Genomic DNA, 95,807 nt, shown 5'->3' on the forward strand with positions numbered 1-95,807 from the left:
GGATGCGGAGAAGCAGCTGCTGGGCCAGAAGGCCGAGCGGGAGAAGCAGTGGAAGGACGGCGACCTCGACGTCGTCGCCGAGGTCGACGACGAGCAGATCGCCGAGGTGCTGGCGAACTGGACCGGCATCCCGGTGTTCAAGCTGACCGAGGAGGAGACCACCCGCCTGCTCCGCATGGAGGACGAGCTCCACAAGCGGATCATCGGCCAGGTGGATGCCGTGAAGGCGGTCTCGCAGGCCATCAGGCGCACCCGCGCCGGCCTCAAGGACCCGAAGCGGCCCTCGGGGTCGTTCATCTTCGCGGGCCCCTCCGGCGTGGGCAAGACGGAGTTGTCGAAGGCGTTGGCGAACTTCCTGTTCGGGGAGGACGACGCGCTCATCCAGATCGACATGGGCGAGTTCCACGACCGCTACACCGCCTCGCGGTTGTTCGGTGCCCCTCCCGGCTACGTCGGCTACGAGGAGGGCGGGCAGCTCACGGAGAAGGTGCGGCGCAAGCCGTTCTCGGTGGTGCTGTTCGACGAGATCGAGAAGGCGCACCAGGAGGTCTACAACACGCTGTTGCAGGTGTTGGAGGACGGCCGGCTGACCGACGGTCAGGGTCGGACGGTGGACTTCAAGAACACCGTGATCATCTTCACCTCGAACCTGGGCACCTCGGACATCTCCAAGGCCGTGGGGCTGGGCTTCACCTCGGGCCAGGACACCGCCTCGAACTACGAGCGGATGAAGAACAAGGTCAACGACGAGCTCAAGAAGCACTTCCGGCCCGAGTTCCTCAACCGCATCGACGACATCATCGTCTTCCACCAGCTCACCCAGGACGAGATCATCAAGATGGTGGACCTGATGATCGCCCGCGTCGAGCAGCAGTTGAAGAACAAGGACATGGCGATCGAGCTCACGGATCGCGCGAAGATGCTGCTGGCCAAGCGCGGGTTCGACCCGGTGCTGGGCGCCCGGCCGCTGCGTCGCACGATCCAGCGCGAGATCGAGGACCAGCTGTCGGAGAAGATCCTCTTCGGCGAGATCCAGGCCGGTCAGATCATCATCACCGACGTCGAGGGCTGGGACGGCGAGTCCGAGGCCAACGACGCGGCGCGGTTCGTGTTCCGCGGTGAGACGAAGCCGCTGCGGGTGCCGGACTCGCCTCCGGTGGACCTGGCCTCGTCGGGTGGCGACGGTGGCGGGGAAGCCGACGCCGAGTCTGCCTGAGTGGTTGTCGAGAACGCCCCTGGGACCCTTGGTCCCGGGGGCGTTTTTGGTTCACGGGTTTATCGGTTCACGGGCGGAAAGATAAAACAGCGCTCGCCGCTGGGCAGGCCGCCGGGGGGAGAACTGCGGGCTGCTGGGTTTGTGGCGCTGCGCTGGGCTGGGGTGTGCTGGGGGGTGCGTGTGTGGGTCAGTGCAGGGTGCCGGTGGGGGTGTGCAGGTCCTGGGGGGTTTCCAGGGTGGTGCGGATGATGAGGTCCAGGGCCTGTGCGGTGGTGCTCAGGGGCAGGCTGGGGGCGTCCTGGGTCTGGTCCGGGGTGAAGGGGACGTGGACGAAGCCTGCTCGGAGGTGGGGGTGTTCGGTCGCCGCCAGGTGCATGAGGCCGTAGAAGACGTGGTTGCAGACGAAGGTGCCGGCGGTGTGCGAGACGGCGGCGGGGATGCCTGCGGCGGTGAGGGCGGCGGTGCAGGCTTTGACCGGGAGGGTGCTGAAGTAGGCGGTCGGGGCGTGGGGGACCACCGAGGTGTCCACCGGTTGGTTGCCGGCGTTGTCGGGGATGCGGGCGTCGTTGAGGTTGACGGCTACGCGTTCCGGGGTGATGTCCGGGCGGCCGCCCGCCTGGCCCACTGAGATCACCACGTCGTAGTGGTGGGTGCTGAGCGCGTTCTCCAGGACCCGCAGGGATTCGTCGAACACGCAGGGCAGTTGCAGGGTGGTCAGGGTGTACCCGGTGGGGCGCACGGCCACCGCCGCGTCCCAGGACGGGTTGGTGCGCTGCCCGTCGAAGGGTTCGAAGCCCGTCAGCAATACCTCCATTCGGGCAGACTAGATGTCGTGGTCGAACTGGAGGGACGCCGCACCAGGCGCGGGGGGACGACATTTCTGCTGGTGGTGGCGGCGGTCGCCTTCGTGCTGGCCGGGTTCGTGCGGTTGCTGGGGGTGGATGGCACTCGTCACATGGTGGCCACCACGGCGTTGACGCCCTACTTCGCCGCGGGCGGCGTGGTGCTGGGGGTGCTGGCGCTGCTGCTGCGCCGGTGGGGGGTGGCGGTGCTGGTGCTGTCGCTCGCGGCGGTGCTGGTGGCGGCGGTGGCGCCCCGGGCGTTCCCCGACTCGCGGCCGGTGGGGGTGGGGCGCGAGGTGACCGTGATGGCGTCGAACTTCCTGGTCGGGAAGGCGGACGCGGAGGTCGTGGTGGACCTCGTGCGGCGGTACCGGGTGGACGTGCTGGCGATGCAGGAGCTGACGCCGGCGATGGTGCGGGACCTGGACCGGGCCGGGTTGGGGCTGGTGCTGCCGCACCGGCACCTGCTCGACGAGCCAGGGGGGTCGGGGTCGGGGATCGCGTCCCGGTACCCGGTGTCGGCCCGGGAGCTGACCGCGCCCGGTTCGCTGCGGCAGGCGGGGGCCCTGGTCGACCTGCCGGGGGACGATCTCGAAATCGTCTCCGTGCACCCGATGCCGCCGGTGGTCGAGGGCGGGCCGGAGACGTGGCAGCGGGACCTGGCCGGGTTGCCGGAGCGGGAGCTGGGCGGGCCCGTCCGGGTGTTGGCCGGCGACTTCAACGCGACGCTGGACCACGTGGCGCTGCGGCGGTTGCTGAACAGCGGGTACGTGGACGCGGCCGACCAGGTGGGCGCCGGGTTGACGCCCACCTGGCCGGCCGGGGCGCTGTGGCCGCCGCCGGTCACCCTCGACCACGTGCTGGTGGACGGTCGGTGCCCGGTGGAGTCCTTCGAGGTGGTGGACGTGCCCGGGTCCGACCACCGGGCGGTGATCAGCCGGTTCGTCGTGCCAGCCGGGTGAGGGCCTCTTCCGCGCCCAGGGGGAGCGAGATGCCCCGGTCGTGCCTGATGTCGGGTTCGCGGGGGTTGATGCGGATCAGGTTGCCGGTGGCGGCGGACGCCAGCTCGGCCTGGCGGCGGACGGTGGGCACGGCGGTGCCCGCGCCGATCTCGACCACGACGAGGGCGGTGGTGTCGCGGCGCCAGGCGGTGAGGGCGTCCAGGGCCCCGCGGGAGCGGTGGGGCACCCAGGACCCGTCGCCGAACATGAGGATGTTCGGCCTGGCCAGGCTGCCGCAGTTCGGGCAGGTGGGGAGCGGTTCGGCGGCCCGCATGGTGTCCGGGTCGACGGTGATCACCGCCTCGTTGGGCCAGGTGTCGTCCGAGCAGGGCACGGTGCTGGAGGTGGTGGATCGAGCCGTGGACCTCGGCGACGCCGGTGAAGCCCGCCCGCTGGAACTGGCCGTCGACGTTGGAGGTGAAGACGCGCGCGTTCCAGTTCCGCAGGACGCGGAAGCCCGCGTGGGGCGTGGTCTCGCGGTAGAGGGCCAGGCGGTGGCCGTAGAAGCCCCAGGCCAGGGTCGGGTCCTCGGTGAAGTGAACCGGGTCCGCCAGTTCCTCGAAGCGCAGGCCCAGGCGGGCGTAGTGCGGGTAGGCCCGCCAGAAGCCCGCGGTGCCGCGGAAGTCCGGCAGGCCCGAGTCCACGCCCATGCCCGCGCCGGCGCACACGAGGACGGCGTCGGCGCCCCGAATGAGGTCGGCGGCCCGGTCGAGGGCCTCAGTCACCCCCGGGCACGGGGGCGGAGCTGAGCACGACCTCGAACTCCAGCAGGTCGGAGCCGGTGCCCACGGGCTTGGCGCGCTCGCCCGAGTGGGCCTCCTTGGCGCGGCCGCCCATCCAGTTGCGGAAGTCCTCCTCGGTCTCCCACTGGGTCACCACGAAGTACCGGGTGTCGCCCTTGACCGGCCGGAGCAGCTGGAAGCCGAGGAAACCGGGCTCGGAGTCCACGGCGCCCAGGCGTGCGGCGAACCGCTTCTCCAGCTCGGGGCCCGAGCCGTCGGGGACGTGGATCGCGTTGATCTTCACAACCGCCATGGGTCCGACGGTACAGGGGTCGCGCTACCGGCGGAGGGAGCCCGGGTACAGGTGCTCGTCGGCCGGGATCGCCGTGCCCCGGAACCAGGCCGCGAAGAAGGCGTCCAGGTCCTGGCCGGACACCCGCTCCACGTGGGCCTCGAACTCCGGCCAGGACGCGTTGCCGCCCCGGTGCTCGGCGATCCAGTCCTTGAGCACCCGGTCGAAGTCGGCGTCGCCGACCTGGCGGCGCAGGGCGTGCACGGCCAGCTTCCCCTTGTCGTAGACGCCGCGGAACTCGTTGCCGCGGCCCATGTCGTAGAGCTCGCGCTCCCAGTAGGCGTCGCGGTCCGCGACCTGGGCGACGGTGTCGCGGTAGAGGGCGTCGAGGTCGGCGCCGTCCTTCGCCTCGTCCCACAGCCACTCGGCGTAGCTGGCGATGCACTCGTTCAGGCAGATGTCGGACCAGCTCTCCACGGACACCAGGTCCCCGAACCACTGGTGGGCGTTCTCGTGCACCACGGTGTCCAGGCTCGCCCAGCCCGCGTAGACGGGCCTGGTCTGGGTTTCCAGGGAGAACCCGATGTCGTCGGCCAGGAAGATGCCGCCCGCGGCCCCGAAGGGGTAGGGGCCGAACCTCCCGGCGAGGAAGTCGAGGATCTCCGGGAGCCTGCGCTGGTGCTCGCGGGCGCTCTCGGCGCCGGGCGCGTAGGCGTCGACGACCGGGGTGCCGTCGGGGAGGGTGGAGCGCTCGATCGTCCACCGGTCGATCGCGACGGTGGTCAGGTAGGTGGCCATCGGCTCCCGGGCCGCCCAGCGGAACGAGGTCCAGCCGTCGGTGGTGACGGGTTCGCGCTCCTCGACGCCGTTGGAGACGACCGACCAACCCTCGGGGACGCGGGCGGTGAGGGCGAACGCGGCCTTGTCGCGCGGGGTGTCGTTGGCGGGGTACCAGGTGGTCGCGGAGTGGGGCTCGCCGGCCGCGAACGCCCCGCCGCCCCGCGAGACCTGCCAGCCGCTGCTGCCCAGGGCCCGCTCACCCACGACGGTGGGCTCCCCGCCGTACCGCACGGTGGTGGTGAACTCCTCGCCGTCGGCCAGGGGCGCCCGGGGGGTGATCACCAGTTCGTGCTCGCCCTCCTGGCGGAAGCCGGCGGGCAGGTCGCGCACGGTCACCCCGGTGACCTCCAGCCGGTACAGGTCGAGGTTGAACCGGGTGAGGCCGGCGGTGGCCCTCGCGGTGATCGTCGCGACGCCGTCCAGCCGCCTGGTGGCGGGGTCGTAGGTGATGGCGACGTCGTAGCGGGTGACGTCGTAGCCGGTGTTGCCGTCCCGCGGGTAGTAGGCGTCGCCCGCGCCGTCGCCGCCCTCCGCGCCGACCACGGGCGGCGTGGTCGGGCCGGTGGTCGTCGGGGCCGCCTGCCGGTCGTGGGGCAGCCTGGCGACCACGACGCCGGTGACCACCAGCACCAGGCAGAGCACGAGCAGGTACGGGCGCGCCCTGGAGCTGATGGCCATGCCGACATGATGCACGCATGAGCGTGGTGGAGTTCGGGGGCTCGGGGCCGGGCATCCTGCTGCTGCACGGCCTGATGAGCCGGGCCAGCACGTGGTGGACGGTCGCGCAGTGGCTCCGGCCGCACGGGCGGGTGGTCGGCCTCGACGCGCGCGGGCACGGGCGCAACCCCCGGCGCGGTCCCTTCCGGACGGAGGACTTCGTCGCCGACGCGGCCGCCGCGATCGAGCGGCTGGACCTGGGGCCGGTGGTGGTGGTCGGGCACTCCATGGGCGGGCTGCACGCCTGGGCGCTCGCCGCGCTGCGGCCCGACCTGGTGCGCGGGGTCGTCGCCGAGGACGTGGTGCCGGACAACCGGGGCCGGTCGGTCGACGAGTGGCGCTGGTACTTCGAGGCGTGGCCGGTGCCGTTCCGCTCGTTGGCGCACGTGCGGACGGTGGTGGACGTGCCGCGGGTGGAGGAGCTGTTCGAGGAGCGGGCGGGCGGCTGGCACCTCATCGCCGAGCTGCCCGACCTCTACGAGATCGCCGCGGAGTGGGGCGAGCGGTCCTACTGGGACTTCGTGGACGCGATCCGGTGCCCGCTGCTGGTGGTCGAGGCCGGGCGGGGCGTGCTGCCGGCGGGGCAGATGGCCGAGGTCGTCCGGCGGTGCGCGGCCCGCGGGCTCCTGGCGCACCACCTGGTGGTGCCCGAGTCCGGGCACGTGGTGCACGACGAGGCGCCGGAGGTCTACCGGGGCGCGGTGGAGGCGTTCCTGAGCGGGTCGATCCCGCCGGTCTGAGTGTCCACGACGGCCACCTGGCGGGCCTCGGCGCGGATCGGGGCGACCGGGTGCAGCTCGGCGAACGCGGCCTTGACCGCGTCGTCGTCGCCGGTGAGCAGGGGGCAGTGCGGGGTCCAGCTGCCGGGCAGGTGCCGGGCGCCCGGGTGCTTCACCCGGCCCGCCAGCACGTCGTGGACGGCCGAGTGCACGGCCAGCAGCTCGCTGTCGACCACGGCGCCGAGCCGCAGGGCGTCGTCGGTGGCGCTGAGCGCGTGCAGCCACAGGTCGGGCAGCCAGAGGCGGGACAGGTCCTCGCGCAGCTCGGCGCGCACCTTGGGGCCGATGGTGCCGGCCGCCGCGTAGGTGAGGTGGGGCGGCAGGTCCGGGGTCACGCCGATCCGCCGCCACAGCTCCCGGACGGCCCGGTCGGCGGCGTCGTCGAAGAACACCACCAGCAGGTGCACCTAGTGCTCCCCGGGCAGCGCGAACAGGCCCTCGGCGGTCTGCTCGACCAGGCCGTCGACCAGCAGCGAGTGCAGGCACCGGTCCCGCTGGCCCGCGTCCGACCACACCAGGTCGAGCCGGGGCTTGGCGACCGGGCCGGTGGTGCCGCGCAGCACGTCCAGCAGCAGGCCGCGCACCTGCCGGTCGGTGCCCGCGAACCTCTGCACGGCCTTGGCCGGGCCGGCGTAGGCGGGGCGGCCGTTGAGCTGCCAGGCGCAGGTCGCCAGGACCGGGCACGCGGCGCACTTGGGCGCGCGGGCCGTGCAGACCAGGGCGCCCAGCTCCATCAGCGCCGCCGAGTAGGTCGCGGCGCGCTCCTCGGGCAGCAGGACGTCCACGTCGCGCAGGTCCCTGGTGGTCGACGGCGGGCCCGCGTCACCCGCGCCGTGCACCGCGCGGGCGACCACGCGTCGCACGTTCGTGTCCACCACCGGGCACTTGCGCCCGTAGGCGAACGCGGCCACCGCGCGGGCGGTGTAGGCGCCGATGCCGGGCAGCGCGAGCAGCACGTCCACGTCGTCCGGGACCACGTCGTCGTGCTGCTCGGCGATGGCCTGGGCGGCGGCGTGCAGCCGCAGGGCGCGCCGGGGGTAGCCGAGCTTGCCCCAGGCGCGCACCACCTCGCCCGGCGTGGCGGCGGCCATCGCGGACGGCGTGGGCCAGCGGGTCAGCCACTCGCGCCAGATCGGCTCGACGCGGGCCACCGGTGTCTGCTGGAGCATGATCTCGCTGACCAGCACGCCCCAGGCGGTGCACTCGGGCCGTCGCCAGGGCAGGTCGCGGGCGGTGTCGGCGAACCAGTCGAGGAGGAGGTCGGCGTCCAGGCTCATAACGCCGACCAGTCTTCCACGAACGGGTCAGACGACCTCGATCAGCTGCCCGGTGTGCACGTCGTAGACGAAGCCGCGGACCCGGTCCCTGTGGATCAGGAACGGGCTGTGCCGGACGCGGTTCACCGAGCCCCGGACGCTGTCCTTGACCTCGCGGAACGCCTCCACCGACCAGGTGGGGCGCAGGCCGGAGTCCTGCTCCAGCTCGTCCTTGAACGCGTCCTCGGTGACCATCTCCAGCCCGCAGTTGGAGTGGTGCACCAGGAGGACCTCCTCGGTGCCCAGCTTGCGCTGGCTGAGGGCCAGCGAACGGATCATGTCGTCGGTGACGACGCCACCCGCGTTGCGCAGCACGTGCGCCTCGCCCTGCTTGAGGCCGAAGATCTCGAACACCCTGATCCGCGAGTCCATGCAGGTCAGAATGGCGATCTTCATCGACGGCCGGGGCGACGAGCGGTCGCCGGGGACGATGTTGCCGATCTCGGCGTTGCGGCGCAGCAGTTCGTCGATCGCGGTCATCGCGCACCTCCCTGTTCCCCGGGATTGGAACGCGGTTCCCGGATGCCGGCAAGTGGATCGGACGGAGATCACGTTCATCACATCGGGTGGCCGATGCCTCACCGGATATTCCACGTCGCGGGGTTACTTTCGTCCGGTGACCGAGCCAACGGGCCCGCTCCCGCCGTCGGTGTACCTGCGGCGGCGCGCCCTGGCGGGCGCCGGCGCGGTGACCGCGCTGGTCGGTCTCACCTGGCTGGCCGCCGCCGTGCTCGGCGGGTCCGCCCCCGCCGCGCCGCCGGCCACCTCGACCCCGCCCCCGCCGGCGGCCCCGGTCGCCGCCCCGTCCTCCGCCACCACCGCCCCGACCACCTCGCCGCCGCCGCCCGCCCCGCCTCCCGGCCCGCCACCGCCGTGCGAGGACGCGCAGCTGCACGTGGTCGCCGAACTCGACAAGCCCGCGGCCGAGGTGGGCGAGCGGGTGGGGCTGGGGATCGCGGTGTCCAACACGGGCTCGCTGCCGTGCGCCAGGGACATCGGGCGGCACGTGCGCGAACTCCTCGTCACCACGGTCGACGGCGCGACCCGGCTGTGGTCGAGCAACGACTGCTTCGCCACCGGGGGCTCCGAGGTGCGCGTCCTGCGCCCGGGGGAGCGGTTCACCTACGGCCTGAACTGGTCGGGCACCACGTCGGAACCGGGCTGCGGCCCGCACCGGCGGTTCGGGCCGGGTGACTACCTGCTGGTGGCGAAGGTGGCGGGCAAGCAGAGCGAACCCGTGGTGTTCCGGCTGACCTGAGCTTGACTTACCTAGGTAAGATAACGGTGTGGGTAGGTCGCGCAGGATCACCGGGCCGCTCCTGGACGTGCTGGAGGTGCTGGTGGCAGCCTTCCGGCAGGACGAGGAGCCGCACGGCTGGACGATCATGAAAGCGGTCGGGCGCTCGGGACCGACGGTGTACGGGGTCCTGGAGCGGCTTGAGGAGTGGGGCTGGATCACCGGCACGTGGGAGGAGCTGCCCGCCGACGAGAGCCGGCCGCGCCGCCGGTTCTACCGGCTGACGCCCAGCGGGCGGGTGGAGGCGGTGGCCCTGCTGGCCGAACGCCGGCCCACGCGCGGGGGTACGGCCCTCGGTGAGCCGTTACCCGGCGGTGGGTGGTGAACGGCTGGGTGGGGGTGGCGCTGAGCGTCGTGCTCGGGCTCGCGATCAACGAGTGCGGTGAGCTGTCGCCGTGGCTGGCTCGGCGGTTGGTCCGGTGGGCGGCGGGGGTCCGCTACCCCGGCCGGGCCGAGGAGTTGGAAGCGCTCGTCGACGAGCGGCCCGGCAAGCTGTTCAAGCTGTTCACCGCACTGGGGTTCGCCGGGGCCGCCGCGACCCACCGGGTGGGGCGTTGCCTGTCGCGGCCCGACCCGGCCGCCGGGCTCGGGCTCGTCGACCACCTCCGGGCGACCGCGGTGTCCGGCCCGCTGGCGGGTCTGATCTGGATGCTGCTCTACGTCGCCGTCCCGGAGCGGTCGCTCGCGCTCTCCGAGGCGGTGGCGCCCGCGCTGATCTGGGGGGTGCTGACGGCCGCGGTCCTGTCGGCCGTGCCGCCCGTCCGGCTCGGGGTCGCCCTCGGCTTCTTCGCCTGCCTGGTCGGGGCCGTCGCGGTCGCCTGCTGGGTGACCGCTCCCGAACCGTGGTTCTGGGGTCTCCTGGTCATCGCCCCCGCCCCCCTCGCCCGCCGGCTGACGCGCCTGCGGGCGGGGACGTCCCGCCGGGCGGTCGGGGTGGTGCTGCTCGCGCTCTCGGCCGTGGGCGTCGGGAGCGGTCCGCTGTGGCTGTCCACGCGGTTGGAGCCCCGGGCGCCCGTGGTGGTCTTCGCCGTCCTGATCACCGTGGGCGTGGGCTTCGGCATGGCGGTCGGGATCGGTCGGACGGTCTTCGGCGCCGCCCGTCCCGAGCGGACCGCCGGGGAGGCGTGAGAAAAAGCGGCGGGGCCCCGTTCCCGGGGCCCCGCCGCGACGCTCCACGAGCTCAGGGACCGAACCAGCGCTCCTCCGCCGTCCCGCGCGGTGGCGCGGCGGTGGTGCCGTGGATCAGCTCCGTGGCCAGCGTGACCGAGCGGGGCCGGGAGCGCTCCGCCGAGTCCAGCAGCAGCTTGCCCGCCGCGCGGCCCTTCTCCAGCACCGGCTGCCGAACGGTGGTCAGGCCCGACTGCTCGGCCTCCCGGATGCCGTCGAAGCCGGTCACGGTCAGGTCCTGCGGCACGCGCAGCCCCCGCCGCTGCGCCTCGCCGAGCGCGCCCAGCGCGAGGATGTCCGACGTGCAGACCAGCGCGGTGATCTGCGGGTCGCGGTCCAGCACCTGGGCGGCGGCCGAGGCGCCCGAGGCGATGGTGTGGTCGAAGCGCTCCACCACGGGGATCGAGCCCCAGTCCACGCCGACCGAGCCGAACGCCTGCGCGAGGCCGGCCAGGCGCGCCCGCTGCACGTGGAAGTGCGCCGACGCCTGCCGGTCCGGCGTCACGAAGCCGTCGTTGCGGTCGCGGGCCAGCCGCATGCACACCACGCCGACCCGCCGGTGCCCCAGCGTGATCAGGTGCTGCGCCAGCGAGTGCATCGCGGCCTGGTCGTCGATGCCCACGCGGTCGACGTTGTCGATGTCCGGCTGGTCGCACACGACCGTCGGCACCGGGCGCTCCAGCACGGCGGCGAGGTGCGGGTCGTCGTCGGGCACGGAGTAGACGACGAAACCGTCGACCCCCGCCCGGTGCACCGCGGCCACGTCCTCGCGCTCGGGGTTCGCGGGCACGAGCAGCAGTCCCTGCCCGGCGTCCTCGCACGCGAGCGCCAGGCCCTCCAGGAACCCGATCGCCGCCGGGTCGCGGAACGCGTAGGACAGGTTCTCGGTGAGCAGCAGGCCCACCGCGCCGGCCTTGCGCGTGCGCAGGGAACGGGCCACCGGGTCGGGGCCCGGGTAGCCGAGTCTTCTCGCTGTCTCCAACACCCGGCGTCGCAGCTCCGGTGAGAGCTGGTCGGGACGGTTGTACGCGTTGGACACCGTTGTCCGGGAAACACCCAGCTCCGCCGCCAGTGAGGCGAGCGTCGCGGGGCGTCGCACATGCATCGACCGCGCCATGAAGTGACCGTAACGGTTCAGAACCAATTACAGAAGTGGGGGTGACGGGCGTCCCTCAAATTCACCATCAGTGCAGGTTACTTCATGTTACCAGGTAGTACTTTGGTCTAAACCAATGCGGGTGACGCGGACGACTCGCGCACCACCAGCCTGGGGCGGAAAACGCGCGTGTAATTGCCCGCCGGCCGACGCCGCCGATCGGGGTCGAGCCGGTGCACCAACTCGTCCACCGCGGCCGCCGCCATCTCCTCGATCGGCTGGGCCAGCGTGGTCAACGACGGCGAGCAGTACGACGCCAGCGGGATGTCGTCGAAGCCCACCACGGCCAGGTCGCCGGGCACCCGCAGCGCGCGGCGGTGCGCCTCGCGCAGCACGCCGATCGCCATGTGGTCCGACGAGCAGATCACCGCGGTCGGCCGCACCGTGTCGAGCAGCGCCGCCACCGCCGCCGCGCCGCCCTCCGGCCCGAACGGCCCGTGCGCCACGAAGTCCGACGACGCGGGCAGGCCGTCCTCCTCCAGCGCCGCCGCCCACCCGGCGCGCTTGAGCCGCGACGGCAGCGACCGCGCCGGCCCCGAGACGAACCCGATCCGCCGGTGCCCCAGCTCCACCAGGTGCCGCGTCGCCGCGTACCCCGCGTGCTGCTCGTCCACGGTCACGTCCGGCACGTCCAGCGACGGCGTGGCCCCGTTGACGAACACCATGTGCACGCCGTCGCCCAGCAGCTTCGCGTAGTACGACGGCCGCGGCGCCTGCCCCAGCGGCACCTCGGTGTTGGTGATCTCCGGCGAGACGAACACCATGCCCTCGACGCCGCGCGCGAGGAGCATCCGCACGTACTCCTCCTCGCCCATGGCGGCCGCGCCGGTGGCGCGCGTGTTGCACAGCAGCGACGAGTAGCCCAGGCGCGCCGCGCGGACCTCCAGCGCCTCGGCGAACGCCGGGAACACCGGGTTCGACAGCTCCGGCACCAGCAGCCCGATCACGCCGGTCCGCTGGAGCGCCCCCAGCCCGCGCGGTGTGTACGGCATCTCGGCGAGCACGGCGAGCACGCGTTGGCGCGTTTCGTCGTTGACACCCGCCCGGCGGTTGAGCACCCGGCTCACCGTCGAGATGCTCACCCCGGCTGCCCTGGCGATCTCGGACAGACCGGACACCGTGCCTCCTAGCTTGGATGTGGGTGACGTGCAGCCTGCCGTCAGCGGCAAATTTTTGCAACGCCGACCGCGGTTTCGTCCGGGAACGCCGGGCCGTTACGGCTTGGTTACCGTCCCGGCCTTGACCCGGCCCAGGTCGGCGGGATGAAATCCGCGTCAACAATTTCGCAAGTTCTTGCAAGAGCCTTCATCGCGATGAAGGTCCAGCAGGAGGGACGGCAGCAACGATGCGACGTACCACCCTCGTGACCGCAGTGGCGGCAGCGAGCGCCCTCGTCCTCACCGCGTGCGGCGGTGGTGACGGCGGGTCGGAAGCCGGCGACTCCGGCGAGGTCACCTTCTGGGACACCAGCGGCCCGAACGAGAGCCCGGTGTTCACCAAGCTGGCGCAGGACTGCGCCACCAAGGGCGGCTACCGGGTCAAGACCGAGACGGTCGCCTTCGACCAGGCGCTCAACAACTACCGGACCGCCGCCCAGGGCGGGCAGGGCCCCGACGTGTTCCGCGCCGAGGTCGCCTGGGTGCCGCAGCTGGCCAAGCTCGGCTACGTGGTCGACCTGACCGGCACGGAGCTGGCGAGCGACACCTCCGACTTCCTGGACACCCCGCTGGGGTCCACCAGGTTCGAGGGCAAGTCCTACGGCGTCCCCCAGGTCACCGACTCCCTGGCGCTGTTCTACAACAAGAAGCTGCTGGCCGACGCCGGCGTCGAGCCGCCGAAGACCTGGGACGAGGTCAAGTCCGCCGCGGCCAAGCTCGGCGGCGAGAAGACCCTCTTCATCAACAACGACGCCTACTACGCGCTGCCCTTCATCTACGGCGCGGGCGGCGACCTGGTCGACGCCGAGGCGAAGAAGATCGTGGTCAACTCCGCCGAGAACGTGAAGGCGCTGGAGACCGCCAAGGGCCTGCTGGACGCGAAGGCCGCCGGCACCGCGCTCGACCCGGCCAACTCCTACAACAACATGCAGGCCGCGTTCACCTCCGGCGAGGTCGCCATGGTGGTCAACGGCCCGTGGTCGGTCGCCGACTACCTCAAGGGCGCCGCGTTCACCGACGCCGCCAACCTCGGCATCGCGCCCGTGCCCGGCGACACCGCGGGCAAGGGCACCGCGCCCGTCGGCGGCCACAACTACGTCATCCGCCAGGGCACCAAGGCCAAGGACTCCTCGGTCGAGTTCATCGCCTGCATGAGCGGCGTCGAGTCCCAGGTGGCCGTGGCCAAGGAGCTGGGCCTGCTGCCCACCCGCAAGTCGGCCTACGAGAACGCCGACGTCCAGGCCAACGAGGTCGTCTCCGCGTTCGAGCCGGTGGTCACCGCCGCGCACCCGCGCGCCTGGATCCCCGAGGGCGGCCAGCTGTTCGACCCGCTGAAGATCGCCTACGCCGACGTGCTGGCCGGCAAGAAGGACGCCAAGACGGCGCTGGACGAGGTCGCCAAGACCTACAAGGACACCGTCGTCCCCGACTACACCGTCGGCTGACAGCCTCGTGGGGGCTCTCCCGGCCGGGGGAGCCCCCACGGGCACGCGGAAGGAGACTTCGGTGCGCAGGTTCCTGGACCGGCACTGGTACGCGTACGCGATGGTGCTGCCGGTCGTGGTGGTCATCGCGGTGCTGGTGCTGTTCCCGCTCGCCCAGGGCGTGTACTTCACCTTCACGAACATCAACGAGGGCAACATCGCCAACCCGATCCTCGATCGGCCGGCGAGCTACGACTGGGTGGGGCTGGGCAACTACCTGAACGTCCTGTCCGGCGACACCAGCTTCGGCGCCTTCTGGGGCACCCTGGTCCGCACGCTGATCTGGACGTTCGGGTGCGTGTTCTGCCACTACACCATCGGGCTGGGCCTGGCGCTGCTGCTCAACCGGCAGGTGCGCGGGCGGGCGGTGTACCGGGTGCTGCTGATCCTGCCGTGGGCGGTGCCCGCGTTCATCAGCGCGTTCGCGTGGAAGTACATGTTCAACGCGCAGTACGGGATCATCAACCAGGGCCTGCGCGCCGTCGGCCTGCCCGACCCGGTGTGGTTGGGCCAGTCGGACTGGGCGCTGGTCGCGGTCATGATCGTCAACATCTGGCTCGGCGTGCCGTTCATGATGGTGGCGCTGCTGGGCGGCCTCCAGTCCATCCCGGGCGACCTCTACGAGGCCGCCGAGGTGGACGGCGCCACGGCGTGGCAGCGGTTCCGGCACGTGACGCTGCCCGGGTTGCAGGCGGTGTCCAGCACGGTGGTGCTGCTGGGCATCATCTGGACGTTCAACATGTTCGCGATCATCTACCTGATCACCGGACCGAACCCGAACACGCGGATCCTGGTGACCTACGCGTTCGAGCGGTTCTTCTCCGGCGCGTCCCGCGACTTCGCGGTGGCGTCCACCTACGGCGTGCTGATCCTGTCCGTGCTGCTCGTGTTCGCGGGCGTGTACCGGCGCGCGCTGCGCAAGCAAGGCGAGGTGTGGTGATGTCGGTCGAGGCGGCTTCCCTCAAGGCGACGCGGCCGGTCCGGGCGCCCAGGCGCTCCGACCGGTCGAGGTTGGCGAGCTTCGGCCTGCACGCGGCACTGGTCGGCGCGTCGCTGATCGCGGTGTTCCCGGTGTTCTGGGTGCTGGTGACCTCGTTCAAGCCGGACGCGCGGGCCGTGGAGACCACGCCGAAGCTGGTCAACGAGTCCAGCCTGGACAACTACACGCGCATCCTGTCCGGGGAGAAGGGCGACTTCCTGGCCTGGTTCGGCAACTCGGTGCTGATCGCGCTGATGACCACGGTGCTGGCGGTGTTCCTGTCGGCGACCGCGGGTTACGCGGCCTCGCGGTTCCGGTTCCCGGGCAAGCGGTCGCTGATGCTGTCGTTCCTGGTCGTGCAGATGTTCCCGTTCGCGGTGCTGATCGTGCCGCTGTACAACATCCTGCTCGACCTGGGGTTGCAGGGCACGTCGTTCGGCCTGGTGCTGGTGTACTGCACGACCGCGGTGCCGTTCTGCACCTACATGCTGAAGGGCTACTTCGACACCATCCCCGGCGACATCGACGAGGCGGGGCGCGTGGACGGCCTGTCGCCGTTCGGCGTCTTCTGGCGGCTGGTGCTGCCGCTGGCCCGGCCGGGGCTGGCGGTGACCGCGTTCTACGCGTTCCTGACGGCGTGGGGCGAGGTGGCGTTCGCGTCGGCGTTCCTGTCGGCGGCGGACGAGTCGAAGACGCTGGCGGTGGGGTTGCAGGTGTTCGTGCAGCAGAACCGGACCGAGTGGGGCCACCTGGCGGCGGCGTCGATCCTGGTGGCGATCCCGGCGATCGTGGTGTTCTACCTGGTGCAGCGGTTCCTGGTGACAGGGCTGTCGTCGGGCGCGGTCAAGGGGTAGGCCCGGTCCCCGGCCGCGGCGGGCCCACCGCCCCGCCGCGGCCGGTTCAGACCGCGATGACCTCGACCATCGACTCCAGCCCGAGGAAGTCCTCCGGGTTGCGGGTGTAGAGCGGCAGGTCGTGGACCGAAGCGATGGCCGCGATCATCAGGTCCGTCCTGCGCGGTCGTGGATCGCGCTTCGCTTCGAGCGTCAAGCCGACCAGGGAGCCGTACCGCGTGGCGGCCCGACCGTCGAACGGCAGCGGCTCGAACTCCACGATCGCCGCGCCGAGCTTTTCCGCGCGCGTCGCGCGGATCGCCGCTGTTTTGGCCCACCCGACGCCCTGGTGCAGTTCGGCCAGGGTGATGGAGGTCAGTTCGGGGACTTCCGGCAGCACGGCCGGGTCCAGCAGATCGAGGTCGATGTACGCGCAGGTGTCCAGCACGCCGGCCGGGCGTCGCTCAGCCACGACTGCGCTCCCACGGGTCGTCGCCGTCATCGCCGACGCGATCTTCGCCGAAGAACTCGTCCGCCTCCGCGCGCATCGCCGCGTAGTCGACCCGCGGCAACCGCTTGTGGCGCTCGACGAGCTCTTCGGCGGTGAGCCGCCGTCGGCGCGGCAGCGGGCGCACTTCCGCGACCTCCACGCCGTTGCGGGTGACGTGGAAGGTCTCACCCGCCTCCACGGCGTCCATGACGGCGGCGGAGTTGTTCCGGAACTCCCGCTGGCTGATGACCTTCACCTCCCGATTGTAGCTCCATGTGTCCCGGTGGGCTACAGCACCGAAAACTGGACCAATCCACCTGTTCCCGTAAGCGCTTGCAATCCCTAACGTTGCGGCAAAGCTTGGTAGTGAAAGGTGCGTCACATGGCAGAGGTCGCCTACGTCAAGGCGTCGCGGATCTTCCCCGGCAACCCGCCGGTCCGCGCGGTCGACGAGTTGTCCCTGGATGTCGCCGACGGCGAGTTCCTCGTCCTGGTGGGTCCGTCCGGCTCGGGCAAGTCCACCGCGCTGCGCATGCTCGCGGGTCTGGAGGACGTCGACGAGGGCGCCATCCACATCGGGGGCAAGGACGTCACCAACGTCCCGCCCAAGGGCCGCGACATCGCCATGGTGTTCCAGTCCTACGCGCTCTACCCGCACATGACCGTCGCGGAGAACATGGGCTTCGCGCTCAAGCTGCGCGGCGTGAACAAGGCCGAGATCAAGGAGAAGGTCGCCGAGGCGGCCAAGATGCTCGACCTGGGCAAGTACCTGGACCGGAAGCCGAAGGCCCTGTCCGGCGGTCAGCGCCAGCGCGTCGCGATGGGCCGCGCGATCGTGCGCGAGCCCTCCGTGTTCCTCATGGACGAGCCGCTGTCGAACCTGGACGCGAAGCTGCGCGTGGAGACCCGCGCGAACATCGCCGCCCTCCAGGCGCGGCTGGGCACCACCACGATCTACGTCACGCACGACCAGGTCGAGGCCATGACCATGGGTCACCGCGTGGCGGTGCTCAAGGACGGCCTGCTCCAGCAGTGCGACACCCCGCGCAACCTGTACGACAAGCCGGCCAACGCGTTCGTCGCGGGCTTCATGGGCTCGCCCGCCATGAACCTCAAGACCGTGCCGCTGACCGGTGAGGGCGCCAAGCTCGACGGCGTCGTGGTGCCGCTGGAGCGCCGCGCGCTGGACAGGGCCGCGGCCGAGGGCCTGTCCGAGGTCACCTTCGGCGTGCGGCCCGAGTCGCTGGGCCTGGTCTCCTCCGCCGAGCACGGCATGGAGATGGTCGTCGAGCTGGTCGAGGAGCTGGGCGCGGACGCGCTGCTGCACGGCTCGGTCCGCATCAACGGCACCCCCGAGCGGTTCGTGGTCCGCGTCGACGGCCGCACGCCGCCGACCCTGGGCCAGACGGTGAAGGTCGCCGTGCGCGACGCCGGCGAGGTCCACCTGTTCCACCCGGAGAGCGGTCTGCGCCTGACCGACTGACACCCGCGGTGCCCCGGAGGGCCGTCCCCGTTCACGCGGGGGCGGCCCTCCGGCGTGTGCGACGACACCCGGTCGGTGCGGTCCGCGGTCGCGCGGAGTTCTAAACTGAACTCGACAACGGTTTCCATTGCCTCTGGTTCGCCCAGTCGAGGAGTGCGCTGATGACGGTCCGCAACATGATGATCGGGGCGGTGGCCACCGCGACCGCCGTCGCCCTCACGGCCTGCGGCGGCGGTCAGGACACCCCCGCCGCCGAGGACGGCGGTCGGATCAAGGTCGTCGCCTCCACGAACGTGTGGGGCAGCGTGGTCGAGGCCGTCGGCGGCGACGCGGTCGAGGTCACCTCGATCATCGACGACCCGTCCGGCGACCCGCACTCCTACGAGAGCAGGCCCGCCGACGTGGCCGCGGTGCGCGACGCCCGGCTGGTGATCTTCAACGGCGGCGGGTACGACGACTTCTTCGCCACCCTGCTCGGTCCCGAGACCGAGGGCGCGAAGAAGATCGAGGCGTTCCCGATCTCCGGCAAGGCGTCGGGCCACGAGGAGCCGGGTCACGAAGAGCCGAGTCACGAGGAGCCGGGTCACGAGGAGGCCGGGGCGGCGGAGCCGACCGAGGACGGGCACGGCCACGACCACGCGGTCAACGAGCACGTCTGGTACGACTTCGAGACCGTCCACCTGGTCGCCGAGCAGGCCGCCGCCGACCTCGGCGAGATCGCCCCGCACCGGAAGGCCGAGTTCGAGACCAACGCCCGGGACTTCGGCGCGAAGCTCGACGAGCTGACCTCGGCGCTCGACGGCAAGGGCGCGGGCAAGCGGGTCCTCCAGACCGAGCCGGTCGCCCACTACCTGCTCGACGCCGCGGGCGTGGAGGACGCCACCCCCGAGTCGTTCAGCGACGCCGTGGAGGAGGAGACCGACGTGCCCGCCGCCGCGCTCGCCGAGGTGCTCGACCTGGTGACCGGCAAGCAGGTGTCCGCCCTGGTCAACAACGCGCAGACGGAGAACGCCGCCACCGGTCAGGTGGTCGAGGCGGCCCGTTCGGGCGGGGTGCCCGTGGTGGAGGTGACCGAGACGCTGCCCGAGGGCGCGACCGGCTACCTTGACTGGATGACCAAGCAGGTTGACGCCCTCGTGGGTGCGCTCGGCGCATGACCGCTCGGGGCGAGACGGCGCGGCCCACCGACCCGCCGGCGGTGGCGCTGCGCGGCGCGCGGCTGGCCTACGGCGACCGCGTGCTGTGGGAGGGCCTGGACCTGGACGTGGCGCCCGGGGAGTTCCTGGCCGTGCTCGGGCCCAACGGCTCGGGCAAGACCAGCCTCATCCGGGTGCTGCTGGGTCTCCAGCCGCTGTCCGCCGGCACCGTCCGGGTGACGGGCGGCAACCGGCGCATCGGCTACGTCCCGCAGCAGCGGGCCGTGGACACCACGCTGACCCTGCGCGCCCGCGACCTGGTCGGCTTCGGCCTGGACGGCCACGGCTGGGGCCTGGGCGTGCGCGGCCGGCACGAGCGGCGCGAGAAGGTGGACGCGGCGCTGGCCGCCGTGGGCGCCACCCGGTACGCCGACGAGCCGGTCGGCCTGCTCTCCGGCGGCGAGCAGCAGCGCCTGCGGGTGGCCCAGGCGCTGGTCGGCGACCCCGAGGTGCTGCTGTGCGACGAGCCGCTGCTCTCGCTCGACCTCGCCCACCAGCGCGTGGTCAGCGACCTGATCGACGCGCGCCGGCGGGCCGCTGGCACGGCCGTGCTGTTCGTGACCCACGAGATCAACCCGGTGCTGCCGCTGGTGGACCGGGTGCTGTACCTGGTGGAGGGCCGGTTCCGGGTCGGCACGCCCGCCGAGGTGATGACCTCGCGGGTGCTCACCGAGCTGTACCGCACGAACGTCGAGGTGGTCCGCGTGCGCGACCAGATCCACGTGGTCGGCGCGCAGCACGTGTGCGAGGACGAGCCGCACCACGTGGTGGATGAGGGTTGATGGAGAACTTCTTCGACTGGCGGCTGACCGTCGAGCTGCTGGGGTACGACTTCGTGCGCGACATGCTGGTCGCGGGCGCGGTGCTGGGCCTGGTGGCCGGGCTGATCGGCCCGCTGGTGGTCACCCGCAAGATGGCCTTCGCCGTGCACGGCACGAGCGAGCTGGCGTTCACCGGCGGCGCGGCGGCCCTGCTGCTCGGCGTGGGCGTCGGGTACGGCGCGCTGGCGGGCTCCGTGGTCGCCGCGCTGCTGCTGGGGCTGCTCAGCGGGCGCGACTCCGACCGCGACTCGGTGATCGGCGCGGTCCTGGCGTTCGGGCTGGGCCTGGGGGTGCTGTTCCAGGCCCTCTACAGCGGCCGGGCGGCCAACAAGTTCGGGTTGCTCACCGGTCAGGTGGTCAGCGTCGGCTCGACGGACCTGTGGCTGCTGATCGGCTCGTCGCTGGCGGTGCTCGCGGTGCTCGCGGTCATCTACCGGCCGCTGCACTTCGCCAGCGTGGACCCGGCGGTGGCGGTGGCGCGCGGCGTGCCGGTGCGCACGCTGACCGTGGTGTTCGCGGTGCTGGTGGGCGTGGCCACGGCGTTGAGCGTGCAGGTCGTCGGCGCGCTGCTGGTGCTGTCGCTGATGATCACGCCGGCGGCGGCCGCGGTCCGGGTCACCGCGAGCCCGGTGAGGGCCACGGTGCTGGCGGTGGTGTTCGCCGAGGTGTCCGCGGTGGGCGGGATGCTGCTGTCGCTCGCGCCCGGGGTACCCGTGAGCGTGTTCGTGACGACCGTGTCGTTCCTGATCTACCTGGTGTGCCGGCTCGCGGGCCGCAAGCGGGTGCGGGCCCAGTAGGGCGGCGGACCGGTCGCGGTATCGATTTGCTGAAAGATTCGGTTTCGAGGTTAGAAACGTCGCGAAGTGGGTACGCCTCGGGTGGGCCGACAGGCCCGAGGTGGTGACCGCGCTGGAACGAGCGTTCCATGACTCCGACGCTGAGGTGCCGGCACGCGCGCGGCAGGCCCTGGGGAAGGGCGGCTGACCGCGCCCCGCGCCGTGTCCCGGAACGAACCCCGACCTCGACGCGGACCCTGACCGGGGTGCCGACGCAGACCTCGACGCCGACCCACCCCCGGACCGGGCTCCGGCCAGGCCGAGCGGGTGACGTCTCAGGCCGAGCGGGTGACCTCGGCCTGCGCCTCGCCCACCGGCTCGTCCAGCCGGGGCGCGGGCAGCAGCCGGACCTCGCCCGCGGCCACGCGCACCTGGTTGCGGCCGTTCTCCTTGGCCGTGTAGAGCGCGGCGTCGGCGCAGTGCTGGGCGTCCGCGAGGTGGTCGCCGTGCTCGGGCAGCACGGCCACGCCGATGGACGCCGAGATGGCGCCCACGTCCTGGTCACCGCCGATCGAGGGCAGGTTCCGGCCCCGCAGGGTGACCGTGTTGCGGTACTTGTCGGTGGTCACCACGGACATCTCGCCGATCGCCTCGCGCACCCGTTCCGCTATGGCGGTGCCCTGCGCGAGACCGGTGTCGGCGAGCACCACGACGAACTCCTCGCCGCCGTCGCGCCCGGCCACGTCGCCCGGCCGCAGCTTCTCCCGCAGTATCCGGCCGACCTCGGCCAGCACGGCGTTGCCCGCCGGGTGGCCCCAGGTGTCGTTGATCCGCTTGAAGTGGTCCAGGTCGATGGCGAGCACGGTCACCGGCTTGTTGTCGTGCCGGCAGCGCTCGGTGAGCCGGTTGGCGTACTCGGCCAGGCCGTTGGTGTTGAGCAGCCCGGTCCGGTAGTCGGTGTGCGCGTCCTCGGTGAGCCGGGCGTGCAGCTGCTCCTGCTCGCGCAGCAGCCGCTCCAGGTGCGCCCGGCGCTCGGCGGCGTGGTAGAGCAGCGAGTTGACCAGGATCACCGGGAACACCAGCAGCAGCGGGCCCACCCAGTGCGTGGTCATCAGCATGCCGAGCATGACGCCCGCGCCGAGCGTGGACAGCTCCAGCATGTTGTCCGCCCGCGAGCCCAGGAACTCCTGGATCCGGGTGTGCGGGGTGACGATCTTCAGCGCGATGGCGATGTTCATGCCCTGCGCGCCCCAGTTGACCACCGCGGCGGTCATCAGCACCAGCACCAGGCCGAGGTCGGGCACCACCCGGCCGGTCGAGCCCAGGGACACGCCGGACAGGTGCACGACGGCCCAGGCCAGCATGGTGCCGCCGAGGATGCTCGCCGAGGAGAACATGAACCGGTGGGGCTGCCGCCGCGCGATCGGCTGGATCAGGATGCGCATCCAGATCGTCGCCAGCACGGCCAGCGCGCCGGGCAGCGCGATGGCGGCGGCGAACGTCCAGACGGACGTGAGGTCGATGTGCGGGCCGGCCGATTCGTCGCGGCGCGATTCCTCCGCCCGCCACACGACCATCAGGTGCACGGTGATCGCGAACATCACCGCGGCGAACCGCAGCCAATCGGCGTCCTGAATCGTGCCGAGCGTGGTCAGCAGCCAAATGGCGGCAGCGGCTACGGCCGATTCGACGACCAGGAAGTAGGCCAGGGCGGCGGGTCGCAACGACCACAGGTCCCAGTTCCGAATCGAGGTCCAGCCGACTGCCCCAGACGCCTTGCGGTCAGTCAAACTGTTCTTCACCACGACCCCCTACCCTCTGCGCGGCGCCACGTGGCGAACGCCGTTCGCAGCCGCACGCCGGTGCCCGGGACGCGTTCCGAGGAGGTGTTCGCCATGCGCAACCGCGACATGTGATCCACCTTCCCGTCACCGGACCGAGTGTTCACCGTACGTGCCCGCTGCCTAGCGGGCCGCAGCCGAGGGGCCCTTCATGTTTGACAATCGCGATATGTGATGACTCCGTTTCAGATCGCCACCGCTTCGGGGTCGTGCCGGTTGCGCGCCCGACGCCAGGCTACGGTCGCCTGGGTGGCCAGGAGCAGTCCGATGCCACCCGCTCCCGCGATGGTCGCGGTCACGGACCCGATCGAGTGCGCCACGACACCGGCCAAGGCCATGCCGCCGCCCTGCGAGGACCGCAGCGCGGCCCGGCCGATGCCGTACGCCCTACCGCGGTAGGCGTCGGGCAGGATGCGCATCCACGCCGCTCGCGCGGGCGTGTGGTACGCACCGGCCATACCGGCGATGACCAGCAGCGCGATGGTCCAGGTCAGGTTCGGGTCGAGCGCGAACATGACCAGCGGGGCCAGGGACAGTATGGCGAGCGGCCCGATCAGCCGCTCGCGTTTCGCCGGATCGCGCACCACCCGGAAGAGGACCGCCACACCCAGGACGTTCGCGGCGGGCTCGATGGCGAGGATCAGGCCGACCGCCCACACGGCGTCCAGGCTCGCCGCCAGGGGCACGGCGAGTCCCTCGGGGACCATGGCGAGTCCGGCCAGCAGGCGCATGCCCATCAGGCTGCGCAGCCGGGGTTCGGTGACCAGGAGAGTGAACGCGCCTCTGGGGCCTTCGGGGTCCCGCTGCGAGCCGAGCGGGTCCGCGGCCGGCCGGTGCCGCACCGACACCTGCACCAGGACCGCCACCCACACGAACGTCGCCGCGTTGATGCCCAGCGCGACCTGCGGACCGGCCCCGATCACCAGGAAGCCCGCCGCCGCCAGGCCCACCATCTGCGCCACGTCCACCGACGTGCCGAACAGCGCCACGCCGTCGTCGTAGCGCTTGTCCGGCAGCACGGTCGGCAGGCTCGCCTCCTGGGCCGCCAGGAACGGCGTCGCGATCATCAGGACCACGACCAGCAGCACGACCATGAGCCACAGCGGCACGCCGGGCACGGCCATGAGCGCCATCAGGACGGCTTGGAGCCACGCGCAGCACACCATCACGGTGCGGCGGGGGAACCGGTCCGCGACCCAGCCGAGCAGCGGGCCGGAGATCAGCGGCGGGAACAGCGTCAACGACCAGGTGAGGGCGGTCCAGGCGGCCGACTGGGTCCGTTCGAACACCAGCAGGGACAGGGCCACGGCCGCGAGCTGGTCGCCCACGGTGGACACCGTCGAGCCGATCCACATGCCGCGGAACTCGCGGTTGCCCACGAGTGCGCGGATGGTTCCCCCGGAAGTCACGAGCGCTCCAGGTCGGTCGGCCCCGATGAGTGAGTCACGTTACCCCCACCCGAAGTAACAATTCCCTCGGTCAGCACGGTAGAAGCTGTTGGATCTGCAATCTCTGTCCTACCACAGTGTGTACCCGAACGGAGCAGGTCAGTTACATAAAGTAGTTACAATAGCGAAAAAACGGGCACTTATTCTTGACAGTTGACCGTAGGTGACCCAGTTGGGCAATGTTCGCCTACCCTGCGTCGAGGTGCGCCTCCATTGGGTCGGCCGGCGCTGGGCCGACCGGTCCAGCACGTTCCCGCCGTCCGCCCGGTCGGTCCGGCGCCGCCCGCGGGCAATTGTTCGGCGTGCCGAGGTCTAGTCGATCTTCAGAACTGGTAGTACAGGAACGGGCTGAAGGTTCCGCTCGCGACCAGGATCGCCGCGTACGCCACCCCGACCGTCATCAACGACACCCTAGCGGCTTTGGCGATCTTCGCGCGAGAGGACTCGAGGTAGGGACCGGTCACGGGTTCGCTCGGCATAACGACGACCGCCAGTGCCACCAGGAGCAGAACAATGCGCTGATTGGTCGCCGCCGCGCTCACGGCCTCGGTCAGCCCGTGGAAATCCGGCAACAACAGGTGGCCGATGATTGTGAACGCCGTACCGAGGTCGGGCGACCGGAAGAACACCCACCCGATAACGACCAGCACCGTGGTCAAGGCCCTGCGGGCAATTCGGGCCCCCGTCGCCGAGGGGGCGGATTCCCACCCGAATCGGCGCTCCACCACCAGCAGCGCGCCGTGGAACACGCCCCAAACCAGGAACGTCCAGTTCGCGCCGTGCCAGAAACCGGTGAGCACGAAAACGATCGACAGGTTCCGGTAGGTCTGGAGGGCGCCGCCGCGGTTGCCGCCCAGCGGGATGTAGACGTAGTCGCGGAACCAGCGGGACAGCGACATGTGCCACCGCCGCCAGAACTCCGTCACGGTCACCGAGGAGTACGGGCGCGCGAAGTTCTCCGGCAGCCGGAACCCCAGCATCCGACCCAGCCCGATCGCCATGTCGGAGTAGCCGGAGAAGTCGAAGTACAGCTGGAGCGTGTAGCCGATCGCGCCCAGCCAGGCCACCGCCGTGGTCATCTGGTCGGCCGGGGTGGCGAAGCAGGCGTCCACCATCGGCGCCAGCGAATCGGCGATGATCACCTTCTTGCACAGGCCCAGCGCGAACCGGGGGAAACCGGCGGCGATGTCGTCCAGGCGGTGCGTGCGGGGCTGCGGCAGCTGGTCGGCGATCTCCCGGAACCGCACGATCGGGCCTGCCACGAGCTGGGGGAACATCGCGATGTAGGTGATGAACGCGACCGGGTCGCGCAGCGCCGGGCGCTCGCCGCGGTAGACGTCCACCACGTAGGAGATGTGGTGGAAGGTGTAGAAGGAGATGCCGATCGGCAGGGCCAGCTCCACCACCGGCAGGTCGGCCCCCACCACCGAGGCGATGTCGTGCAGCTGCCGGCTGGCGAACCCGGCGTACTTCCACACCAGCAGCACCGCCAGGTCCACCGCGACCGTGCCGACCAGCACCAGTCGCCGGTCACCGCGGCTGCCCGGCTCCAACCGCAGCCCGGCCAGGTAGTTGACCACCATGCACCCGAGCAGCAGCAGCGTCGTGCCGCCCGCCCCGGACACGTAGAACAGCAGGCTCGCCACGGCGACCACGGCGTTGCGCCGGTTCCTGGGTGCGACGAGGACGGCCGCGAGCACGACCGGCAGGAAGAACCACAGGAACAGGGGCGTGGCGAAGGACATCGCCGCAAACTCTAACCGCCGCACCACCACCCCGAAGCGGAACCACTCACATCACAACCCGAGCCCCCGCCCAGGCCCACCAGAACCCCCAACCCACCCGACCCGAACGCTCAACTCGCGAGGTCTGAACGCTCAACTCACCCGACCTGAACGTACGACTCACCCGACCTGAACGTACGACTCACCCGACCTGAACGTACGACTCGCGCGGCTCGGGTGTTCGACACGCGCGCGAGTCGTACGTTCAGGACCACCGTGTCGTACGTTCGCGACACCCGAGTTCTACGTTCGGGACCGGTGAGTTGAGCGTTCGCGACTGTCGGGGCTGGTCAGGCGCGGGCGGACTGGCGGCGTCGCCTGGCCACCTCGGCCAGCACCACGCCGGCGGCCACCGAGGCGTTCAGCGACTCCACGCCGGGCGCCATCGGGATCGACACCGTCTGGTCGCACGTCTCGCGCACCAGGCGGGACAGGCCCCGCCCCTCGGAGCCCACCACGACGACCAGCGGACCGGTCGCCAGGTCGAGCCCGTCCACGTCGACCGTGCCGTCCGCGTCCAGGCCCACGACCATCAGACCCGCCTCGGCCCACTCCTTGAGCTGGCGCGTCAGGTTCGTGGCCACCGCGATCGGCAGCCGCGCCGCCGTGCCCGCGCTGGTCCGCCACGCCACCGCCGTCACGCTCGCCGACCGGCGCTGCGGCAGCACGACCCCGTGCGCCCCGAACGCCGCAGCCGACCGCACCACGGCCCCGAGGTTGCGCGGGTCCGTCACGCCGTCCAGCGCCACCAGCAGCGGCGGGTTGCCCGACTGGGCCGCCAGCTCCAGCAGGTCCCGCGGGTCGGCGTACTCGTACGGCGGCACCTGGAGCCCGAGGCCCTGGTGCATCGCGCCGCCGGTAATCCGGTCCAGCTCGCCGCGCTGCACCTCCAGCACGGAGATGCCCCGCGACGCCGCGATCTGCACCGCCTCGGTGACCCGGTCGTCGCTCTCGACGCCCAGCGCCACGTACAGCGCCGTCGCCGGGATCTCCGCCCGCAGGCACTCGACCACCGGGTTGCGCCCGGCCACGATCTCCGGCGCCGCCTCGGCCGCCCGGCGCCGCTGCGACCGCTGCTGATCGGCCTTGGCCGCGGCGTTCGCCCGCCGGTGCGCCGGGTGGTTGGGCCGGTCCGCCGCCTTGGGCGTCGGGCCCTTGCCCTGGAGACCCTTGGCGCGCTGGCCGCCGGACCCGACGACCGCGCCCTTCTTGGAACCGGGCTTGCGCATCGCGCCCCGGCGCTTGGAATTCCCTGCCACGAGGTCAGTCGTCCTTCAAAGTCCACTTCGGACCGTCGGGGGTGTCCTCGACGGCGATCCCGGCCAGCAGCAGGTGGTCGCGCAACGCGTCCGCGCGCGCGAAGTCCCGCTCCCGCCGAGCCTGCTGCCGTTCCTCCAGCAGCCGGTCAACCAGCACGGCCAGCGCCCGGCCGCCCGCACCGTCCGCGGAGGACGACGCGTCGTGCCACCGGGGTGACAGCGGGTCCAGGCCGAGCACGCCGGTCATCGCCCGCACCGACCCGGCCGCCGCACGGGCGCCCGCGTCGTCGCCCGACTCCAGCGCCGTGTTGCCCTCGCGCACCCGCCGGTGGATGGCGGCCAGCGCGCCCGGCGTGCTGACGTCGTCGTCCATCGACGTCACGAACGCCGGGGCCAGCTCGCCCGAGTCGTCCACGGCCCCGGTCCGCTCGACCACGCGCCGCAGGAACGACTCGATCCGCCGGTACGCCGAGACCGACTCGTCCAGCGCCTCCGGCGAGTACTCGATGTGCGAGCGGTAGTGCGGGCCGACGAGGTAGTAGCGCAGCTCGGGCGCGCGCACCTGCTCCAGCATCACCGGGATGGTCACGGTGTTGCCCAGCGACTTCGACATCTTCTCACCGCTGAGCGTCACCCACGCGTTGTGCATCCAGTAGCGGGCGAACCCGTCACCGGCCGCGCGCGACTGCGCCTGCTCGTTCTCGTGGTGCGGGAAGATCAGGTCGATGCCGCCGCCGTGGATGTCGAACGTGCCGCCCAGGTACGCGGTCGCCATCGCCGAGCACTCCAGGTGCCAGCCCGGCCGGCCGGGGCCCCACGGCGTCGGCCACGACGGCTCGCCCGGCTTGGCGGCCTTCCACAGCGTGAAGTCGCGCGGGTCGCGCTTGCAGGTCGCCGCCCACTCGCCCTGCGACACCTCGTCCAGCTTCTGCCCGGACAGCGCCCCGTACTCGGGGAACGAGGTCACCGAGAAGTACACGTCGCCCTCGGCGGCGTACGCGTGGCCCTTCTCGATCAGCCGGTCCATCAGCTCGACCATCTGCGTCATGTGCCCGGTGGCGCGCGGCGCGTACGTCGGGGGCAGGCAGCCCAGCGCGTCGTAGGCGGCCTCGAACGCCCGCTCGTGCCGGTACGCCCAGTCCCACCAGGCCGCGTCGTTCTCCCCGGCCTTGGTCAGGATCTTGTCGTCGATGTCGGTGACGTTGCGCACCAGGTGCACGGTCGACCCGTCGCGGGCCAACCAGCGGCGCAGCACGTCGAAGTTCAGGCCGCTGCGCACGTGGCCGATGTGCGGAACGCCCTGCACGGTGGCCCCACACACGTAGATCGACGCCGTTCCGCTGACCTGCGGGACGAACTCCCGCATCGACCGGGTCGCGGTGTCGAAGAGGTGGAGGCTCACACGCGAATGGTACGGGCGTTGGCCAGGGGGTATTGCACCGGCTGGTCAGGTGTGCTTGCGCAGCGCCCGCAGCAGTGCGTCCGGCCGCGCCGAGGTCGGCCGCGGTTCCACGATCTCCACCGCGCACCCGATCGCCGCCGCGCCGCCGTCGGCCTCCGGGCTGTCGCCGATCATCAGCGCCTCGGACGGGTGCACGCCGAGCCGGTCGCAGGCGACCCGGAACAGCTTCGGGTCCGGCTTGGCGAACCCCTCCTGGTAGGACAGCACGTACTCGTCCACGCGGTGCTCGACGCCGTGACGTGCGAAGACGGGGCGGATGTCCCACGCGATGTTGCTCACCACCGCGGTGGGCAGCTCGGTGCCCAGCGCCTGCGCCGCGTCGGGGTAGGGCTGCCAGAACGCCGGGCTGAGCAGGTTCTCGTAGAACCCGACCGGGTCCGCCGCGCCGGCCCCCGCGAGCACCGCGAGGTGCAGTTCGCGGTGCGCCACCGGATCGAGGTCGCGGCGCTCCCACTCGGCCTCGTCGACGTCGAGCCCCTCGGCCACGCCGACCGGCGCGGTGAGCGCGCGCATCAGCTCGTCGTGCGCGGTGAGCGAGTCGTGCTCCAGGCGGAACAGGGTGCCCGAGAAGTCGAAGAGGACGGCACGGATGGTCACCCGATCACGCTACGAGGTCTGGACCACACTTGGGAAAAACCGAGACCAGTCTCACCGGTCGGACCACGGCGCCGGACCACGGCGCTAGACCGCGTTGCCGGTGACCTTCGTCGGCGTCAGGCGCAGCACCACGCGCACCTTGCCCGGCCGGTCCTGCGGGAACTCCTGGCCGTCGTACTTGTGCGACAGGTCGTTGGCCAGCCGGCGGCCCACGTCCTCGGTGATCGTCACCGTGCCGCGGACCTCCGCGTACACCTGCGGGTCGGCGCCGCTCCAGATGCTCACGCTGGCCCGCGGGTCGCGGGTCAGGTTCACCGCCTTCGCCCGGTCCCGCAGGGTGGTGAACAGCAGGTCGTCGCCGTCGCGCGTCACCCACACCACCGAGGACTGAGGGCTGCCGTCCGGGTTCGTCGTCGCCATCACGGCGAAGTTGGGCTCGTCGACGAGGGCGCGCGTGACCGGGCTGAGGGTGACCGCCATGTCGATCACAGTACTGGCCGCCGGCCGCGCGTCGAGGGGCCGAAAGCCGCGTCTTCAGGCGTCCAGCGGCACCAGCAGGGCGGTCGCCACGGCGGCGATGCCCTCGCCGCGCCCGGTCAGCCCCAGGCCGTCCGTGGTCGTGCCGCTCACCGACACCGGCCCGCCGACGGCCGCCGACAGCACCTCCTGTGCCTCCTCGCGGCGCTTGCCGACCTTGGGCGCGTTGCCGATGACCTGCACCGCCGCGTTGCCCACCCGGTAGCCGGCCCCGGTCAGCAACCGGCGCACCTCGGCCAGGAAGTCCACCCCGTGCCGCCCGGACCACCTCGGGTCGCTCGTGCCGAACACCGCGCCCAGGTCGCCCAGCCCGGCGGCCGACAGCAGCGCGTCGCACAGGGCGTGCGCGGCCACGTCGCCGTCCGAGTGCCCGGCGCAGCCGTCCACGCCCTCCCAGCGCAGCCCGACCAGCCAGCACTCGCGGCCCGCCTCGACCTGGTGCACGTCCGTGCCGATGCCCACCCTGGGGATCGCGGGGGTCGTCACCGGGCTCCTCCACCGGACCGGGCCAGCAGCGCCTCGGCCACCGCCAGGTCGAACCTCGTCGTGACCTTCATCGCGTCCTGGTGGCCCGGCACCGTGACGACCGGCACGCCGAGCCGCTCCACCAGGCCCGCGTCGTCGGTCGCGCGCAGGCCAGACCCGTGCGCCCGCAGCAGCACGCGCGCGTCGAAGCCCTGAGGGGTCTGCACCACCCGCAGCAACGCCCGATCGGGTGTGGCGACCACCACGCCGTCGGCGTCGACCTGCTTCACCGTGTCCGCGACCGGCAGCACCGGGATCACCGCCGGGTGACCCGCGGCGACCGCGTCGACCACCGCCCGCACCACCTCGGGAGGGGTGAACGCCCGCGCGGCGTCGTGGACCAGGACGATCGAGGTGTCGGGTATCTCACGCAACGCGTGCTCCAGCGCCAGGCGGACCGAGTCCGACCGCTCGGCGCCACCGGCCACGACGTGCACCGCCCCGCCGGCCTGGGCCAACGGGGCGGTGCACGCGTTCACGGTGTCTACATCGGACGGGGGCGCGGCGATCACCACGTGCCCCACGCGACCGGATGCCAGGAGACCGCGCACCGCACGGACCAGCAGCGGAACGCCGTCGACCGGGACCAGCGCCTTGGGCATGCCGAAGCCCAACCGCTCACCCCGGCCCGCCGCGGGCACGAGCGCGACCACACCCATGTTCGCGGCTTCCCGAGTTCTTCCCTGGAACGATCAGGACGCGGTGGCGAGGACCTCGTCGAGGAGCACCTCGGCCTTGTCCTCGTCGGTGCCCTCGGCCAGCGCCAGTTCACTGACCAGTATCTGTCGAGCCTTCGCCAGCATCCGCTTCTCACCAGCGGACAGACCGCGATCCTTCTCGCGCCGCCAGAGGTCTCGCACCACTTCGGCCACCTTGTTCACATCGCCCGAGGCGAGCTTCTCCAGGTTGGCCTTGTACCGCCGGGACCAGTTGGTCGGCTCCTCCGTGTGGGGAGCACGCAAGACCTCGAAGACCTTGTCGAGACCCTCCTGGCCGACGACGTCGCGCACGCCCACGATCTCGGCGTTGTCGGCGGGGACGCGGACCGTGAGGTCGCCCTGGGCAACCTTGAGGACGAGGTACTTCTTCTCCTCGCCCTTGATCACGCGGGTCTCGATTGCTTCGATGAGGGCGGCACCGTGGTGCGGGTAGACGACGGTCTCTCCGACCTTGAAAACCATGTGTCCTCTGCCCCTTTCGCTAACCCCATCCTAACACGCCGAGCAATCCCCTCTTCGGCGTCCGGAGATCGGTTCGCGCTGGTCAGGGTCACGCAGAGGGTTGACAAATCACCCGGTCGCATGCAACGCCCGAGGTCGATCTTGCTCCACAGTGGACGGGTGATCACCCCTGCGGGGCACCACGTGCCGCCGACTCCGCGCCGTCCCGTTAGGCTCCCCGACTGTGTGGTCGCGCCGCTCAGCACCGGCTCTACCGGGTGCGACCCGCCTCGTCAGCAGACCGGGAAGGATCCGAGCAGCCGTGGGTCGCGCACACCAGAAGTCCCCAGCGCCTCGTCGTCTGGCCGTCGTGGCCGCGCTGGCGGCGGGCCTCGGCCTGGTCGCCGCAGGTTGCAGCGCAGGTCAGATCACGCAGACCGACACGCAGGTCGCGGCGGTGAACGGCGCGAGCGGTGACGTGGGTCTCGTCTCGGTCCGCGACGCGCAGCTGCTGTTCCCGGTCGAGCACGGCCTCTACGAGGAGGGCGATGACGCGCCGATCTCCCTGCTGATCGCCAACAACAGCGGTGAGGCCGACAAGCTGCTGGCCGTGACCAGCGATTCCTCCGAGCCCGCCGAGATCACCGGCGACACGCTGCTGGAGGGCACCTCGTCGATCCTGGTGGAGGCAGAGGAGGGCCAGTCGGGCAGCCACTCCAGCACCACCGCCTCGGCCGGCCGGACCGGTTCGTCCACCCCGTCGGGTTCGTCCTCGCCGTCCGTGACGAGCACCACGTCCCCGTCCGGGTCGTCCTCGGTGACCGGCACCACGACGCCGACCTCGGGCAGCAGCGCCACCACGACCACCAAGGCCGACAGCGCCTCGCAGTCGAACAACATGCCGACGACGCCGACCAAGCTCCCGTCGTCGGTCGACCCGACCGAGCCGGGGCTGGCCAAGATCGTGCTGAAGGGCCTGACGAAGCAGCTGCGGCCGGGGCAGACGATCCGGGTGACGTTCCTGTTCGAGAAGGCCGGCGAGCTCACGCTGGAGTTGCCGATCGGCGCCTCGCCCGAGCCGCGCCCGGCCGGCGAGTCCTCCGGCGGTCACTGAGCCGGTCGAGGCCGCACCGGACGGCTGAACGCTTCGCAGGGGTCCCCGCCAGGGGACCCCTGCTTTTATTTTGCCCGCCGGCACCGACAATTTCGCAGGTTGAGTGGTGGCCTGTGGACAACTCCGCCAGCGGGGTCATTGCTACCCATTCCGGTTGTTGTTCGCTGATTGCCGCTGGCTGCCGCTGCCGCTGGCTGCCGCTGCTGGCGCTGGCGCTGCCTGTTGGCCGCTGGCCGCTGGCCGCTGCCGCTGGCCGCTGGCGCTGGCTGCCGCTGTTCGCTGGCCGCCGCCGGTTGGCCCCCACCCCGCCCGGCCACGGTCCTGGCACGGCCAGCCCGCTGCCCCGGCCCACCCAGGCCCACCGCCCACCAGCCCGGCCGCCCGCCAGCCCACCCCGGAACTGTCGGTGGTCCCGGTTAACCTCCGACACCGTGGCGAAAACAGCACGGGTGGCCAAGCCCACGTACCGGTGCGCCGAGTGCGGGCACGAGGTGGCCAAGTGGGTGGGCCGCTGCCCCGAGTGCCAAGCCTGGGGCACGGTCGAGGAGCGCGGCGTCAGCCGGGCCGCCCGGGTGGTGGCCGGTGCGCCCAGCGCCCCCGCCCGCCCCATCGGCGAGGTCGACATCGAGTCCGCCCGCGCCAAGCGCACCGGCGTCGACGAGCTGGACCGCGTCCTCGGCGGCGGCCTGGTGCCGGGCGCCGTCGTGCTGCTGGCCGGGGAGCCCGGCGTCGGCAAGTCGACCCTGCTGCTGGAGGTCGCCTACCAGTGGGCCGCCCGCGCCGGCTCGCCCTCCCTCTACATCACCGGCGAGGAGTCGGCGGGCCAGGTCAGGCTGCGCGCCGAGCGGACCGGCAACATCCACGGCGCCATGTACCTGGCCGCGGAGAGCGACCTCGGCGCGGTCATCGGCCAGATCGACGCCGTCGACCCCGGGGTGCTGATCGTGGACTCGGTGCAGACCATGTCCTCGCCCGAGGTGGACGGCACCCCGGGCGGCGTCACGCAGGTCCGCTCGGTCACCGCGACGCTGCTCGCCGTGGCCAAGGAGCGCTCGCTGCCGATCGTGCTGGTCGGTCACGTCACCAAGGACGGCTCGGTGGCCGGTCCCCGCGTGCTGGAGCACCTGGTGGACGTGGTCCTCCAGTTCGAGGGCGACCGCCACTCCAGCCTCCGCCTGGTCCGCGGCATCAAGAACCGGTTCGGCGCGGCCGACGAGGTGGGCTGCTTCGAGCTGCGCGACGACGGCATCGTGGGCGTGCCCGACCCCTCCGGCCTGTTCCTCAACCGCCGCGAGCACGACGTCACCGGGACGGCGGTCACCGTGGTGGTGGAGGGCAAGCGCCCGCTGCTGGGCGAGGTCCAGGCGCTGGTCACGCCGACGAACCTGCCGTCACCCCGGCGGGCGGTCAGCGGGCTCGACTCCGCCCGCGTGGCGATGGCCCTGGCCGTGCTGGAGAAGCGCGGGCGGATGGCCATGCACAACAAGGACGTGTTCACCGCCACGGTCGGCGGGATGCGGCTCACCGAGCCCGCGGTGGACCTCGCGGTGGCGCTGGCGATCGCCTCGGCCGCCACGGACACGCCGCTGCCGCACGACCTGGTGGTGGTCGGCGAGGTCGGCCTGTCGGGCGAGCTGCGCCGCGTCAACGGCGTGGGCCGCAGGCTCACCGAGGCCGCCCGCCTGGGCTACACCAAGGCACTCGTGCCGCCGGACGCCGGGCCGCTGCCGGGTGACACGCGGGCGCTCGTCGCGCACGACCTGTTCGAGGCCCTCCAGCTGCTCAAGCTCGCGAAATAGCGAACGCGCCCGGTGCGGTGGGCACCGGGCGCGTTCGTGGACGACCTGCCTACTTCGCCGCCGCCAGCAGCTGGGCGCAGCGGATCAGGCCCAGGTGGCTGTACGCCTGGGGGTGGTTGCCCAGGGAGCGCTCCGCGATGGGGTCGTACTCCTCGGGCAGCAGGCCGGTGGGTCCGGCCGCGTCGACCATCTGGGCGAACAGCTCCTCGGCCTCGGTGCGGCGGCCGGTGAGCAGGTACGCCTCGATCATCCAGGCGGCGCAGAGGTGGAAGCCGCCCTCGTCGCCGGGCAGGCCGTCGTCGCGCCGGTAGCGGTAGACGGTCGACCCCGAGCGCAGCTCGGCCTCGATGGCGGTGACGGTGGCCTGGAAGCGGTCGTCCGCCGGGTCGACCAGGCCGGTCAACCCGACGTGCAGCGACGCCGCGTCCAGGTCGTCGCCGTCGTAGGCGGTGGTGAAGGACTGGGCCTCCTCGCTCCACCCGTGCTTGAGCACGTCGCCCGCGATGGTGTCGCGCAGCACCGGCCAGGACGGGTCGACCTCGCGGTCGTAGAGCCCGGCCAGCGTCACCGCCCGGTCGAGGGTCACCCAGCACATGACCTTCGAGTAGACGTGGTGGCGCGGCGCGTGCCGCTCCTCCCAGATGCCGTGGTCGGGCTCGTGCCACCGGCGGGCGACCGCCTCGGCCATGGCCTGCACCATGCGCCAGTCCTGGTCGGTCAGCGAGCCGCGCGCGGCGGCCAGCTGCATGACCAGGTCGACCACGGGCCCGAACACGTCGAGCTGCACCTGCTGGTTGGCCAGGTTGCCCACGCGCACCGGCCGCGACCCGGCGTACCCGGGCAGCGTGTCGATGACCGCCTCGGCACCCAGCATGGTCCCCTGGAGCGTGTAGAGCGGGTGCAGGCGCTCCGGGCCGGGCAGGGTCTCCAGGACCCCGTGCAGCCACTGGAGGTACGCCTCGGCCTCGCCCAGCGACCCGACCGACACCAGCGCCTGGGCGGTCAGGGCGGCATCGCGCAGCCAGCAGTACCGGTAGTCCCAGTTGCGGATGCCGCCGAGCTCCTCGGGCAGCGAGGTGGTGGCGGCGGCCATGATCGCGCCGGTGTCGTGGTGGACCAGGCCCTTGAGGGTCAGGGCCGAGCGCAGCACCAGGTCCGACTCGACGGTGGGCAGCTTGAGCGTCGCCGCCCAGTCCGACCAGTGCGCGCCGGCGCGGGCGCGCCGCTCCGGCTCGCCCAGGGTGGCCTCGGACAGGTCGTCGGTGCCGCAGCGCAGCTCCAGCAGGATCGGCGCGCCCTCGCGGGGACGCACGACCGCGGTGGCGGTCTCCTGGAGGCCGTCGCTGCTGATCTCCCAGTCCACACCGGGGGAGCGCAGCACCATCGGCTCCGAGGTGCCCACCACGCGCAGGCCCTCGCGCTCGCGCAGCAGCCGCACCGGCACCTGCCCGAACTCCGGCCGCGGCGCGAAGGTGATCACCGCGTTGGTCGAGCCCGAGATGCGCCGCACCAGGTCGGTGCGGTGCGCGGGCACCCCGTGGTCGAGGTAGTCGGTCACCAGCAGGCGCGACCAGCGGGTCTCCACGATCATCGTGCCCGGCACGTACCGCTGGCCCAGGGGCAGCGAGCCGTGCTCCGGCTTGATCGAGAAGTGGCCCGCGGACGGCCCGCCGAGCAGGTCGGCGAACACCGCCGCCGAGTCCGGCTCCGGGTGGCACAGCCAGTTCACCCGGGCATCCGGCGTCAGCAGCGCCACCGACCGCTCGTTGGACAGCATGGTCATGCGCTCGATCGGCACCGCCTGGTCGCCGTGCAACCAGGCACGCCGCTCCTCCAGCAGGAACGCCAGCACCGTGGCCACGTCCAGCGTGTCGGAGACGAAGTACTCGGCCAGCGACTCGCCCTCGCCGACCTTGATGCCCACGTCGGGGCCGGTCAGCCGGGCGAACGCCTTCTCGTCGGTGACGTCGTCGCCGACGAAGACGGCCGCGGTCGCCGACGCGCGGTGCCGCAGCACGTCCAGGGCGTGGCCCTTGTCGGTCTGCACCACGGCCAGCTCGATCACGGCCTTGCCCTCGGTGACCTGCACGCCGTCCCAGGTGGCCGGACCGGTGCGCACGGCGTCGAGCACCCGTTCACCCACGGTCGGGTCGGCGCGGCGGACGTGCACCGCGATGCTGGCGGGCTTCACCTCCAGACCGACGCCCTCCTGGCCGGCGACGACCTCCTCCAGGGCGGTTTCCAGGCGGCGGTGCAGGGCCCGCGCGTCGGCGTCGAGGGCGTGCACGAAGCCGACGTCGAACTCGGAGCCGTGCGAGCCGACCAGGTGCACCTCGGACGGCAGGCGCGAGAGTGTTGCCAGGTCGCGCAGCGCGCGCCCGGAGATCACCGCGGTCGTCGTCTCGTGCAGACCGGCCAGCGAGCGCAGCGCGCCCACCGACTCGGGCAGCGGACGGGCGTCCTCGGGGTTGGCCACGATCGGAGCCAATGTCCCGTCGTAGTCGCAGGCGACCAGCAGGCGCGGTGTACGAGCCAGCTGCACGATCGCACGGCGAAGTTCGGCGGGGAGGGCCTCGGCGGTCAACGCCCCTCCTCAATGCTCGGTGGGACAGGTAAGGTATCTGGTCTGAACTGATTCAGATCGCGGTCTGCGTGCCCAGTGCGTCAAGGAACGATCGCGCCCAGCGGTCTACGTCGTGCGTGAGGACTTGGCGTCGCAGCGCGCGCATCCTACGGCGGCCCTCGGCCGGATCGAGTGTGAGGGCGGCTTCCAACGCGTTCTTCACGCCGTCCAGGTCGTGGGGGTTGACGAGGAACGCGCTCGTGAGCTCGGCGGCCGCGCCGGCGAACTCGGACAGCACCAGGGCGCCGCCGAGGTCGTACCGGGTGGCGACGTACTCCTTGCAGACGAGGTTCATGCCGTCGCGCACCGGGGTCACGACCATCACGTCCGCGGCCGACATGAACGCGGTCAGCTCGCGGCGGTCGACCGATTGGTGCAGGTAGTGGACGATCGGGTGGCCCACGGTGGAGAACTCGCCGTTGATCCGGCCGACGATCTGCTCGATCTCGCTGCGCATCTGCTTGTAGTGCTCGACGCGCTCGCGGCTGGGCGTGGCCAGCTGCACCATGGTGACCTCGGTGGGGTCGACGCGGCCGTCGGCGAGCAGTTCGTAGAGCGCGCGCAGCCGCACGTCGATGCCTTTGGTGTAATCGAGGCGGTCGACGCCCAGGAAAATCTTCTTCGGGTTCCCGAGGTCTGCCCGAATTTTGCGGGCCTGTTTCTGGACCTCCTTGTCGCGGGCCAGCGCGTCCAGGCCGGCGGAGTCGATGGAGATCGGGAAAGCGCCCACGCGCACCGTGCGGTCGCCGACCTGGACCACGCCGGGCCGGGTGCGCACGCCGACCGCGCCGCGGCTGGGCTCCAGGCCCACCAGCCGCCGGGCCAGCCACAGGAAGTTCTGCGCGCCGCCGGGCCGGTGGAAGCCGACCAGGTCCGCGCCGAGCAGGCCGCGGATGATCTCGGTGCGCCACGGCAGCTGCATGAACAGCTCGACCGGCGGGAACGGGATGTGCAGGAAGAAGCCGATGCGCAGGTCCGGGCGCAGCTCGCGGAGCATCGCGGGCACCAGCTGGAGCTGGTAGTCCTGGACCCACACGGTCGCGCCCTGCGCGGCGACCTTCGCGGTCACGTCGGCGAACCGCTGGTTCACCCGCACGTAGGCGTTCCACCAGCGGCGGTGGAACGCGGGCGGCGCCACCACGTCGTGGTAGAGCGGCCACAGGGTGCCGTTGGAGAAGCCCTCGTAGTAGTCGGCCACCTCGGTGGCGCTCAGCGACACCGGGTGCAGCTGGAGGCCGTCCTCCTCGAACGCCTCCACGTCCGCGTCGGCGATGCCGGGCCAGCCGACCCACGCGCCGCTGTGCGCGCGCAGGAACGGCTCCAGGGCGCTGACCAGTCCACCGGGGCTGTGCTTCCAGCGCTGGGTGCCGTCCTCCAGGCGCTCCAGGTCAACCGGGAGGCGGTTGGCCACGACCAGGAAGTCCGCGCCGTTCTCGCCAATGCTGCTCACCGGGTAGCGCCTCCTCAGAGATCCGTCTCGCCCACGTCGAAGGTTAGTGGGAACGTGCAGGCTGGATGCCCTGCCGTCGGTCCTGTCACACTGTGTTGACTTGACGAAAGTACGTCAGGTGGGCCAGGTCACGTGGAAACCGAGTGATCAGGCTCTACCTGCGCACACGGGCCACCAGTCGGCCCACGCCGGAGCGCACCGGCCGCCCCAGATGTTCACCCAGAACGACGCCGCCGGCGAGCGCCAGCGCGGTGCCGGCGGCGAGCACGAGGATCGACAGGCCGGCCGGGTCGCCCTCCGCGGTGAGCCGGTAGAGGCCCAGGTAGGTGGTGTAGCCGGGCAGCAGCGGCACCACCCCGGCGACCGCGACGACGGTCGGGGGCACGCGCAGCCGGCGGGACACCACCTTGCCGCCGAAGCCCACCGCGGTGGCCGCGACGGCGGCGGCGGTGACGGCGTTCGTGCCGGTGAGGGTGAGCAGGCCGGAGCAGGCCGTGCCGACCGCGCCCGCCGCGGCGGCCGGCAGCAGCGCGCGGGGCTGGGCGTAGCTGGCCAGGGCGAAGCACGCGGAGGTGGCCGCGCCCGCGGCGAACTGCACCGGCAGGTCCGAGATCAGCGGCGGCAGCGGGTCGGCGATCGTGGTCCGCACGCCCCACTGCACCCCCGCCCTCAGGGTCAGCGCGACGCCCGCGATGAGGCCCGCGGTGAGCAGCGCCACCTCGACCGTGCGGGCGGCCGCGGTGATGTTGTAGCCGGTGATCGCGTCCTGCACGGTGCCCACCAGCGACAGCCCGGACAGCAGCACCACGATGCCGGTGGCCACCAGCAGCGACGGGCGCACGCCCGGCAGCAGGTCCGTGGCGTACATGGCCAGGGCCGCCGCGGTGGCCAGGGCGCCGCCGACGACCTGCTGGAAGAAGAACGGCAGCGCCCGGCGGTTGAGCACCCGGCCGACCCGGTCGATGAGCGCGGTGACCAGCGCGGCGGCCAGCGCCAGCGCCGGCCCGCCGCCGACCAGGAACGCGACCGAGGCGGCCATGCCCGCCCAGGCCAGCGTGGCGACCCAGCGCGGGTAGGGGTGGTCGGCCCGGGTGATGCGGTCGATCTCGGCGTGGGCCAGGTCGGCGGTGACCAGGTCGGCGGAGATCCGCCGGATCAGCTCCTCCACGGCGGCCAGCCGCGTGTAGTCCAGGCCGCGGGTGCGGACCACGCGCATGGACGTGACCGGCGCGGCCTCGGTGCCGCGCGGGCAGGACACGGTGATCGAGGTGTAGGTGACGTCGGCCTCGGTGCGGGGCAGGCCGTAGGCGTCGGTGACGGCGAGGATGGTGGCGGTGACGTCCGCCGCGCCCGCCCCGCCGGCCAGTTGCGCCTCGCCGACGCGCAGGGCCAGGTCCAGCACGAGGTGGACGGTCGAGTCGTCCGGGAGGGCCGGTCCCTCGACCGGCCGTTCCCGCTTCCGCCGCCGGTGTCGACGCCACAGCCGCACTCGTGCCTCCTGGTCGGGGGTTGGTCCGGTCGCCACGCCCGACCGCTGCGAATTTGCGGCTGTGTCCTGCGCCACCCCCGGACGAGGGACCTGGACAGGATTATCCGATCACTGTCCGTTCAATACTGTTGATACCGCTGGCCAGCACTTTTGCGGTCCCGTGGCACCACCCGGACGGTACCTCCACCCTCCGGACGGACCAACGCGGGGACACGCTGAGCAGACCGTTCGCCGCAGGTGGCACCCCCTGGGGGCGCTTACGATGTTCCCGGCCTCCGGGTCGTGCCGGTGTAGCTCAATTGGCAGAGCGCTCGCCTTGTAAGCGAAAGGTTGCGGGTTCAAGTCCCGCCACCGGCTCCACGCGGGTCTCCCGGACCGCGTTGGACGTGCCGTCCGGTAACCCCGCGTTCGAGCCGGGGCGGGGGTTCCGCCGGTGACCGCAGGTCCGGCGAGGGGCGGGCACGCGTGCCAAGGTGGGTCCATGGCCTACCGACCCGACGGATCGCGGTACGACCGGATGACCTACCGCCGCTGCGGGCGCAGCGGCCTCAAACTGCCCGCGGTGTCGCTCGGCCTGTGGCACAACTTCGGCGACGACCGGCCCCACGAGTCGGGCCGCTCGATCATCCGCCGCGCGTTCGACCTCGGCATCACGCACTTCGACCTGGCCAACAACTACGGCCCGCCCTACGGCAGCGCCGAGGCCAACTTCGGCCGCGTCCTGGCCGAGGACCTGCGCCCGTACCGCGACGAGCTGGTCATCTCCACCAAGGCGGGCTACGACATGTGGCCCGGCCCGTACGGCGAGTGGGGCTCCCGCAAGTACCTGCTGGCCTCGCTGGACCAGTCGCTCGGGCGGCTGGGCCTGGACTACGTCGACATCTTCTACTCGCACCGGTTCGACCCGGACACGCCGCTGGAGGAGACGGTCGGCGCCCTGGTCAGCGCGGTTCGGCAGGGCAAGGCCCTCTACGTCGGCATCTCGTCCTACTCGGCGACCAAGACCCGCGAGGCGGCGGAGCTGCTGCGCTCCGCGGGCGTGCCGCTGCTGATCCACCAGCCCTCCTACTCGATGCTCAACCGGTGGATCGAGCGGGAGCTGCTGGACGCGCTGGGCGAGCTGGGCACGGGCTGCATCGCGTTCTCGCCGCTCGCGCAGGGGATGCTCACCGACAAGTACCTGGGCGGCATCCCCGAGGGCTCCCGCGCCACGCAGGGCAAGTCGCTGTCGACGGACCTGCTGACCGAGGCGAACCTGGCGCACGTGCGGGCGCTGGCCGAGGTCGCGGCGGGACGGGGGCAGACGCTGGCGCAGCTCGCGCTGACCTGGGCGCTGCGCGACCCGCGGGTCACCTCGGTGCTGGTCGGCGCGAGCAGCGTGGCGCAGCTGGAGGACAACGTCGCCACGCTCGACGGGCCGCCGCTGACCGACGACGAGCTGGCGCGGATCGAGGAGCACGCCGTCGAGTCCGGGGTGGACCTGTGGGCGCGGTCGTCGAACGCCGGGTAGCTCGGCGGCCCTGACGTGGGTGGCGGGGCGGCGGTCGGCTCGTGGTCGGCTCGCGGTGCCGTGGAGCCGGGTGGTGCTGAGCGGGTGCCGTGGAGTCAGGTGGTGCGGGGTCAGGCGGTGCGGCGCGGCAGCCGGACCTCGAACACCGTCGAGCCCGGCCCGCTGTCCACCACGACCGTCCCACCGTGCGCCACCACCAGCGACTGCGCCACCGCCAGCCCCAGCCCGCTGCCGCCCCGGCCCCGGGTGCGCGAGTCGTCCACCCGGTAGAACCGGTCGAAGATCCGGCCCTGGTCGGCGGCCGGGATGCCGGGGCCGGAGTCGCTCACCCGCAGCACCACCCGGCCCGGCTCCACCGCCAGCGCCAGCGCCACCGCCGTCCCGGCCGGGGTGTGCACGGCGGCGTTGGTCAGCAGGTTGTCCACCACCTGCCGCAGCCGCACCGGGTCGAACGCCAGCCGCACCGGGTCCGGGGGCGTGGTCACGTCCAGCGGGTGCGTCGGGCGGGCCGCCCGGAACGCGTCCGCCGCCTCGCGCGCCAGCGCCGCCAGGTCGCCGTCGGCGAGCCGGAGCGGCGTCTCCACCTCGGCCGCGTCGAGCCGGGCCAGCAGCAGCAGGTCGTCCAGCAGCACGGTCATCCGCGCCGCCTCCGACCGCAGCTTCTCCAGGTGCGCCTCGCGCTCCTCGGGCGCGTTCGCCGCCGCGTACCGGAACAGGTCGGCGTACCCGCGGATCGAGGTCAGCGGCGTGCGCAGCTCGTGCGAGGCGTCCGCGATGAACCGCCGCAGCCGCTGCTCGGCGGCGGTGCGGGCGGCCAGGGAGGCGTCGATGTGCTCCAGCATCGTGTTGAACGCCGTGCGCAGCTCCTCCACCTCGACGCCGCCGCCGTCGCCCGCCGCGCGCACCGGCAGCCGCGCCGAGTCGGTCAGGTCGTGCGAGGTGATGTCGTGCGCGGTCTGCGCCATGTCGCTCAGCGGCTGGAGCCCGCGCCGCAGCACCGCCCGCCCGATCACCACGAACGCCACCAGCGCCAGCAGGAACGCCGCCACCTCGACCAGCACCAGCTGCCGCACGGTGGTGGTGATGTCGTTCATCGGGGCCGCGCTGACCATCACCACGCCGTCGGCCACCTCGCAGCCGCGCAGCCGGTAGGTGCCCAGCCCCTCCAGGTACTCGGTCCGGAACGCCGGCTCCTCGCCGCCGATCACCCGCAGCGCCACGTCGGTGAACTCGGCGGGGTCGTCGGGCAGGCCCTCGGTGTCCAGCGGCCGCGGTTGGCCGTCGCGCACCTCGTAGAGCGCCGAGTACCAGCCGTAGCCGGAGCTCTTGAGGGTGTTGTTGCGGTCGTACTCCTTCTTCAGCGACACCTGGGTGGTGGCCATCTGGTCGTCCATCCGGCGCGCCAGGTACTCCTCCATGGACGTCGCCATCACGGTGCCGACCACGGCGAACACGGCCAGCGCCAGCGCGCCCAGCCCGAGGGCCAGGCGCGTGCCCAGGCGCAGCCGGCCCCACCGGGGCGGGAACGTCACTCGGCGGCCCGCCGCAGCACGTAGCCCACGCCGCGCACGGTGTGGATCAGCGGCTCACCGCCGTCGTCCAGCTTGCGCCGCAGGTGCGACACGACCAGCTCCACCACGTTGGACCGGCCGCCGAAGTCGTACTCCCACACGTGGTCGAGAATCTGCGCCTTGGTCAGCACGGTCGGCGACCGGCGCATCAGGTACCGCAGCAGCTCGTACTCGGTCGGAGTGAGCGTGACCAGCCGCCCGCCCCGGCGCACCTCGCGGGTGTCCTCGTCCATCGCCAGGTCGGACACCTTCAGCACCGACCGCTTCCAGGTCGGCCCGGTCGACCGCCGCAGCACGGCCCGCAGCCGCGCCATCAACTCCTCCACCGAGAACGGCTTGACCAGGTAGTCGTCGCCGCCCCGGGTCAGGCCCGCGACCCGGTCGGCGGTGCCGTCGCGGGCGGTCAGGAACACCACCGGCACCATCGCGCCGGACGAGCGCAGCCGGTCGAGCACGGTGAAGCCGTCCAGGTCGGGCAGCATCAGGTCGAGCACCACGATGTCGGGGTGGAACTCGGCGGCGGCCCGCAGCGCCGCCTCCCCGCTGCCCGCGGTGGCGGCCTGCCAGCCCTCGTACCGCGCGACCGTCGCGACCAGGTCGGCGATGTGCGGTTCGTCGTCCACCACGAGCAGTCGAACCGGGTTGCCCTTGTCCACGTGCCCATGGTGCGCCGCCCCCGCGCGGGCGTGCGGACGAACCCGTCGGATCAACAGCTTTTCGACAGGCGCGGGACAGGGAGGGCACAGCTCCCCGTGCGGGTCCGGTGGGGTGACCGCAGGGACAGGGGCGTGCGCGCCGTGACGACCACCGCGCCGCGGCGCCCGCCGCACCCCCGGCCCGCCGCTCGCGGTGCGGTAGACAGTGCGGGTGAGCGGGGCGACTACCCGGCCACCGCGGGGCTTCCGGGCGCTGGTCGACGAGGGCACGTGGCGGGCGCTGCTGGAGCGCGGGGTGCCGCGCGAGTACCGGCCGGGCGAGCTGCTGCTCAGGCAGGGCGACCCCGGCACGGTGGTGCTGGCGCTGGTCTCGGGCCGGGTGAAGGTGCTCCGGACGGAGCCCGACGGCGGTCGGCTGCTGGTCGCCCTGCGCGGTCCGGGCGACCTGCTGGGCGAGATCGCGGTCCAGTCCTCGGTGCCGCGGACCGCGACCGTGCGCGCGATCGACCGGTGCGCGGCGAGGGCGGTGGGCGCGGCGGCGTTCGACGCGTTCCTGGAGGAGCGCCGGGTGCGCAGGCAGCTGACCGACTACGGCTTCGCCAAGCTGTCGCAGGCCGTGCCGTACCAGGTGCGGCTGGTGCACTTCACGCCCGAGCGCAAGATCGCCCGGCTGCTGCTGGAGGTCTCGACCCTGGCCGACGACGGCAGCCCGCACGTGCCGTTCTCGCAGCAGGACATCGCCGACGGCCTGGGGCTCGCCCGCAGCACGGTGGCGCTCAACCTCCAGCGGTTGAGGGAGGACGGCACGCTCCGGCCGGGTCCGCGCCTGGTGATCGCGGACCCGGGGAAGCTGCGGGCGCACGCCGGTTTGTGACGTCGGTCACAGGGATTCTGTCCGGCGGCGGACAACCCCGCCCGCGCGGACGCGGGACCCTGCTCCTCGGGACCCGTGGTCCCGCGGACCTGCGGACCCGTGGACCCGCGGACCTGCGGACCCGCGGACCCGCGGACCCGCGGTCCCGTGACCCGTGGTCCCGCGACCCGGGCTCGGCTCGGCTCGGACGAGGAGGAAGCGTGGAGCGCAAGTGGGTGCCGCTGCCGCCGTACCGCTCGCTGCTGGTGGTGGACGTCAAGGACTTCAGCGGCCTGCCCGGTCGCGACCACGCGGCGGTGACCGACGCGATCCCGGAGATCCTGTACGGGGCGTTCGAGCGCCTCGGGGCCGTGGACGTGTGGGCGAGGCGGCTCTTCGCGCAGAGCACCGGCGACGGGCTCTCGACCGCGTTCGACCCGGCCGCGCTCCCGCTCCTGGTCGACGCGCTCCCGGGGTCGCTCCAAGAGGAGCTGGAGTTCCGCGCCCGGGTCGACGGGCTGCCCGCGCTGCGGATGCGGCTGAGCGTCTCGGTCGGCCCGGTGACCGACCCGAACCCGGGCGGCGTGAGCACCGGCAGCGGCGAGGCCCGCGTGGAGAACCACCGGCTGCTCGACTCCGACGCCGTGCGGGACCTGCTCACCCGGTCGGGCCCGGCCACCAGGGTCGCGGCGGTGATCTCGCGGCGGGCCTTCGAGGACGCGGTGAGGTCCGGGTACGCGGGGGTCGACGAGGAGGAGTACGTCGCCGTCCCGGTGCGGGTGAAGTCCTACGAGGACACCGTCTACCTGAGGGTGCCGCGCCCGACGGGCGACCTGCTGCGCAGCGGCTTCAAGCCGCCGGCGTCGGCGGACGCGCCCGCCGCCGCGCCCGCGGAGCGCGACACCTGGAGCAACCACGTGAGCGGCGTGGTCCACGGCAACGTCGTGCAGAGCCGCGACCACTACCACGGCGACCGCACCACCTACACCGCCCGGGGCGACAACACCGTCAACACCGGCTCCGGCAACCAGTTCACCGGCAACGACGTGCGCTACCGCGACCGGCGCCGGTCGTGACGACGCCGGGCGCGGGACCGCCCGCCCCGCCGGGCAAGACCCGCCGGTAAGCGCTCACCTGCGCTCTGCTACCGTGCGGTCACGGGTTTTCCCGCTCCACGGCAGGTCAGCCGGGATTCGCGCTCGGGGCGTGCCCCGCCGCAGACCACGTGGAGAGCCGGCCTCGGTCGCACGGATTCGGGACCGTGCGCGCCGAGGCCGGCACCACGAACCTCACGCGTAGCGGTGGAGGTCGAACTCCTGCCCCGTCACCGACCGCCCCAGGTCGCCGCCCAGCCGCGTGAGCAGGTCCACCAGCTCCAGCCCGGCCAGCCAGTCGCGCGGCAGCGCCGCGGTGCCGTGCAGGGCTCCCAGGATGTTGCCGGTCAGCGCGGCCGTGGCGTCGCTGCCGCCCGAGTGGTTCGCCGCCGCCCGCAGGGCGTCCGCGAACTGCGACCGCTTCGGGTGCACCAGCACCACGTGCACGGCGATCGCCAGCGCCTCCGGCCCGGTCCACCCGCTGCCCAGCCGGTCCACCCGCACCGACTCGAAGCCCTGCGCCCGGTGCTCCTCGGCGAACACCACGGCCCGGTTGAGCGTGTTCGCCGTGTACGGGTCGCTGCGCAGCACCCGCCCGATGACCTGGTCCACGGCCTCCCGGATCGGCCGTCCGCGCACCGCGAGCAGGTGGATCAGCAGCGCGAACGCCCCGCCGGACACCCAGCCGCCGGTGCCGCCGTGGGTCAGCGCGGCGAACCGGCAGCCCAGGTCGTAGGCGATCTCGGCGCTCGGCGCGAACCCGGCGGGCGCGGTGCGCGTCACGCCGTTGCAGCCGGACGACTCGTTGTGCGGCTGCTCCGGCGAGGGCGGGCTGTCGGCGGCCAGCGCGCGCAGGCACGTCAGGCCGGGCGACCGGCTGGAGTACAGCCGCTCGTCGGCGACCAGACCGGTCGCACCGGGCTCCGGCGCGGCCACCTGCTGGGTGACCAGCCACCGCCGGTAGCTGCGCCAGACCACGTCGACCGGGTCCCACTCGCCGGTGGTCTGCCCGCGCACCCACGCCCGCAGGTAGCCGTCCGCGGTGAACAGCGTCAGCTGCGTGTCGTCGGTCACCAGGGCCGGTCGGGGCGGCTCCAGCACGCCCCTCGGCCCGTGGTCGCGCTGGATGTCCGCCCACCCGAGGTACTGGACCGGCGCGCCCAGGGCATCGCCCAGCGCGCCGCCCAGCAGGCAGGCCGCACCACGGTCGACCACGTTCACCGGCTCGCGCGGCACTCGCCCTCCTGTCGGTCGCCCTCTCCCGACGGGGACGGCCGGGGCCAAAACCCTAGCCTTCGCGGTCGGGCGGGGTCAGGGCGGCGCGCTAGTTGAGCAAGCAACATCTACCGGCAGGTATCCACCAGGCGCCCCGCCGCACCTGATCAGTAACCGGGTCGTCACGCGAACGGCGTGCGGCACCACCGCGGGCGCTCGTCCGGAGGGGCGCGGGCGAGCCGGGACCGCGTGAGCCAGGACCGCGTGAGCCAGGACCGGGCAAGGCCAGGGACCGTGCGAGCCAGGACGGAAGCACGAGGCGGGGGGAGGGGCATGACCGACCGGAGCAGGAGCGGGTTGGAGTTCGGTGTCCTCGGACCGTTGCAGGTGGTCGCGGACGGCCGGCAGCTCGTGCTCGGTCGCCGGGGGATGCGCGGCCTGCTCGCCATGCTGGTGCTGGAGGCCAACCGGGTGGTGCCGATCGACGAGATCGTGGACTGCCTGTGGGGCGACGACCCGCCCGCCACCGCCCGGACCATCGTGCACGGCTACGTGTCGCGGCTGCGGCGGGTGCTGGAGCAGGCCGACCCGGCCGGCTCGGCGCGGATACTGACCACCCCGCCCGGCTACCAGCTCGCGGTCGACCCGTGGCGGCTGGACTTCCACCGGGCCCGGCAGCTGGTGTCCTCCGCGCGGGGCAAGCCCGCGGCGACCCGGGCGCAGCTGCTGCGCGAGTCGCTGGGGCTGTGGCGCGGGCCGGTGCTGGCGGACGTGCCGGGCAACCCGGTGACCACGGACCTGGAGGAGCTGCGGCTGGCCGCGCTGGAGGAGCGCATCGAGGCGGAGCTGGAGCTGGGCCGCCACCTGGAGCTGGTGGGCGAGCTGCGGCAGCTGGTCACCGAGCACCCGTTCCGGGAACGCCTGGTCGGGCAGATGATGCGGGCGCTGTACCGGTCGGGGCAGCGGGCCGACGCGCTGGAGGCGTACCAGCGGTTCCACCGGCGGGTGGTCGACGAGCTGGGCATCGATCCCGGCCCGGGGCTGCGGGTGCTGCACGAGCAGGTGCTGCGCGACGACCCGGCGCTGAGCTCGGCGGGCCAGGCGGAGGCGGCCACGGTGCCGCCGCGGCCGGGCGTGGTGGTGCCCGCCCAGCTGCCCGCCGCGGCCGGCGGGTTCACCGGTCGCGACGAGGAGCTGGGCTGGCTGGACCGGCTGTGCGACGCGCGGGACCCGGCCGCCACCACGATCGTCGTGGTCAACGGCGCGCCCGGCATCGGCAAGAGCGAGCTGGTCGTCACCTGGGGGCGCCGGCGCGCCGAGCAGTTCCCCGACGGGCTGCTGTTCGCCCCGCTGCACGGCTTCGCGCCCGACCGCGACCCGGTGGAGCCGGCCGAGGTGCTGGCCCGCTTCCTGGTGGCGCTGGGCGTGCCCGCCGACAGCCTGCCCCACGACCTGGACGACCGCGTCGGCCTGTACCGGTCGGTGCTGGCCCGGCGGCGGGTGCTGGTCGTGCTGGACGACGCCTACGACGCCGGGCACGTGCGGCTGCTGCTGCCGCCCGGCGCGGGCTCGGTGGTGCTGGTGACCAGCCGCAAGCGCCTGGAGTCGCTGGTGGTCAGCAACGGCGCCCGGATGCTGACGCTGGACACGCTGACCGACGAGGAGGCGGTCCGGCTGGTGGACGAGGTGGCCGGCAAACCGCTGTCGGAGCAGGAGCCCGACGCCGTGCGGGCGCTGGCCGAGCTGTGCGGGAACCTGCCGCTGGCGCTGCGCATCGCCGCCGCGAAGCTGGTGATCAGTCCGGAGTGGACGGTCGAGGCCCTGGTGGCGCAGCTGTCCGACGACGACGCCCGGCTGCGCACCCTCGACCTGGCGGACACCGGCGTCGGCGTGGCGCGGGCGCTGGCCGTGTCCTACCGCAACCTGCCGCCCGAACTGGCGGAGACGTTCCGCGCCGCCGGCGTGGTCCCCGGCCGCTGGGTGAGCCCGCACGCGGTGGCCGCGGTGTGCGACACCGACCTGGGCACGGCCGCGGGCCGGCTGGCCGACCTCGCCGACGCGCACCTGGTGGTCGAGCAGTGGCGCGGCGGGTTCGTGCTGCACGACCTCGTCCGGCTCTACGCGCGGGAGGTCGTGGACGAGGCCGCCTCCGACCGCGCCCTGCGCCACCTGGTCGAGCACTACCTGGTCGCGTGCGACCACGCGCGGCGCCTCGTCCGGCCGGTGGCCGACGGCCTGGACTTCACCGGCGACTCCGCCGCGCCCCGGCCCGCGACCGCGCAGCAGGCGCTGTCCTGGTTCGACAAGGAGTGGCCGAACATCATCGCCCTGGTGCACGCCACCGCCGAGGCGGGCCTGCACCGGCAGACCTGGCAGCTGGTGCGGCTCGTGCACACCTACTGCGTGACCAGGCTGGTCCGGCGCGAGTGGCAGGCCGTCGCGGAGTTCGGCCTGGCCTCCGCGCGGGAGATCGGGGACCGGCGCGGCGAGGTGCTGGTGCTGCACGCCATGCAGGACATCGACAACCGCACCGACTCCCTGCGCGGCACCCTGGAGCGCGCCGAGCTGGCCCACCGGATCGCGGTCGAGCTGGGCGAGCCCCGGTACGTGGCGATGACGCTGGACAAGCTGGCGCTGACCCTGGTCGAGGAGGGGCGGCCGGTGGAGGCGCTGGACCGGCACCGCGAGGCGGTCGAGCTGGCCCGCTACGACGTCGACCCGACCGGCGAGGCCACCGTGCTCAACAACCTGGCCCAGACCGAGCAGCTGCTCGGGCAGCGCGAGACGGCCGCGCAGCACCAGTTCCGGGCGATGGAGATCTACCACCGCATCGGTGACGAGCGGGCCTACGCGGTGGCCGTGAACAACCTGGCCGAGCTGTACGCCGAACTGGGCCTGCTGCCCGAGGCCGAGGAGCACGCCCGCCAGGGCGTGGAACTGGCGCGCGGCGGGTCGATGCAGTTCGAGGAGGCGTTCGGTCGCCAGGTGCTCGGCCAGGTGCTGGCGGCGCGGGGCGAGCAGGTGGCGGCGCAGGCCGAACTCGCGGAGTCGCTGCGGTTGTTCGAACGCCTGGGCTCACCTCGGGCGATGTTGGTCCGAACGGCCCTTGAAGCGTTGACCTCAGGGGTTTAGCCGACGTTTAGCTGGACCGCACGAAGTCGTGGGAACTTTGGGGTGCGCTGATCACACCGCTCGCGGTGGTCGGCGCCGGGTGGCTCTTGGAGGGGGACCAGGGGGGAAGCCACCCAACCCGCCCGGCCGGCGTTCGGGGGAGAGCGCCGGCCGGACGGGCCGCTCCCGGGCCGTTCCCGACGCGGTGCGGCCCGCCCCCGCCTCAGTCCGAGCAGACCGGCAGCAGCTCCGGCCGCTTGGGCACCAGGCCGTCGCCCATCGACTCGCCCCGCAGTTGCCGCCCGATCCACGGCACCACGTGCTCCCGCGCCCACCTCAGGTCGTGCCGGCGCTGGGTCATCCAGTCCTCGTCCACCGGCGGCGGCCAGGGCGCGCTCCACTCCTCGCCCGGCTCGCACCCCAGCACCTCGGCCGCGCGCAGCGCCACCCGCCGGTGCCCCTCGGACGACAGGTGCAGCCGGTCCTCAGACCAGGCGCGCCGGTCGTGCAGCACGGTCATCGACCACAGGTCGACCACCCGGCAGCGGTAGCGCTCGGCCACCGACCACAGGTGGTTGTTGTAGATGGCGATCTTGCCGCGCAGCGACCGCAGCAGCGGCGTGTGCTTCGGGTCGAACCCGGTGAAGACCAGCACCTCGCAGCCCGCCGCGCGCAGGTCGGCCACGGCGATCTCGTAGATCTCGGCCACCGCGTCCGGGTCGCTGCCGGGCACCAGGATGTCGTTGCCGCCGCCGCAGAACGTGACCAGCCGGGGCCGCAGCGACACGGCCAGCGGGACCTGCTCGTCGACGATCTCCTGGAGCACCTTCCCCCGGATCGCCAGGTTGGCGTACCGGAAGCCCTCCTGCCTGGCCGAGAGCACCGCGGCGAGCCGGTCCGCCCAGCCGACGAAGCCGCCGGCCGGCGCGGGGTCGTCCAAACCCTCGGTGAAGCTGTCCCCCAGTGCGATGAAGCTGTCCAGGACCGGCATGGTCACCTCCTGACGCGGGCACCCCCCGTGACCGCGTCCGACAGCATGCAACGCGGTGCCGGACCTACGCCACCGTCGGTTGCGGCGCTGTGGCGAAGCCGTCACCCACCGGTGTGAACCGCTGTCGGCATTGGGCGAATTCGCCTCGTTCGGGACCCGTCGTCGTGACGCGGATCGCGTCGTGACGGGCCACCCGGCAAGGGCCGGTGCGGGGGAGGGGCCGCCGCCCGGGGACCTCCCCCGCACCGACGTCATCGGCCGCCCACCGCCGCGGGCTCCCGGTAGGCGGCGCGCAACCGCGTCTCGGCCGCGGGTCCCGCGCCCAGCGCGTCCAGCCCGAGCAGCGCGGCCCCGACCACCGGCGGCACGTCCACCACGCGCACCCGGTCGGCGGGCACGGGCAGCCGCGCCCGCACCGCGTCGACCACCGCGTTCCCGGCGCCGGTCAGCACCCCGCCGCCGAGCACCACGTCCACCGGCTCGGCCAGCAGCCCCAGCCGCGCCAGCGACACCCGCGCCAGCAGCGCGACCTCCTCCACCAGCCGGTCCACCACCGCCCGCGCCACCGCGTCGCCGGCCGCGGCCACCTCGAACAGCAGCGGGCACAGCTCGTTCGGGTCGAACCCGACCTCGCCGAAGTGCAGCAGCTCCACCGCCTCGGCCAGGGTGGTCGTGCCGAAGTGCGCCACCACCGCGTCCAGCAGCGCGGTCGGCTCGCCGCGGCCGTCGTCGGCGCGCGCGGCCAGCCACAGCGCCTCGGACCCGAGGTGCGCGCCACCGCCCCAGTCGCCGGAGATCCGGCCCAGCGCCGGGAACCGGTGCACCCGGCCGTCCGGGGCGACCGCCACGCAGTTGATGCCCGCCCCGCACACCACCGCCACGCCGATGCCGTCCGCGGTGCCGGCCCGCAGCAGCGCGAACGTGTCGTTGCCGACCACGGTCGTCGCCGACCACCCGCGCGCCCCGATGGCCGCGCGCAGGTCGTCCTCCTCCCGGGGCAGGTCGGCGCCCGCGAGGTAGGCGGCGGTGTGGGCGGCGATCGGCTCGCCCGCCGGCAGCCCGGCGCGCCGGGCCACCTCGCGCGCCAGGCCCTCGAACACCTCCAGGCTGCGGTCCAGGCCGATGTTCTGCGGCGACGCCCCCGGCCCGCGGACCTGGGCGAGCACCCGCCCGTCCAGGTCGACCAGCGCCATCGCCGTCTTGCTGTTCCCGCCGTCCACGGCGAGCACCCGCTCCGTCACGCGCGTCCCCTCGTCCACGGCAGGAAGTCGGCGTTGCGCGCGACCAGTTCGTCGGCGAGCCGGTCGGCCACCTCGTGCTGCCCCACCAGCGGGTGCGCCAGCAGCGCGTTCGCCACCCGGTCCCGGCCGCCGCGCAGCGCCGCGTCCAGCGCCAGGTGCTCGTAGGCGGTGACGTGCGCGATCAGCCCGGAGAAGGCGGGCGGCACGGGCGGCACGGGCAGCGGTTTCGCGCCACTTCCGTCGACCACGGCGGGCACCTCGACCACCGCGTCGTCGGGCAGGAACGGCAGCGTGCCGCCGTTGCGGGCGTTGACCACGTGCTGCGACGCGCCCTGCCCGCCGGTCAGCGCGTGCACCAGCTCCACGGCGGCCTCCGAGTAGTACGCCCCGCCGCGCTGGTCCAGCTGCTCGGGCTTGGTGACCACCGCGTCGTCGCGGTAGAGCTCCAGCAGCTCCCGCTCGACGCCCGCCACCACCTCGGCCCGCGGCGGCTCGGTCCGCTGCCGCCGCACCACCTCGTCGTGCTCGTAGAAGTACTTCAGGTAGTACGACGGCACCGCGCCCAGCCGCCGCATCAGCGCCGCGGGCAGCCCGATGTGCCCGGCCAGCGCCTCGGCGTGCCGCTCCAGCAGCTCCGGCAACCGGTCCCGGCCGTGCACGAACACCCCCGTCTCCCAGGTCAGGTGGTTGAGCCCCACGTGCTCCAGCCGCACCGCCCCCGGCTCGACCCCCAGCAGCGCCGCGGTCCACCGCTGGAACGAGATCGCCACGTTGCACAGGCCCACGGCCCGGTGCCCGGCCTGGAGCAGGGCCCGCGTCACGATCCCGACCGGGTTGGTGAAGTCGACGATCCAGGCGTCCTCGCCGGCCGCCGCCCGCACCCGCTCGGCGATGTCGAGCACCACCGGCACGGTCCGCAGCGCCTTGGCCAGCCCGCCCGCGCCGGTCGTCTCCTGGCCCACGCAGCCGCACCCCAGCGGGAACGTCTCGTCCGAGGCGCGCGCCGCCTGGCCGCCGACGCGCAGCTGGAGCAGCACGGCCGACGCCCCGTCCGCGCCCGCCTCCAGGTCGTCGGTGGTGGTGACGCGGGCGTCGTGGCCGGCGTGCCGCAGCAGCCGCTGGGCGAACGCCCCGACCACGGCCAGGCGCTCGGGGTCCGGGTCGACCAGCGCGATCTCGTCGACCGCGAGGCTGGTCCGCCTGCCCGCGATGCCGTCGACCAGCTCGGGCGTGTAGGTGGACCCGCCCCCGACAACGGTCAGCTTCATCCTTTGACTCCGGTGAAGGTGATGCCCCGGACGAACGAGCGCTGCGCGAACGCGAACAGCACGATCGCCGGGAGCATGATCAGCAGGGTGACGGCCATCGACAGGTTCCACTCCACCTGGTGCATCCCCTTGAACGAGGACAGCGCCAGCGACAGCGTCCACCGCTCCGGCACCTCGCTGGTGTAGAGCAGGGGGCCGAAGTAGTCGTTCCAGGTGTAGAGGAAGCAGAACAGCGCGGTCGCCGCGATGCCCGGACGCGCCATCGGCACCACGACCCGCAGCAGGGTCTGGAGCTCGGAGCACCCGTCCACGCGGGCCGCGTCCACGTAGGACTGCGGGATGGTCAGCATGAACTGCCGCAGCAGGAAGACGGAGAACGCGTCGAACAGGAAGTACGGCGCCACCAGCGGCCACAGCGACCCGGTCAGGCCCAGGCTCGACCAGGCGTCGTACAGCGGCACGGCGGTGACCTGCGGCGGCAGCATCATCGCGGCCACCACCAGGAGGAACACGGTGTTGCGGCCGCGCCACCGCAGCTTGGCCAGGGCGTAGGCGGCGGGGATCGACGACAGCAGCATCCCCGCGGTGGCCAGCAGCGAGTACAGCAGGCTGTTGCCCAGGTACGTCAGCAGCGGCGCGGTCTCGAAGACCTCCGCGAAGTTGCCCCAGTGCCACTCGCGCGGCCACAGGTCCTCGCCGAACGCCTGCTCGTCCGACATGACCGCGGTGAGGAACACGAAGACCACGGGCAGGGCGAACATCAGGCCCAGCGCCAGGCCGAGGCTGTGCACCGCGACCCACTCCAGGGCGGCGCGCCGGTTCACCGGCCGCCGGGTGGCGGGCCGGGGCGGCGCGGGAGGGCGCAGCACCGCGGTCACGCCCCCTCCTCCTGGTGCGAGGCCCGGCGCATCCGCTGCACCAGCAGCGCGGTGACCGCGAACGACACGACGAACAGCACGGTCGCCATCGCCGCGGCGTAGCCCATGTCGAAGTAGCGGAAGCCCTGGGTGAACAGCCACACGGGGTAGGTCAGCGTGGAGTTGCCGGGGAAGCCGAGGTCGCCGGTGCTGCCGGTGACGTTGGCCGAGCCGCTGGCCGCCGAGCCCGCCACGACGGCCTGGGTGAACAGCTGCAACGCCAGGATCACCGAGTTCACCACGCCGAACAGCAGCACCGGCGAGATGGCCGGCAGCGTCACGTGCCACCAGCGCCGGACCGGGCCGGCGCCGTCCAGCGCGGCGGCCTCGTGCTGGTCGCGCGGCACGTCCAGGACCGCGGCCAGGATGATGATCATCAGGTCGCCGGACACCCACAGCACCACCGCGGCGATGCCGGGCTTGGCCCACGCCGGGTCCGCGAACCACAGCGGCCCCTCCACGCCGAACCAGCCCAGCACCGAGTCCACCGGGCCCTCGTTCGGGCGGAACAGCAGGAAGAACACCAGGGTCGCGGCGACCGGCGGGGTCAGGGAGGGCAGGTAGCACAGGGTGCGCACCAGGCCGACGCCGCGGCGCAGCCGGGCCACCACCGACGCCACGCCCAGCGCGAACAGCACGCGGCCGGCGGTGAGCACGACCACGAACCACAGCGTGTTGCGCACCGAGGTCCAGAACAGCTCGTCGGAGAACATGTAGGCGTAGTTCGCCAGGCCCGTCCACTCGGGCGGGTTGATCAGGTCGTACCGGGTGAAGGAGAACACCACCGTGGCGACCAGCGGGTAGGCGAAGAACAGGGCGAACCCGAGGGCGGCTGGGGCGAGGAAGCCGAGGACCGCGAGGCGGTGCCGGGTGCGCCGGGGCCGACCCCGGGCGGGGGCGGCCCGCGACGCCCCCGCGCGCTCCAGGGTGGCCGTCACCGGCCGCTCTTGGCGATCTGCTCGTCGACGCGCCGGTCGACCTCGGCCAGGCCCGCCTCCAGGTCGGGCACCGCGCCCGACTGCCAGGACGCGGCGAAGTCGCCCACGGCCTTGATGTGCGCGTTGCCGATCGGCGTGACCGGGTTGCCCTGGAGCCTGCCGGAGCGGGCCAGGTCGACGAACGTGCGGAAGTTCTCGTCCACCTCCAGGCGCGGGTCGTCGAGGGCGGCCCTGGTGGTGGGGATGTTCTTGATGCCGTTGGCCAGGTCGACGATCGCGTCGGTGTCGAAGGACAGGTGCTTGATGAGCTCCCAGGCCGCGCCGGGGTTCTTCGCGCCCTTCGGGATGCCCATGATCGAGCCGGTGGTGAAGCCGGTGCCGTACAGCTCGGGGCGGCTCGTCGGGAACGGCGCGGTGCCGTAGGACAGGTCGGGCGCCTGGTCGTCGAGGAACGCCGTGCGGTACTCGCCGTCCATCATCATGGCGATCTTGCGCTGGTGGAAGGCGTGGTCGGGCGAGTACTGCTGGCCGAGCCCGGCGCGGAACCGCTCCAGGTCCTCGTAGCCGTAGAAGTCGACGAGCTCCTTCTGGAAGCGCAGCATCTCGGCCCACTCGGGCGTGGCGAGCGAGGACCCGCCGTCCGGGCCGGCCCACCGCGCGCCGAAGTGCGGCGCCCAGTTCTGCGGGTTGTTGGCGTAGAACGGCATGGTCGGCAGGAAGCCCGCCACCTCGATGGAGCCGTCGGCGGCCCGCTTCGTGGTGCGCTTGGCGTAGTCGAGCAGCTCGGCGGTGGTGCGCGGCGGCGCGGTGAGGCCGGCCTCGGCCAGCATCCCCCTGTTGTAGTAGAGCCCGTAGACGTCGCTGAGCAGCGGCATCGCGCAGCGGTTGCCCTTGTACTCGGTGTAGGAGCGGACCGCGTCGGGGATCTGCCCGAGGTCGACCCGGTCGCGGTCGACGTAGGGCTGGAGCGGCTGGAAGGTGCCCGACGAGCAGAACTGGCCGATGTTGTCGGTGGCCCACGACATGGCCACGTCCGGCGGGTTGCCGCCGCGGATGCCCGCGGTGATCTTGTCGTCGTCCTGGCTGCCCTCGTGCTCGATCTCGGCGTTCGGGAACTTCGCCCTGAAGCTCTCCAGGGCCTTGGTGACCTCGGTCAGCTCCCGGCCGGAGTAGTTGCTCCAGACGGTCAGGGTGAACTTCTCGTCCGCGCCGGGGGCGACGGTCGGGCCCCCGCCGGTGTCGCGGCCGGAACCCGCCGCGCACGCGGTCAGGGACACCGCCGCGGCCACGAACAGCAGCGTCGCGCGGTGGAGCTTGCGCATGTGCTCTCCTTCGTCTCAGGGGGACGTCGGCGCGAGCCTGGGCGTGCCGGGCTACTGCTCCCCGGGTGCCCCCGGTGGCTCGCGGAAGGGCTCGGTCGTGGCGGCGGGCAGACCGAACACCTGTTCCCGGGCGACCGACAGGGCGGCGTGCAGGGCGCCGGAGCGCACCGGCGCGCCGGTCACCCGGGCGAGTCGGACGGTGGTGCGGGGCACCACCAGCAGGCGCAGCTCGGCGGCGACGAGGTCGGCCAGGGCGGTGCCGCCCGCCTGCGCGACCTCGCCGGAGAGCAGCACCAGTTCGGGGTCGACCACGGCGACCACGTTCGCCACGCCGGTGGCGACGCGGCGGGCGAGGTCCACCAGGAACTCGCGGCCCGCGGCGCCCTCGCCGAGGGCCTTGGCCACGGCGGCGCGGCCGGTGCGGGCGGACACGCCGTGCGCGCGGGCGAGCCGGGCGATGGCGGAGCTGTCGAGCAGGTCGCCGTAGCGGCTGCCGGTGCGGTCGGTGCCGGTGTCGGCGTGCGCGTGGTCGGGCACCCGCATGGCGTCGATCTCGCCCGCGCCGCCGGTCGCGCCGCGCAGCAGGGAGCCGTTGACCACGACCGCCGCGCCGACCGCGTCGGCGGGCCAGAGCAGCACGAAGTTCCGGACGTGGCGGGCGTTGCCGGCGACCATCTCCTCCAGCGCCACCAGGTTCACGTCGTTCTCGACCGTGACGCCGGTGCCCAGCACGTCCTGGAGGTCGCCGGGCAGGTCCTTGTCCTCCCAGCCGGGCATGTGCGGGGCGTAGTTCAGCCTGCCGGTGGTGGGGTCGACCGCGCCGGGGCTGCCCACGACCACGTGGTGCAGGGCGGCGGTGGTGAGGTCGGCCTGGGCGGCGGCCTTGGCGACCGCGGCGCGGAACGCCTCCAGCACACCGGTGCGGGGCATGGGCGCGCGGTGCTCGGTGAGCACGGCGCCGGAGATGTCGGCGACCGCGATGTCCACCGAGTCGGGGGTGAGGTCGACGGCGGCCACGTGGGCGAGCGCGCCGTTGACCGACCACAGCTGGGCGCGCGGGCCTCGGCCGCCGCCGCGCAGGCCGCTGCGCAGGACGGTGCCCTCCTGCTCCAGGCGGGTCAGCAGCTGGGCGGTGGCCGGCTTGGACAGGCCGATGACGGCCTCCAGCTCGGACCTGGTGAGGGGGCCGTTGCGGAGCAGCGCCTCGATCGCGGCGCGGTCGTTGATCTCCCGCAGCAGCCTCGGGCTCCCGGCTCGCATCGCCACTCCTGTCTGTTAACTTTCCAGACTATTTACGGGGACCGTAGTGACGGCTCCCACCGGCGTCAATACCGGTGGTGTTCGCGGGAGCGGCTCCGGGCGCGGCGGGTGCCGGATAGCGTGCGGGTCCATGGCGAAGATCCACGCGGGCGCGACGCTGACGCCGGGTTTCCGCGAGTTCCTGGCGCCGTGGGTGGCGCGGCAGCCCTGGTACCGGGGCGCGGGCGTGCCGGTCCTGGCGCCGGTCGGGTTCTTCCGGTTCGAGGACCCGGCGGGCGAGGTCGGGCTGGAGACGCACCTCGTGACCGACGGGACCGACCTCTACCACGTGCCGATGACCTACCGGGGCGCCCCGTTGGCGAGGGCGGGGCACGCGTTGATCGCCACGCCCGAGCACAGCGCGCTGGGCACCCGGTGGATCTACGACGGCGAGGCCGACCCGGTGTGGCGCGAGCGCGTGCTGGACCTGGTGCGCACCGGCGGCGCCTCGGACCCGGCCGGGCGCGGGGGCGTGGGGCCCGCCGGGGCGCGGGGCGAGCGGCTCGGGCCGGTCGACGAGGGGGCGCTCGTGGAGCCGGTGCGGGTGCCGGTCGTCGGGACGCCCGAGCCCGGTCCGGATGTCGTCGGGCTGGTGGTGGGGACGTGGCAGCCCGGTGGCCCGGACGCCGGGGCGGTCGGCGGGTGCCTCGCCGTGGTCCGCCGGACCGGGTCCGTAGTGCCGGGCCCGTAGCGCCGCCCTCGTAGCCCCGGCCCGCAGCCCGACCCGCAGTCCAACCTCGCAGTCCCCGCCCCGCAGCCCAACCTCGCAATCCCCGCCCCGGGCCACCGGACGGGGCCGCTGACGGTCTTAGGGTCGCCTAAGGCACCCTGGGGGCATGACGGACACGCGTCAGGATTCGCTGGCCGCGCTGCTCGGAGGGCGGGGCGGTGCGCTGGACGCCTCGCTGCCGCCGGTGGCGTTCGTGCTCGGGTGGCTGCTGGGCGGGCGCTCCATCGCGGTGGGCGCGGCGGCGGCCGTGGCGTGCGGTGTGGTGGTCGGCGTGGTGCGGGTGGCCCGGGGCGCCCGGCCGCGGGCGCTGCTGGTGTCGGTGTCGCTGGTCGTGCTGGCGGCCTACGTCGCGCTGCGCACCGGCCGGCCCGAGGACTTCTTCCTGCTCCAGATCTTCCTGAACGCGGCGTCCGCGCTGGTCTGGGCGGCGTCCATCGTGGTGCGGTGGCCGCTGCTGGGCATGGTGGTGGGCCTGGTCACCGGGCAGCGGTTCCGCTGGCGGCGCGACCCGGACCTGCTGCGGGCCTACCGGATCGCGTCCTGGCCGTGGGTCGGCCAGTACGTGCTGCGGGTGGTCGTGTTCGGGGCGCTGTGGCTGGCGGGCCAGGTCGTGCTGCTGGGCGTGATGCGGGTCGCCCTGACCTGGCCCCTCCAGGTGGCCTGCGTCGCGCTGAGCTGGTGGGTGCTGCGCCGGACCCTGCCCGACGACCACCCGGGGCTGCGCCACCCCCGCGAGCGCCCGTAGGCCCGGCGCTCGTGGCGCTCCTAGCGGCGCGGACCGGGTGAGAACGCCGCGGTGATGATCCGGACCGCCGCGTCCGGCTGGTCGCCGCCCATCCTGAGCGTGTTCACCGAGTAGACCAGCGTGCGGGCGCCGTCGGCGGTGCCCGCCACGCCGTTGTTGTAGCCGGGCCGGTCGCCGCTCTTGCCCCACACCACCAGGCCGGGCGCGAGCTCGATGCGGGTGATGCCCAGGGCGTGCGCCGTGCCGGGCGCGTTCGTGCCGGGCACCGCCGGGGCGTCGGGCACGGTCAGCAGCTCGGCCCGCTGCGCCGGGGTGAGGAAGTCGCCGCGCAGCAGGGCGCCCAGGAACCGGTCCAGGTCGGGCGCGCTGGAGACGGCCTCGGCGGCGGCCCACTGGAGGGTCGGGTTGGTCTCGGTGACGTCGACGTGGCCGGTCGCGGTGCGCTCGTAGCCGTGCGCGTGCGGGCCCCTGATGCGCGGGTCGGCGCCGGGGAGGTGGGTGTCGCGCAGCCCCAGCGGCCGGATGACCTCCTCGCGCACGGTCTCCGCGTACGGCCGCCCGGTCACCGCCTCGATCACCAGCCCGGCCACCAGGTAGCCGGCGTTGCCGTACTCCTGGCGCGTGCCGGGGTCGAACCGCGGCCCGCGGGCCACGCCCAGCTCCACCACCTCCCGCGGGTCGAAGGTGTCGTAGCGGTGCGCCAGGAACCAGTCCGGGTCCTTGTGCGGCAGCCCGTGCCCGGCGATGCCGTGCGTGTGGTCGAGCAGCTGCCGCACGGTGACCGGCTTGAAGTCGGGGGTGAGCAGGCCGGGCAGGTAGTGCTGCACGGTCCGGTCGAGGTCGAGCCGGCCGGAGCCGGCGAGCTTGAGCGCGGCGGTGGCGGTGAACAGCTTGGTGATGCTGCCGACCCGGAACCGGCCGTCCGGGTGCACGGGCTGCCGCGTGCCCAGCCGCGCCACCCCGCCCGAGCCGCGCCAGGAGCCCCGGTGGCCGGACACGCGCACCAGCGCGCCGCTCGCCTCGTCGTCCGGCAGGGGGGCGACGGCGGCGCGCAGCGCGTCCCGGTCCGGCCCCGGCGGGGTCGTGCCCGACGGGGTCGTGCCCGACGCCGGCGGGGCGAGCGCGAGCGCCAGGGCTGCGGCGACGGGGATCAACAGGAGTTTCCTCGTGCCCCGGGAGGCTGCCGCCCCCCGGGGGGAAGATCATCCGGGGCCGACCCGGAATTCCAGGTCAGGGGAATCCCGTAGACCCGCGCGGCCGTGCCCGCGAACACCGCCTCGCGCTCGGCCGGCGACAGCTCCTCCGTCAGGGCCCGCGCGGCGGCCAGGACCTGCCCGTAGTCGGCGGCGAGCAGGCACACCGGCCAGTCCGAGCCGAACAGCAGCCGGTCCGGGCCGAACGCGTCCAGCACGACCTCGAACCACGGCCGCAGGTCGGCCGGGGTCCAGCGGTGCCAGTCCGCCTCGGTCACCAGGCCGGACAGCTTGCACGTCACGTTCCCGCGCGCGGCCAGGGCGCGGATGCCCGCCGCCCAGCCGGGGTCGGGCCGGCCCGCCGCGATCGGCGGCTTCGAGCAGTGGTCCAGGACGAAGCTCACGTCGGGCCGCGCGGCCGCGGCCCGCTCGGCGGCGGGCAGCTGGTGCGGCCGGGTCAGCAGCTCGTACACCAGCCCGGCCCGGCCGACCCGGTCCAGGCCGCGCAGCACGTCGTCCCGGCACAGCCAGTCCGGGTCCGGCTCGCCCTGCACCTGGTGCCGGACGCCGCGCAGCCACCGGCCGCCGGGTCCGCCGGCGAGCTCGGCCAGGGCGTCGCCGACGGCGGGCGAGGTGAGGTCGGTCCACCCCACGACCGCGCCCACCAGCTCCTCGCGCTCGGCCAGGGCGAGCAGCTCGGGCGTCTCGCCGGGGTCGGTCACGGTCTGCACCAGCACGGTCCGCGCCACGCCGTCGGCGACCGCCGCCAGGTCGGCCACGGAGAAGTCCCGCCGGATCGCGCCCATCGGCGGGTCGGTGATCCACGCCTGGTCGCGCGCCGACAGGTCCCACACGTGGTGGTGCGCGTCGATGATCCCCGGGCCGCCGGTCACCGCTCCAGCTCCGCCCAGAGCGCCTCGGGCACCTCCGCCGCCGAGGTGTTCGCGCGCACCTCGGCGGCGGTGCGCATCCCCAGCAGGACCGAGGCCACGGCCGGGTGGCGCAGCGGGAAGCGCAGCGCCGCCAGGGGCAGCGGCACGCCGTGCCGCTCGCACGCCCGCGCGATCCGCCGGGCCCGCTCGACCAGCTCCGGCGGCGCGGCGCGGTAGTCGTAGGTGGTGCCGGCGCCCGGCGCGGCGAGCAGCCCCGAGTTGAACACCCCGGCCGCGACGACGGCCACCCCGCGCTCGGCGCACAGCTCCAGCAGCTCCAGGCCGGACCGGTCGAGCAGGGTGTAGCGGCCCGCCAGGAGCACCGCGTCCAGGTCTGTCTCGCGGACGAACCGGGCGAGCATGCCCCACTGGTTCATGCCCACGCCGATCGCGCCGACGACACCCTGGTCCCGCAGCTCGACCAGGGCCGGCACGGCCCGCGAGGCGGCCTGCTCCCAGTGCTCGTCCGGGTCGTGCACGTACACCACGTCCACCCGGTCGAGCCCCATGCGGTCCAAAGAGGACTCCAGGGACCGCCGCACGCCGTCGGCGCTGAAGTCCCACACCCGCCGGTGGGTGGCGGGCACGGCGAAGGAGTGCGCCAGGTCGTCGCCGCCGCCGTCGAACGGCTCCAGGACGCGGCCGACCTTGGTGGACACCGCGAACCCCGAGCGCGGGCGGGTGCGCAGGAACGCGCCGATCCGCCGCTCGGACAGCCCGAGGCCGTAGTGCGGCGCGGTGTCGAAGTACCGGATGCCCGCGTCCCAGGCGGCCGCGAGCGCCCCGGCGGCGTCCTCGTCGGACACCGCGGTGAACAGGTTGCCGACCGGGCCGCCGCCGAACCCGAGGCGGGACAACGGGATCCCCCTCATCGCGGGCGCAACCGCAGCCCGTGCATCCCGCCGTCCACGGCGAGCACGGTACCGGTGGTGGAGCCGGACCGGGGGCTGGCCAGGTAGGCGATCGCGCCCGCGACCTCCTCGGCCGAGACCAGCCGGCCGTGCGGCTGCCGGGCTTCGAGCGCGGTCCGCTCCGCCCCCGGGTCGGGCGCCGAGTCGAGCAGGCGGCCCACCCACGGCGTGTCGGCGGTGCCGGGCGCCACCGCGGTGACCCGGATGCCCTCGCGGACGTGGTCGGCGGCCATGGCCAGGGTGAGGGCGTGCACGGCGCCCTTGCTGGCCGAGTACACCGCCCGCTGCGGCAGGCCGGCCCAGGCCGCGATCGAGCCCGTGTTCACGATCGCCGCCGCCGGCGACTCCCGCAGGTGGGGGAGTGCGGCGCGGGTGACCCGGGCGATGCCGAGCACGTTCACGTCCAGCACCCGCAGCCACTCCTCGTCGGGGTTCGCGGCCACGTCGCCCTGGGCCCCGACGCCCGCGTTGTTCACCAGCACGTCGAGCCGCCCGAACCGCTCGACCACCTCGGCGACGGCCGCGCGCACCGAGGCGTCGTCGGTGACGTCCGCGCGGACGCCGTGCACGGGCGGGTCGACCCGCGGGTCCAGGTCCAGGGCCACGGCGGTCGCGCCCCGCTCCGCGAGCAGCCGCGCGGTGGCCAGGCCGAGGCCGGACGCGCCGCCGGTCACCACCGCCACCAGGCCGTCGAAATCGCTCACCGCGCCTCCGTCCCCGACCACACCGGACCGTCCGGGTAGCGGAAGTCGGCCAGGGTCCGGTCCTTCACGCGCGCCGAGAACCCGGGCTGGGTCGGCGCGCGGTACCGGCCGGCCCGGACCTCCGCCGGGTCGGTGAAGTGCTCGTGCAGGTGGTCCACCCACTCGATGGCGCGGTCCCGGGTGGTGCCGGAGACCGCGACGAAGTCGAACATCGCCAGGTGCCGCACCAGCTCGCACAGGCCGACGCCGCCCGCGTGCGGGCACACCGGCACGCCGAACTTGGCCGCCAGCAGCAGGATCGCCACGTTCTCGTTGACCCCGCCGACGCGGCACGCGTCGATCTGCACCACGTCGACGGCGCGGGCCTGGAGCAGCTGCTTGAAGACCACCCGGTTCTGCACGTGCTCGCCGGTGGCGACCTTGACCGGGTGCACGGCCCGCGCGATGGCCTGGTGGGCCAGCACGTCGTCGGGGGAGGTGGGCTCCTCGACCCAGTACGGGTCGAACGGGGCCAGCTCGCGCACCCGCGCCACGGCGGTGGCCACGTCCCAGCGCTGGTTGGCGTCCACCGCGATGCGCACGTCCGGGCCGACGACCTCGCGGGCCAGCCGCAGCCGCCGCACGTCGTCGGCCGGCGAGCCGCCCACCTTGAGCTTGATCATGTCGAAGCCGTCGGCCACCGCCCGCCGGGCCAGGTCGGCCAGCTTCTCGTCGGAGTAGCCGAGCCAGCCGGGCGAGGTGGTGTAGGCGGGGTAGCCGTCCCGGACCAGGGCGGCGGTGCGCTCCCCCTTGCCGGGTTCGGCCTCCCGCAGCAGGGCCAGCGCCTCGTCCGGGGTGAGGGCGTCGGAGAGGTACCGGAAGTCGACCAGCCCGACGACCTCGTCCGGGGTCATCGCGGCCAGGAACCGCCACACCGGCAGGCCCGCGCGCCGGGCGGCGAGGTCCCAGGCGGCGTTGACCACCGCGCCCAGCGCCATGTGCGCGACGCCCTTCTCCGGCCCGAGCCAGCGCAGCTGCGAGTCGCCGACGAGGTCCCGGTAGAGGGCGGCCAGGTCCCGCGCGGTCTCCGGCACGGGCCGGTCCACCACGTGCGGCGCGAGCGCCCGGATCGCGGCGGCCTGCACGTCGTTGCCCCGGCCGATGGTGAACGCCAGGCCGTAGCCGTGCGGGCCGTGGTCGGCGCGCAGCACCACGTACGCGGCCGAGTAGTCGGGGTCGGGGTTCATCGCGTCGGAACCGTCGAGCTCGCGCGAGGTCGGGAACCGGACGTCCAGCACGTCCAGGCCGACGACCCGGGCCATCACGCCTGCCCGAACGTCTGCCGCTGCGCTCCCAGCCCGTCGATCTCCAGCTCCACCACGTCGCCCGCCCGCAGGTAGGGCTTGGGCTCGGGCCGGCCCAGCGCCACGCCGGCGGGCGTGCCGGTGTTGACCAGGTCGCCCGGCCGCAGCACGAGGAACCAGCTCAGGTAGCGGATCAGCTCGCCCACCGGGGTGACCATGTTCTTGGTCGAGGAGTCCTGGCGGGGAACGCCGTTGACCCGCAGCCGCAGGCCGAGCGCCTGGGGGTCGCCCACCTCGTCGGCGGGCACCAGCCAGGGCCCGAGCGGGTTGAACGTCTCGCAGTTCTTGCCCTTGTCCCACTGCCCGCCGCGCTCGATCTGGAACTCCCGCTCGGACACGTCGTGGGAGATCACGTACCCGGCGACGCACTCCAGCGCCTCCTCGGCCGACCCCAGGTACCGGGCGGTGCGGCCGATGACCACGCCCAGCTCGACCTCCCAGTCGGTCTTGGTGGAGCGGCGCGGGATCAGCACCTCGTCCTCGGGCCCCACGATCGTGTCGGGCGTCTTGAGGAACATCGGCGGTTCGTCCGGGATCGGCAGGCCGGTCTCCTCGGCGTGGTCCCGGTAGTTCAGGCCGATGCAGACGATCTTGCCCACGTTCGCGACCGGCGGCCCCACGCGCACCCCCTCCACCACGATCGGTTGGAGTTCGCGGGCCGCCAGCGCGGCACGGGCGCGCGCGATGCCGTCATCGGCTAGGAAGTCGCCCGTCACGTCGGCCGTCAACGGGGTCAGGTCGTAGGTGACACCGTCGTCGGCCCGGACGGCGGGGCGTTCGGAACCAGCCGGTCCCAGACGCAGCAGCTGCACGGGAGACCTCCTCGAAGTCGGTCGACAGATCGGATGTATAGCGCCTCCGCGCGACCGACGTCCAGAGGTGGTCCGAACAGCGGTCCGATGAATCCCGGCCGGGGACGAGCCGGGGAAGACAGCCGAGAGGACGAGATGAACCACCACCGCGCGGGGCGGACCCGCGCCACCTCCGCCGCGGCCCGCGCGACGGCCGCCGCCCTGCTCGTCGCGCTCGTCGCCCTCCCCACCCCGGTGGCCCCCGCCGGCCTCCCCGGCGCCGCTCCCGCGCACCACGGCCGCGAGTCGGCCGCCGACGGGGCGCGGCGCGGCGCGCCCGCCCCGGTCCGCGCCGCCGGCCCGGCCGCGCCCGGACCCTCCCCGGGCGTCCTGTCCCCGGACGAGGAGCCGCCCGCCGGCCGGCCCCCGCGCGTGGCGCCCGCCCTGGCCCGCGCCGCCGGCCCGGTCACCGCGTTCGTCGAGCTGGCCGCCACCCCCGCCGCCCGCGCCTACGGCGACCAGCGGGCCCGGGGCGCGGGCGACCCGGCCGCCGCCGCCCGCGCGGCCCGCCGCCTCACCGACGACATCGCCGGCCGCGTGCTGGACGCCCTCCGCCGCGCCGACCGCACCACCCGCGAGGTCGCCACCACCCGCAACGCCGTGCCCGGCGTGATCGTCACCGCCGACGCCGCGGAGCTGCGCGCGCTGGCCGCCCGCCCCGACGTGCGCGCCGTGCGGCCCACCGTCCCCAAGGTCCTGCACAACGCCTCCGCCGCGCAGCTCACCCACGTCGACCGGGTCTGGCGCGACGCCGGCCGCCGCGGCGAGGGCGTGCGCATCGGCGTCGTCGACACCGGCATCGACTACACGCACGCCGACTTCGGCGGCCCCGGCACCCCCGAGGCGTACGACGCCGTCGACCGCACCGCGCCGTGGACCCCGACCGCGAAGGTCGTCGGCGGCCACGACTTCGCCGGCGACGACTACGACTCCAACGACCCGGCCCGCGCCACGCCCGCGCCCGACCCCAACCCGATGGACTGCCAGGGCCACGGCACCCACGTCGCGGGCACGGCCGCCGGCCTCGGCGTGGCCGCCGACGGCTCCCCGTTCACCGGCGACCACGCCTCCCTCGCCCCGGAGGCGCTCGACGGCATGGCCATCGGCCCCGGCACCGCGCCCGGGGCCCTGCTCTACGCGCTCAAGGTGTTCGGCTGCTCCGGCGCCACCGCCCTGGTCGGCCAGGCCCTCGACTGGTCCCTGGACCCCAACGGCGACGGCGACTTCGCCGACCACCTCGACGTGGTCAACCTGTCCCTGGGCAGCGACTTCGGCGCCCAGGACGACCCGGACAACCTGTTCGTCCGCGAGGCCGTCCGCCACGGCGTGGTGGTCGTGGCGTCGGCGGGCAACGGCGGCGACTTCTACGACGTCGGCGGCTCGCCCGCGAACACCCCCGAGGCCCTGGCCGTGGCCAACACGCGCGACGCGTTCACCCTCCTCGACGGCGCGGAGGCGGACGGCACGCGGCAGTCCGGCCAGTACAGCGTCAACTACACCGGCTACCCCGGCCTGGACCGCACGCTGCCGGTCGTGCCGGTGGCGGACGGGGGCAACGCCGACGGGTGCGCGCCGATCGACCAGGACCTGACCGGGCGGTTCGTCTGGCTGGAGTGGGACGAGGACGACGCGACCCGGGAGTGCGGCTCCGGCCCCCGCACCGACCACGCCGAGGCCGCCGGCGCGGAGGGCGTGCTGCTGCCGGCCACCGGCGACGTGTTCAAGGCGGCCATCGGCGGCAACGCGGGCACCCCGGTCTTCCAGTTCACCGCCGCCGCGACGCGCGCCGTCCGCCCGTCCCTCGACGCCGGGACGCTCCGCGTGCGCCTGGCCGGCGCGCTGCGCAACGCCGCGCCCACCACCACGCCGAACCTCGCGGACACCATGACCCCGTCCTCGTCGCGCGGCGCGCGCGGCCCGGTCGCGGCCAAGCCCGACGTGGCCGCGCCCGGCGACACCATCCTGTCCGCCGCCGTCGGCACGGGCGCCGGCGCGGTGAGCCTGGGCGGCACCTCGATGGCCGCCCCGCACGTGGCGGGCATCGCCGCGCTGGTCCGCGAGGTCCACCCGGACTGGACGGTCGAGGAGGTCAAGGCCGCCGTGGTGAACACCGCGGGCGGCGACGTCACCGACGGCGACGACCGCACCACCGGCACGCCCGAGGCCCCGATGCGGGTCGGCGCGGGCCGGGTGGACGCGGCGCGGGCGGTGGCGGTGGACGTGCTGGCCATGGCCGAGGGCGACGCGGGCGCGGTCGGCGTGACGTTCGGCCCGGTCGAGGCGGCGCGGCCGCTGGAGCTGACCAGGGCGCTGGAGGTGGTCAACAAGTCGGCCGACTGGCGCACGGCCCGGCTCTCCTACGAGGCGGCGACCACCGTGCCCGGCGCGGCGTTCCGGGTGTGGCCGCAGGTGCTGGTGGTGCCGCCGGGCGAGACGCGGACCGCGGAGGTGCGGCTGGCCGTCGAGCCCGACCGGCTGCGCAAGACCGCCGACCCGACGCTGGAGAAGCTCCAGGCGGGCCTGGCCAGGCAGTTCCTGGCCGAGGCGTCCGGCCGGGTGCTGGTGCGCGCGGGCGGGCGGGAGCTGCGCGTGCCCGTGTACGCGGCGCCCAAGCCGGTCGGGGACGTCGAGGCGGCCTACGCCGACGGCGCGGTGCGCCTGACCGGCCGGGCCCTCGACCAGGGCGAGGGCGACCAGGCGTACCGGTCGCTGCTGACCGCGTTCGAGCTCCAGGGCACCAGCCCGGAGCTGCCGGACTGCGCCGGTGAGGTGAAGGTGGACTGCGCGCTCAACGCCTCGGCCCGGGGCGGCGACCTCCGGTACGTCGGCGCGGCCTCGGACGGCGAGCTGCTGGCGTTCGGCCTCGCGACCTGGCGTGACTGGGTGACCCTCGGAGCGGTGAACTCCCCGTGGATCCGGGTGGACACCAACGGCGACGGCGCGCCCGACTACGTGGTCGAGGCGGCCAAGCCGACCGACGCGCTCGGCACGGTCACGGCGGACGTGTGGCTGGCGCGCACCACCCGGGTCGCCGACGGCGCGGTGGTGGACGAGCAGCCGCTCAACGGCGCGCACGGCGACGTGGACACCAACCTGCCGGACAGCGACGTCGTGGTGCTGCCGGTCGCGCTGACCGCCCTCGGCATCGACCCGGCGTCGGGGTCCGCGCGCATCGGCTACACGGCGGGCGTGTCCGGCCAGTACCCCGCGCCGGGCAACGAGGCGGGGCTGGTGGACCGGATCGCGGAGCCGATGACGTTCGACCCGCTGCGGCCGGGCCTGGCCCTGCGCGGCGGCTGGTCGTTCGCGGCCGGCGCCGGGACCGTGCTGGAGGTGGTGGGCGACGCGGCGGCGCTGGGGGCGGACCGGGCGGACAGCCTCCTGCTGCTGCACCACCACAACGCCTCCGGGGACCGCGCGCAGGTGCTCAGGGCGGTGGGCTGACCGGCTCCGGCGCGCCGGGCGGGGTGGCCGCTCCCAGCCGTTGCCCGCCGCCTGCCGTTGCCCGCCGCCCTCAGTGACACGCGCGCCCCACCAGCAACATGACAGACCCTCGTCTTTGATCACGGAGAGTCAGGTCCGGCGCACCCGGTTGGTCGTGCGGGTTCCCGGCCGGTGATCGGCATACTCGGGCGAATGAGCTTCGTGGTCGGTCTGGACGCGGGTGGCACGAGCACCAGGGCCCTGGTGCTGGACCTGGACGGCACCCGCCTGGGCGCGGGCGTCGCGGGCGGCGCGAACCCCAACTCGCTGCCGCCCGCCGTGGCCGCCACGCACGTCCGCCAGGCCCTGACCGCCGCCCTCGACGGCCTGAACCCGGCCAGGGTCGAGGCCGGGGTGCTGGGCATGGCGGGGTCGAGCAAGGTGCTGTCCGACCCGGCGGTGGGCGAGCTGTTCGAGGCGGCCTGGAGCGGCGCCGGCCTGCGCTGCCCGCTGCGCGTGGTGACCGACTGCGAGGCCGCGTTCGCGTCGGGTTCGGACACTCCAGACGGGACGGTCCTGGTCGCGGGCACGGGCTCGATCGCGGCCAGGATCGAGGACCACGCGCTGGTGTCGACCTCCGGCGGCCACGGCTGGCTGCTGGGCGACGAGGGCTCGGCGTTCTGGCTCGGCCGGGAGGCCGTGCGCGCCACCCTGCTGGCCCTGGAGCGGGACGAGGTGGACGACCTGGCCGCCGCGGTGCTGCGCCGCGCGGAGGTCCCCGACGGCCCGCCCCGCGAGCGCTGGCGCAGGCTGATCACCGCGGCGAACGCCGGTCCGCCGATCGACCTGGCCGGCTACGCCCCGCTGGTCACGGCGCACGCCCACGTGCCGTCGGCGAACCGCGTCATCGACGAGGCCGTCCGGCTGCTGGTCGACCTGGCCGGGTCCACCCGCGAGCGCGCCGACACCACCCCGGTGGTGGTGATGGGCAGCCTGGTCCACGCCCCCGCGCTGGGTTCGCGCCTGAAGCGGCAGCTGGCCGCCCGCACCGGCGCCCCGGTGCGGACCGCGACCGAGGGCGCGGCGGGCGCGGCGTGGCTGGCGGCGGTGCGGCTCCTGGGTGAAGCCGCCCCACGCCCGGCCTGAGGCCCGAGCGATCCCCAGCCCCGGCCCGGCCTGGCCCCGGCCCTCGCCCGGCCCGGCCTGACCCCCGCGCAGCCCCAGCGCCGGCCCTCAGGACTCCTCCCTCAAGACTTCTCCCCCCAGACTTCTCACCCGAGGTCGGACAGCCACTGCTCGACGCCCGCGACGTGCACCGTGGCCCAGGACCGGGCCAGTTCGGGCTGGCGGGCGGCGAGCGCGTCGACGATCGAGCGGTGCTCGGCGACGGTCCGCGCGACCGCGCCCCCCTGCGTGATGCCGCGCCACACGCGGACCCGCACGGTCGGCCCGGCCAGCGTGTCCAGCAGCCGGGCGAGGTAGGTGTTGCCCGAGCACCGCGCGATGGCCTGGTGGAACTCCAGGTCGTGCTCGACCAGTTCCTCCACCGTCCGGGCGGACTCGGCGGTGTCGCACAGCGCCCGCAGCTCGGCGATCTCCTCCGGCCCGACGCGCTGGGCGGCCAGCGCCACCGCCGCGGGTTCGAGGATGCGCCGGACCTGGAGGACCTCCAGCACCGAGTCCTCGCCGCGGTGCAGGTCGAGCACGAACGACAGCGCGCCCAGCAGGTCGTCGGCCCGCAGGCTGGACACGTACGTGCCGTCGCCCTGGCGCACGTCCAGCACCCTGACCAGCGACAGGGCCTTGACGGCCTCGCGCAGGGAGTTCCGCGACAGCCCCAGCCGCTCGGCCAGGTCGGCTTCGCGCGGCAGCCGGTCGCCGGGTTTCAGCTCCCCGGAGACGATCATCTCCTTGACGCGCAGGATCGCGTCGTCGGTTACCGCCACGGCGTCCTCGACTTCGTCACTAGACCTCGGATGTCTGGCGCCAAGTATGGGCCACGCGGTGCCGGCGTCCGGGTGCCCCCGCCGACGACGCTCATTAACCGGTTACTACTTTATTCCGTTATCTTATAACCACACGTGACGCGTCCGCCGGTTCCGGACATAATGGTCTGGACCATTGAGGAGGGACCTTGGACACGGTTGTCGCAGCTCCGCGAGCACTGCTCGGTCGCACGATCACCGGTCCCGCCTGCGTGCGGATCAGCGCGGGCCGGATCGTCGAGGTGATCCAGGGCGCACCGCCCGGGAACGCCGAGGTGCTGACCGGCGGCCTGCTCACCCCGGGCCTGGTGGACGTGCAGGTCAACGGGGCGGTCGGGGTGGACTTCGCCGAGGTCGACCCCGAGGGCATGGCCGCGGTGGCGAGAGCGCTCCCACCCACTGGCGTGACGCGCTTCCTGCCGACGCTGATCACCGCGCCGGTGCCGGTGGCCGTCCGCCAGGCGCACGCCGTGCTGGCGGCGGCGGCCGCCCTGCCGGAGCACGCGGGCGCCAAGCCGCTCGGCGTGCACCTGGAGGGGCCGTTCCTGTCGCCGCACCGGGCGGGCGTGCACGACCCGGCGCTCATGGTGGCGCCCGGACCGGCCGAACTCGACCTGCTCCTGTGCGACGAGGTGCTGCGCCGCGCCCTGCGCATGGTGACCCTGGCGCCCGAGCGCCCCGGGGGCATGGAGGCGGTGCGCCGCCTGGCCGCCGCCGGCGTGCTGGTCGCGGTCGGCCACAGCGACGCCACGGGCGAGCAGACCAGGGCCGCCGCCGAGGCGGGCGCCCGCATGGTGACGCACCTGTTCAACGCCCAGCGCCCGCTGGGCCACCGCGAACCGGGCGTTCCCGGCGTCGCCCTGGTCGACGACCGGTTCACCCTGGGCCTGATCGCCGACCTGGCGCACGTCGGCCCGGACGTCTGCCGCCTGGTGTTCAACGCGGCCGGCAACCGGGTCGCCCTGGTCACCGACGCGGTGGCCGCCGCCGGCATGCCGCCGGGCCGCTACCAGCTGGGCGGCGCGGACGTCCTGCTCACCGAGGACGGCGTGCCGCGCTCCCCGGAGGGCACCATCGCCGGCAGCGCCCTGACCCTGGACCGGGCCGTGCGCAACATCGTCTCGGTGGGCGTCGACGTCGCGGCCGCCCTCGCGGCGGCCACCGTCATCCCGGCCGACGCCATCGGCGAACCCACCCTGGGCCGCCTGGAGCCGGGCGCGGTGGCCGATCTCGTCTGGTGGGACGAGGACCTGCGCCCCCGCAAGGTCTGGATCGACGGCCGGGTCGCCTACGACAGCACCCGCCCCCTGGACACGGCCCTGCCCCCCTTGCCCCCGACCCCCCTGAACACCGCCACCGTGAGCCTGGCCGCCGGCCAATAACCCCACCTCCCACCCACCACCACCCACCACCCCACCCACCGGCCCGGCCACCCCGGGCCGGTGCCTCCCACGCGAGTCGTACGCCCAAACCCCGCGTGTCGTACGCCCAGACCCCCCGAGTTGCACGTTCGGACCCCCCGAACCACACGTTCAGCCCGCGCGAGTCGAACACTCGCGACCACCGTGTCGAACGCTCAGGACGGGTGAGTTCCACACTCGGGCGAACCGATCCGACACCCGGGCGAACCGAGCAGCCCCCGAATCAATCCAAGCGCGGCCCACCGACGGGATCGGTGGGCCGCGCTCGGGTCTGTGGACAACCGCCGGGCCTGTGGACAACCGGAAACCGCAGGCAGCCGGCCCTGCGTCACCGCATCCGGGTCACCTTGTCCGCGTCACCGCGTCCGGGTCACCTTGTCCGCGTCACCGCGTCCGGGTCACCTTGTTCAACCCGCGCGGGCTGTCCGGGTCCCCGCCCCGCGCCAGCGACAGCCCGTGGGCCACCCGCTGCACCGGCAGCACCTCCAGGATCGGCGCGACCTCCTCGGCCGTCTCGGCCACCGGGATCCGCAGCGCCGCCGACACCTTGTCCGCGCCCGACCCCACGGCCACCACGTCCGCCCCGCGCCCGTGCACCGCGTCCAGCACGTCGTGCATCGCGTCACCACCGCGCCCGGTGCTCGTCACCGCCAGCACGGCCGTCTCGGCGTCGACCGCCGCCACCGGGCCGTGCAGCAGGTCCGCCCCGCTGTACGCCCGCGCGGCCAGGTACGACGTCTCGGCCAGCTTCAGCGCCGACTCCAGCGCGGTCGGCAGCGAGTACCCGCGCCCGGTGGTCAGCACCCGGTCCACGAAGCGGTACCGCCGCACCGCCTCGGCCACCGCGTCCGACGACTGCTCCAGCGTCGCCGCCGCCTGGTCGCCGAGCGCCCCCGCCGCCGCCCCGTTCCCGCCGCGGATGGCGTCCACCAGCAGGTACAGCGCCAGCAGCGTCGCCGAGTACGTCTTGGTCGCCGCGACGGCCCGCTCCACGCCCGCGCCGACGTCCACGGACAGCTCCGCCACCCCGTTCAGCGGCGACGAGGCCGTGTTCGTCACCGCCACGGTCAGCGCCCCGCGCGCCCGCGCCGACTCGGTGACCTCCAGCAGGTCGGGCGACCCGCCGGACTGCGACACCGACACCACCAGCACGTCCCGCAGGTCCGGCTGCGCCCCGTAGAGCGTGGTCGTCGACGGCGACACCAGCCCGGCCGGCAGTTGCAGCAGCACCTCGGTCAGGTACTTCGCGTACAGCGCCGCGTGGTCGCTGGACCCGCGCGCCGCCAGCAGCACGAACCGCGGCCGGCGCGCCGAGATCACCTCGGCGACCGACGCGATCTCGTGCCGCCGGGCGACGAGGTCGGCGAAGACGCGCGGCTGCTCGGCGATCTCGGCCGCCATGTGGGCGCCGGGCTGGTGCTCGCTCATCGGGAACTCCCCTTACCGGGACGAGGTGGCGGCGGCGATGCGCTCCGCCGCGGCGCGCAGGCACACCCGGGAACCGCCGTGGGTGTCGACGCGGGCGGTGGCGCCCAGGTCCGGACCCGGCACGCCGGTCTCGACGTGCACAAGGTCTAGACCAATCTTAACCAGGGAGGTCACCACCTCGCGAGCCCAGGGGAAGCGGTGTGCCTCACGTGTCACCACCACGACCGGGCGATCCCCGGCGGCCGCGGCGATCTCCGCCGCCGACGCCGACGACACCACCGAGGTGCCCGGCACCAGCTCCTCCAGGTACGGCCCGAGACCCCACGGCACGTCGCCGACCGCGATCGACGGCTCCACCGCCAGGTCCACCACCACCGGGGGCCCGGCCAGCCGCAACGACCCGCGCACCTCCAGCGCCGCCCGCGCCGCCTTGAGCCCCAGCGCCGGGTCGTGCCCCTCCACGGACGACGGCGGCGTGCCCAGGGCGGCCGTCCGCCGCGCCGCCTCCTCCAGCCGCGCCAACGGCAGCTCGCCGGACTCCACCGCCGCGACGACGGCGTCCACCAGCCGACGCAGCCCGTCGTCGTCCAGCGGCTCCCCGCCCAGGCACAGCGCGTCCACGCCGGCGACCAGCGCCCGCACGGACCCCTGCGCCAGGTCGCCGCCCACGGCCTTCATGTCCAGCCCGTCGGTGATCACCGCGCCGGTGAACCCCAGGTCCTCCCGCAGCACGCGCACCGCCGCCGGGTTCAGCGTGGCCGGCTCCGGGCCCCACTCGGGCACCACGAGGTGCCCGGTCATGATCGACCGCACCCCCGCCCCCACGGCCGCCCGGAACGGCGCGAACTCCACCGCCGCCAGCTCCGCCGCCGTCCGCGGCAGCACCGGCAGCGCCGCGTGCGAGTCCACGGTGGACGCGCCGTGGCCGGGGAAGTGCTTGGCGCAGGCCGCCACGCCCACCGCCTGCATCCCCTCGACGAACGCCGCCACGTGCGCGCCCGCCGCCACCGGGTCCGAGCCGAACGAGCGCACCCCGATCACCGGGTCGTCCAGCGTCAGCACCAGGTCCGCCGACGGCGCCAGGTTCAGGCTCACCCCGCACGCCGCCAGCCGCGACCCCATCGACGCCGCCACCGCCCGGGTCAGCGCCGGGTCGCCCGCCGCGCCCAGCGCGTGGTTGCCCGGCACCTCCGACCCGTGCCCGGCGTCGAGCCGGGTGACGTCGCCGCCCTCCTCGTCGATCCCGATGACCACGTCGGCGCGGGCCGACCGCAGCTGCGCGTCCAGCGCGGTCACCTGCGCGTCGTCCACGACGTTGCGGCCGAACAGCACCACCCCGCCGAGCCCGTCCGCCACCCGCTTGACCAGCCAGTCCGGCGCCGAGGTCCCGTGGAACCCCGGCAGCAGCACACCCTGCGCGAGCCGGTGCAACGACATCCGGTCTACCCCTTCACCGCACCGGCCGTGACACCGGTGACCATCTTGCGCTGCACGATCAGGAAGAACACCAGCACCGGGAGCGTGAACAGGGCGGAGGCCGCCATCGCGCCGCCCCAGTCGGTGCCGAACTGGCTCTGGAAACCCGACAGCCACACCGGGAGGGTCTGCTTGTCCTGGTCCCGGATCAGCGACAGCGCGAACAGGAACTCGTTCCACGCGGTCACGAAGGCGAACACCGAGGTGGCCACCAGGCCCGGCCCCAGCAGCGGCAGCGTGACCCGGCGGAACGCGCCCCACCGGCCGCAGCCGTCCACCATCGCCGCCTCCTCCAGCTCCAGCGGGATGCCGTTGACGAACCCGCGCAGCGTCCAGGCGCAGAACGGCAGCGTCACCGCGAAGTAGATCAGCGTCAGCGACGGCAGCCGGTTGAGCAGGTCCAGGTCCCGCATCATCAGGAACATCGGGATCAGCAGCGCCTCGAACGGCGCCATCTGGGCCACCAGCATCACCATCACGAAGCCCTTGCGCCCCCGGAACCGCATCCGGGACAGCGCGACCGCCGCCAGCAGGCCCACCACCAGCGCCGCCAGCACCGCCGTCAGCGACACCAGCAGGCTGTTGCCGAGCGCGCCCAGGAAGCCCGGCTTCGTCCACGCGGTGGTGAAGTTCGCGTTCGTCACCGAGAACGGGATCAGGTCGTAACCGCTGGTCAGCAGCTCGCTGCGCGGCTTGAGCGCGGTGGCGACCATCCAGTACGTCGGGAACGCGAAGAACAGCGCCACCACCAGCGCGACCGCGTTCGCGGTCACCTTCTTGGCGATCACAGCGACCCCTCCTGGGAACGGACCAGCCGGCGCAGGTACTGGAAGGTCAGCAGGGCCAGCAGCACGACCATGACCACCGACACCGCCGCCGCCACGCCGAAGTGGCTCTGCGAGATGCCCTCCAGGTACTGGTACACGGCCAGCGTGGTGCTGCCGCCGTCCGGGCCGCCCTTGCGCATCGCCCAGATCTGCGTGAACACCTTGAAGTCCCACAGCAGGGACAGGAACGTCACCATCAGCAGCAGCGGCCGCAGCTCCGGCCACGTCACCGCGCGGAACGTCTGCCACGAGGACGCGCCGTCGATGCCCGCGGCCTCGTACTGGTCCTTGGGGATGCCGATCGCGCCCGCGTACAGGGAGAACGCCAGGAACGGGATCGCCTGCCACACGATCAGCAGCCCGATCACGGCCAGCGTCGAGGTGCCCGTGGAGAACCACGAGAACCCGGCGAAGCCGTCGAACCCGAGCTTGACGAAGGTCTTGTTGAGGATGCCGTACTGCTGGTCGAAGATCCACTGGTAGACGGTGGTGGCCGCGAGCAGCGGCATCGCCCACGCCAGCAGCATGGCGACCTGGAGCACGATCCGGACCACCGGGCTGATCTGCCGCATCAGCAGCGCGATCAGCAGGCCCGCGAGCACCGAGGCGGCCACCACCGCGGCGGTGAACACCACCGTGCGCAGCGCGATCAGCCAGAAGTCGGGTTCGCCCAGGATCTCGGCGTAGTTGTCGAAGCCGGTCCACACGACCTCCCCGCGGGTCAGCTCGCGCAGGTTGAGCCTGCGGAAGCTGGTGACCAGCACGGACAGGACCGGCCAGCCGATCAGCCACAGGATGGCGACCAGCGCGGGGGCCAGCAGCAGGTAGGGCAGCGCCCGGTCGAAGGCGCCGGCCCGACGGCGCGGGGCGCCGTCCGGACGCGCGGCACGCCGCGGTGCCGACGAGGGATTCGTCGGCACCGCGGCGTCGGTCGTGTCAACGGCCGTCATGCGCTCGTCAGCCGGCCAGCGTCTTCGACAGCGAGGCGTTGGCCCCCGAGGTGGCGTCGTCCAGCGACTTCGCCCCCGTCAGGTACGCGGTCAGCATGTCCTTGAGCGGGTTCTGGCCCGCCTCGACCGCGGCCCACGCCGGCGTGGTCGGGGTGACCTTGCCGTTCGGGGCGGACTCGGCCAGCGCCTTGCCCAGCGGGTTGGTCGCCAGCTTCTGCGTGTCGGTCGAGGTGCCGGGCACCGAGCCGCCCTCGGCCAGCATGTCCTGGTACTTCTTGCTGCTCAGCAGCTTCAGGTACGCCTTGGCCAGGTCGGAGTTCTGCGAGCCGGCCGGGATGGCCAGGTTCGAGCCGCCCAGGAACACCGGGGCCGCCTTGCCCGCGGTCTTCGACGGGATCGGGAACGCGGCGGTCTTGCTCTCCAGGTCCGGGTTGGCCTTCACGGCGCCCGCGAGCTCCCACGGCAGGCCGATCATCATGCCGACCTTGCCGGTGCCGAACACCTCCATCTGCTGCGGCGTGGCCTCGTCGGCGTCCTTCGGGGCCTTCGTGCCGGAGACGTCCACCAGCTTCTTGTAGAAGTCGACGCCGGCCTTGGCCTGCGGGGTGTCGAGGGCGCCGGCCCACGCCGAGCCCTGCGGCTGCGCCACGTCGCCGCCCTCGTCCCAGATGAACGACAGCAGCGTGTACCAGGACTGGCCCGGCAGGTACAGCGCCTGGAAGTCCGGGTCGGCGGCGTTCGCGGCCTTCAGCTTCTCGATCGCGGCGACCCACTCGTCACGGGAGGTCGGCGCGCCCGCGATGCCGGCGGCCTCGAACAGGTCGGTCCGGTAGATGACCGTGCGGTTGGCGGCGTAGAACGGCATGCCGTACTGCTTGCCGTCCCAGGTCAGCGAGTCCTTGAGACCGCCCAGCCACTGGTCGCCGTTGAGGTCGGAGACGTCGCCGGACAGGTCGTACAGGGTTTCCTCAGCCGCGAACTTCGCCGTCTGGGTGTTGCCCAGCTCGATCACGTCCGGCGGGTTGTTGCTGGTCAGAGCGGTGGTCAGCTTCTCCTGGATGCCGTTCCACTTCTGGACCTCGTACTTGACGGTGACGCCCGCGTTCGAGTCCTGGAACTCCTTGTTCAGCGCGTCGGTCAGGGTGGTCGGCGCGGAGCCGTCCATCAACCAGACCGTCAGCGTCTTGGGTTCGCCGGAGTCGCCGCCTGCGTTGTCGGAGCTCGTGCCACACCCGGCCACGGCCACCGACAGTGCGGCGGCCCCTACGGCCAGTCCTCTCCAGCCCTTCACGTGTGCGCCCTTTCCCAATGCCCGGTCCCTGTGACCGGAACGCCCAAAGTGGTGTAGACCAATGCGGCCTAGAGTGTGCCTCGCCACAGGGCATGTCAAGGACGTTGCTGGACCGTTGCAAAGTCATCGGGTCAATTTCCCGGGGCATGTCGGGGGTTCGGCTCCACGATCCGACGTGGACAGGGCATCCTGTCCTTGGGAGCGCTGTGCACGAGAGCTGTGCGTCTTGGAGCACTGGCAAGGTCGAGGAGGAGAGCATGCTCGAAACGAGCCCGGCGACCGGCGTGGACGCCAGGTCCCGCGCGCAGCGCGAGCCGAAGTACTGGGGACTCAAGCGGCACCTGCTCGACCTGCTGCGCGCGCTGCCGCCGGGCTCGCCGATCCCGACCGAGCGGTCCCTGGCCGCGGAGTTCGACGTGTCCCGCACGACGGTCCGGCAAGCGCTTGCCGAACTGACCGTCGAGGGCCGGTTGCTGCGCGTGCAGGGCAAGGGCACCTTCGCCGCCGAACCCAAGGTGGCGCAGCGGCTCCAGCTGTCCTCGTACACAGAGGACATGAAGGCCCAGGGGCGGCAGCCGTCGTCGAAGCTGATCGAGGCGTCCGAGATGCCCGCCGAGGCCGAGCTGGCCCGGCTGCTGGGCGTGCGGGCGGGCGCGAAGGTGCTCCGCCTGCACCGGCTCCGGCTGGCCGACGGCGAGCCGATGGCGATCGAGACCACCCACCTGGCCCTGGGCCGCTTCCGCGGCCTGCGCCGCTACCTGGCCCCGGGCGCCTCCCTCTACCAGGTGCTGCGCGAGCGCTTCGGCGTCGAGATGGGGCACGCGGAGGAGACCATCGAGACGGCGCTCGCCTCGCCGGAGGAGGCCGAGCTGCTGGGCGCCGACATCGGCCTGCCCATGCTGCTGCTCTCCCGGCACTCGTTCGACACCGAGGGCAACCCCGTCGAGTGGGTCCGCTCGGTCTACCGGGGCGACCGCTACAAGTTCGTCGCCACCCTGAACCGCCCCGCCGGCTGACCACCCCTCCGACCTGTCCCCACCTCCACCCCCTGCCCGCCCCAATTCTCCCCCCTGCCCACCTGCACCCCTCCGATGACCGCCGCGAGTCGAACGCTCACGCCCATCGTGTCGAACGTTCAGGACCCCCGAGTTCCACGTTCGCGCGCCGCGCGGGGGTCCCGAGTGTGGAACTCGGGGGTCGCGGGTGTTCGACACGGTCGACGTGGGCGTTCGACTCGCGCGGGGGTCAGGTGAGGAGGGGGAGGAGGGTGGTGGGGTCGACGTTGCCGCCGGAGACGACGGCGGCGGTGCGCGGGGTGGGGGAGGCCAGGTAGGCCGCGAGGGTCACCGCGCCGCTGGGCTCGACGACGAGGCGGGAGCGGAAGGCCAGCAGGCGGACCGCGGCGGCGATGGCGTCCTCGGGGACGGTGACCACGTCGTCCACGTGGGCCAGGACGTGGGCGAAGGTCAGCGGCGAGGGCTCGGCCCGCAGGCCGTCGGCGGCGGTGCGGACCCGGTCGGCGGCCGGCCAGCGGACCAGCTCCCCGGCGCGGAACGACGCCGCGGTGTCGCCGGCGAGCTCGGGTTCCACGCCGACCACGCGGGTGGCCGGGCTGAGGGCCTTCACGGCCGCGGCGACGCCCGAGATCAGGCCGCCGCCGCTGACCGGGACCAGGACGGTGGCCACCTCCGGCAGGTCGGCGACCAGCTCCAGGCCGATGGTGCCCTGCCCGGCGATCACGTCGGGGTGGTCGAACGGCGGCACGAGGGTCGCGCCCAGCGAGGCCGCCAGCTCGTGCGCCCGGGTCTCGCGCTCGACCACCGGCACCTCCACCACGCGGGCGCCGTGCGACCGGGTCGCCTCCACCTTGACCCGCGGCGCGGTGTCGGGCACCACGATCGTCGCGGGCACCCCGAACAGCTTCGCCGCGTACGCCACGGCCTGAGCGTGGTTGCCGCTGGAGTAGGCCACGACCCCGCGCGCCCGCACGTCCTCCGGCAGCCGCGCCAGCGCGTGGTAGGCGCCGCGGAGCTTGAACGCGCCCACGGGCTGGAGGCTCTCCGGTTTGAGCCACAGCCCGTCGTCGAACCGCAGCAGCGGGGTGCGGACCACGGCGGGGGCGATGAGGGCGGCCGCGGCGCGGATGTCGGCGAGCGTCACGAGTTCCATGCCACGATCCTCACCCCGACGCCGGTCCGGGCCTCAGCCGGGCGTTACGGGAACTCCTCCGGTCTCACCCGCTTGGAGCAATAGCTTTCACGCGTACGGGCATGCGATCACCGAATCCTTTACTTCTGGCAAATCCGCCCGAATCGGTGATCGAATAACTACCTTGAGTGAGAGTTAACTGTCAAACGCTACACAGCGCAGTTGCATTGGCGTGGTCTGTGACACACTTCCCCCTCGGATGGCCTGAACCGTAATAGGTAACAGGGTCATAACGTCGCTCGAACGGGCGAGTACTGGTCGGTAGCGACCGGGAAGGAGGGGTCGTGCGGCACAGCTGGACCCCGCGCGTCACGTTCGAGGGCCTGGTTCCGGACCCCGGCGACACGGCCGGGAGGACAAGCGGAACGGGCGAAGTGACCGGGAAGAGAAGTGGAGGGGTGGGGCGACCCCTGCCGCCGCCCCACCACCCGTCCCCCTAGAGCCCCCGAGAGCGGTCCCTGCAACCAGGCTCTCGGGTTCCCTGCACCCGAAGATGAGGGAGACGCCTAATGAACCGCACGAGTGCGGTCCGCCTTGCCACGGCCACCCTGCTTGCCGTCGGCTCGGCTACGGCCCTAAGCGTACCGGCCATCGCGGCGCCGGTTGTGCCCTATGCGGAAAGCCCTTCCGATACGGAGAGCTACCCCGCCGAGTTGCTCCAGGCAGCGCAGCGTGACCTCGGCCTGTCGGCCGAGCAGGTGACCGCCCGTTTGGCGAGTGACACCCGTGCGAGTGAGGCGGAGTCGGCCGCGAAGTCCGCGGCGGGCAGCGCCTACGCGGGCTCGTGGATCAACCCGGCGGGCAAGCTGGTCGTCGCGGTGACCGACGCGGCCAAGGTGGACGCGGCCCGCGCCGCGGGCGCCGACGTCAAGCGCGTGGCCTTCTCGCACCAGCAGTTGACCGGCGCCAAGGCGTCGCTCGACGGTCTGGCCTCCGCGCCGAAGTCCATCACCGGCTGGCGGGTCGACGAGCAGACCAACTCGGTCGTCGTCGAGATCAACCGCACCCAGCGCGACGCGGCGGCCGAGGCGTTCCTGGCCACGGCCAAGTCCGTCAGCCCGTCGGTGCGGGTGGTCGAGGTCTCCGAGTCCCCGACGACCCTGTACGACACCCGCGGCGGCGACGCCTACTACATCGGCGGCGGCCGGTGCTCGGTGGGCTTCGCGGTCACCGGCGGGTTCGTGACGGCGGGCCACTGCGGCCGGTCGGGCAACGCGACGACCGGCTTCAACCGCGTCGCGCAGGGCACGTTCGCGGGTTCGTCGTTCCCGGGCAACGACTACGCCTGGGTGCGCACGAACTCCAACTGGACCTCGCGTCCGTGGGTGAACCGCTACAACGGCTCCAACGTCACCGTCACCGGCTCGACCGTGGCCGCGGTCGGCGCGGCGATCTGCCGCTCCGGCTCGACCACCGGCTGGCGCTGCGGCACCGTCCAGGCCCGCAACTCGACGGTGAACTACCCGCAGGGCACGGTGTCCGGCCTGACCCGCACCAACGCCTGCGCGGAGCCCGGTGACTCGGGCGGCTCGTGGGTGGCGGGCTCCGGCTACAGCCAGGCCCAGGGCGTGACCTCCGGTGGTTCGGGCAACTGCTCCTCCGGTGGCACGACCTACTTCCAGCCGGTCGCCGAGATCCTCAGCGCCTACGGCCTGAGCCTCACCCGAGGCTGACGGCCACTCCCGGCGGAGCTCCACGACCGCCGGGCACCGCTCGGACGAACACCCCCGGTCGCCGCTCTCCCGCGGCCGGGGGTGTTCGGCGTCGCAGGGGTGGCGGCGGGAGGTCGGGGGCGTTCGGCGTCGGCGGGGCGGCACCGGGGGTCGGCGTTCCCGAGGGCCGGCGTTCCCGAGGGCCGGCGCCGGGGGTCGGCGTTCCCGAGGCGCGGCACCGGCGCCGGGGTCAGGAGAACTGCACCGACCGCTTGGACAGCCCGTACCAGAAGCCCTCGACCGCCGTGGTGGCCTCCGACGCGCCGCTCGCGCCCAGCGACACGAACAGCGGCGCGAGGTGCTCGGTGCGCGGGTGCGCGAGGAGGGCGGCGGGCGCCTTGCGCCGGAAGTCCAGCAGCGCGTCCACGTCGCCGGCCGCCAGCGCCCGCCCGGCCCAGTCGTCGAACTCGGCCGACCACGACGGCGGCCGGTAGTCCGGCCCGACCGACATGTCCACGCAGCTCAGGTTGTGCGTCAGGAACCCGCTGCCGACGATCAGCACGCCCTGCTCGCGCAGCGGCGCCAGCCGCCCGCCCACCTCGAACAGCTCGCGGGGGTCCAGGCTCGGCAGGGACACCTGGAGCACCGGCACGTCCGCCTCCGGGAACATCTCCCTCAGCGGCACGTACGCGCCGTGGTCCAGGCCCCGCGCCTCGTCGTGCGCGACGGGTCGGTCGAGCAGCCCGGTCACCGCCCGCGCCAGCTCCGGCGCGCCGGGCGCGGGGTAGGTCACCTCGTAGTACCGCCGGGGGAAGCCCCGGAAGTCGTAGGTCAGCGGCACGGTGGTGGTCGCGCCCAGGGTGAGCGGGTCGTTCTCCCAGTGCGCGGAGACCACGAGCACGGACGTCGGGCGCGGCAGCGCCGCGGACCACGAGGCGAGTTCGCCGGTCCACCGTTCGTCGTCGGCCAGCGGGGGAGCGCCGTGGCCCAGGTACAGCACGGGCATCACGGGGACGACTGTACGCCTTCTAGTTGAAACTTCAACCAAGAGGCGGCGGCCCGGGGGTCCTCGGCCTCGGTGATCGCCCGCACGACCACCACCCGCGTCGCGCCCGCGGCCAGCACCGCGGGCAGCCGCTCCCGGTCGATCCCGCCGATGGCGAACCACGGCCGGTCGCCGGCGCCCGCGGTCGCGCGCACCAGGTCCAGACCCGGCGCGGGCCGCCCCGGTTTGGTCGGCGTCGGCCAGCACGGCCCGGTGCAGAAGTAGTCCACGCCCGGCTCGACCGCCGCCGCCCGCGCCTGCGCCACGTCGTGCGTCGACCGGCCGATCACCACGTCCTCGCCGACGACCCGGCGGGCCAGGGGCACCGGCAGGTCGTCCTGGCCCAGGTGCAGGACGTCGGCGTCCACGGCCAGCGCCACGTCGGCCCGGTCGTTGACCGCCAGCAGCGCGCCGTGCCGCGCGCACGCCTCGGCCAGCACCTCCAGCGCCGCGATCTCCCGCCGCGCCTCCAGGCCCTTGTCGCGCAGTTGGACGACGTCGACCCCGCCCGCGAGCGCGGCGTCGGCGAAGTCCGCGAGGTCGGGGCGGTCCGGCGTGCAGAGGTAGAGCCGCGCGTCGGCGAGCCGCCGCCTGATCCGCGTCGCGTCGAGTCCTGGCACGGCCGCACCGTAACGGCCGCGGCGCCCGGTGCGCTACGGTGGAGGTGGTCCGCACGGGAGCCCGGGACACACCGGGCTGAGAGGGAGCGTGGCGCGCTCCGACCGTCGAACCTGATCCGGGTCATGCCGGCGCAGGGAGCGCGAAGTGCCTTTGACAACGCGGGTGACCGTCCTGGGTGGCGGGGTGATCGGGCTGTCCGCCGCGTGGTGCGCGGCGCGCGACGGGTTCCGGGTCGAGGTCGTCGACCACGGGTCGCCGCACGGTGGTTCGCGGGTGGCGGGCGGGATGCTCGCGCCGGTCACCGAGGCGTGGCCGGGCGACGAGGAGGTGCTGGACCTCGGCGTGGAGTCGCTGGGGCTGTGGCCGGCCTTCGCCCGCGACCTGGGCGTGGAGCTGACGCCGCTGGGCACGCTGGCGGTGGCGGTGGACCGCGCGGACGCCGAGGTGCTGGACCGGTTGTGCGACCACCTGGCGACGAGGGGCCGATCGGTGCTGCGGCTGACCGGCCGCGAGCTGCGGGCGCTGGAACCGGGGCTGGGTCCGGTCCGGAGTGGACTGTCCGTGCCGGGGGACGTGGCCGTGGACAACCGGGCCCTGCTGCGCGCGCTGCGCGGGGCGTGCGAGCGCGAAGGCGTGGTCTTCCCCCCGACACCGGGCGAGGCGGACGTGACGGTCATCGCGGCCGGCGCCTGGAGCCGCGACCTGCACCCGGCGCTGCGCGCGGTGATCCGCCCGGTCAAGGGGGAGATCCTGCGGCTGGCGGCCCGGCCGGGGGCGCTGCCGCCGCCCCGGCACACCGTCCGCGCGCACGTCTCCGGCCGCCCCGTCTACCTGGTGCCGCGCCCCGACGGGTTCGTGCTCGGCGCCACCCAGTACGAGGCGGGCTTCGACGGGGACGTGACCGTCGGCGGGGTGCGCGACCTGCTGCGCGACGCCGAGGTGGTGTGGCCGGGCATCGCCGAGTACGCGCTGGTCGAGGTGGCCGCCGGGTTCCGCGCGGGCAGCCCCGACAACGCGCCCGTGATCCGCTGGCTGGAACCCGGCGTGCTGGCCGCCACCGGGCACCACCGCAACGGCCTGCTGCTCGCGCCGGTGACGGCGCGGCGCGTGGTCGCCCTGCTCCGCGAGGGAGGAACCGGATCGTGAAGGCGAAGGTCAACGGGGTGGAGCGCGAGCTGCCCGACGGGGCGACCGTCGACGCCGTGCCCGCCCTGCTCGACGCCCCGGCGAGCGGGGTGGCGGTCGCGGTGGACGGCGAGGTCGTGCCGCGCGCGGCGTGGGGGACGACCGCGGTGCCCGAGGGCGCCGTGGTGGAGGTGCTGACCGCGGTGCAGGGAGGCTGAACGTGGACGACCCCTTGGTGATCTCGGGACGGGAGTTCGGCTCGCGCCTGGTGATGGGCACCGGCGGCGCGGCGAACCTGGCGGTGCTGGAACGCGCCCTGGTGGCCTCCGGCACGGAGCTGACCACGGTGGCCATGCGGCGCCTGGACCCCTCCGGCGGCGGCGGGGTGCTGGAGCTGCTGTCGCGGCTGGGCGTCGAGGCGCTGCCCAACACCGCGGGCTGCCGCACCGCGGCCGAGGCGGTGCTGACCGCGCGGCTGGCGCGGGAGGCGCTGGGCACCGACTGGGTGAAGCTGGAGGTCGTCGCGGACGACCAGACGCTGCTGCCCGACCCGGTGGAGCTGCTGGACGCGGCCGAGCGGCTGGTGGACGACGGTTTCACGGTGCTGCCCTACACCAACGACGACCCGGTGCTGGCGCGGCGGCTGGAGCAGGTGGGCTGCGCCGCGGTGATGCCGCTGGGCTCGCCGATCGGCACGGGCCTGGGCATCCGCAACCCGCACAACGTCGAGCTGATCGTGGCCCGCGCGTCGGTGCCGGTGATCCTGGACGCGGGCGTGGGCACGGCGTCGGACGCGGCGCTGGCCATGGAGCTGGGCTGCGCGGCGGTGCTGCTGGCGACCGCGGTGACCAGGGCGCAGGACCCGGAGCGGATGGCGGCGGCGATGCGGGCGGGCGTGGAGGCGGGCCGGCTGGCGCGGTTGGCGGGGCGCATCCCCAAGCGCTTCTGGGCCCACGCGTCGAGCCCCGCCCCGGAGGGTGCTGCCCCGGAGGGCGCCGCCACGGGGCCTGTCGCCCCGGAGAGTGCTGCACAGGGGTGATTGCCCGGCACGGCATGATGGGTGCTTCCATCGCCGCCTGCCCGAGGAGGACTGTCCCGTGACCGCCGACCAGGTCGAGGACGCCACCGCCCGGCTGTACCTCGCGATCGGCAGGCTCTCCAGGCTGCTGCGCCGCACCGGTTCCCCCGGTCTGGGGCCCGGCGCGGTGTCCGCGTTGGCGACGCTGGCGCGCTGCGGGCCCATGCGGCTGGGTGACCTCGCCGCGAAGGAGGGCGTCGCGCCGCCCACGCTGTCGCGCATCGTGGCGTCGCTGGTGGAGGCGGGGTACGTGCGGCGCGAGCCGGACCCGCAGGACGGGCGCGCGTGGCTGGCGACCCCGACGCCCGAGGGCGAGACCATGGTGTCGGGGGTGCGGTCGGCGCGGGTGCGGGAGTTGCAGCGCCGCATCGAGGAGCTGCCGCCGGAGCACCGGGCCGCGCTGGTGGCGGCCCTGCCCGCGCTGGAGGAACTGGTCGGCGAGGCGGGCTGAACCGCGCCGGGTGCCCGGGAGCGGGTTCCCGGCAGCGGTGGGCGGGCAGCGCCGGGCCGGGAGTGGTGGGCCGGCAGCGGGTGTCCGGGCGTGGGTGTCCGGGAGCGGCGACGTGCCGCGCGGGCGTCGAGCGCCCGCGCGGACAGCGCCACCGGCATCCCCACGAGGACACCGGTCAGGTCCCCTCGACCCGGCCCTCCAGCCGCCACAGCGGCGACACCGGCCCGACCCCGCCGCCCAGCGGGTAGGCGGCGGCCACCGACCGCACGATGAAGTCCTTGCCGAACCGCACCGCCTCGGGCACGGACTCGCCGCGCGCCAGCCGGGAGCAGATCGCCGACGCCAGCGTGTCACCGCTGCCGTGGGTGTGCACCACGTCGTAGCGGGGACCGAGGAACTCGGTGAACTCCTCGCCGTCGTAGAGCACGTCCAGGCACTCCGGGTCGTCCCACAGGTGACCGCCCTTGACCAGCACCCACCGCGGGCCCAGGGCGTGCAGCGCCTCGGCGGCCTTGCGCTGGTCGGCGCGGCTGCGCACCTCCAGGCCGGTGATCAGCCGCACCTCGTCGAGGTTCGGCGTGACCAGCGTGGCCCGCGGGAACAGCAGGGTCCGCAGCGCGTCGAGCGCGTCGTCGGCGAGCAGCTGGTGGCCGTGCATCGACGCCGCCACCGGGTCCACCACGAACGGGCCCACGTCGACCCGGTCCAGCACCTCCGCCACGGCCTCGATGATCGCCGCCGACGCCAGCATCCCGGTCTTGGCCGCGTTCACCCCGATGTCGGTGGCGACGGCCTCGATCTGCGCGGCCACCACGTCCGGTGGGATCTCCACGTACCCGGTGACGCCCAGCGAGTTCTGCACGGTCACCGCGGTGACCGCGGTCAGGCCGTGCACGCCGCACGCGAACAGCGCCCGCAGGTCGGCCTGGAGGCCCGCGCCACCGCCGGAGTCGGACCCGGCGATGGTCAGGACCCTCGGCGGCGTGTCCGCCATCGGCGTGTCCGCCATCAGCGCGCCCCCATCAGTCCACCACCGGCAGGTACACCTTGCCGCCCTGGTCGGCGAACTCGTGCGACTTCTCGTCCAGGCCCGCCTCGATCGCCTCCACAGTGGACAGACCGCGCTCCTCGGCGTACCGGCGGACGTCCTGGGTGATCTTCATGGAGCAGAACTTCGGCCCGCACATCGAGCAGAAGTGCGCCGTCTTCGCGGGCGCGGCGGGCAGCGTCTCGTCGTGGAACGAGCGCGCCGTGTCCGGGTCCAGCGACAGGTTGAACTGGTCCTCCCACCGGAACTCGAACCGGGCCTTCGACAGCGCGTCGTCCCAGTCCTGCGCGCCGGGGTGGCCCTTGGCCAGGTCGGCACTGTGGGCGGCGATCTTGTAGGTGATCACGCCGGTCTTCACGTCGTCCCGGTTCGGCAGGCCCAGGTGCTCCTTCGGGGTCACGTAGCACAGCATGGCCGTGCCCAGCCAGCCGATCTGCGCCGCCCCGATCGCCGAGGTGATGTGGTCGTAGGCGGGCGCGATGTCGGTGGCCAGCGGCCCGAGGGTGTAGAACGGCGCCTCGCCGCACCACTCCTCCTCCAGCCGCACGTTCTCCGCGATCTTGTGCATCGGCACGTGGCCGGGGCCCTCGATCATCACCTGCACGTCGCGGGCCCGCGCCACGTGCGTCAGCTCGCCCAGCGTGCGCAGCTCGGCGAACTGGGCCTCGTCGTTGGCGTCCGCGATCGACCCCGGCCGCAGGCCGTCACCCAGCGAGAACGTCACGTCGTAGGCGCGCAGGATGTCGCACAGCTCCTCGAAGTGCGTGTAGAGGAAGCTCTCCCGGTGGTGCGCCAGGCACCAGGCGGCCATGATCGACCCGCCGCGCGAGACGATGCCGGTCACCCGCCTCGCGGTCAGCGGCACGTACCGCAGCAGCACGCCCGCGTGCACGGTCATGTAGTCCACGCCCTGCTCGGCCTGCTCGACGACGGTGTCCCGGTAGACCTCCCACGACAGCTTCGCCGGGTCGCCGTCGACCTTCTCCAGCGCCTGGTAGATCGGCACGGTGCCGACCGGCACCGGCGAGTTGCGCAGGATCCACTCGCGCGTCTCGTGGATCCGCCTGCCGGTGGACAGGTCCATGATCGTGTCCGCGCCCCAGCGCGTCGCCCACACCATCTTCTCCACCTCCTCCTCGATCGAGGAGGTCACCGCGGAGTTGCCGATGTTGGCGTTGATCTTGACCAGGAACTTCTTGCCGATGATCATCGGCTCGGACTCGGGGTGGTTGCGGTTGGCCGGGATGACCGCCCGCCCGCTCGCCACCTCGTCCCGGACGAACTCGGGGCTCATGCTCTCGCGCGTCGCCACGAACCGCATCTCCGGCGTGACGACCCCCGCCTTCGCGTACCCCAGCTGGGTCACCGCCCCGTTCACCGGCTCCCGGCCCGCCACCCACCCCGCGCGCAGCCTCGGCAGTCCACTGTGGACGTCGATGCGCACGGACTCGTCGGTGTAAGGCCCGGAGGTGTCGTAGAGGTCCACGTGCTCACCGTTGGTCAGCCCCACCCTGCGGAAGGGGACCCTGATGCCCTCACCCGCGTCCCGGTGCACCTTGCCCGACCCGGAGACGGGTCCGGTGGTGACGCTGGGTTCGACCGAACGGTCGTCGAGTGCCGTCACGGCATTTCCTCCCTACGCCGGCATTACCCGGTCAGGTTCCGGCGGTCGGCGGCGCCAGGTGTTCGGCCGCCCTCTCAGCCCGCTGTGGCGCGAGCTCCCGCGTGTTGAGTTGTCCGACCGACCATAGCCACGGCCCCGTGCCGGTGCCAAGGTGCGGATGCCAACGACCACCGTTTGCGCGTACCTTTCTCCGCGTGGCTGATCACCAGCCGTTCCCGCCCGGTGCGCGGCGCGTGGCGCGCCCCGCCGCCGTCTCGCCGTGCCCGTCGTGCGGCGACCTGGCGGGTCGCGGCTACCCCGGGTGCCGGTTCTGCGCGGAGCTGGTGGACCAGTACTGGCTGCTCGACTGGCAGGAGCTGCTGGCCGCCGAACAGCTCACCGAGGGCGGCGCGGGCGAGCGGGAACTGGCCGAGCTCGTCCTCGCCGACGAGGTCGGGCGGCACCCGTGGACCTGCACCGACTGGGCGATGACCCTGGTCGCCTGCTCCCAGTGCGGCGAGGAGCTCGGCGCCGGCCCGGTCGACTGCTGGCGCTGCGCCGTGGCCGACGGCCTGCGCTGGTCCTGGGACCACACCGGGTACCCCGGCGCCATGACCGCCGGCGAGCACCTGCTGCGCGTGGCCAGGGCCGCCCTGCGCGCACCGCACCGGCGCCGGGCCGCGGTCGTCCGCGCCTGGCGGCTGCTCCTGCCGTTCCTGCTGGCCGGGGACCTGCCCACGGTCGGGCAGCTGCGGCGCGTCCGGGCCGCGGTCATCGCCGGCGACTACGCCGAGCTGGCGGGCTGCGCCAGCCACGTCGAGCTGGCCTCGTTCCCCGAGCTGCCGTGGCGGCGCCCCGAGCGCCCGACGCGCCCCGACCACCAGCCGAGGCCCGAACCCGACGACACCGCGCCGCGCACCCCGGCGGCGGCGCAACCCGTGCCGGACGAACCGGCCGCGGACCCGGTCTAGGCCGCCCCGGCTCCCCCTCGGCTTCCGATGTCGGTCGTCAGTCCTCGTCGTCGTCCGCGAACGGGTCGTCCGAGGTGGCGGGGTCCCAGGACAGGCCGGGCACGCCCCACCCGTTGGCCTTGAGCATCCGCTTGGACGCCCGCTTGTGCCGACCCACCAGGCGGTCGAGGTAGATGAGCCCGTCCAGGTGGTCGGTCTCGTGCTGGAGGCAGCGCGCGAAGTACCCGGTGCCCTCCACCTCGATCGGCTTGCCGTCGGTGTCGACGCCGGTGACCTTCGCCCACGACGCCCGCCCCGTCGGGTACGACTCGCCCGGCGCGGACAGGCAGCCCTCGAAGTCGTGGTCCGGGTCCGGCATCCCCAGCGGCACCTCGGAGGTCTCCAGCACCGGGTTCACCACCACGCCCCGGAACTGGTTGCCGTCGTCGTCCGGGCAGTCGTAGACGAACAACCGCAGGTCGACCCCGACCTGGTTGGCCGCGAGCCCGACACCGTTCGCCGCCGCCATGGTCTCGTACATGTCCTCGACCAGGGTGCGCAGCGCGTCGTCGAACACCTGGACCGGGCGGGTCGGGTTGTGGAGCACGGGATCTCCGGCGATCCGGATCGGGTGAACTGCCATGACCGGCAGCTTATCGGCGCGCCTCCCCCGTCCCTTCCGTCTCCCTCGTCTCCCCGCCTCGTCGGTGTCGTGCCGGCGTCGCGTCGGCGTCGTGCCGGTGTCGTGCCGGTGTTGTCCGGACGCGCCGACCGATGAACCGACCCCGATCATGATCACGTGATGTAATGGCGTCCACGCACGGGACACGGCTGAGGAGCCAGAGTGGACGCCGCAGAGGCACTGGTGCCGGCGGAGGAGCCGGACGACGGTTTGAACGACCGGGAGCGGGAGATCCTGGCCTTCGAACGCCAGTGGTGGAAGTACGCGGGCGCCAAGGAACAGGCCATCAAAGAGCTGTTCGACATGTCGGCCACCAGGTACTACCAACTGCTCAACGCATTGATCGAGAAGGAAGAGGCGTTGGCCGCGGACCCGATGTTGATCAAGAGACTGCGCCGGTCGCGATCCGGCAGGCAACGCGCCCGCGTGGCGAGCCGGTCGGGTGTCGAGCGCCGATGACGAACCCGGAACAGCCCGCGGGCAGCGCCCAACCCGCCCGCGCCGCGGGCTACGCGCTGCTCGGCCTGGCGGCCATCGCCCTGGTCATCGGCGTGATCAGCCTCTTCGGCGGCTCCGACGACGAGTCCACCGCGGCCCAGCCGCCGCCGTCGAGCGCGACCTCCGACCCGCAGGCCCCCTCCTCCGGCGACCCCACCGGCGGATCGCCCACCGAGTCGTCCGCCGGAACCCCCACCGGGTCGGCCACGGGATCGGCCACCCCCGCGCCCACCACCGGGGCCGACCCCACCGGCGCGCCCGCCACCACGGGCACCCCCGCCGGCCAGGGCCAACCCCAGGGCCAGGCCACCGACACCCCGCCGCCCCCGGTCGTCGCCAAGCCGCCGGTGCGCGTCTACAACAACGGCACCATCAGCGGCCTGGCCGCCCGCGCCTCGGACGACGTGCGCCGGGCCGGCTGGGAGGTCGCCGAGACCGCCAACTACTCGCAGTCCCAGGGCCTCATCCCGACCACCACGGTCTACTACCGCCCCGACACCGACGAGGAAGCCTCCGCCCGCCAACTCGCCCAGGTCCTGAACGCCGAGGTCAAGCCCCGCTTCGACGGCATCGAAGCAGCCCACCCCGGCATCATCATCATCCTCACCAACGACTACCGGGGCTCCTCCGGCAAGGTCTCCTGACCGCGCGAGTCGAACACCCGGACCCCCCGGGTTCACCACTCGGGCTCGCGCGAGTCGTACGTCCAGACCCCGCGAGTCGTACGTCCAAGCCGGGCGAGTCGTACGTCCAGGACCCCCGAGTTCAGCGTTCGGGTCCCCCCTCCCGGGTGACCGTCCTGGGCCGGGCTGATCGAGTCGGTCAGCCCGCCAGGACGACCCAGCCGCCGGGTTCCAGGCGTACTCGTGCACCCGGTGTGCCCGGCGCGTCGAGCCGGGCCCGGCCGGCCAGCACGTCACCGGCCCCCGGCACCCGCACCTCGACCGGGCCGCCGGCGGTGGACATCGCGACCACCACGCGTTCCCCCTCCTCCGCCGAGGCGTAGGCCAGGAACTCGTTCGACACGTCCAGCACCTCGGTCCGCGCCCGGTGCAGCCACGCGTGCCTGCGCCGCAGCCCCAGCAGCTCCTGGTGCAGGTGGAACACCGGCAGCCCCACCGGCGACAGTTCGGCCGGCGAGGCCGGGAACGGCGGCCTGACCTCGTCGTCGCCGCCCGCCCGGTCCTCCTTGACGCCGCGGAAACCGTGCTCGTCGCCCGCGTAGACGGCCGGGGTGCCTCCGGTGGTGGCCAGCACGACGAGCGCGTGCGCCAGGTGCGCGGGGTCGGTCAGGCGGCTGGCGATGCGCGTGACGTCGTGGTTGCCCAGGAACGTGTACGGCACGAAGTGCTCCAGGAACCCGTCGTGCCGGCGCAGGGCGTGCGCCAGTTCGTGGAAGTTGCGGTCGTTGAGCGAACTCCACACCGCTTTCCACAGCTCGTACTGCGTGACCGAGTCGAGGCCGCCCTCGGTGACGAACGCGGTGTAGTCGCCGTGGATGACCTCACCCATCAGGTAGGCGTGGGGATGACGGGCGCGCACACGTTCGGTCACCTGCGCCCAGAACTCCTTCGGCACCGCGTAGGCGGCGTCCAACCGCCACCCCGCCACGCCCCGGTCGAGCCAGTGGATCATCACGTCGGCGACGTGGTCGACCACCGCCGGGCAGGAGTGGTCGAGCGCCACGAGGTGCCGGTGACCCTCGAAATCGTCGTAGTCGGGCTCGGTCCCCGGCGTCCACGCGGCGTCCGTCCACGCGGCGTCCGGGCGCAGCCGGAACCACGACGCGGTGGGCGCCGAAGGCCCCTGCTCCAGCACCGCCCGGAACGCCGCGTGCCCCCGACCGACGTGGTTGAACACGCCGTCGAGCAGGACGCGGACACCGCGGGCCGAAGCGGCGGCGAGCAGCGCGTCGAAATCCCCGTCGTCCCCCAGCCGGGGGTCGATGCGGTAGTGGTCGGTGGTGTCGTAGCCGTGGGTCTCGGACGCGAAGACCGGGCCCAGCGCCAACCCGGACGCGCCCAGCTCCAGCAGGTGGTCCAGCCACGCGGTCAGGTGACCCAGGCGGTGCGTGACCGGGGCGTCGGCGGCGAGCCGGGGCTCGGCCCCGGTGAACCCGAGCGGGTAGACGTGCCACCAGACGGCGTGCCGAACCCAGTCCGGACCGGCGACGAACGCCCCCGCCGCACCCACCACGTCACCGTTCACCCGTTCGCACCTTTCCTCCGCACCGCACCGATGGTCTCGCCCGCCCCCGGCGTGTCGCCCGGTCCGGTGGCACGTGTCATCCGTTGGGGCGTTCCCGTGAGCCGGCTCAGCCCCCGCGCGACTCGGCGTAGGCGGCCAGGGCGGCGAGCTGCGCCGGGTCCAGCGACGGCCGGACCGCCGTCCGGGCGGCGGCCAGGTGGGCACCCGTCACCTCCGTCGCCGACAGCGACTCCCGCATCGCCGTCAACGCGGCCTCCCGGATCAACGCCGCGCAGTCGGCCGCCGAGTACCCGTCCAGCTCCTCCGCCAACGCCGCCAGGTCCACGTCCTCGGCCAGCGGCGTGTTCCGCGCCGACGCCCGCAGGATCTCGCCCCGCGCCTCGGCGTCCGGCGGCGGCACGTACACGAGCCGCTCCAACCGGCCCGGCCGCAGCAACGCCGGGTCGACCAGCTCCGGCCGGTTCGTCGCACCCAGCACGATCACGTCGCGCAGCGGCTCGACCCCGTCCAACTCGGTCAGCAGCGCCGCCACCACCCGGTCCGACACGCCCGAGTCCGACGACTGCCCGCGCCGCGGCGCCAACGCGTCGACCTCGTCCAGGAACACCAGCGCCGGCGCCGCCTCGGCCGCCCGCCGGAACAGCTCCCGCACCGCGCGCTCCGACTCGCCCACGAACTTGTCCATCAGCTCGGCGCCCTTGACCGACAGCACGTTCAACCGACCCGTGCCCGCCAGCGCCCGCACCAGGAACGTCTTCCCGCACCCCGGCGGCCCGTACATCAGCAGCCCGCGCGGCGGCGCGACCCCGAGGCGCGCGAACGAGTCCGGGTACTGCAACGGCCACAGCGCGGCCTCGGTCAACGCCTGCTTGACCTCGACCATGTCACCGACGTCCGCCAGCGTCAGGCCGCCCGTCCGCAGCGTGTCCGAAGTGGACATCGAGATCGGCCGGACGATCTCCAGCGCGCCCAGCAGGTCCTCCTGACCCACCCGGGGCTCCGCGGCGTCCCGCTGCCGCAGCACCGCGCGCACCGCGGCCTCCCGCCGCAGCGCCACCAGGTCCGCCGCCACGAAACCGGGCGTCCGGTCGGCGACCGCGCCGAAGTCCACATCGGACTCCACCGGCACGTCCCGCAGCAGCACCCGCAGCAGCTCCGTCCGCGCCGCCCGGTCGGGCAGCGGCAGCACCAGCTCGCGATCCACCAGCTCCGGCGCCCGCAACCGCGGGTCCACGGCCTCCGGGTGCGCGCTCGTGACCACCAGCGCGACACCTTCGGGGCGCCCGCGCAACGCGTCGAGCACCACCGTCGCCACCGGCGGCGGCGTGGCGGCGGGCAACAGCGCCTCGACGTCGGTCAGCAGCAGCACGGCGGGCGCCTGCGCCGAGGCCGCCGAGGCCAGGGCATCGGCCAGCCGCTGCGCGGTGGTGTTGGCCTCCAGGACCGCGATGCTCGGCGCGGCGACCTCCACGACCACCGCCCCGGCCGCGTGGGCGACGGCCCGCACGAGCGTCGTCTTGCCGACCCCCTCGGGGCCGTTGACCAGGGTCGCGAGGCGGGGGGTCGCGCCGAGCCTGGCCAGCAGTTCCGGGTGGCTGAACGTGAGGTCGAACCACTCGGCGAGCCGCTTGGCGGCGTCCTGCTGGCCCACCAGGTCCGCGATGGGCACGGGGGGCGCGGTGGTTGTCGCGTCCGCGTCCACGTCCGGTTCGGCCGGGCCCGCGTCGACCACGCCGGAGCCCGTCGGGTACACGCCCGCCGAGCCGATCAGGCCCGCGCCCGAACCCCTGCCCGTGGACCCCGAGCCCGCGAAACCCGGGCCCGCACCCGCCGCGCCGACACCTGCCCCGCCGGCGCCCGATCCGGCCCGGCCAACCCCGGCCGAACCCCGACCTCCCGCACCGAGTCCGCCCGAGCCGATCCCACCTGGGCCGATCCCGCCGGCCCCGACCCCGGCCGCGCCGCCGGCCCGGCCCGAGTCCGGCGCGTCACCCGTGCTCGCCCCGTCGCGCCACCCCACGACCGTCGACGGCTGCACCGCGACCGGCACCCCGGCAGGTTCGGCGGCGGTGATGGTCAGCAGCTCGTTCGTCCACGTCATGCCGATCGCGTTCGACAGCTTGCGCCTGGTCGCGCTCAGGTCCGTCCCCGGCGGCGGGGCCAGGTCCTGCGGCAGCAGGGACACCGCGTCGCCCACCGTCAGCACCTTGCCGGTCAGCGCCATGCGCAGGGTCTCCGGCGCGAGCGACGTGCTCGCCAGCCGTGACCCGGCCACCACCACCCGTCGGGCGGCGGAGACCTCCACCGGGGCCACCACCACCTCGGCGCCCTCCACGACCCCGATGTTCGACAGGGTCACGTCGTCCAGCAGCACCACCCCGGGCGGGCCGTCGCCGGCGGCGGCGAGGGCCGCGCTCACCCGCGCGCCCGTCAGGCGCACCGCGTCCCACGCGCGCAGGCCCAGCGCGTCCAGCACCTCCGGGTGCAGCCGCACCACGCCGCGGCGGGTGTCCAGGGCCGAGGGGGACAGGCGGGCCGTCAGGGTGATCACGGCGTCGAGCGTAGTGCGGGGGCCGGGTTCGCACGGGTCGGCCGGGGTCGGCTGGAGGTGGGCCCGGGTCGGCCGGCGGCCGGGTGGGGGTGGTCGGAGGGCTGCGTGGGGGTCGTCGAGGGGGGAGCGGGGATGGCCGAGAGGGGAGTGGGGGTGGGGCGTGGGGGGTGGTCGGCGGTTCCTTCATGTTCAACCGATGACCGTAACGGCGTTTCCGTACATGGTCCCGCCGATGATCA

General features: G+C 73.5%; 86 protein-coding genes, 1 tRNA gene, 1 pseudogene and 2 riboswitches. Of the genes and pseudogenes, 34 read left to right on the forward strand and 54 right to left on the reverse strand.

The features are described 5' to 3' along the window. On the forward strand, window positions 1–1,216 hold a 1,216-nt coding region (locus tag Q5530_RS35560), incomplete at its 5' end, for an AAA family ATPase (protein ID WP_415367253.1). A 187-nt stretch (window positions 1,217–1,403) separates the two neighbouring features. Here the strand turns inward: Q5530_RS35560 and pcp are convergent. Then, window positions 1,404–2,030 carry a pyroglutamyl-peptidase I gene (gene pcp / locus Q5530_RS35565; RefSeq protein ID WP_415367255.1) on the reverse strand — a complete coding sequence of 209 codons (627 nt, stop codon included), beginning with the start codon at window positions 2,028–2,030 and terminating at the stop codon, window positions 1,404–1,406. 18 nt (window positions 2,031–2,048) lie between these two features. On the opposite strand from pcp, the gene Q5530_RS35570 reads away from it, so the two are divergent. After that, on the forward strand, window positions 2,049–3,020 hold the full coding sequence (locus Q5530_RS35570) for an endonuclease/exonuclease/phosphatase family protein (RefSeq protein WP_415367257.1): 972 nt from the start codon (window positions 2,049–2,051) through the stop codon (window positions 3,018–3,020). Here Q5530_RS35570 and Q5530_RS35575 read toward each other — a convergent pair. From Q5530_RS35575 to Q5530_RS35585, 3 genes and pseudogenes are all read right to left on the reverse strand, one after another. Further along, window positions 2,992–3,784 (reverse strand): annotated as a pseudogene (locus tag Q5530_RS35575) (SIR2 family NAD-dependent protein deacylase). The gene Q5530_RS35570 and the pseudogene Q5530_RS35575 overlap by 29 nt on opposite strands. After that, on the reverse strand, window positions 3,777–4,094 hold the full coding sequence (locus tag Q5530_RS35580) for an antibiotic biosynthesis monooxygenase family protein (RefSeq protein ID WP_415367258.1): 318 nt from the start codon (window positions 4,092–4,094) through the stop codon (window positions 3,777–3,779). Before Q5530_RS35580 ends, Q5530_RS35575 begins: the two are co-directional and overlap by 8 nt. A 24-nt stretch (window positions 4,095–4,118) precedes the next feature. Continuing rightward, window positions 4,119–5,591, reverse strand: a complete 1,473-nt coding sequence (locus Q5530_RS35585; RefSeq protein WP_415367260.1) for a M1 family metallopeptidase — start codon at window positions 5,589–5,591, stop codon at window positions 4,119–4,121. 17 nt (window positions 5,592–5,608) lie between these two features. Between Q5530_RS35585 and Q5530_RS35590 the strand changes: the two genes are divergently transcribed. Further along, window positions 5,609–6,370, forward strand: coding sequence for an alpha/beta fold hydrolase (locus tag Q5530_RS35590; protein ID WP_415367261.1), 762 nt, complete (start codon window positions 5,609–5,611; stop codon window positions 6,368–6,370). Here the strand turns inward: Q5530_RS35590 and Q5530_RS35595 are convergent. From Q5530_RS35595 to Q5530_RS35605, 3 genes are read right to left on the reverse strand one after another with little or no spacing between them, the layout of a single operon-like run. Beyond that, window positions 6,319–6,816, reverse strand: a complete 498-nt coding sequence (locus Q5530_RS35595; protein ID WP_380641355.1) for a 2'-5' RNA ligase family protein — start codon at window positions 6,814–6,816, stop codon at window positions 6,319–6,321. The genes Q5530_RS35590 and Q5530_RS35595 overlap by 52 nt on opposite strands. Further along, entirely contained in the window at window positions 6,817–7,686 is an 870-nt protein-coding gene (locus Q5530_RS35600) for an A/G-specific adenine glycosylase (protein ID WP_415367262.1), read from the reverse strand. A 27-nt stretch (window positions 7,687–7,713) separates the two neighbouring features. Beyond that, the gene (locus tag Q5530_RS35605; protein ID WP_415367263.1) at window positions 7,714–8,205 is read right to left on the reverse strand and encodes a beta-class carbonic anhydrase; all 492 of its coding nucleotides are present in this window, start codon (window positions 8,203–8,205) and stop codon (window positions 7,714–7,716) included. 136 nt (window positions 8,206–8,341) lie between these two features. On the opposite strand from Q5530_RS35605, the gene Q5530_RS35610 reads away from it, so the two are divergent. Genes Q5530_RS35610 through Q5530_RS35620 form a run of 3 tightly spaced genes read left to right on the forward strand, consistent with a single transcriptional unit; the run spans window position 8,342 to window position 10,150 of the window. After that, window positions 8,342–8,983 (forward strand): hypothetical protein, encoded by a 642-nt coding sequence (locus Q5530_RS35610; protein WP_415367265.1) that lies wholly within the window; start codon window positions 8,342–8,344, stop codon window positions 8,981–8,983. Window positions 8,984–9,011: 28 nt separating this feature from the next. After that, complete coding sequence (locus Q5530_RS35615; protein WP_415367266.1) at window positions 9,012–9,347, forward strand: PadR family transcriptional regulator; 336 nt, start codon at window positions 9,012–9,014, stop codon at window positions 9,345–9,347. Further along, window positions 9,341–10,150: a hypothetical protein gene (locus tag Q5530_RS35620; protein WP_415367267.1), complete on the forward strand. Its 810-nt coding sequence runs from the start codon at window positions 9,341–9,343 to the stop codon at window positions 10,148–10,150. Before Q5530_RS35615 ends, Q5530_RS35620 begins: the two co-directional genes overlap by 7 nt. 52 nt (window positions 10,151–10,202) lie before the next feature. Here the strand turns inward: Q5530_RS35620 and Q5530_RS35625 are convergent, their stop codons facing one another. Continuing rightward, window positions 10,203–11,306, reverse strand: a complete 1,104-nt coding sequence (locus Q5530_RS35625) for a LacI family DNA-binding transcriptional regulator (protein ID WP_415367269.1) — start codon at window positions 11,304–11,306, stop codon at window positions 10,203–10,205. A gap of 107 nt (window positions 11,307–11,413) precedes the next feature. Continuing rightward, a complete protein-coding gene (locus Q5530_RS35630) occupies window positions 11,414–12,463 on the reverse strand; it encodes a LacI family DNA-binding transcriptional regulator (protein ID WP_415367270.1) in 1,050 nt (349 codons plus the stop codon). Window positions 12,464–12,690: 227 nt separating this feature from the next. On the opposite strand from Q5530_RS35630, the gene Q5530_RS35635 reads away from it, so the two are divergent. From Q5530_RS35635 to Q5530_RS35645, 3 genes are all read left to right on the forward strand, one after another. After that, on the forward strand, window positions 12,691–13,947 hold the full coding sequence (locus Q5530_RS35635; protein WP_415367272.1) for an extracellular solute-binding protein: 1,257 nt from the start codon (window positions 12,691–12,693) through the stop codon (window positions 13,945–13,947). A gap of 61 nt (window positions 13,948–14,008) precedes the next feature. After that, window positions 14,009–14,926, forward strand: coding sequence for a carbohydrate ABC transporter permease (locus tag Q5530_RS35640; protein ID WP_380641371.1), 918 nt, complete (start codon window positions 14,009–14,011; stop codon window positions 14,924–14,926). Further along, window positions 14,926–15,819 carry a sugar ABC transporter permease gene (locus tag Q5530_RS35645; protein WP_415367274.1) on the forward strand — a complete coding sequence of 298 codons (894 nt, stop codon included), beginning with the start codon at window positions 14,926–14,928 and terminating at the stop codon, window positions 15,817–15,819. The genes Q5530_RS35640 and Q5530_RS35645 overlap by 1 nt, the downstream gene beginning before the upstream one ends. A 46-nt stretch (window positions 15,820–15,865) precedes the next feature. On the opposite strand, the gene Q5530_RS35650 is transcribed toward Q5530_RS35645, so the two are convergent. Together Q5530_RS35650 and Q5530_RS35655 are read right to left on the reverse strand one after the other, a co-directional pair. Next, window positions 15,866–16,270 carry a type II toxin-antitoxin system VapC family toxin gene (locus Q5530_RS35650; protein WP_415367275.1) on the reverse strand — a complete coding sequence of 135 codons (405 nt, stop codon included), beginning with the start codon at window positions 16,268–16,270 and terminating at the stop codon, window positions 15,866–15,868. After that, a complete protein-coding gene (locus Q5530_RS35655) occupies window positions 16,263–16,544 on the reverse strand; it encodes a type II toxin-antitoxin system Phd/YefM family antitoxin (RefSeq protein ID WP_415367276.1) in 282 nt (93 codons plus the stop codon). The genes Q5530_RS35650 and Q5530_RS35655 overlap by 8 nt, the downstream gene beginning before the upstream one ends. 126 nt (window positions 16,545–16,670) lie before the next feature. Here Q5530_RS35655 and Q5530_RS35660 point away from each other — a divergent pair, with 126 nt between their 5' ends. The 4 genes from Q5530_RS35660 to Q5530_RS35675 all read left to right on the forward strand — a co-directional run bounded on the left by Q5530_RS35660 (window position 16,671) and on the right by Q5530_RS35675 (window position 20,585). Next, on the forward strand, window positions 16,671–17,771 hold the full coding sequence (locus tag Q5530_RS35660) for an ABC transporter ATP-binding protein (protein WP_415367277.1): 1,101 nt from the start codon (window positions 16,671–16,673) through the stop codon (window positions 17,769–17,771). 161 nt (window positions 17,772–17,932) lie between these two features. Then, complete coding sequence (locus Q5530_RS35665) at window positions 17,933–18,928, forward strand: metal ABC transporter solute-binding protein, Zn/Mn family (protein ID WP_415367278.1); 996 nt, start codon at window positions 17,933–17,935, stop codon at window positions 18,926–18,928. Beyond that, window positions 18,925–19,749: a metal ABC transporter ATP-binding protein gene (locus tag Q5530_RS35670; protein WP_380641381.1), complete on the forward strand. Its 825-nt coding sequence runs from the start codon at window positions 18,925–18,927 to the stop codon at window positions 19,747–19,749. The genes Q5530_RS35665 and Q5530_RS35670 overlap by 4 nt, the downstream gene beginning before the upstream one ends. Next, complete coding sequence (locus Q5530_RS35675; RefSeq protein ID WP_380641383.1) at window positions 19,749–20,585, forward strand: metal ABC transporter permease; 837 nt, start codon at window positions 19,749–19,751, stop codon at window positions 20,583–20,585. The genes Q5530_RS35670 and Q5530_RS35675 overlap by 1 nt, the downstream gene beginning before the upstream one ends. 314 nt (window positions 20,586–20,899) lie before the next feature. Here the strand turns inward: Q5530_RS35675 and Q5530_RS35680 are convergent, their stop codons facing one another. From Q5530_RS35680 to Q5530_RS35725, 10 genes are all read right to left on the reverse strand, one after another. Then, complete coding sequence (locus tag Q5530_RS35680) at window positions 20,900–22,288, reverse strand: GGDEF domain-containing protein (RefSeq protein ID WP_415367280.1); 1,389 nt, start codon at window positions 22,286–22,288, stop codon at window positions 20,900–20,902. A 302-nt stretch (window positions 22,289–22,590) separates the two neighbouring features. Further along, window positions 22,591–23,814, reverse strand: a complete 1,224-nt coding sequence (locus tag Q5530_RS35685; RefSeq protein WP_415367282.1) for an MFS transporter — start codon at window positions 23,812–23,814, stop codon at window positions 22,591–22,593. Window positions 23,815–24,176: 362 nt separating this feature from the next. Further along, complete coding sequence (locus tag Q5530_RS35690; protein WP_380641389.1) at window positions 24,177–25,598, reverse strand: MBOAT family O-acyltransferase; 1,422 nt, start codon at window positions 25,596–25,598, stop codon at window positions 24,177–24,179. A 329-nt stretch (window positions 25,599–25,927) separates the two neighbouring features. Then, complete coding sequence (gene rlmB, locus Q5530_RS35695; RefSeq protein ID WP_415367284.1) at window positions 25,928–26,896, reverse strand: 23S rRNA (guanosine(2251)-2'-O)-methyltransferase RlmB; 969 nt, start codon at window positions 26,894–26,896, stop codon at window positions 25,928–25,930. Window positions 26,897–26,900: 4 nt separating this feature from the next. Continuing rightward, a complete protein-coding gene (gene cysS / locus Q5530_RS35700; RefSeq protein ID WP_415367285.1) occupies window positions 26,901–28,298 on the reverse strand; it encodes a cysteine--tRNA ligase in 1,398 nt (465 codons plus the stop codon). Between the two features lie 45 nt (window positions 28,299–28,343). Next, complete coding sequence (locus tag Q5530_RS35705) at window positions 28,344–28,955, reverse strand: HAD family hydrolase (protein WP_415367287.1); 612 nt, start codon at window positions 28,953–28,955, stop codon at window positions 28,344–28,346. Between the two features lie 84 nt (window positions 28,956–29,039). Further along, window positions 29,040–29,435: a PPOX class F420-dependent oxidoreductase gene (locus tag Q5530_RS35710; RefSeq protein WP_415367288.1), complete on the reverse strand. Its 396-nt coding sequence runs from the start codon at window positions 29,433–29,435 to the stop codon at window positions 29,040–29,042. Between the two features lie 54 nt (window positions 29,436–29,489). Then, entirely contained in the window at window positions 29,490–29,978 is a 489-nt protein-coding gene (gene ispF / locus Q5530_RS35715) for a 2-C-methyl-D-erythritol 2,4-cyclodiphosphate synthase (RefSeq protein ID WP_380641399.1), read from the reverse strand. Continuing rightward, the gene (ispD, locus tag Q5530_RS35720; protein ID WP_415367291.1) at window positions 29,975–30,676 is read right to left on the reverse strand and encodes a 2-C-methyl-D-erythritol 4-phosphate cytidylyltransferase; all 702 of its coding nucleotides are present in this window, start codon (window positions 30,674–30,676) and stop codon (window positions 29,975–29,977) included. Before ispD ends, ispF begins: the two co-directional genes overlap by 4 nt. Before the next feature lie 33 nt (window positions 30,677–30,709). After that, entirely contained in the window at window positions 30,710–31,198 is a 489-nt protein-coding gene (locus tag Q5530_RS35725) for a CarD family transcriptional regulator (RefSeq protein WP_012782996.1), read from the reverse strand. A 349-nt stretch (window positions 31,199–31,547) separates the two neighbouring features. Here Q5530_RS35725 and Q5530_RS35730 point away from each other — a divergent pair, with 349 nt between their 5' ends. Together Q5530_RS35730 and radA are read left to right on the forward strand one after the other, a co-directional pair. Further along, window positions 31,548–32,291, forward strand: a complete 744-nt coding sequence (locus tag Q5530_RS35730) for a hypothetical protein (RefSeq protein ID WP_415367294.1) — start codon at window positions 31,548–31,550, stop codon at window positions 32,289–32,291. Between the two features lie 431 nt (window positions 32,292–32,722). Continuing rightward, a complete protein-coding gene (radA, locus tag Q5530_RS35735) occupies window positions 32,723–34,090 on the forward strand; it encodes a DNA repair protein RadA (protein WP_415367295.1) in 1,368 nt (455 codons plus the stop codon). A gap of 49 nt (window positions 34,091–34,139) precedes the next feature. On the opposite strand, the gene otsB is transcribed toward radA, so the two are convergent. The 3 genes from otsB to Q5530_RS35750 all read right to left on the reverse strand — a co-directional run bounded on the left by otsB (window position 34,140) and on the right by Q5530_RS35750 (window position 39,652). Beyond that, entirely contained in the window at window positions 34,140–36,674 is a 2,535-nt protein-coding gene (gene otsB / locus Q5530_RS35740) for a trehalose-phosphatase (RefSeq protein ID WP_415367297.1), read from the reverse strand. Window positions 36,675–36,726: 52 nt separating this feature from the next. Beyond that, on the reverse strand, window positions 36,727–38,163 hold the full coding sequence (locus Q5530_RS35745) for an alpha,alpha-trehalose-phosphate synthase (UDP-forming) (protein ID WP_415367299.1): 1,437 nt from the start codon (window positions 38,161–38,163) through the stop codon (window positions 36,727–36,729). A 154-nt stretch (window positions 38,164–38,317) separates the two neighbouring features. Continuing rightward, the gene (locus Q5530_RS35750) at window positions 38,318–39,652 is read right to left on the reverse strand and encodes a threonine/serine ThrE exporter family protein (protein ID WP_415367300.1); all 1,335 of its coding nucleotides are present in this window, start codon (window positions 39,650–39,652) and stop codon (window positions 38,318–38,320) included. Window positions 39,653–39,936: 284 nt separating this feature from the next. On the opposite strand from Q5530_RS35750, the gene Q5530_RS35755 reads away from it, so the two are divergent. After that, window positions 39,937–40,012 (forward strand) — tRNA-Thr (locus Q5530_RS35755). Between the two features lie 121 nt (window positions 40,013–40,133). Continuing rightward, window positions 40,134–41,162 (forward strand): L-glyceraldehyde 3-phosphate reductase, encoded by a 1,029-nt coding sequence (gene mgrA / locus Q5530_RS35760; RefSeq protein WP_415367301.1) that lies wholly within the window; start codon window positions 40,134–40,136, stop codon window positions 41,160–41,162. A 110-nt stretch (window positions 41,163–41,272) separates the two neighbouring features. Here the strand turns inward: mgrA and Q5530_RS35765 are convergent, their stop codons facing one another. Beyond that, entirely contained in the window at window positions 41,273–42,694 is a 1,422-nt protein-coding gene (locus tag Q5530_RS35765) for an ATP-binding protein (RefSeq protein WP_415367303.1), read from the reverse strand. Further along, complete coding sequence (locus Q5530_RS35770; RefSeq protein WP_380641418.1) at window positions 42,691–43,389, reverse strand: response regulator transcription factor; 699 nt, start codon at window positions 43,387–43,389, stop codon at window positions 42,691–42,693. Before Q5530_RS35770 ends, Q5530_RS35765 begins: the two co-directional genes overlap by 4 nt. 211 nt (window positions 43,390–43,600) lie before the next feature. On the opposite strand from Q5530_RS35770, the gene Q5530_RS35775 reads away from it, so the two are divergent. Beyond that, window positions 43,601–44,263 (forward strand): Crp/Fnr family transcriptional regulator, encoded by a 663-nt coding sequence (locus tag Q5530_RS35775; RefSeq protein ID WP_415367305.1) that lies wholly within the window; start codon window positions 43,601–43,603, stop codon window positions 44,261–44,263. Window positions 44,264–44,463: 200 nt separating this feature from the next. Continuing rightward, complete coding sequence (locus tag Q5530_RS35780) at window positions 44,464–45,318, forward strand: hypothetical protein (protein ID WP_415367306.1); 855 nt, start codon at window positions 44,464–44,466, stop codon at window positions 45,316–45,318. Between the two features lie 213 nt (window positions 45,319–45,531). Here Q5530_RS35780 and Q5530_RS35785 read toward each other — a convergent pair whose 3' ends face one another. Then, entirely contained in the window at window positions 45,532–46,572 is a 1,041-nt protein-coding gene (locus Q5530_RS35785; RefSeq protein WP_415367308.1) for an ADP-ribosylglycohydrolase family protein, read from the reverse strand. 312 nt (window positions 46,573–46,884) lie between these two features. Here Q5530_RS35785 and Q5530_RS35790 point away from each other — a divergent pair, with 312 nt between their 5' ends. After that, window positions 46,885–49,683 (forward strand): BTAD domain-containing putative transcriptional regulator, encoded by a 2,799-nt coding sequence (locus Q5530_RS35790; RefSeq protein ID WP_415367310.1) that lies wholly within the window; start codon window positions 46,885–46,887, stop codon window positions 49,681–49,683. 202 nt (window positions 49,684–49,885) lie between these two features. On the opposite strand, the gene Q5530_RS35795 is transcribed toward Q5530_RS35790, so the two are convergent. The 7 genes from Q5530_RS35795 to Q5530_RS35825 form a co-directional block, all read right to left on the reverse strand. Continuing rightward, window positions 49,886–50,653, reverse strand: a complete 768-nt coding sequence (locus Q5530_RS35795; RefSeq protein WP_415367312.1) for an SGNH/GDSL hydrolase family protein — start codon at window positions 50,651–50,653, stop codon at window positions 49,886–49,888. A gap of 251 nt (window positions 50,654–50,904) precedes the next feature. Then, window positions 50,905–51,894, reverse strand: a complete 990-nt coding sequence (locus Q5530_RS35800; protein WP_415367313.1) for an N-acetylglucosamine kinase — start codon at window positions 51,892–51,894, stop codon at window positions 50,905–50,907. Next, a complete protein-coding gene (locus Q5530_RS35805; protein ID WP_415367315.1) occupies window positions 51,891–53,162 on the reverse strand; it encodes a 6-phospho-beta-glucosidase in 1,272 nt (423 codons plus the stop codon). The genes Q5530_RS35800 and Q5530_RS35805 overlap by 4 nt, the downstream gene beginning before the upstream one ends. Next, entirely contained in the window at window positions 53,159–54,040 is an 882-nt protein-coding gene (locus Q5530_RS35810; protein ID WP_415367316.1) for a carbohydrate ABC transporter permease, read from the reverse strand. Before Q5530_RS35810 ends, Q5530_RS35805 begins: the two co-directional genes overlap by 4 nt. Beyond that, window positions 54,037–55,017: a carbohydrate ABC transporter permease gene (locus Q5530_RS35815; RefSeq protein WP_415367317.1), complete on the reverse strand. Its 981-nt coding sequence runs from the start codon at window positions 55,015–55,017 to the stop codon at window positions 54,037–54,039. Before Q5530_RS35815 ends, Q5530_RS35810 begins: the two co-directional genes overlap by 4 nt. Next, window positions 55,014–56,339 carry an extracellular solute-binding protein gene (locus Q5530_RS35820; protein WP_415367319.1) on the reverse strand — a complete coding sequence of 442 codons (1,326 nt, stop codon included), beginning with the start codon at window positions 56,337–56,339 and terminating at the stop codon, window positions 55,014–55,016. The genes Q5530_RS35815 and Q5530_RS35820 overlap by 4 nt, the downstream gene beginning before the upstream one ends. A gap of 51 nt (window positions 56,340–56,390) precedes the next feature. Beyond that, the gene (locus Q5530_RS35825; protein WP_415367320.1) at window positions 56,391–57,599 is read right to left on the reverse strand and encodes an ROK family transcriptional regulator; all 1,209 of its coding nucleotides are present in this window, start codon (window positions 57,597–57,599) and stop codon (window positions 56,391–56,393) included. A gap of 130 nt (window positions 57,600–57,729) precedes the next feature. Here Q5530_RS35825 and Q5530_RS35830 point away from each other — a divergent pair, with 130 nt between their 5' ends. Both Q5530_RS35830 and Q5530_RS35835 read left to right on the forward strand, forming a co-directional pair. Then, the gene (locus tag Q5530_RS35830) at window positions 57,730–58,329 is read left to right on the forward strand and encodes a maltokinase N-terminal cap-like domain-containing protein (protein WP_415367321.1); all 600 of its coding nucleotides are present in this window, start codon (window positions 57,730–57,732) and stop codon (window positions 58,327–58,329) included. Window positions 58,330–58,474: 145 nt separating this feature from the next. Further along, window positions 58,475–59,113 (forward strand): DUF3159 domain-containing protein, encoded by a 639-nt coding sequence (locus Q5530_RS35835; protein WP_415367322.1) that lies wholly within the window; start codon window positions 58,475–58,477, stop codon window positions 59,111–59,113. Window positions 59,114–59,133: 20 nt separating this feature from the next. Here Q5530_RS35835 and Q5530_RS35840 read toward each other — a convergent pair whose 3' ends face one another. The 6 genes from Q5530_RS35840 to Q5530_RS35865 are packed head-to-tail and all read right to left on the reverse strand — an operon-like array spanning window position 59,134 to window position 65,008. Beyond that, window positions 59,134–60,267 carry a serine hydrolase domain-containing protein gene (locus Q5530_RS35840; protein ID WP_415367324.1) on the reverse strand — a complete coding sequence of 378 codons (1,134 nt, stop codon included), beginning with the start codon at window positions 60,265–60,267 and terminating at the stop codon, window positions 59,134–59,136. Continuing rightward, window positions 60,264–61,199, reverse strand: a complete 936-nt coding sequence (locus Q5530_RS35845) for an amidohydrolase family protein (RefSeq protein ID WP_415367325.1) — start codon at window positions 61,197–61,199, stop codon at window positions 60,264–60,266. The genes Q5530_RS35840 and Q5530_RS35845 overlap by 4 nt, the downstream gene beginning before the upstream one ends. After that, the gene (locus Q5530_RS35850; RefSeq protein WP_415367326.1) at window positions 61,196–62,110 is read right to left on the reverse strand and encodes an aldo/keto reductase; all 915 of its coding nucleotides are present in this window, start codon (window positions 62,108–62,110) and stop codon (window positions 61,196–61,198) included. Before Q5530_RS35850 ends, Q5530_RS35845 begins: the two co-directional genes overlap by 4 nt. Continuing rightward, window positions 62,107–62,853, reverse strand: coding sequence for an SDR family NAD(P)-dependent oxidoreductase (locus Q5530_RS35855; RefSeq protein ID WP_415367327.1), 747 nt, complete (start codon window positions 62,851–62,853; stop codon window positions 62,107–62,109). The genes Q5530_RS35850 and Q5530_RS35855 overlap by 4 nt, the downstream gene beginning before the upstream one ends. Then, window positions 62,850–64,154 carry an enolase C-terminal domain-like protein gene (locus Q5530_RS35860; protein ID WP_415367329.1) on the reverse strand — a complete coding sequence of 435 codons (1,305 nt, stop codon included), beginning with the start codon at window positions 64,152–64,154 and terminating at the stop codon, window positions 62,850–62,852. The genes Q5530_RS35855 and Q5530_RS35860 overlap by 4 nt, the downstream gene beginning before the upstream one ends. After that, the gene (locus tag Q5530_RS35865) at window positions 64,154–65,008 is read right to left on the reverse strand and encodes a fumarylacetoacetate hydrolase family protein (protein WP_415367331.1); all 855 of its coding nucleotides are present in this window, start codon (window positions 65,006–65,008) and stop codon (window positions 64,154–64,156) included. The genes Q5530_RS35860 and Q5530_RS35865 overlap by 1 nt, the downstream gene beginning before the upstream one ends. Window positions 65,009–65,143: 135 nt before the next feature. Between Q5530_RS35865 and Q5530_RS35870 the strand changes: the two genes are divergently transcribed. After that, the gene (locus Q5530_RS35870) at window positions 65,144–68,491 is read left to right on the forward strand and encodes a S8 family serine peptidase (RefSeq protein WP_415367332.1); all 3,348 of its coding nucleotides are present in this window, start codon (window positions 65,144–65,146) and stop codon (window positions 68,489–68,491) included. A 192-nt stretch (window positions 68,492–68,683) separates the two neighbouring features. Next, window positions 68,684–69,616, forward strand: a complete 933-nt coding sequence (locus Q5530_RS35875; protein WP_415367333.1) for an N-acetylglucosamine kinase — start codon at window positions 68,684–68,686, stop codon at window positions 69,614–69,616. A gap of 125 nt (window positions 69,617–69,741) precedes the next feature. On the opposite strand, the gene Q5530_RS35880 is transcribed toward Q5530_RS35875, so the two are convergent. After that, entirely contained in the window at window positions 69,742–70,416 is a 675-nt protein-coding gene (locus Q5530_RS35880) for a FadR/GntR family transcriptional regulator (protein WP_380638205.1), read from the reverse strand. 188 nt (window positions 70,417–70,604) lie between these two features. Between Q5530_RS35880 and nagA the strand changes: the two genes are divergently transcribed. Next, window positions 70,605–71,837: an N-acetylglucosamine-6-phosphate deacetylase gene (gene nagA / locus Q5530_RS35885; RefSeq protein ID WP_415367334.1), complete on the forward strand. Its 1,233-nt coding sequence runs from the start codon at window positions 70,605–70,607 to the stop codon at window positions 71,835–71,837. Between the two features lie 423 nt (window positions 71,838–72,260). Here nagA and Q5530_RS35890 read toward each other — a convergent pair whose 3' ends face one another. Genes Q5530_RS35890 through Q5530_RS35910 form a run of 5 tightly spaced genes read right to left on the reverse strand, consistent with a single transcriptional unit; the run spans window position 72,261 to window position 77,848 of the window. Continuing rightward, window positions 72,261–73,304: an SIS domain-containing protein gene (locus tag Q5530_RS35890; protein ID WP_415367335.1), complete on the reverse strand. Its 1,044-nt coding sequence runs from the start codon at window positions 73,302–73,304 to the stop codon at window positions 72,261–72,263. 12 nt (window positions 73,305–73,316) lie between these two features. Continuing rightward, window positions 73,317–74,741, reverse strand: coding sequence for a glycoside hydrolase family 3 protein (locus Q5530_RS35895; RefSeq protein WP_415367337.1), 1,425 nt, complete (start codon window positions 74,739–74,741; stop codon window positions 73,317–73,319). 5 nt (window positions 74,742–74,746) lie between these two features. Next, a complete protein-coding gene (locus Q5530_RS35900) occupies window positions 74,747–75,568 on the reverse strand; it encodes a carbohydrate ABC transporter permease (RefSeq protein WP_380638201.1) in 822 nt (273 codons plus the stop codon). Then, complete coding sequence (locus Q5530_RS35905; RefSeq protein ID WP_380638200.1) at window positions 75,565–76,557, reverse strand: carbohydrate ABC transporter permease; 993 nt, start codon at window positions 76,555–76,557, stop codon at window positions 75,565–75,567. Before Q5530_RS35905 ends, Q5530_RS35900 begins: the two co-directional genes overlap by 4 nt. 7 nt (window positions 76,558–76,564) lie before the next feature. Beyond that, window positions 76,565–77,848: a sugar ABC transporter substrate-binding protein gene (locus tag Q5530_RS35910; protein ID WP_415367338.1), complete on the reverse strand. Its 1,284-nt coding sequence runs from the start codon at window positions 77,846–77,848 to the stop codon at window positions 76,565–76,567. A gap of 257 nt (window positions 77,849–78,105) precedes the next feature. On the opposite strand from Q5530_RS35910, the gene Q5530_RS35915 reads away from it, so the two are divergent. Then, window positions 78,106–78,864, forward strand: coding sequence for a GntR family transcriptional regulator (locus tag Q5530_RS35915; protein ID WP_344034012.1), 759 nt, complete (start codon window positions 78,106–78,108; stop codon window positions 78,862–78,864). Window positions 78,865–79,093: 229 nt separating this feature from the next. Here Q5530_RS35915 and Q5530_RS35920 read toward each other — a convergent pair whose 3' ends face one another. Further along, window positions 79,094–80,017: a threonine/serine dehydratase gene (locus Q5530_RS35920; protein WP_380638198.1), complete on the reverse strand. Its 924-nt coding sequence runs from the start codon at window positions 80,015–80,017 to the stop codon at window positions 79,094–79,096. A gap of 692 nt (window positions 80,018–80,709) precedes the next feature. On the opposite strand from Q5530_RS35920, the gene Q5530_RS35925 reads away from it, so the two are divergent. Further along, entirely contained in the window at window positions 80,710–81,729 is a 1,020-nt protein-coding gene (locus Q5530_RS35925; protein ID WP_415367339.1) for a S1 family peptidase, read from the forward strand. A gap of 229 nt (window positions 81,730–81,958) precedes the next feature. On the opposite strand, the gene Q5530_RS35930 is transcribed toward Q5530_RS35925, so the two are convergent. Together Q5530_RS35930 and thiE are read right to left on the reverse strand one after the other, a co-directional pair. Further along, window positions 81,959–82,714 carry a dioxygenase gene (locus Q5530_RS35930; RefSeq protein ID WP_415367353.1) on the reverse strand — a complete coding sequence of 252 codons (756 nt, stop codon included), beginning with the start codon at window positions 82,712–82,714 and terminating at the stop codon, window positions 81,959–81,961. Further along, on the reverse strand, window positions 82,714–83,373 hold the full coding sequence (gene thiE / locus Q5530_RS35935; protein WP_415367341.1) for a thiamine phosphate synthase: 660 nt from the start codon (window positions 83,371–83,373) through the stop codon (window positions 82,714–82,716). The genes Q5530_RS35930 and thiE overlap by 1 nt, the downstream gene beginning before the upstream one ends. 43 nt (window positions 83,374–83,416) lie before the next feature. Further along, window positions 83,417–83,528: riboswitch (TPP riboswitch) on the forward strand. Here thiE and thiO point away from each other — a divergent pair. The 4 genes from thiO (at window position 83,519) to Q5530_RS35955 (ending at window position 86,028) form a co-directional block, all read left to right on the forward strand. After that, the gene (gene thiO, locus Q5530_RS35940) at window positions 83,519–84,520 is read left to right on the forward strand and encodes a glycine oxidase ThiO (protein ID WP_415367343.1); all 1,002 of its coding nucleotides are present in this window, start codon (window positions 83,519–83,521) and stop codon (window positions 84,518–84,520) included. (Overlaps the previous riboswitch by 10 nt.) After that, window positions 84,517–84,717 carry a sulfur carrier protein ThiS gene (gene thiS, locus Q5530_RS35945; RefSeq protein WP_380638194.1) on the forward strand — a complete coding sequence of 67 codons (201 nt, stop codon included), beginning with the start codon at window positions 84,517–84,519 and terminating at the stop codon, window positions 84,715–84,717. Before thiO ends, thiS begins: the two co-directional genes overlap by 4 nt. Window positions 84,718–84,719: 2 nt before the next feature. Next, window positions 84,720–85,538: a thiazole synthase gene (locus Q5530_RS35950; protein ID WP_415367344.1), complete on the forward strand. Its 819-nt coding sequence runs from the start codon at window positions 84,720–84,722 to the stop codon at window positions 85,536–85,538. Between the two features lie 58 nt (window positions 85,539–85,596). Next, window positions 85,597–86,028: a MarR family winged helix-turn-helix transcriptional regulator gene (locus Q5530_RS35955; protein WP_380638192.1), complete on the forward strand. Its 432-nt coding sequence runs from the start codon at window positions 85,597–85,599 to the stop codon at window positions 86,026–86,028. 175 nt (window positions 86,029–86,203) lie between these two features. On the opposite strand, the gene thiD is transcribed toward Q5530_RS35955, so the two are convergent. Together thiD and thiC are read right to left on the reverse strand one after the other, a co-directional pair. Then, on the reverse strand, window positions 86,204–87,022 hold the full coding sequence (gene thiD / locus Q5530_RS35960) for a bifunctional hydroxymethylpyrimidine kinase/phosphomethylpyrimidine kinase (RefSeq protein ID WP_415367354.1): 819 nt from the start codon (window positions 87,020–87,022) through the stop codon (window positions 86,204–86,206). Between the two features lie 28 nt (window positions 87,023–87,050). Continuing rightward, a complete protein-coding gene (gene thiC / locus Q5530_RS35965; RefSeq protein WP_415367346.1) occupies window positions 87,051–88,700 on the reverse strand; it encodes a phosphomethylpyrimidine synthase ThiC in 1,650 nt (549 codons plus the stop codon). Beyond that, window positions 88,697–88,811: riboswitch (TPP riboswitch) on the reverse strand. Its footprint overlaps the gene before it by 4 nt. 83 nt (window positions 88,812–88,894) lie before the next feature. On the opposite strand from thiC, the gene Q5530_RS35970 reads away from it, so the two are divergent. Continuing rightward, complete coding sequence (locus Q5530_RS35970) at window positions 88,895–89,650, forward strand: hypothetical protein (protein WP_415367347.1); 756 nt, start codon at window positions 88,895–88,897, stop codon at window positions 89,648–89,650. Between the two features lie 37 nt (window positions 89,651–89,687). Here Q5530_RS35970 and Q5530_RS35975 read toward each other — a convergent pair whose 3' ends face one another. After that, complete coding sequence (locus Q5530_RS35975) at window positions 89,688–90,272, reverse strand: peptide deformylase (protein WP_415367348.1); 585 nt, start codon at window positions 90,270–90,272, stop codon at window positions 89,688–89,690. A gap of 201 nt (window positions 90,273–90,473) precedes the next feature. Between Q5530_RS35975 and Q5530_RS35980 the strand changes: the two genes are divergently transcribed. Together Q5530_RS35980 and Q5530_RS35985 are read left to right on the forward strand one after the other, a co-directional pair. Further along, window positions 90,474–90,770 (forward strand): DUF3263 domain-containing protein, encoded by a 297-nt coding sequence (locus Q5530_RS35980; protein ID WP_415367349.1) that lies wholly within the window; start codon window positions 90,474–90,476, stop codon window positions 90,768–90,770. Next, complete coding sequence (locus Q5530_RS35985) at window positions 90,767–91,453, forward strand: LytR C-terminal domain-containing protein (RefSeq protein WP_415367350.1); 687 nt, start codon at window positions 90,767–90,769, stop codon at window positions 91,451–91,453. The genes Q5530_RS35980 and Q5530_RS35985 overlap by 4 nt, the downstream gene beginning before the upstream one ends. Window positions 91,454–91,631: 178 nt before the next feature. On the opposite strand, the gene Q5530_RS35990 is transcribed toward Q5530_RS35985, so the two are convergent. Further along, on the reverse strand, window positions 91,632–93,017 hold the full coding sequence (locus Q5530_RS35990; RefSeq protein WP_415367351.1) for an alpha-amylase family protein: 1,386 nt from the start codon (window positions 93,015–93,017) through the stop codon (window positions 91,632–91,634). Between the two features lie 106 nt (window positions 93,018–93,123). Continuing rightward, entirely contained in the window at window positions 93,124–95,568 is a 2,445-nt protein-coding gene (locus Q5530_RS35995; protein ID WP_415367352.1) for an AAA family ATPase, read from the reverse strand. Window positions 95,569–95,807: the final 239 nt, after the last annotated feature.

The sequence above is a fragment of the Saccharothrix sp. BKS2 genome, assembly GCF_047689505.1.
Taxonomy (GTDB): domain Bacteria; phylum Actinomycetota; class Actinomycetes; order Mycobacteriales; family Pseudonocardiaceae; genus Actinosynnema; species Actinosynnema lopnurensis.

Coding starts and splice junctions, on each gene's coding strand:
- mgrA (WP_415367301.1), top strand. CDS start 40,134: ATGGCCTACCGACCCGACGGATCGCGGTACGACCGGATGACCTACCGC.
- Q5530_RS35915 (WP_344034012.1), top strand. CDS start 78,106: ATGCTCGAAACGAGCCCGGCGACCGGCGTGGACGCCAGGTCCCGCGCG.
- Q5530_RS35710 (WP_415367288.1), bottom strand. CDS start 29,435: ATGGCGGTCACCCTCAGCCCGGTCACGCGCGCCCTCGTCGACGAGCCC.
- Q5530_RS35860 (WP_415367329.1), bottom strand. CDS start 64,154: ATGGCCCGGGTCGTCGGCCTGGACGTGCTGGACGTCCGGTTCCCGACC.
- Q5530_RS35725 (WP_012782996.1), bottom strand. CDS start 31,198: ATGGTTTTCAAGGTCGGAGAGACCGTCGTCTACCCGCACCACGGTGCC.
- Q5530_RS35905 (WP_380638200.1), bottom strand. CDS start 76,557: ATGACGGCCGTTGACACGACCGACGCCGCGGTGCCGACGAATCCCTCG.
- Q5530_RS35625 (WP_415367269.1), bottom strand. CDS start 11,306: ATGGCGCGGTCGATGCATGTGCGACGCCCCGCGACGCTCGCCTCACTG.
- Q5530_RS35645 (WP_415367274.1), top strand. CDS start 14,926: ATGTCGGTCGAGGCGGCTTCCCTCAAGGCGACGCGGCCGGTCCGGGCG.
- Q5530_RS35635 (WP_415367272.1), top strand. CDS start 12,691: ATGCGACGTACCACCCTCGTGACCGCAGTGGCGGCAGCGAGCGCCCTC.
- ispD (WP_415367291.1), bottom strand. CDS start 30,676: ATGGGTGTGGTCGCGCTCGTGCCCGCGGCGGGCCGGGGTGAGCGGTTG.
- Q5530_RS35690 (WP_380641389.1), bottom strand. CDS start 25,598: ATGTCCTTCGCCACGCCCCTGTTCCTGTGGTTCTTCCTGCCGGTCGTG.
- Q5530_RS35585 (WP_415367260.1), bottom strand. CDS start 5,591: ATGGCCATCAGCTCCAGGGCGCGCCCGTACCTGCTCGTGCTCTGCCTG.
- Q5530_RS35790 (WP_415367310.1), top strand. CDS start 46,885: ATGACCGACCGGAGCAGGAGCGGGTTGGAGTTCGGTGTCCTCGGACCG.
- Q5530_RS35895 (WP_415367337.1), bottom strand. CDS start 74,741: ATGTCGTTGCACCGGCTCGCGCAGGGTGTGCTGCTGCCGGGGTTCCAC.
- Q5530_RS35805 (WP_415367315.1), bottom strand. CDS start 53,162: ATGAAGCTGACCGTTGTCGGGGGCGGGTCCACCTACACGCCCGAGCTG.
- Q5530_RS35850 (WP_415367326.1), bottom strand. CDS start 62,110: ATGAGGGGGATCCCGTTGTCCCGCCTCGGGTTCGGCGGCGGCCCGGTC.
- Q5530_RS35600 (WP_415367262.1), bottom strand. CDS start 7,686: ATGAGCCTGGACGCCGACCTCCTCCTCGACTGGTTCGCCGACACCGCC.
- Q5530_RS35665 (WP_415367278.1), top strand. CDS start 17,933: ATGACGGTCCGCAACATGATGATCGGGGCGGTGGCCACCGCGACCGCC.
- Q5530_RS35820 (WP_415367319.1), bottom strand. CDS start 56,339: ATGCGCAAGCTCCACCGCGCGACGCTGCTGTTCGTGGCCGCGGCGGTG.
- Q5530_RS35975 (WP_415367348.1), bottom strand. CDS start 90,272: ATGGCAGTTCACCCGATCCGGATCGCCGGAGATCCCGTGCTCCACAAC.
- Q5530_RS35870 (WP_415367332.1), top strand. CDS start 65,144: ATGAACCACCACCGCGCGGGGCGGACCCGCGCCACCTCCGCCGCGGCC.
- Q5530_RS35675 (WP_380641383.1), top strand. CDS start 19,749: ATGGAGAACTTCTTCGACTGGCGGCTGACCGTCGAGCTGCTGGGGTAC.
- Q5530_RS35835 (WP_415367322.1), top strand. CDS start 58,475: ATGACGGACACGCGTCAGGATTCGCTGGCCGCGCTGCTCGGAGGGCGG.
- Q5530_RS35825 (WP_415367320.1), bottom strand. CDS start 57,599: ATGCGAGCCGGGAGCCCGAGGCTGCTGCGGGAGATCAACGACCGCGCC.
- Q5530_RS35920 (WP_380638198.1), bottom strand. CDS start 80,017: ATGGAACTCGTGACGCTCGCCGACATCCGCGCCGCGGCCGCCCTCATC.
- Q5530_RS35670 (WP_380641381.1), top strand. CDS start 18,925: ATGACCGCTCGGGGCGAGACGGCGCGGCCCACCGACCCGCCGGCGGTG.
- Q5530_RS35985 (WP_415367350.1), top strand. CDS start 90,767: ATGACGAACCCGGAACAGCCCGCGGGCAGCGCCCAACCCGCCCGCGCC.
- Q5530_RS35660 (WP_415367277.1), top strand. CDS start 16,671: ATGGCAGAGGTCGCCTACGTCAAGGCGTCGCGGATCTTCCCCGGCAAC.
- Q5530_RS35580 (WP_415367258.1), bottom strand. CDS start 4,094: ATGGCGGTTGTGAAGATCAACGCGATCCACGTCCCCGACGGCTCGGGC.
- Q5530_RS35605 (WP_415367263.1), bottom strand. CDS start 8,205: ATGACCGCGATCGACGAACTGCTGCGCCGCAACGCCGAGATCGGCAAC.
- Q5530_RS35590 (WP_415367261.1), top strand. CDS start 5,609: ATGAGCGTGGTGGAGTTCGGGGGCTCGGGGCCGGGCATCCTGCTGCTG.
- Q5530_RS35890 (WP_415367335.1), bottom strand. CDS start 73,304: ATGAGCGAGCACCAGCCCGGCGCCCACATGGCGGCCGAGATCGCCGAG.
- Q5530_RS35795 (WP_415367312.1), bottom strand. CDS start 50,653: ATGCCGGTCCTGGACAGCTTCATCGCACTGGGGGACAGCTTCACCGAG.
- pcp (WP_415367255.1), bottom strand. CDS start 2,030: ATGGAGGTATTGCTGACGGGCTTCGAACCCTTCGACGGGCAGCGCACC.
- Q5530_RS35830 (WP_415367321.1), top strand. CDS start 57,730: ATGGCGAAGATCCACGCGGGCGCGACGCTGACGCCGGGTTTCCGCGAG.
- Q5530_RS35875 (WP_415367333.1), top strand. CDS start 68,684: ATGAGCTTCGTGGTCGGTCTGGACGCGGGTGGCACGAGCACCAGGGCC.
- thiD (WP_415367354.1), bottom strand. CDS start 87,022: ATGGCGGACACGCCGCCGAGGGTCCTGACCATCGCCGGGTCCGACTCC.
- Q5530_RS35930 (WP_415367353.1), bottom strand. CDS start 82,714: ATGCCCGTGCTGTACCTGGGCCACGGCGCTCCCCCGCTGGCCGACGAC.